Below are 89744 nucleotides of genomic sequence, written 5' to 3'. Positions count from 1 at the left end.
CGCCGGGTCTGCGAAGGTGCCGCTCGCCGGGGCTCACCGGGTCTGCTTCACTGGTGCGGTCGACTGCTTCCGGCAGTCGCAACGAGGGCCAGCCCAATTCGCCTGGGCTGGCCCTCATTGGTGGTGCCGGACGCTTCTCAGGCGCCGGATTCCTCGTGGGACATCAGCGAGCCCCACGCCCGGCGCACCCGCTGTTCCCCGCCGACGAAAGCGGCCTCGCGGAAGGCGGCCACGGCCTGGCGGTAGGACAGCGGCGGGTCGTCGGTGTAGCGCAGGTGCCGCAGGACGACCACGAGCTGCGCATCCGTCAGCGGCTCCCCCACAACCGGCGTGGGCACACCGGCCACGGCCGCGATCTCTTCGAGCGTCACGGGCGTGTCCGGCGGGGGCGTCACGGGTGTGACAGGCTCCTGCGGAAGGGCCTCGCTCTCGGCCGTGACCTGCGTGTCTTCCTCCGTCACGGGAGGCGTGACGCCCGTGACGGCGGGTGTGACGCTCTCCTCATCGGCGCCCTCGACAGCGGGCGGCGCCGGGGCGTCCGTGACGCCGTGGGCGGGGGGTGTGACGGGCAGGGCGAACATGCCCGCAAGCGCGGCGTCCGCGCCGGTCGTCATCCGCTCACGCTGGACATCGACCAGGTTCGCCCCGAGTAGGGCATCCCCCGCGCCGACCTTCTTCGCCAGCTTCCACGACTCCAGCTCCGAGCCGTTGCGCGCTTTCTCGTCGGGGTGGTTGGCGGCGCGGGCGCGGTGGTAGGCGAGCCGCTGCATGACGGCGGCGTTCCGGCGCTGCGCTTCGGCGTCCACGCCGGTGCGGTAGACCACGATCCGGCGGGCCAGCAGGCCCATGCCCTCGGCGGAGACGCACATGGCCATGGGCGTGACGGCGAACACCACCGCCTCCGTCACGGTCTTCGCCACGGCGGCGCCGGTCAGGGAGGCCACAGCGGGCAGCGTCCACAGGCCGATCCGGACGGCCGCGGGGGCGGACTGGCCCAGCATGGTCAGCCCGACCAGGGTCAGCGCCAGAACGAGCGTCGCGCCTTCACCGGCCGCGACCACGCCCAGCGCGGTGGCCGACCGGTGAAAGACGGACGTGATGTTGCTGTAGGTGCCCCAGGCGCCCATGCCGCCGAAGGCGACCATGGGCACCGCAGCGGCACCGAGTACGTATGCCTGGCCCCTGCTCAGGGACCTTTCCGGGGGGCTGTTCATCACTTCTCCTTCTCACGGGGCCGCATGACGGGTGCTGGTCAGGCGGCGGTCTGGCCCTCGGGGTAGGCGCAGGGAACGCAGACCCCGAGGGAGGTGGGGATGACGTATCCGGCGTCGGTGCGGCACTGCGGGCAGGTGCGGCGAGCGCGCATCGCGCACGCCAACGCCCGGCGCTTCGCGGGCGTCATCGGCCGGACCTGCTTGGCCTTGTCGAGCCGGTAGAGGTAGGCGACCAGCGGCCCGCGCCGGTAGCGCGGCCGGAGGATCTGAGCCGCGACCGGCTGACCACCGGGGCGCAGGCCACGGGCCCGTAACTGCCGCCTGGTCGCCAACCCCTCCGGCGCACAGCGCCACGGGTGGTGGGGATGCCGTGCCGGGCTCCGGACGGGTCGAAGCACTTGCCCCACGCGGCCATCAGACCGACGTCCCGACCGGCACCGGGGCGGGCACGTCGCCGTAACCGGTCAGCTCCACCACGGCACCCGCGTAGGCGACGGACGTCTTCAACACACGCGTACGGCCGTCGCCCTGCTCGCGGTACACCACGGCGTCCGGGACGATGCCCAGCGCGTCCCGCCACATCTCGAAGCCGGACAGGTCGTCGTGGAACCTCAGCCCCAGCCGATCCGGGTAGATCGTGGACACGTAGATCTCCGGAGCGGGCAGGTGACCGAAGTCCGCGGCCAGCAGCCGCAGCACGCGCAGCGGCACGGCCAGGTTGTCCAGCGTCAGCCCCCTGTTCATGCCGCGACCCCCTGACGCGCCGGACGGCGGCGAGCGGGGCGGGCCAGCGGGACCACGTTGAACAGATCCGCGTGGTCCTCGACGGCCCGCGCAGCCAGGCGCACCAGGTCGTCGGGCAGGGCGCGGTACTCGGGGTCGGCCAGGATGTCGCGCGCCGCGTCCAGGCGAGCCGCGCGCTCCTCGTCCGTCTCGCCCTCGACCCCCAGCCACAGCTCTATCGGGGTGCCCAAGGCCAGTTCCGCGAACTCCGCTGCGGTGGCGGCTTCACGGCCAGCAACGATGCACTTCATAGGACGTCTCTCCTCACAGTGAAAGCGGCCCGAACAGCGGCCCCCGGGAGCTCCCGGGGGCGGGCCGTTGTCGTCGGCGTCTCGTGCGGTACGAGCGCTCACGGCCACCCGGCACCCAACGCCGCGTACGGCGCCGGTGTCGGGGACCGTGAGCACTGGTGCTCAGCGCGGGCTCGTACGGCCCGTGGAAGGTTCTGCGGTGTCAGATCACGCAATGCCAGTCACCGCCCCGAAGGGCGGATCCGGGCAGGTCACCCGGCCCGACATGGGCGGTCGGGGTGGTGACCCGCACCCATCGACCACACGTGTGCATGTGGCTGGGTCGGCACGCTGTGGAGTTCTCAAGGACGTCCGGCTTCCTTTCGGCCGCCATCACGCGCTGCCGTCCGGGCCTGGTTGAGCAGGTCAAACACGAGCGGTTCCCCTTGCGGGGCCGCCGCTCTGCGCCCCAACTGGTGCGCACCAGAAGGTTGGCATCTGGTGCGCACCAGATGCAAGCCCCAGAGTGTCGAAGCTTCGGAACTCGCCATCTGTGCGCACCACTAGAGAACCGGCCCGGCCAACGTCCGTGTAGCCAACAGCGGTTCACGCGAGGGCTGTTAAGGCCGGGGTTAACCCCTGTGGACCTGCGGTGATATGAGGCATGCTGCTGTTGCAGGCACTGAGCTGATTCGGCGAGGGCGGGGAGTGTGAACCAGACTTTGAAGCTGGCTCGATTGGGCCGCGAGTGGTCGCAAGAACGACTTGTGCGCGAGATCGAGCGGTACGCGAAACAGCACCTGCTCGACGTGGCGTCCACGGCCAGCCTGCGCGTCTACGTGTCGGAGTGGGAGAACGGCAGGCGCACCATCTCGGCTCGGTACGCCACGATCCTTCGGGCGCTGCTCGGCGTCACTGATGGGGAGCTGCGTGGGGCGGACGAGTCCGCTGTGTCGCTGCCTATGGCGGGAGGCTATGACGAGCTGATCAGCCGCATTGACTCGGCGCGGACTGTCGGCCTCGACATGGTGCAGTCGTTCATGGAGCAGACCGAGCTATTGCGGACTTTCGATCGCCAGATGGGCGCTGCCAGCCTGGTTGACCAGATGACAGGGCACCTTGCGAGGCTGGAAGACGCGCTCACGTTCGCGGTCCTCCCGGAAACGCGTCGCCCCGTGGCGCGGGCCCTCGCGGGCGCGGCCACGCTCGCCGCTTGGCAGGCGCTGGACGTGGGTTCGGTCGAACGGGCTTGGCGTCACTACGAGCTGGGCAAGCGGGCCGCCCAGGAGGCGGAAGAGCCGATGTACCTCGTGCACGCCATGGCGGAGCAAGCGAACGTGTTGCTCGACGCGGGACGGCCCGAACTCGCGGTGAGCGTCGTGCAGAACGCGCAGCGCGAGGCCAAGGGGCGGGTGTCGCCGCGACTGCAAGCATGGCTGCATGCCGCCGAGGCGGAGGTGTACGCGCACACAGGGCAGCCTGTCGAGTGCCGCCGGGCACTCGACAGGGCCGCAGTCGCGCTACCCGGCGGGGCGGAGGATCGCGACCCTGACATGTTGAGCATCTTCCTGAACGCTGGGCATCTCGCCCGGTGGCGCGGAAACCTGCTCGCCCTGCTGGGTGACGACGAGGCGGTGGGCAGCCTCTACCAGGGGCTCGACGCCATGGACCCGACATTTGTACGCGCTGCCGCTGGTGTCCGGTGCGATCTAGCGCAAGCCCATCTCGCGCGGGGGGAAATCGACCAGGCGCAAGAGCATCTGCGCGAAGCGCGATTGTTGGCGGGCCGCACGGGTTCTGTGCGGCGCCGCCGTCGAATTGAACTGCTCACGCAGAAGCTGTAGAGGTGTTATCCCCTCGTGTCGCGAGGATATGGAGGAGGGCAACGAGGGTGCCCGATCCCATGAGATCACCGCGCGCCATGAGCGTCGGGATATCGGCTATGGGGACCCATTCGACATGTCCGGCTTCCTCAATGTCGGTGGGGTCCCCGATGCGTTGCGCACCTCGCCCGACAAAGATTTCGTGTGGCGAATCCACCATGCCGACCATGGGCTGATAGGTGACGACGTGCTCAAGTGAGTCCGGCCGCCATCCAGTCTCTTCTTCGACTTCTCGCAGGGCCGTACGCTGGGCGTCTTCCCCCGCGTCCACGATGCCGCCAGGGAGTTCCCACCCCCATGACTGCGGTACGAAGCGGTATCGCCAGAGCATCAGTACGCGGTCCTGGTCGTCCAGCACTGCCGCAATGGCGACGTGTTGAAGTCGCACGACGTGATGTTCGAAGCGTTGCACTCCCGGTGGCTCAACGTCCACCAGGTCGAGTTTCACCCAGCGATTGTCATAGATGGTGCGTTCGCCGTGGATTTGCCAGGGCTCAAGCCCTTCCGGGTTGCTGACACTCACCGCGTCGTTTGAATGGTGAGAGCGCACAAAGTAGGAACTGCGTCCCCGCACTCCCAAGACTTTCTCTGTGACGAGTCGAGCCAACACGGCGCGCAGCGCAGTGCGTCCTATTTCGAGGTCATCAACAAGGGTGCGTTCCGATGGAAGCTTGTCGCCCGGCGACAGCTTCCCGGACGCGATCCATTCACGGATCGTGCTGTACGCCCGCGCGGACTTAGGCCCCATCCCTTGAGCACACTCCCATTTCGTTGACTGGCGCATACCAACGTCCTGACCAGGCTACGGCAGCGGTGACAGCGGCGGTTGCCCTCCATGAGCCGGGCCGCCTGTGGGCCGTCCGGGGTCGCCCAGCGACGACCAATGACGACCAACGACGACCGGAACGGCAAGCGCACCCGCACGCTGTCATCGCTGCTAGATCCAGGTGTCGAGCCACATGCGGGCCCGCCAGGCGTCCATGGGCATCGTCTGGCCCGTGTACAGCGGGAAGAAATAGATGAAGTTCCAGATGATGAGCAGGACGAGCGCGCCCGCGCCGACCGCGCCCACCACCCGCCGGGTATCGGTGGCCCCCGGCGGACCCAGCAGGGCGCCGATCATCATGGCCACCGCCAGACACAGGAACGGCACGAACACGACGGCGTAGAAGGAGAAGATCGTGCGTTCCTGGTAGAGGAACCACGGCAGATACCCGGCCGCGATCCCGGCCAGGATCGCGCCCGCCCGCCAGTCGCGCCGCAGCGCCCACCGGAACAGCAGGTAGAGCACCGCGAAGCAGCCCGCCCACCACAGCAGCGGGGTGCCCAGCGCCAGCACCTCGCGGGCGCACTTCTCGGCGGCGTCCTTGGGGCAGCCCTCCTGACCGGCCCGCGGCGACTCGTAGAAGTACGAGACCGGCCGCGACTGGACCAGCCAGCTCCACGGGTTGGACTGGTAGACGTGCGGCGAGTCCAGGCCCACATGGAACTTGTAGACCTCGGTCTCGTAGTGCCACAGGCTGCGCAGCGGGTTGAGCAGCCAGTCGAAGGCGCCGCCGGTGCCGTAGCCGCCGCCGTCCGGCCGGTCCGATTCGGCCCAGTGGCGGAAGTAGCCGCTGTGCTGCCAGCCGCGGGTCCGGCTGAAGGTGCCGCTCGCGCCGAACCACCCCGACCAGGAGGCGATGTACGTGACGATCGCCACAGGCACCGTGGACAGGAACGCCCACGGCAGATCGCGCCGCAGCACCGTCCGGTAGGGGCGCGGGGCGCCCGCGGTGCGGCGCGCGCCGACGTCCCACAGGACGGTCATGAGGCCGAAGAGGGCCAGCACGTACAGCCCGTTCCACTTGGTGCCGACGGCCAGGCCCAGCAGCACCCCGGCCGCGATCCGCCACGGCCGCGCGCCCAGCTTCAGGCTCCCGGCGACCTCCGCGTCGGGCCGCACCGGGCCGTGCTCGATCTCCGGAAGGGCGCTCTCAGGAAGCGTCTCCGGAAGCGCCGCCGCGAGCCGGGCCCGGGCCTTGTCCCGGTCGATGAGCAGACAGCCGAAGGCGGCCAGCACGAAGAACATCAGCACCAGGTCGAGCAGCGCCGTGCGGCTCATCACGAAGTGCAGACCGTCCACCGCCATCAGCGCGCCCGCCAGGCAGCCGAGGAACGTCGAACGGAAGAGCCGCCGCCCGATCCGGCACAGCATCAGCACCGACAGGGTGCCGAGCACGGCGACCATGAACCGCCAGCCGAAGGGGTGCAGCCCGAAGAACTGCTCGCCCAGCCCGATGACCCACTTGCCGACCGGCGGATGGACCACATAGGAGGCGGCGTCGCTCAGCGGGATGTGCTGCGGCGTGTCGAGGATCCTGTCGTTGGCGGTCTTGGGCCAGGTGCCCTCGTACCCGAACTGCCAGACCGACCAGGCGTCCTTGGCGTAGTACGTCTCGTCGAATATGACCTTGTCCGGGCTGCCGAGGCGCCAGAAGCGGGTCAGCCCGGCGACGAGCGCGACCAGCAGCGGCCCGCCCCAGCCGCTCCAGCGGGCGATTCTGGCCGCCACCGCGGGGGTCGCCCCGAGCGTCTCCCACAGCCGGGTGCCCGGCTCCTGGTACGGCGGGACCAGCCGTTCGCGTACACCGGGCCGGGGATGGCCCGCGTATCCGAAACGGCGCAGCCGACGCTGCCAGGCCGGCGGGTGCTGGCCGGCGGCTCGGCCCGGCTGGGCGTGGGTCGCGGTGTCACTGCTCACCGGGCCATCGTAGGGAAGCGGCCTGTGAGTGTGGCGTGGATCAGGTGGTGTCTCGCGGAAGCGGCGGCCGACGCCGCGGAAACGGCGGCCGACGCGGCGGGTGCGGCGGGCTGCGAGGATGGCCCGGTGACTGGAACGCTCGTACTCGCAGGGACCCCCATCGGCGACACCGCGGACGCGCCGCCGCGGCTGGCCGCCGAGCTGGCGGCGGCCGATGTGATCGCCGCCGAGGACACCCGGCGGCTGCGCCGGCTCACCCAGGCGCTGGACGTCCAGCCGGGCGGCCGGGTGGTGTCCTACTTCGAGGGCAACGAGTCGGCGCGTACCCCCGAGCTGGTCGAGGCGCTGGCGGGAGGCTCCCGGGTGCTGCTGGTCACCGACGCGGGCATGCCCTCGGTCTCCGACCCCGGCTACCGGCTGGTCGCCGCCGCCGTCGAGCGCGGCATCGCGGTCACCGCGGTGCCCGGCCCGTCCGCCGTGCTCACCGCGCTGGCCGTCTCCGGGCTTCCGGTGGACCGCTTCTGCTTCGAGGGCTTCCCGCCGCGCAAGGCGGGGGAGCGGCTGGGGCGGCTGCGCGAGGCCGCCGAGGAGCGGCGCACCCTGGTCTACTTCGAGGCCCCGCACCGGCTGGCCGACACCCTGGCCGCCATGGCGGAGGTGTTCGGCGCGGACCGGCGGGCCGCGGTGTGCCGGGAGCTGACCAAGACGTACGAGGAGGTCCGGCGCGGCCCGCTGGAGGAGCTGGCGGCCTGGGCCGCCGAGGGCGTACGGGGCGAGATCACCATCGTCGTCGAGGGCGCCCCCGCACCGGGCCCCGACGAGGCCGGTCCCGCCGAGCTGGCCCGCCGGGTCGCGGTGCGCGAGGAGGCCGGGGAGCGCCGCAAGGAGGCCATCGCGGCGGTCGCGCAGGCCGCCGGGGTACCCAAAAGGGCCGTGTTCGATGCGGTCGTGGCGGCAAAGAACGCGGCGGCGGACGCGCCACGCGAAGGTAAAGCTCACCACTGAAAGGCAAAGGGCAGACCTGCCGATCGGGCGGTTTCGATAGTGCACAGCTAAATCTCCCCCAAAGAGAGGGAAGAGCTGCTGCGATCCCGCCGGGAAAGGCGTCCACTGGTGGAGAAGCGAGGGGACGTACCAATCCCCGGAAGACTTGTCCTGCGGACAAGAGGAGCTGCCATGAGCGATATAGCGGGAGCCTCGAACGGCGTTCACCCGATATCCCGGCCCACCGTCGGCCCCGAAGGCGACGAGGTGGCCCACGAGGCGTACGCCTTCGCCTGCATGAAGTGCGGGCACGGCTGGGAACGGTCGTACGACATCGAGCACCACGTGGACGGCGAGGGCCACCCCTTCGTCGTCTACTTCACCGACGGCACGCGCGTCCCGTCCCCGCTGACGAGCCCCGACTGCGTCAACTGCGGTGCGCATCTGGTGCGCATCATGCGCGCGGGCCAGGTCTCGTCGGTCCTGGAGAGCGCCCGGCGGACCCCGCCGCGCGGTGCGCCGAAGGCGGGGCAGGACGGTGCGGGGCCGGACGGCGAGGCGGACACCGGAGGCCCCACGCGACGCCGTGGACACCACTGGCACCTGTCGGATCTGCTGCACCCCTTTTCGCATCGCAAATGAGCTGGGTCAGGGTCAGCTGAGCGGCCGGGCGTGATGCGTAGGGTGTGATTCACCCGACATTCACCGGCATTCATAGAATCACGCTCATGGCGCAATCAGCATCGACCCACGGCGGCAGCGGCGGAACCGGAAGCGGGAAGAGCAACGGCGGACAAAACGTCAGGCAAAAGGAAAAGGACGCTCCGCCCCCGCTCCCGGACCCCCTGCGGGTACCGGTCGCCGACTCCCACACCCACCTGGACATGCAGACGGGGACCGTCGAGGACGCGCTCGCCAAGGCGGCCTCGGTCGGCGTGACGACCGTCGTCCAGGTGGGATGCGACCTCGCCGGGTCGCGGTGGGCGGCCGAGACCGCGGCCGCCCACGACGGCGTCTGGGCCACCGTCGCCCTCCACCCCAACGAGGCCCCCCGCATCGTCCTCGGTGACCCTGATGGATGGTCCCGGCAGGGCGCCCGGGAACCCGGCGGCGACCAGGCCCTCGACGCGGCCCTCGCCGAGATCGACACTCTCGCCGCCCTGCCCCAGGTGCGCGGCGTCGGCGAAACCGGCCTCGACTACTTCCGCACCGGCCCCGACGGCATGGCAGCCCAGGAACGTTCGTTCCGCCGCCACATCGACATCGCCAAGCGGCACGGCAAGGCCCTGGTCATCCACGACCGGGAGGCCCACGACGACGTCCTGCGGGTGCTCGCCGAGGAGGGCGCCCCCGACACCGTCGTCTTCCACTGCTACTCCGGCGACGCCGCCATGGCCAAGGTGTGCGCGGAGCACGGCTACTACATGTCCTTCGCGGGGAACGTCACCTTCAAGAACGCCCAGCTGCTGCGCGACGCCCTCGCCGTCGCCCCCCTCGACCTCCTCCTCGTGGAGACCGACGCCCCCTTCCTCACCCCCGCGCCCTACCGCGGACGGCCTAACGCTCCGTATCTGATTCCGTTCACCCTGCGGGCCATGGCCGACGTCAAGGGCGTCCCCGAAGACACCCTGGCGACCGCCGTGGCGGCCAACACCGCGCGTGTCTTCGGCTATTCGGCGCCCCGTGTCCCTCAAGACGGTTGACAACGCAGGGTAATTAATCGGCTTTGAAGAGTCACCGGACACTCCGCTACAGTCCGCGGCGTCCCGCCCCGACCCGTGGACCCGTGGAGTGTCGTCGTGAGCCGTACGCAGGGCAGCCACCGCGTCCCGGGCGGCCGTGCCGCCGCCCGCCGAGCCGCCCGGCGCGGACGCACCCCGGCCCGCACCGACCCGATGCGGCGGCTGCTGCCCCAGGCACTCGTGGTCGCCGCCCTGGCCGGGGGCACCTCCGCCTTCGTCGCCCAGGACAAGGCGGTACGGCTCAGCGTCGACGGCCACGCGCGCACCCTCCACACCTACGCCGACGACGTGGCCGAACTCCTCGCCGACGAGGACGTCGACGTCAGCCCGCACGACATCGTCGCCCCCGCCCCCGGCCAACCCCTCACCAGCGGCGCCGAGATCGCCGTCCGCTACGGCCGCCCCGTCACCCTCACGGTCGACGGCGAACGCCGCCGGGTGTGGACCACCGCCGACACCGTCGACGGCGCGCTGCGCCAACTCGGCGTACGCGCCGAGGGTGCCTACCTGTCCGCCTCCCGCTCCGCCGCCATCACCCGGCGCGGACTGGACCTCGACGTCCGCACCCGGCGCACCGTCACCTTCCTCGCCGACGGACGCGCCCACACCATCCGCACCAACGCCGCCACCATCGGCGAAGCCCTCACCAGCGCCGGGCTCACCCTGCGCGGCCACGACACCACCTCCGTGCCGCAGGACAGCTTCCCGCGCGACGGCCAGACCGTGACCGTCATGCGCATCACCGGCAGCAGGGAGATCCGTGAGACGCCGGTCCCCTTCCCGACCATCCAGCGCGCCGACCCCACCCTCTTCAAGGGCACCCAACTGGTCGCCCGCGAAGGCCGCCCCGGCACCCTGCGGACCATCTACAAGGTGCGCACCGTCAACGGCGTACGCCAGAAGCCCCGCAAGGTGCGCTCCGAGACCGTCCGCGCGCCCCTCGCCCGCATCGTCCGCGTCGGCACCATGACCCCGCCCACCGCCGTCGCCGGCGCCGACCGGCTCAACTGGCAGGCCATGGCCCGCTGCGAATCCGGCGGCCGCCCCGGCGCCGTCGACAGCTCCGGCCGCTACGGCGGGCTCTACCAGCTCGACCGCCAGACCTGGCAGGCCCTCGGCGGCCACGGCACCCCTCAGGACGCGCCCCCCGCCGAGCAGACCTACCGGGCCAAGAAGCTGTACGTCCAGCGCGGCTCCGCCCCCTGGCCGCACTGCGGCCAGAAGCTGCGCCAGTGAACGGTGCCGCGCCCGCCCCGTAAACTTCCCCGGTGAGCTCAACCGACCCCGACCCCGACCCCGGCCCCACCGCCCTGCTGGGCCCCGCCGACATCCGCGACCTCGCGGCCCGCCTCGGCGTACGCCCCACCAAGCAGCGCGGCCAGAACTTCGTCATCGACGCCAACACGGTGCGCCGCATCGTGCGCACCGCCGAGGTGCGGCCCGACGACGTCGTCGTCGAGGTCGGCCCCGGTCTCGGCTCCCTGACCCTGGCCCTGCTGGAGGCCGCCGACCGGGTCACCGCGGTCGAGATCGACGACATCCTGGCCGCCGCCCTCCCGGCCACCGTGGCCGCCCGGCTGCCCGAGCGCGCCGACCGCTTCGCGCTCGTCCACACCGACGCGCTGCACCTCACCGACCTCCCGGGGCCCGCCCCGACCGCCCTGGTCGCGAACCTCCCGTACAACGTGGCGGTCCCCGTCCTGCTCCACATGCTCGCCCGCTTCCCCACCATCGAGCGCACCCTGGTGATGGTGCAGTCGGAGGTTGCCGACCGCCTGGCCGCCCCGCCCGGCTCCAAGGTCTACGGCGTGCCCTCGATCAAGGCCGCCTGGTACGCGCACGTCAAGCGCGCGGGCGCCATCGGCCGCAACGTCTTCTGGCCCGCCCCGAACGTCGACTCCGGCCTCGTCTCCCTCATCCGCCGCGCCGAGCCCCTCGCGACGACCGCCACCCGCGACGAGGTCTTCGCCGTCGTCGACGCCGCGTTCGCCCAGCGCCGCAAGACCCTCCGCGCCGCCCTCTCCGGCTGGGCGGGCTCGGCCCCCGCCGCCGAAGCCGCCCTGACGGCGGCGGGCATCTCCCCCCAGGCCCGCGGCGAGTCCCTGACGGTAGAAGACTTCGCCGCCATCGCCGAACACGCCCCCTGATCCACCGGGCGCGGCCCGCGGGCGGCTGGCCCCCCGGGGGGGCCTGCGGCGGGCCGTCCCCCACCCCGCCCCTTCCCGCAGCATCCGAGGTGCGGCTCCGCCGCGTGGCGGGGCCCACGAGCGGCGGGGCCTACGGCGGGCCGTCCCCACCCCGCCCCTTCCCGAAACCGGGGGACACCCCCGCCCCCCAACTACGGGGCTCCGCCCCGCCCCCCCCGCCGGGGTTGCGTCCCGTGCCCCGCTGGGGCTGCGTTCCGTGCCCCCGTTGGGGCTGTGTCCTGTGCCCCGTGGGGCTGTGTCCCGTGCCCCGTGGGGCTGTGTCCCGTGCCCCCGTTGGGGCTGTGTCCCGTGCCCCGTTGGGGCTGCGTTCCGTGCCCCCGTTGGGGCTGTGTCCCGTGCCCCGTTGGGGCTGCGTTCCGTGCCCCCGCTGGGGCTGTGTCCCGTGCCCCCGCTGGGGCTGCGCCCCGCCCCCCGCCGCCGGGGTTGCGTCCCGTGCCCCGCTGGGGCTGCGTTCCGTGCCCCGCTGGGGCTGCGCCCCGTACCCCCGCTGGGACTGCGCCCCGCCCCGCCCCCGCCGGGGTTGCGTCCCGTGCCCCGCCGGGCCTGCGTTCCGCGCCCCGCCGGGGCTGTGTCCCCCGTACCCCCGCTGGGGCTGCGCCCCGTACCCCCGCTGGGGCTGCGCCCCGTACCCCCGCTGGGGCTGCGCCCCGTACCCCCGCTGGGGCTGCGCCCCGCCCCCCGCCGCCGGGGTTGCGTCCCGCCCCGCTGGGGCTGCGTTCCGTGCCCCGCTGGGGCTGTGTCCCGTGCCCCGCTGGGGCTGCGTCCCGCCCCCCCGCCGGGGCTGTGTCCTGTGCCCCGCTGGGGCTGCGTTCCGTGCCCCCGCCGGGGCTGCGCCCCGTACCCCGCTGGGGCTGTGTCCCGTGCCCCGTCGGGCCTGCGCCCCATGCCCCCGGCGCTGCGTCCCGCCCCCGTCGGGCCTGCGCTCCGTACCTCGCCGGGCCTGCGCCCAGGCTCCCACTCCGGGCTGCGCCCCAGGCCTCCGCTTCGGGGCTGCGCCCCACGCTTTGCCGGGTTCGGGTCCCAGGCTCCCGCTTCGGGGCTGCGCTCCACGTCCCGGTCCCCGCTGGCGCGCTGCCGGGGTTGCGGTCGAGCGCAGGAGGGGCCGGGGTTCCGGAGTGTGGGAAGCCGCGGTCGGTGGGGGTGCGGGGGCGGGGCCCCGAGACGGGGCCGGGGTGGAGCCCCGCGCGGGGGCCCGGGGGTGTCCCCCGCCACGCGGCGGAGCCGCACATCGGATGCTGCGGGAAGGGGCGGGGTGGGGAACAAGCCCGCCCGCAGGCGCCCGGGTCCGGGGGGCGGGGCCCCGGTGGGACCAGCCCGCGGCAGGCGCGACAATGGCCGCATCGGACACCCGACCACCCTCCCCAAGGAGCCCCGTGACCCGCCCCGTGACCGCCCGCGTTCCCGCGAAGGTCAATGTTCAGCTCGCGGTCGGCGGCCGACGCCCCGACGGCTTTCATGACCTGGCCAACGTCTTCCTCGCCGTAGGGCTCCACGACGAGGTCACGGCCACCCCCGCCGAAAGCCTCCGCGTCACCGTCGAGGGCACCGACGCCCCGCACGTCCCCACCGACCACACGAACCTCGCCGCCCGCGCGGCGATCGCGCTCGCCGCGCGCCACGGCCTCGCGCCGGACGTGCATCTGCACATCGCCAAGGACATCCCCGTCGCGGGCGGCATGGCGGGCGGCAGTGCGGACGCCGCCGGGGCGCTGCTGGCGTGCGACGCGCTGTGGGGAACGAAGACCAGCCGCACCGAACTGCTGGCGCTCTGCGCCGACCTGGGCAGCGACGTCCCGTTCAGCCTGGTCGGCGGCGCGGCCCTCGGCCGTGGCCGGGGGGAGCTGCTGACGCCGCTGGAGACGGGCGGGACGTTCCACTGGGTGTTCGCGGTCGCGGACGGCGGCCTGTCCACCCCGGCCGTCTACCGGGAGTGCGACCGCCTCCGGGAGGAGACGGGGGCGGGCGCGACCGTGGACGACATCCCCGACCCGGAGCCGTCCGAGGCGCTGCTCACGGCCCTGCGCACCGGCGACCCGGCCGCGCTGGCCGCCGCCGTGACCAACGATCTCCAGCCCGCCGCGCTGTCCCTGCGCCCGGCGCTCGCCGAGACGCTGCGCGCGGGCGCGGACGGGGGCGCACTCGCCTCCCTGGTGTCCGGCTCGGGCCCGACCTGCGCGTTCCTGGCGAAGGACGCGGAGGCCGCCCAGGACGTGGCCACGGCGGTCGCGGCGTCCGGCACCTGCCGCACCGTGCGGACGGCGTCCGGCCCGGCGCCCGGGGCGACGGTGACCACTCCCTGACCGCGACTACCCTGGAACGTCGAACGATCCGCGAAACAGGAGTGTGATGGCCACCAACTTGGTCAACGTCGAAGCCGTCGGCAAGGTGTACGGCACCCGCGCGCTGCTGGACGGCGTGTCCCTCGGGGTCAACGAGGGCGACCGGATCGGCGTCGTCGGCCGCAACGGGGACGGGAAGACCACGCTCATCCGGATCCTCGCCAAGCTCGAACCCGCCGACGACGGCCGCGTCACCCACGCCGGGGGACTGCGGGCGGGCGTGCTGACCCAGCACGATTCGCTCGACCCCGCCGCGACCGTCCGGCACGAGGTGATCGGCGACCTCGCCGACCACGAGTGGGCGGGCGACGCCAAGATCCGGGACATCCTCACCGGGCTCTTCGGCGGCCTCGACCTGCCCGCCTTCCCGCAGGGCCTGGACACCGTCATCGGCCCGCTGTCCGGCGGCGAGCGCCGCCGTATCGCGCTCGCCAAACTGCTGATCGCCGAGCAGGACCTGATCGTCCTGGACGAGCCGACGAACCACCTCGACGTCGAGGGCATCTCCTGGCTGGCCGGTCATCTGCGGGCGCGCCGCTCGGCGCTGGTGGTCGTCACCCACGACCGCTGGTTCCTGGACCAGGTCTGCACCCGCATGTGGGACGTGCAGCGCGGCGCGGTGCACGAGTACGAGGGCGGCTACAGCGACTACGTCTTCGCCCGCGCCGAGCGCGAGCGCATCGCCGCCAGCGAGGAGGCCAAGCGGCAGAACCTGATGCGCAAGGAGCTGGCCTGGCTGCGCCGCGGCGCCCCGGCCCGCACCAGCAAGCCGCGCTTCCGCATCGAGGCGGCGAACGCGCTGATCGCGGACGTCCCGCCGCCGCGCGACAGCGCCGAGCTGATGAAGTTCGCGAACTCCCGCCTCGGGAAGACGGTCTTCGACCTGGAGGACGTGACCGTCACCGCGGGGCCGAAGGTGCTGCTCAAGCATCTGACCTGGCAGTTGGGGCCGGGCGACCGGATCGGCCTGGTGGGCGTGAACGGCGCGGGCAAGACGTCGCTGCTGCGCGCCCTCGCCGAGGCCGCGCGCAGCGAGGGCGAACGGCAGCCCGAGGGCGGCCGGATCGTCGTCGGCAAGACCGTGAAGCTCGCGTACCTCTCGCAGGAGGTCGCCGAACTCGACCGGAACCTGCGCGTCCTGGAGGCCGTGGAGCAGGTGCGGCAGCGCGTCGACCTGGGCAAGGGCCGGGAGATGACCGCGTCGCAGCTGTGCGAGAAGTTCGGCTTCACCAAGGAGAAGCAGTGGACGCCGGTCGGCGATCTGTCCGGCGGTGAGCGGCGCAGGCTCCAGATCCTGCGGCTGCTGATGGACGAGCCCAATGTGCTGTTCCTGGACGAGCCGACGAACGACCTGGACATCGAGACCCTGACCCAGCTGGAGGACCTCCTCGACGGCTGGCCGGGCTCGCTCGTGGTCATCAGCCACGACCGGTACTTCCTGGAGCGCACCACCGACCGGGTGCTCGCCCTGCTGGGCGACGCTACGCTGCGCATGCTGCCGCGCGGGGTGGACGAGTACCTGGAGCGGCGGCAGCGGGCGCTGGCCGCGGCGACGGTCCCGTCCGCGTCCGGCTCCGGCAAGCAGGCGTCCGGCAAGCAGAAGACCGCGGAGGCGCCGTCCGGCGGGCAGCGCTCGGCGGCCGAGCAGCGTGCCGCGAAGAAGGAACTCCAGAAGATCGAGCGGCGGCTGGACCGCATCAGCGACCAGGAGTCCACGCTGCACGCCCAGATCGCCGAGGACGCCACGGACTTCACCCGGGTCGCCGAGCTGGACGCCAAGCTGCGGGAGCTGACGGGGGAGCGGGACGAACTGGAGACCCGCTGGCTGGAGCTGGCCGACGACGCCTGAGCGGACGGCGCGTGAGGCGCCGACGGCTCGTGGGGGCGGACGACGCGTGCGCAACAGTCGCGTCACGGGCCGGTCTCAGCTGCTCGATAGATGGCGACCGGCCCGTGGCTTGTCATGACCGGGTGATACAAAGAAACTCCCGCCTTGCCCTGCTGCTCACCGGCGGGTCGCATGTCCGATTCACTCCATCCCGGCGGATTCCGGCCGCCGGGATAGCGGGGGAGGCCGAGTCGGTCCATGGGCTCGCTTCAAAGGAATACCCATGTCACAGCCGCCTCCGCCGCCCAATCAGCCGCCGCAGGGCGGCTTCGGCGCGCCTCAGGAGCCGAGTTACGGCTATCCGCAGCAGCCGCCGGTCCCGCCTCCGCCGCCCCCGGGCCCGCCGTCGCAGCCGCCGCAGCCGCCGCAGACGCCCCCGCAGGGCGCGGGCGGTTACGGCTACCCGGGCCAGTCGGTGCACGCTGAGCCCACCCAGGCGGCCATGCCGGCCATGCCGTCCCCGTATCAGCAGCAGTACGGACAGCAGCAGTACGGGCAACAGCCCTACGGCCAGCAGCAGTACGGCCAGCAGGGGTACGGCTACCCGTCCCAGCCGCAGTACCCCGGCGGCCCGGGCCAGGGCGGCGGCCCCGGCGGCGGCCGGTCCAAGCAGCGGATGGCGGTCATCGTCAGCGCGGTGGTCGCGGTCGCGCTGGTCATCGGCGGCGGCATATGGTTCGCCACCAGCGGTGGCGACTCCGACGACCAGGCCAAGGGCAAGGACGAGCAGACCAGCCAGGGCAGCACGGGCGGCACCAAGAACAAGCCCGCGCCCAAGACGGTCAACGCCCAGCTGGTCAACAAGCTCCCGATGCCGAAGGTCGACGACCAGGTCACGGTCGAGGGCATGTGGACCGTCGGCGACACCTTCGTGAAGGCCGGGGTCAACAAGATCGACGGCTATCCACTGGACGGCGGCGCCGCGAAGTGGTCGATTCCCCTTGCCGGTGCGGTCTGCTGGTCCTCGGACCACGTCTCCAAGGGCGGTCTGACCGCGGTCCTCTACCAGGAGAGCAAGCCGACCAAGGAGGACGAGTACCCGAGCTGCAACCAGGTCGCGCTGCTGGACCTGAAGAACGGCAAGATGCGGTGGCACCGGGACGTCAGTGACGGGGACGAGAAGGTCCCCTTCGACGAAGTGACCTTCGGCGGCGGCACGGTCGCCGCGGGCGGCACCAGCGGCGGCGCCGCCTGGTCGTCGTCGGGCAAGCAGCTGTGGAAGCCGCAGCCCACCAGCGACTGCGAGGACCGCGGCTACGCGGGCAGCGAGACCAAGCTGGTCGCGGTGCGCCAGTGCGGTCAGTACGACAACCCGCAGATCCAGGTCCAGACGCTGAACCCGAAGACGGGCGCGGTGAAGTCCTCGTACAAGGTGTCGCAGGGCATCGACTACGTGCACGTCGCGTCGACCGACCCGCTGGTGATCGGGCTCGACGCGGGCGACTCGACCGGCTCCGGGGTCTCCGACTTCCTGGCCATCGACGACAGCGCCAAGGCCGGTACGGTGCGCGCGAAGATCAGCACCGAGAACGGCAAGTACCAGGCCAAGTGCCCCTCGACCAGCGTCGAGGGCTGCCGTCAGATCGCCGTCAGCAAGTCGGCCGACGCCCTGTTCCTGGGGTCGGAGGACCGCAACAGCTACGACAGCACCACCACGGCCAACGAGATCGTGGCGTTCAGCCTGTCGACCGGCAAGCCGGTCGGCAAGGCGGACGGCGTCAAGCGGGCCGCGATGACCCCGCTCGGCCTCGACGACGACGGCTTCGTGCTCGCCTACCAGGAGAGCACCTTCGACGAGGGCGGCGCGGTGTGGCGCATCGACCCCAAGTCGTACGAGAAGGCGAAGCTGTTGCAGAACCCGGCCGACAGCGGGGAGATGGAGTCGAAGTTCAGCCCCAGCTACTCGGAGATCATCTACTCCGACCAGCGGCTGTACATGAGCACCGTCTACGCCGACAAGCCCTCGGGCTCGTACGACAAGGACGACCCGCTGGCCATCATCTTCGGGGGCAGCTGACCCCCACCGGCGTCACGCCTCGGCGGCCCCGCCCGTACGCACCGTACGGGCGGGGCCGCCGCCGTTTTCCGCCCGGGTTCCCCATGATCGAATCCGTTCCGCCGGGCAGGCCGCATCGATCTGTTTCAGACGTGAATGAGGTGTCAAGTAGGCGCAGATGGGCGGGATTTCGGCATTCCGGGGGGCTTCTTCCGGGTAAGGGGCGCGCAACGTCGAACAAGCGTGTAGCTTCCCGGGGCAAAGGGGGGAAACTCATGGGCGTGCGACTCATGGTGGTCGATGACCACCGCCTGCTCGCGGAGGCCCTCGCCTCGGCGTTGAAGCTGCGCGGGCACCGGGTGCTCGCGGCGGCCGCGCCGAGCGCGGGAGCGGCGGAGCTGGTGGTGAGCCGGGCACCGGAGGTGTGTCTGCTGGGTACGGCGACACCCGCCGATCCGGGCGTGTTCGAACCGGTCGTGCGGATCAAGAAGGAGCGGCCGCAGGTCGCGGTGGTCGTCCTCGGCCCGGTGCCGAGCCCGCGCGGCATCGCCGCCGCGTTCGCCGCGGGCGCGTCGGGCTACGTTCGGCACGACGAGCGGATCGAGGGCGTCGAGCGCGCCATGATGAAGGCGCGTGCGGGCGAGGCGGCCGTGGCCCCGCAGCTGTTGCAGGGGGCGTTCGCGGAGCTGCTCAACCCCGCGGCCCAGCCGGACGACGAGGGCGCCCGGCTGCTGCGCATGCTGACCCCGCGCGAGGTGGAGGTGCTCATGCGGGTCGCGGAGGGCGAGGACACCCGGCTGATCGCCGCGGGCATGGGCATCGCGCCCAGCACGGCGCGCACCCATGTGCAGCGGGTGCTGATGAAGCTCGGGGTGGGGTCCCGGCTGGAGGCAGCGGCGCTGGCGGCGCGCACCGGTCTGCTGGACCGGGCGGCGACGCACCGCAGCGCCGTGACCTAGTGCCGCGTCAGCCAAGGTTCACCCCGCTCGCCGACCGAGTAGGCCCACTACGAGGCCGATCCGGCGCCTTGCATCTGACCGCACCAGGACGCCTCGCTACCGGGCAAACCTTGACTGACGCGGCACTAGTCTGCCTGGTCAGTCCGCGTCCCCGGGCCGGGCGGGGCCCTGCTCGGGGGCGGGGTGGGGTACGGGCAGCGGCCTGAGCTTCATCCAGAGCAGGAAGAGCAGGCCGAGGACGAGCATGCTGACGCCCGTCCACAGGTTGATGTTGATGTCCTCGGCCTTCTTCAGGTCCGCGTCGGAGGCGGTGATTCCGGCGATCGTGATGACGATGCCGTAGATCACGAACAGGCCGCCGATGATGCGCCGTACGTCGAAGAGCCGGGCCGCGGTCGCCGACTTCCCCTCCAGCTCCTCGACCTCGTGCTGATACTCGTAGTCGTCACTCATGGCGCGGGTTCCTTATCCGCAGGAGGGTCACGGGGTCACAGGGAGAACGGCACGTAGCACAGGGCGGCGAGGACGATCGCGCCCCAGCCGAGCAGGGCGGGCCTGCGGTACCAGGCCTCGTCGCCGGGCGCCGCGGGTTCGGCCAGACCGGGGGCGGTGGTCCCGTAGACCAGACCGGCCAGGGACTGCTCCGGTTTGGGCTTGGTGAACGGTGTGATGGCGACCATCACCACCCCGCCGACCACGAACGCCACGATGGCGGAGACGAAGTTGGCGCCCTGGTCGCTGGGGATGGCGATGACGCCGTCCTTGTAGAGCCAGAAGTAGTTGATCATCGCGGCGACGGTGCCCGAGAGCAGCCCCCAGAACCCGGCCGGGGCGGTGGCCCGCCGCCAGAACATCCCGATGATGAAGACGCAGAACAGCGGCACGTTGAAGAACGAGAACAGGGTCTGGAGGTAGTTCATGATGTTGCTGAACGAGGACGCGATGAACGCCGTCCCCATCCCGGCCAGCACGCCGATCGCGGTCACCACCCGCCCCGTCAGCAGGTAGTAGGCGTCCGGGCGGTCCTTGACGAGGTACGCCCGCCAGATGTCGTGGGTGAAGACCGTGTTGAAGGCCGAGACGTTGGCCGCCATGCCCGCCATGAAGGCGGCGAGCAGTCCGGTGACCGCCAGGCCCAGCACACCGTTGGGGAGCAGATCGCTCATCAGGAGCGGGATCGCGTCGTTGTACTGGAGACCGCTCTTGGTGGAGCCGATCTTCGGCTCGACGACCAGCGCGATCAGCCCCGGGACGACCACGATCAGCGGGATGAACATCTTGGGGAAGGCGGCGATCAGCGGGGTGCGCTGGGCGGCCGAGAGGTTCTTGGCGGACAGCGCGCGCTGCACCTCGGCGAAGTTGGTCGTCCAGTAGCCGAAGCTCAGGCAGAAGCCGAGGCCGAGCACGATGGTCAGCCAGTTGGCGCCCAGCGGGTTGTCCGAGCCGAGGCCGGTGCCGCCCCACGCGGAGGTGAAGTTGGGGCCGTGGGACGCTTCGAGGGAGTCCTTGAGCCCGCCGAAGCCGCCCACCCGCTTGAGGCCGACGACGGTGAGCGGGATGAGCGCGGCGAGGATGACGAAGAACTGGAGCACCTCGTTGTAGATCGCCGAGGAGAGTCCGCCCAGGGTGATGTACGCGAGCACGAACAGCCCGGCGACGACGATGGCCACCCACTGCGGCCAGCCGAGCAGCGCCTCGACGACGATGGCCATCGCGTACAGGTTGACGCCCGCGATCAGCACGGACGCCACGGAGAAGATGATCGAGCTGAGCAGGTGCGAGGACGGCCCGTAGCGGTGCAGCAGGAATTCGGGCACCGACCTGACCTTGGAGCCGTAGTAGAACGGCATCATCACCAGGCCGAGGAAGACCATGGCCGGAATGGCGCCGACCCAGTACCAGTGCACCGTGTAGACGCCGTACTGGGCGCCGTTGGCCGCCATTCCCAGGATCTCCAGGGCGCCCAGATTGGCGGCGACGAAGGCGAGACCGGTGACCCAGGCGGGCAGTGACCGGCCGGAGAGAAAGAAGTCCAGGCTCGTCTTCACGCTTCGTCTGGCGGCGAATCCGACGCCGAGTACGACGGCGAAGTAGAGGATCAGGATGGTGTAGTCGAGGGCGTTGGTCGGGAGCCGGAGATCTGCTGCCAGAGGGTGCATGCGAATTATCCTGCTTTATTAGGGCGCCTCCACCGCGCATTGACGCCGCTGTTGGCTTGTGGTTCATTATGTTTAGTTGTGTTGGGTGATGCTGACAGGAGCTGGCGGCGTGAAGAAGACGGCGACGCGGCTCGCGGACGGACGCGAGCTGATCTACTACGACGCGCGCGACGACGCGGTGCGCGACGCCGTCGACCAGCGGCCGCTCGACCCCATATCCACCCGCTCCGAGATCCGCCACGACCGCCTCCTCGGCGACGACGTGGCCGTCGCCTCCCACCGCCAGGGGCGCACGTACCACCCGCCGGCCGACGAATGCCCGCTGTGCCCCTCGCGCGACGGGCGGCTCAGCGAGATCCCCGCCTCCGACTACGACGTCGTCGTCTTCGAGAACCGCTTTCCCTCGCTGGCCGGTGACGCGGGGCGGTGTGAGGTCGTGTGCTTCACCTCCGACCACGACGCCTCCTTCGCCGACCTCACCGCCGAGCAGGCCGCGCTGGTGCTCGACGCCTGGACCGACCGGACCGCCGAGCTGGCCCAACTCCCCTCCGTCGAGCAGGTGTTCTGCTTCGAGAACCGGGGCAGGGAGATCGGCGTCACCCTCGGCCATCCGCACGGCCAGATCTACGGGTATCCCTTTCCGACGCCGCGTACCCGGCTGATGCTGCGCTCCCTCGCCGAGCACCGTGAGCGGACCGGTCGGAATCTGTTCGATGATGTGGTCGCGGAGGAGCGGTCCGACGGATCGCGCATCGTGCTCGACGGGGAGCACTGGACCGCCTTCGTCCCGTATGCCGCGCACTGGCCGTACGAGGTGCACCTCTACCCCAAGCGCCGGGTCCCGGACCTGACCGCGCTGGACGATGCCGCACGCACAGAGTTTCCACAGATGTATCTGGAACTCTTGAAGCGCTTCGACCGGATATTCGACGGGCGGGGTGGTGGGAAGGAAGGTGAAGGTGAGCCGCCGACGCCGTACATCGCCGCCTGGCACCAGGCGCCGTTCACGGCGGACGACCGCGAGGAATTCGCACTCCACCTCGAGCTTTTCACCATCCGCCGCACTTCCGGCAAGCTGAAGTTTCTCGCGGGTTCCGAATCCGGCATGAATGTGTTCATCAATGATGTGCCGCCGGAGGCCGCGGCCGAGCGACTGCGAGAGGTAGCGAGCAAGTGAGCAATGCGCAGCACAAGAAGTACCTGGTCACAGGCGGTGCCGGTTATGTCGGCAGCGTGGTCGCCGCGCATCTGCTGGAGGCCGGGCACCGGGTGACCGTCCTGGACGACCTGTCCACCGGGCACCGCGCGGGCGTTCCGGAGGGCGCGGAGTTCATCGAGGGCCGCGTCCAGGACGCGGCCAAGTGGCTCGACGCCTCGTACGACGGTGTGCTGCACTTCGCGGCGTCCTCGCAGGTCGGGGAGTCCGTCGTCGACCCGGAGAAGTACTGGGTCAACAACGTCGGCGGGACCACCGCGCTGCTCGCGGCGATGCGGGACGCCGGGGTGCGCACCCTGGTCTTCTCCTCCACCGCCGCCACCTACGGCGAACCGGACGACGTCCCGATCACCGAGGACTCCGCGACCGCGCCGACCAATCCGTACGGCGCCACCAAGCTCGCCGTCGACCACATGATCAGCGGGGAGTGCGCCGCCCACGGCCTGGCCGCGGTCTCCCTGCGGTACTTCAACGTCGCGGGCGCCTACGGGGCGTACGGCGAGCGCCATGAGCCCGAGTCGCACCTGATCCCGCTGGTGCTCCAGGTCGCGCAGGGCCGCCGCGAGGCGATCTCCGTCTTCGGCGACGACTACCCGACCCCCGACGGCACCTGCGTCCGCGACTACATCCACGTCGCCGACCTGGCCGACGCCCACCTCCTCGCGCTGGGCGCTGCCTCCGTGGGCGAGCACTTGGTCTGCAACCTCGGCAACGGCAACGGCTTCTCCGTCCGCGAGGTCGTCGAGACCGTCCGCCAGGTCACCGGCCACCCGATCCCCGAGGTCGTCGCCGACCGCCGGGGCGGCGACCCGGCCGTGCTGGTGGCCTCGGCCGAGCGCGCCAAGGAGCGCCTCGGCTGGCGCCCGAGCCGCGCCGACCTGAAGGGCATCGTCGCGGACGCGTGGGAGTTCGCGCAGCGCGCGCACTGAGCGGCTGAGCGGTTGAATGGCGACGTCCGCGGCCGCCCGGCCGCGGACGACGGGAACAATGGGACAGGGGACAGCGAGTGAGCGACGTATCGGCGGGGTTCCGGGAGGTCTACGGGACCGGCCCGGAGGGCGTGTGGGCGGCGCCGGGCAGGGTCAACCTGATCGGTGAGCACACCGACTACAACGACGGCTTCGTGATGCCGCTCGCCCTGCCCCACACCTGCCTGGCGGCCGCCTCCCCGCGCACCGACGGGGTGCTGCGCGTCCACTCCGGGGACGCCCCGGGCGGGGTCGTCGAGCTGCGCGTCCGGGAGCTGATCCCGGTCGCCGCGGGCGGCACCGGCGGCGACCGCGGCGGCTGGGCGGCCTACCCGGCGGGCGTGGTGTGGGCGCTGCGCGAGGAGGGGCTGCTCTCCGGCGCCGCGGCCGGCGGGGCGGACCTGCACTACGCGTCCACGGTGCCCACCGGCGCCGGGCTGTCCTCGTCCGCCGCGCTGGAGGTGGTGACGGCCACCGCGCTGAACGAGCTGTACGGGCTGGGGCTCACCCCGGAGCGCATCGCCCAGCTGTGCCAGCGCGCGGAGAACCAGTTCGTCGGCGTCCCCTGCGGGATCATGGACCAGATGGCGTCCGCCTGCTGCACCGAGGGCCATGCGCTCTTCCTCGACGCCCGCGACCTCACCCAGCGGCAGGTGCCGTTCGACCTCGCGGCGGAGGGGCTGCGGCTGCTGGTCGTGGACACCCGGGTGAAGCACGAGCTGGGCGACGGCGCGTACGCCAACCGGCGCGCCGCGTGCGAGTCGGCCGCGCGGGCGCTCGGCGTGTCCGCGCTGCGCGAGGTGGAGTTCGCGACCCTGGACGCGACGCTCACCACCCTCGCCGGGTTCGGCGTCGACGACACCGTGCGCCGCCGGGTGCGCCATGTGGTGAGCGAGAACCAGAGGGTACGGGAGGTCATCGAGCGGCTGGACGCGGGCGACACCCGGTCCATCGGCCCGGTCCTGACCGCCGGACACGCCTCGTGCCGCGATGACTTCGAGATCTCCTGTGCCGAGCTGGACCTCGTGGTGGAGTCGGGATGCGCGGCGGGCGCGCTCGGGGCGCGGATGACCGGCGGCGGCTTCGGCGGCTCGGCCATCGTGCTGGTCGAGGAGGCGGACGCGGACGCGGTGGCCAAGGCGGTCACCGAGGCCTTCGCCGCCGCCGGACACCGCTCCCCGCGGATCTTCCCGGCGGTCCCGAGCGCGGGCGCCCGGCGGCTGTAGCCGGAGGAGACTCTTCGGACGATCCGGGCCGCCTCGCTGCCTTCGGCCGTTGAGCGATCAATTTTCGCCGTTCTTGGCTTCCTCACTCCCCAAGACCGAACACAAAGACCACCGTAAACAGGCGAGGCTGGGCAGTTTCGTTCATCCGTTCCGGATGGCGTGCCCCGGCCTTACGCTGAGCACAGCGTCGGTGGGGGCCGACGTGCATCAGGGGGCGAGACAGTCAGGTACGACGCCCGGGGTGGGGTAGCGATCTCGGCACGGCGGCGGCCGTGCGGTTGCGGTGACCCCTTCCCGGGCGCCGTACCCGTACTGCTTCTCGGGGTATCCGGGAGTATCCGGCGACGTGGGGGGTTCCGTGGCACGTATTCGGGTTCTGGTGGTCGACGACCATCGCATTTTCGCCGAGTCACTGGCCGCCGCCCTCGCGGCGGAACAGGACGTGGACGTGGCGGCGGCCGGAAGCGGCCCGGCGGCGCTGCGCTGTCTGGAGCGCGGAGTGGCCGAGGGGCGCCGCTTCGACGTCCTTCTGATCGACGCCGATCTGGGCTCGCTGAACGGGGAGCCGGTCCCCGTGCCGCAGGCCGTACCGGCCGAGGCCGCCCACGGCGGCGGCCCGGGCGCGGGCCCGCCGGGGCGGGTCAACGGGCGCTCGCAGGACGGCATAGCGCTGGTCGGCGGCGTGCGCACCGCGCAACCCGGGGTGCGCACCGTGGTGCTGGCCGAGCGCGACGATCCGCGCCGGGCCGCGGCGGCGCTCCAGGCCGGGGCGTCCGGCTGGGTGGCCAAGGACTGTTCGCTGGTCCGGCTGCTCGCCGTGATCCGGGGCGTGCTGCGCGACGAGACGCATCTGCCGCCCGCGCTGCTCACCGGCGTGCTGCGGGAGCTGACGGCGGCTCGTAAGCACCGCACCGAGAGCGAGCGGCTGGTCGAATCGCTGACGCCGCGTGAGCGGGAAGTGCTGCGCTGCATGGTGGCCGGGCTCGGCCGCAAGGCGGTGGCCGAGCGGCTGTTCCTGTCCCCGCACACCGTCCGCACCCATATGCAGAACGTGCTGGGCAAGCTGGGCGTGCACTCCACGCTGGCCGCCGTGGCGCTGGCCCGGCGGGCGGGCGTCGGCCCGGTCGACCTAGCCGGGGAAATTGTCGAACGGGGCGGTCAGCTGGCGTAGCAGCGCCGCCAGTTCGGCGCGCTGCGCCTGGGACAGCTCGGCGAGGATGGCGCGCTCGTGGTCCAGCAGCCCGGCCAGCGCCTGGTCGGCGCGGTCGCGTCCCTCCGCGGTGAGCCGGACCAGCACCCCGCGCCGGTCACTGGGGTCGGGCAGCCGCTCGACCAGGCCCTTCTTCGCCAGCCGGTCGATGCGATTGGTCATGGTGCCCGAGGTGACGAGCGTCTGGGTCAGCAGTTGCCCGGGGGAGAGCTGGTACGGGGGCCCGGCCCGCCGCAGCGAGGTCAGCACGTCGAACTCCCAGGACTCCAGCTGGTGCTCGCTGAAGGCGATGCGCCGCGCCCGGTCGAGATGGCGCGCGAGCCGGCTGACGCGGCTGAGTACTTCGAGCGGTTCGACATCGAGGTCGGGGCGTTCCCGACGCCATGCCGCCACCAGTCGATCGACCTCGTCGTCCATGGCGATCAGTGTAATAGGTCTGTCGACATGAAGTCTCTTGACATCAAGAGACACTCTGGAGGACGGTAAGCCTGCTCGTACCGACCGTACCCGCTCAAGGGACTTCACCATGCGTGCGTCACCCCACTGGGACGCGGCCCAGTACCTCCGCCACTCCGGCCACCGGGCCCGCCCCTTCCGCGACCTCCTCGCCCGCATCCCCGCGCTCCCCGCGGAACCCGGCCGCCCGCCCCGCATCGCCGACCTCGGCTGCGGCCCCGGCAACGTCACCGTCCTGCTCTTCGAGCGCTGGCCGGACGCCCACATCACCGGCCTCGACAGCTCCGCCGAGATGCTCGACCGGGCCCAGCCCCTCGCCGGGCCCACGACCGGCGGCGGCCGCCTCGACTTCCGCACCGTCGACGCCCTGCGCTGGGAGCCGGACGAGACCTACGACCTCATCGTGTCCAACGCCGCGCTCCAGTGGATGCCCGGCCACGCCGACGCCTTCCCCGGCTGGCTCGCCGCCCTCCGCCCCGGCGGCACCCTCGCCTTCCAGCTCCCCGGCAACTTCGGCGCCCCCAGCCACACCCTGCTGCGCGACCTGTGCGACGCGCCGCAGTGGCGCGACCGCCTCACCGACGCCGTGCGCAGCCCCGCCTCCGCCCTGGAGCCCCTCGACTACCTCGACCGGCTCACCGCGCTGGGCTGCGAGGTCGACGCCTGGGAGACCACCTACCTCCAGATCCTCACCGGCCCTGACCCCGTCCTCGACTGGACCAAGGGCACCGCCCTGCGGCCCGTCCTCACCGCCCTCGCCGACGACCCGGCGGCCCGTGACCGCTTCCTCGGCGAGTACGCGGCCCTGCTCCGCGAGGCCTACCCGGCGGCCCCGTACGGCACGGCGTTCCCGTTCCGCCGCATCTTCGCCGTGGCCCACAAGCAGACCTGACGACGCCCCCTCACGCCTTGCGGTGGCCTATCAGCCGCGGCTTCTGCTCCAGGCCGTCCAGGCCGTGCCAGGCCAGGTTCACCAGATGCGCCGCCACCTCGGACTTCTTCGGCTTGCGGACGTCCAGCCACCACTGGCCGGTCAGCGCCACCATCCCCACCAGGGCCTGGGCGTACAGCGGGGCGAGCTTGGCGTCGAAGCCGCGGGCCTTGAACTCCAGGCCCAGGATGTCCTCCACCTGGGTGGCGATGTCGCTGATCAGCGAGGCGAAGGTGCCCGTCGACTGGGCGACGGGGGAGTCACGGACCAGGATGCGGAAGCCGTCCGTGTACTCCTCGATGTAGTCCAGCAGGGCGAACGTGGCCTGCTCGCACAGCTCCCGTGGATGGCCCGCGGTCAGCGACGTGGTCACCATGTCCAGCATCCGCCGCATCTCACGGTCCACCACGACCGCGTACAGCCCTTCCTTGCCCCCGAAGTGCTCGTACACCACCGGCTTGGAGACCCCGGCCTTCGCCGCGATCTCCTCCACCGAGGTGCCCTCGAAGCCCCGTTCGGCGAAGAGCGCCCGACCGATGTCCAGCAGCTGCTCCCGGCGCTCCTTGCCGGTCATCCGTACCCTGCGGGGCCGCCGGGGGCCGGATCCGGAGGACCGGACGGTCCCGGCCGCCCGGTCCTTGCTGCCGCTGGTATTACTGTCGGTCTCCACGCCCTCTATCATGCCGCTTCGACAGGGGCCTCTTTACGGCGGGAGTCGATCCGGTTCGCGCTCGGCCAGCGGACGTCATACGCCCAGCCCAGCTTCTCGAACCAGCGGATGATCCGGGCGCTGGAGTCCAGCTGGCCCTTCATCACCCCGTGCCGGGCGCACGTCGGATCGGCGTGGTGCAGGTTGTGCCAGGACTCGCCGCAGGAGAGCACCGCGAGCCACCACACGTTCCCCGACCGGTCGCGCGACTTGAACGGCCGCTTGCCCACCGCGTGGCAGATCGAATTGATCGACCAGGTCACGTGATGAAGCAGCGCCACCCGGACGAGCGACCCCCAGAAGAACGCGGTCGCGGCCCCCTGCCACGACCAGGTCACCAGGCCGCCGATGGCGGCGGGCAGCAGCAGCGACACGACCGTCCACACGACGAACTGGCGCGAGATGTTCCGGACCGCGCTGTCCTTGATCAGGTCCGGCGCGTACTTGTACTGCGGCGTCTGCTCCTCATCGAACATCCATGCGATATGCGCCCACCACAACCCCTTCATCAGGGCCGGAACGGTCTCCCCATACCGCCACGGCGAATGCGGGTCGCCCTCCGCGTCGGAGAACTTGTGGTGCTTGCGGTGATCGGCCACCCAGCGCACCAGCGGCCCCTCCACCGCCAGTGAGCCCGCGATCGCCAGCGCGATCCGCAGCGGGCGCTTCGCCTTGAAGGAGCCATGGGTGAAGTAGCGGTGGAAGCCGATCGTGATGCCGTGGCAGCCGATGTAGTACATGACCACCATCAGCGCCAGGTCCAGCCAGCTCACCCCCCAGCCCCAGGCCAGAGGGATCGCCGCGACCAGCGCGATGAACGGGACGGTGATGAACAGCAGCAGGGTGATCTGTTCGACGGAACGCTTGCTGTCCCCGCCGAGCGTGGCGGACGGAAGCGGGGTCTCCTGGGCCTTCGGCGCGTCGTGGGTCACGTCGGGGCTTGCAGTCATGGGATCCCTCGTGGGGCTCGGGGCTGGGCTACGGATCCGTAACCTACGGCGACGTAAGTATGGCAGGGCCGCGAACCGGGGCAAGAGGGCTCTGGTTTCCCCCGAGGGAACGCCGCCTATCCTGGGGACGTCGGACAGCGCGGTCCGCACATGGCCGAAAGCACCCGGTGCGGGCCCTGCGGCGCCAGCCGCGCGGGGCTGCACCCCGCTAGGAACCCCCGTTCACTGCAAGGAGCCCGCACCTGTGAGCAGTGCCGACCACACGAACGCCGCCCTGCGTGCCGATATCCGCCGTCTGGGCGACCTCCTCGGCGAGACCCTGGTCCGACAGGAGGGGCCCGACCTCCTCGACCTCGTCGAGCGCGTCCGCGCCCTCACCCGCAGTGACGGCGAGGCCGCCGCCGAGCTCCTCGGCACCACCGACCTGCCCACCGCGGCCAAGCTGGTGCGGGCCTTCTCGACCTACTTCCACCTGGCCAACGTCACCGAGCAGGTGCACCGGAGCCGCGAGCTGAGCGCCCGGCGCGCCGCCGAGGGCGGCATCCTCGCCCGCACCGTCGACCAGCTCAAGGACGCCGACGCCGACCACCTGCGGCAGACCGTGGAGCACCTGGGCGTCCGCCCGGTGTTCACCGCCCACCCCACCGAGGCCGCCCGCCGCACCGTCCTCAACAAGCTGCGCCGTATCGCCGAGCTGCTGGACACCCTCGCCGCCGGCGGCGAGAGCCGCCGCGCCGACCTGCGGCTGGCCGAGAACATCGACCTGCTGTGGCAGACCGACGAGCTGCGGGTCGCCCGCCCCGAGCCCGCCGACGAGGCCCGCAACGCCGTCTACTACCTCGACGAGCTGCACGCCCACGCCGTCGGCGACGTCCTGGAGGACCTCACCGCCGAGCTGGAGCGGGTCGGCATCGAGCTGCCCGCCACCACCCGCCCGCTCACCTTCGGCACCTGGATCGGCGGCGACCGCGACGGCAACCCCAACGTCACCCCGCAGGTGACCTGGGAGGTGCTGATCCTCCAGCACGAGCACGGCATCACCGACGCCCTGGAGATCATCGACGACCTGCGCGCCGCCCTCTCCAGCTCCATCCGCAACTCCGACGCCTCCGAGGAGCTGCTCGCCTCCCTCCAGCGCGACCTGGAGCTGCTGCCCGAGATCAGCCCGCGCTACAAGCGGCTGAACGCCGAGGAGCCCTACCGGCTCAAGGCCACCTGCATGCGGCAGAAGCTCGTCAACACCCGCGAGCGCCTCGCCAAGGACGCCCCGCACGTCCCCGGCCGCGACTACCTCGGCACCGCCGAGATGCTGGACGACCTCCGGCTCATCCAGGACTCGCTGCGCGCCCACCGCGGCGCCCTGATCGCCGACGGCCGCCTCGAGCGCGCCATCCGCACCTTGGCCGCCTTCGGCATCCAGCTCGCCACCATGGACGTGCGCGAGCACGCCGACGCCCACCACCACGCCCTCGGCCAGCTCTTCGACCGCCTCGGCGAGGAGTCCTGGCGGTACGCGGACATGCCCCGCGACTACCGGCGCAAGCTGCTCGCCAAGGAACTGCGCTCCCGCCGCCCGCTCGCGCCCTCCCCGGCGCCGCTGGACGCCGCCGGAGCCAAGACCCTCGGCGTCTTCCAGACCATCCGCGAGTCCTTCGAGCGCTTCGGGCCCGAGATCGTGGAGTCGTACATCATCTCCATGTGCGCCGGGTCGGACGACGTCTTCGCCGCCGCCGTCCTCGCCCGCGAGGCCGGGCTCATCGACCTGCACGGCGGCTGGGCCAAGATCGGCATCGTGCCGCTGCTGGAGACCACCGACGAGCTGAAGATCGCCGACCAGCTCCTCGACGACATGCTCTCCGACCCCTCCTACCGGCGCCTCGTCTCGCTGCGCGGCGATGTGCAGGAGGTCATGCTCGGCTACTCCGACTCCTCCAAGTTCGGCGGCATCACCACCTCCCAGTGGGAGATCCACCGCGCCCAGCGGCTGCTGCGCGACGTGGCCCACCGGCACGGCGTACGGCTGCGCCTCTTCCACGGCCGCGGCGGCACCGTCGGCCGGGGCGGCGGCCCCACCCACGACGCGATCCTCGCCCAGCCGTGGGGCACCCTCGAAGGCGAGATCAAGGTCACCGAGCAGGGCGAGGTCATCTCCGACAAGTACCTGGTCCCCTCGCTCGCCCGCGAGAACCTGGAGCTGACCGTGGCCGCCACCCTCCAGGCGTCGGCCCTGCACACCGCCCCGCGCCAGTCGGACGAGGCACTGGCCCGCTGGGACGCGGCGATGGACACGGTGTCCGACGCCGCCCACGGCGCCTACCGCGCCCTGGTGGACGACCCCGACCTGCCCGCGTACTTCTTCGCCTCCACCCCCGTCGACCAGCTCGCCGAACTCCACCTCGGCTCGCGCCCGTCCCGCCGCCCCGACTCCGGCGCGGGACTCGACGGGCTGCGGGCCATCCCGTGGGTCTTCGGCTGGACCCAGTCCCGGCAGATCGTCCCCGGCTGGTTCGGCGTCGGCTCCGGCCTCAAGGCCGCCCGCGAGGCCGGGCTCGACGGCGTGCTGGACGAGATGCACCAGCACTGGCACTTCTTCCGCAACTTCCTGTCCAACGTCGAGATGACCCTCGCCAAGACGGACCTGCGGATCGCCCGGCACTACGTCGACACCCTGGTGCCGGACGAGCTGAAGCACGTCTTCGACGTCATCCAGGCGGAGCACGAGCTGACGGTGCGGGAGGTGCTGCGGATCACGGGCGAGACCGAACTCCTGGACTCCAACCCCGTCCTGAAGCAGACCTTCCACGTCCGGGACGCCTACCTCGACCCGATCTCCTACCTCCAGGTGAGCCTGCTCGACCGGCAGCGCACCGCCCGCGAGCGCGGCGAAGAGCCCGACCCGGTGCTGGCCCGGGCCCTGCTCCTCACCGTCAACGGCGTGGCGGCGGGTCTGCGCAACACCGGCTGATCACCCCGGCACACACCGAGCGGCGGCCCGCTCCCCGGAGGAGCGGGCCGCCGCTCGGTGTGTTCAGAACGTCAACTGTTCAGAACGTCAACGTGGCGAAGGACGCCCCCAGCACCGCCGCGCCCGCCAGGCCCAGGCCCCAGGCCGTACGGCGCATGCGGAGCCCGCCCGCCACGACCAGCGACGCCAGCAGCAGCGAGCCGCCGAACGGAACCCAGGCGTGCAGGACGCCCGCCGTACCGGTGCGCACCACCTCGTTCCTGCCCGGCTTGACGGCCACCAGCAGTCGCTCGCCCCTCCCGTCCGTGACCGCCGCGTCGACCCGGACCTTGGGCCGCGCCTCGCTGCCCTTGGAGCCGGGGGTGAACCGGCCGGTGCACCAGTCGTCGTCGCAGCGGGACACCGTGAGCGTGCCGCGCTCCAGCCCCTTGGTGAGGATCGTGGGCTTGGCGTCGCTCCACGAGGACCACACTCCGGCCACCAGGATGAGCAGCGCGACGAGCGTCATGGCGACATTCTTCGCGAGCAACAGCAGTCCGTACATGCTCTCGCCCGCCCGCCGCGTACGGCTGCGCTTGGTGATGCCGGTGGATGCCATGGCGGTAGATCTTTGCCATCGGCGGGCCCCGGGTCAACCTCCAACCGAACGGCTGCGCGAGTGCCGTTCAGGAGTTGTAGGTGCCCTGCGCGCGCTCCAGCCCGTCCACGATGAGCGTCTCCACCGCGTCGGCCGCGCGGTCCACGAAGTAGTCCAACTCCCTGCGCTCAGCGGCGGAAAAGTCCTTCAGCACGAACGCCGCGACATCCATCCGGCCCGGCGGACGGCCGATGCCGAAGCGGATCCGGAAGTAGTCCGGGCCCCCCGATTTGGTGATCGACTTCAGCCCGTTGTGGCCATTGTCACCGCCACCGAGTTTCAGCCTCAGCGCGCCATAATCGATGTCCAATTCATCGTGAATCGCCACGACATGACCCACCGGCACCTTGTAGAAGTCGCGCAGCGCGGTCGTCGGTCCGCCCGACAGGTTCATGAACGACATCGGCTTCGCGACGATCACCCGTCGGCTGCCCGGACCGGGCGGCCCGATGCGCCCCTCCACCACCTGCGCCCGGGACTTGTGCGCCTTGAAGCGCCCGCCCATCCGCTCGGCCAGCAGCTCGGCCACCATGAAGCCGACGTTGTGGCGGTTGGCCGCGTACTCCGGGCCGGGGTTGCCCAGGCCCACCACGAGCCACGGGCTGCTCGCGTCTGCGTCGCTCATCGTCTCGTTCTCCTGAGTTTCGTGCCCAGTGGTCTCTTATACGCGACCGCGCTCATACGCGACCGCCGCCCCGCTGGCAGCAGCGGGACGGCGGTCGCCAAGCGATGCGGAACGAGGCGGATCAGGCCTCGGCGCCCTCGCCCTCGCCCTCGGCGGCCTCCGGCTCCGGGGCCTCGGCCTGCGCGGCGACGACGTGCAGCACCGGCGCGTCGTCCTCGACGGCCAGGGTGGTGCCCTTCGGCAGCGTGATGTCCTTGGCGTAGATGGTGTCGCCCGCGTCCAGACCGGCGATCGAGATGGTGACACCCTCGGGGATGTGGGTGGCCTCGGTCTCGACCGGCAGCGCGTTGAGCACGTGCTCCAGCAGGTTGGCGCCCGGGGCCAGGTCGCCCTCGGTGTGGATCGGCACCTCGACGGTGACCTTCTCGCCCTTGCTCACCAGGAGCAGGTCGACGTGCTCCAGGATGCCGATCTTGATCGGGTGGCGCTGCACGGCCTTCGGGATGACCAGCTCGCTCTTGCCGCCCTCGATCTCCAGGCGCAGCAGGACGTTCGGGGTCTTGAGCGCCATCAGCAGGTCGTACGCCGGAAGCGTGACGTGCAGCGGCTCGGCACCGTGGCCGTAGACGACACCGGGAACCCGGTCGGCCAGGCGGGCGCGACGGGCCGCACCCTTGCCGAACTCGGTGCGGGGCTTGGCGGGAATCTTGACCTCGGCCATGGGGGCACTCCTCGTAGATCGTTTACAGATGGCCGTCACCCGGCCCACGACAGACCTGCTACGAAGAGCGCGTCGATAACGGACGAGCTGTGTGAACCACAGCCTCCCTCGCCGAGCAACCCCACGAGTCTACCAACGGTCGCCCCAGGCTTGAGGCCACCCCGTCCGGGAGTGGCCTCAGCTGGGTCGGTCCGCGGTTAAGCCCATCAGGCGTGCTCCTCGAACAGGCTGGTCACGGAGCCGTCCTCGAAGACCTCCTGAACGGCGCGGGCGATGGTCGGCGCCATCGACAGCACGGTGACCTTGTCCAGCTCGACCTCGCCCGGCGTCGGCAGCGTGTTGGTGAACACGAACTCGCTGACCTTGGAGTTCTTCAGCCGGTCCGCGGCCGGGCCGGACAGCACCCCGTGGGTGGCCGTCACGATCACGTCCTCCGCGCCGTTCGCGAACAGCGCGTCCGCGGCGGCGCAGATCGTGCCACCGGTGTCGATCATGTCGTCGACCAGGACGCACACCCGGCCCCGCACGTCACCGACGACCTCGTGGACGGTGACCTGGTTCGCCACGTCCGGGTCCCGCCGCTTGTGCACGATCGCCAGCGGCGCGCCCAGCCGGTCGCACCAGCGGTCGGCCACCCGCACGCGGCCCGCGTCCGGCGAGACGACCGTCAGCTTCGACCGGTCGACCTTGGCGCCCACGTAGTCCGCGAGCACCGGCAGCGCGAAGAGGTGGTCCACCGGGCCGTCGAAGAAGCCCTGGATCTGGTCGGTGTGCAGGTCGACCGTGAGGATGCGGTCGGCACCCGCCGTCTTGAGCATGTCGGCGATGAGCCGCGCCGAAATGGGCTCCCGGCCACGGTGCTTCTTGTCCTGGCGGGCGTAGCCGTAGAACGGCACGATCACCGTGATGGAGCGTGCGGAGGCCCGCTTCAGCGCATCGATCATGATGAGCTGTTCCATGATCCACTTGTTGATCGGAGCCGTGTGGCTCTGGATCAGGAAGCAGTCGGCGCCGCGCGCGGACTCCTGGAAGCGGACGTAGATCTCGCCGTTGGCGAAGTCGAATGCCTTGGTCGGGACCAGGCTGACGCCCAGCTCGTGGGCGACCTCCTCGGCCAGCACGGGGTGGGCGCGGCCGGAGAAGAGCATCAATTTCTTCTCGCCGGTCGTCTTGATCCCGGTCACGTCACGTCTCCTTGGATGTCACTTTGGTGCGCGCTTTTACGGTACGCCCCCGGATGGGCGCACCGGTCCGCAGGTCACTGCCCGCCCTCGTCCTCCTGGCGCGCGGCAGCGGCGGCCTCGGCCGCCTGCGCCGCTGCGCTCCCGGGGCGCTTGCGAGCGACCCAGCCCTCGATGTTCCGCTGCTGGCCGCGTGCGACGGCGAGCGAACCCGGGGGCACATCCTTGGTGATGACCGAGCCGGCGGCGGTGTACGCCCCGTCTCCCACTGTGACAGGAGCCACAAACATGTTGTCCGAACCCGTCTTGCAGTGGCTGCCGATCGTCGAACGGTGCTTCTTCTCACCGTCGTAGTTCACGAAGACGCTGGCGGCGCCGATGTTGCTGAAGTCGCCGATCGTGGCGTCGCCCACATAGGACAGGTGCGGCACCTTGGTGCCCTCGCCGATCTCGGCGTTCTTCATCTCCACGTACGTACCGGCCTTGGACCCCGGGCCCAGCCGGGTACCGGGGCGCAGATACGCGTACGGACCCGCCGACGCCCCCGCGCCGATCACCGAGTCCTGCGCCACGGTGAAGCTCGCCACCGCGCCCTCGCCGACCGTGGTGTTCGTGAGCCGCGAGTTGGGGCCGACCTCGGCGCCCGTGGCCAGGTGCGTGGTGCCCAGCAGCTGGGTGCCGGGGTGGATCACGCTGTCCTGCTCGACGGTGACCGTCACATCGACCCAGGTGGTGGCCGGGTCGACCACGGTGACGCCGCTGAGCATGGCGCGCTCCAGCAGCCGGTCGTTGAGCAGCCGGCGGGCCTCGGACAGCTGCACCCGGTTGTTGATGCCGACGATCTCGCGGTGGTCGGCGGCGACCGACGCGCCGACCCGGTGCCCGGCCTCGCGCAGGATGCCGAGCACATCGGTGAGGTATTCCTCACCCTGGCTGTTGTCGGTCCGCACCTTGCCGAGCGCGTCGGTGAGCAGCTGGGCGTCGAAGGCGAAGACGCCGGAGTTGATCTCGCGGATCGCGCGCTGGGCGTCGGTGGCGTCCTTGTGCTCCACGATGGCGGTGACGGCGCCGGACGCCTGGTCCCGCACGATGCGGCCGTAGCCGGTGGCGTCGGGCACCTCGGCGGTGAGGACGGTCACCGCGTTTCCGTCGGCGGAGTGCGCCCCGGCGAGCTGCTTGAGGGTCTCGCCGGTCAGCAGCGGGGTGTCGCCGCAGACGACGATCACGGTGCCGTCGAGCGCCACACCGCTGTGGGACAGCTCCTCCAGGCCCATCCGGACCGCGTGCCCGGTCCCGTTCTGCTCGTGCTGGACGGCGGTGCGGGCGTCGGCGTCGATCTCGGCCAGATGCGCGGAGACCTGCTCCCGGGCATGGCCGACCACGACCACCAGGTGCTCGGGCGAGAGCTCGCGGGAGGCGGCGACGACATGCCCGACGAGGGACCGGCCGCAGATGGCGTGCAGAACCTTGGGGGTCGCCGACTTCATGCGAGTGCCCTCACCCGCTGCGAGGACGACGACGGCTGCCGGGCGGTTGGCGCTCACGGGTGTGCCCTTCGGCTTCGGGTAGGGGGTGGACACCCGCAGGATACCGAGAGGTTTCCCCCCGGAAACGACTCCGGGTCCCGACCGTGAAGGCCGGGACCCGTGAAGAGGGCTCCCCCGCCAGGACTCGAACCCGGACTAATGGCACCAAAAGCCACTGTGCTGCCAATTACACCACAGGGGATGGCAAACGGATCCAAGTCGGACACCCTGTGCGGGCGATCGACTTGGTCCCCACCACTATGCCGTACCGGCCGCCCTCGACGCGACGGTATGGGTCGGTGCGCCCGGTCGTGACGCGGACGTCCGATCGAAAACATGCTCGATTCAACCGTTCGAGTTAAAACCGTTGATATACGGACTGTTCGAGTGAGACACATGCGGCCGTGTCCCCCGGAAAAGGGCTGGCGCGCGGCCGTAGTCTGGTCGCTATGAGTGCGACGGGGGCATCTGAGGACACGAGTGCGCGCGGCGCACCCGGCGGCCCATGGTGGTGGTCGCGGCGGCGCAGCATGGTGCTGGACATCATGCTCGGCGTCGCGTCGGCGGTTGAATGCGCCGCGGAGGGCGTCGGATTCGCGCACGACGCCCGGATGCCGGTCGCCCTCGGTGTCCTGCTCGGGCTGATCGTCGGATCCACCCTGGTGCTGCGGCGGCGCTGGGCGATCGCCGTGGTGCTGATATCGATCGCCGTCACCCCCGCGGAGATGGGGCTGCTGCTCGGCGTCGTCGGGCTCTACACCCTCGCCGCGTCCGAGGTGCCGCGCCGGATCTCGGCGGTGCTGGCCGGGATGGCGGGTGCCGGAACGTTCCTCGTCACGATGATCCGCTTCCGGCAGGACAACGCACAGGCCGACTGGGGCTCGGCCTTGTGGGAGGCCCCGCTCTTCTCGCTGACGATCACCCTGGCGCTGACCGCGCCCCCCGTCCTGCTCGGGCTGTACGTCCGGGCCCGGCGGCGGCTGGTGGAGAGCCTGCGGGAGCGGGCGGACGGCCTGGAGCGCGAGCTGTCCCTGCTCGCGGAGCGGGCCGAGGAGCGGGCCGAGTGGGCGCGCAACGAGGAGCGCACCCGGATCGCGCGCGAGATGCACGACGTGGTGGCGCACCGGGTGAGCCTGATGGTGGTGCACGCGGCGGCGCTCCAGGCGGTGGCGCTCAAGGACCCGGAGAAGGCGTCGAAGAACGCCGCGCTGGTGGGCGACATGGGGCGGCAGGCGCTGACCGAGCTGCGGCAGATGCTGGGCGTCCTGCGGTCGGACGCCCCGGCCGAGCAGAAGCCGGTGCCGCTGGCCTCGGTGGCGGTCGCCGCCTCGGCGGCTGCCGAGGCGGCGACGGCGTCGGCCACGGAGCCCCCCGAGGACACGGATGTGGAGGCGGGCGGGCCGCGGCTGGCGGAGCTGGAGGCGCTGGTCGGGCAGTCGCGGGCGGCCGGGATGGCCGTGGACCTGTCGGTGGAGGGCGAGGAGCGGCGGTACGCGGCGCGGGTGGAGCAGACCGCGTACCGGGTGGTGCAGGAGGCGCTGACCAACGTGCACAAGCACGCCCCGGGCGCCAGCACCCGGATCCGTCTGGCGCACCGCGGCGCCGAGATCGCGGTGCTGGTGGAGAACGGTCCCTCGGAGCGCGGCGCGGCGGACGCCGGGCTGCCGAGCGGGGGCAACGGGCTGGTCGGGATGAAGGAGCGGGTGTCGACGCTGGGCGGCGGCTTCGTCTCGGGCCCGACGGAGGCCGGTGGCTTCCGCGTCTCGGCGGTCATCCCGGACCGCACCCGCGCGCCCGAGCCCGACCGCGCCAGGACCGCATAGCGCCCCCCGGGGCGCGGGGAACTGCGCGACCGGCCGCGACGGCGCCGCGGTCGGCTGACGGCGTGACGTGCAACGGCGGGTTGCCGTAGGGGCGGCCACGACGGCGCCGCGGTCGGCTGACGGCGTGACGTGCAACGGCGGGTTGCCGTAGGGGCGGCCACGACGGCGCCGCGGTCGGCTGACGGCGTGAGGAGGAACGGCGGGTTGCCGTAGGGGCGCGGGGAACTGCGCGACCGGCCACGACCGCGCCGCGGTCGGCCGACGGCGTGACGTGCAACGGCGCGTCACCGCAGGGGCGGCCACGACGGCGCCGCGGACGAACGACGGGCCCAGGGCTACGCCCTGGAGAGCCGCGGCGGAAGCGTGCCCGTGATCAGCGTGCCCAGCGCAGCGTCAAGCGTGGCGCCCAAATACCAGTCACCGGTGTGGTCGAGGCTGTAGACCCGCCCCTCCGCGTCGATGGTCAGCAGCCCCTGCCCGTCGGCCTCTTCGCCCAGCGGGCAGACCTCGGTCTCCAGCGCGCGTCCCAAGTCGCCCAACGTACGAGCCAGGTGGAGACCATGCAGCGGATCGATACGAAACGGAGTGGGGGCGATCTGGCGGCCGCTGCCCGGCGGCTGGACGTGCAGTCCGCCGAATTCGGCCCAGGCTTCGACGGCGGCCGGGAAGACGGTGTGCCGGTGCCCGGCGGGGGAGGTGTGGGTGGACAGGGTGTCCGCCCAGCGTTCGGCGCGCTCCATGTCCCAGCGGCCCGGCTGCCAGCCCGCCTCGCGGAGGGCGGCGTCGACGGGGACGGGGAAGCGGGTGGTGTCGGTGCGGTCGATGGGGCGGGTCACGCTTCCTCACCCACCACCCGTACGCCGAAGTGGCCCAGCATCGCCGTGCAGGAGAGGCAGGGCGGGGCGTACGAGCCGTGCTGCGGGTCGCCCGCCTCGCGGATCCGGCGGGCGGTCAGCTTCGACTGCTTGAGGGAGCGGCGCGCCTCACCGTGGGTGAGGGGTTTTCGGGCCGCGCGTTTGGAACGGCTCGCCTCGACGGCGGTCAGATGGCGGGAGAGCAGGACCGCTTCGGGGCAGCGTCCGGTGAAACGTTCGCGCTGCCCGCTGGTGAGGGCGTCGAGGAAGTCCTGTACCAGGGGGTGGAGGGTGGGTGCCTGGTCGGCCTTGCCTCCGGTGCAGGTCAGGGTCTCGCCGCGGACGGAGAGCGCGGCGGCGACGGCGGGCAGGAGCGTGTCGCGGCGGTGGTGCAGCGGAGGCGGACCGGCGTCGGGGTCGACGCTGCTCCATCTCAGCCGGGGGTCGCTGGCCGCGGTGGCGGCTCCGTCGCCGCCCCCGTTGCTCTGCGTGATGTGCATGTGGTGGGTCCCTCCCTGTGCAATCCACCGCAATCCCCCGGTTGCGAAAGATCAGCCTGCCAAATGCGACGGGAAATGCGGTAGTCCGGGTGCGTCGGCCCAGGTGGGCGGCCGGGGTGGTGGCCGACCGGTTCCGCTTGTGGCGCCACCGCATAGGCTGTGCCCCATACGCCAGCATCAGCAGGGGGCAACCGCCATGACGACAGGTCGGCTCGGGCAGCATGCCGCGCCACCGAACACGGCCTACGCCGGGCAGGTCGTGCACTTCCCGGATCCGGTTCGGGCCGCCCGCCACCCCATGGGCGTCCGGGTGGACGAAAACGGCTTTCCGGACTTCTCGCCGTACGCCCGCGCGGCCGCCGAAATCGCCGAGCCCCCGGAGGGGTTCGGGGTCGACGAACTGCGGCTGACCGACTACGTCTCGGCGAACGCCGCGCTGCACGCCTCCGGCCATGAGCTGTGGAACGACGCCTCGGCGGTGGCCACTCCGCACGGCTGGACGTGGCACCACGTCCCCGGCGGCCGCCGGATGGAGCTGATCCCGGTCGAGGTCAAGGCGCTGCTGCGGCACCACGGCGGGCTCGCGACGGCCCCGGTGGACCAGGACAAGCGCGGCACCCGCCCGTTGCAGGACACCCGGCCGGTCCACTTCGGGCTGCCGGTGCGGGGGCTCTCGGCCACCGAGGAGCAGGTGCTGGGCGTCGAGGAGGACCTCGGCTACCGGCTGCCGGAGTCGTACCGCGCGTTCCTGAAGGCGGCGGGCGGCTGCGCACCGGTGGGCGCGGCGCTCGACCCGGAGCTGGGACTCCTGGTCGACCAGCCGTTCTTCACGGTGCGCGACGAGGCGGCGGTCAACGACCTCGTCTATGTCAACAAGTGTCTGCGCGACCACTTCACCAAGGACTACCTGGGCGTGGGCTTCGCCCAGGGCGGGGTGATCGCGGTGAAGGTGAAGGGGGACGCGATCGGCTCGGTGTGGTTCTGCGCGTACGACGACGCGCGGGACCGCGACGGCTGGACGGTCCGGGAGCGGGTGGAGCGCCTGATGCTGCCGTGCGGCGAGGACTTCGACGCCTTCCTGCTGCGGCTCGCGGGCAATCCGCCGGAGCTGGAGACCGTGGCGAACCTGATGGTGGACGGCGGATTCGCGTACGCCGTACCCGTGGAGGGGTGAGCGCGATGGTGACCTTCGCACAGGCGCAGGAGCGCGCCGAACTCTGGATCAACGGTGAGGTGCCCGCCTACCAGCAGCGCGAGGTGCGGGTGCGGGAGTTCGACCTGGGCTTCGTGGCCTGGGCCGAGGACCGCCCGGACGGAGCGGTCTCGGGCGCGCCCGTGGACGGCGCCCGGCTGGTGATCGCGCGGGACAGCGGGGAGACCACGCTGTGGCCCGGGCTGCCGGTGGGCGAGGTGATCCGCCGGTACGAGGAGGAGTACGGCGCGAACGACGACCGCGCCCAGGAGACCGCCGGGCGGCAGCAGCGCATCGACCTCAACGTGACGTCCTTCCTGCTGACTCCGCCGGAGTGGCTCCAGGAGGCGGCGGACGCGATGAGCGGGGGCGAGGACGCGCCGGACGTGCCCGCACAGCGGTCGGCTCCGGCGACGGGCGCGCCGGAGCCGGAGCCGGTGGATGACTGGCCGTCGTCGGATGGCGCGGTGTCGCCGCGCCCGGACGCAGCCGCGCCCGAGCCGGTGGACGACTGGCCTTCCGGCGGCGTGCCGTCACCGCGCGGCGACGCCGGGTCCGCGCCCGCGTTCGCGCCACCGCCCGGTGATGGCCCGCGCGATGCCGCGCCCGCGTCGCGGCCGGTGGACGACTGGCCCTCGGACGGCGTGCCGTCGCCGCGCAGCGAGTCGCCCGTGTCCGGTTCCGCTTCGGCTTCCGGTTCGGCCGATGAGGGTTGGCGTAACGGTCCTCCCACGCCGCCGCCCGGTGGCGCCGAGCCGCGCGACGCCGTGCCCGCGCCGGGCCCGGTGGACGACTGGCCGTCGGACGGGGTGGCACGTCCGCGCACCGACGCGGCGGCCGCATCCGCGCCCGCCGCGCCCCCGTCCGCTCCGCCTCCGCCGCAGCCGGTGGACGACTGGCGTCCCGGCGGCGTGACGCCGCCGCGGCGGGACAGCGAAGCGGACGACTGGCCGTCGGACGGGGTGGCGCGGCCGCTCGCCGACGCGCCCCAGCCCCCGGCCGCCCCGGCACCCGGCGGCGGCAGCCCGTGGGCTCCGCCCCCGCCCGCCCCGTCGGCGCCCGCGTCGCCCGCTTCCGGTGAGACGCCGAAGGGCCCGGCCACGCCCGGCGCCGGTACGCCGTGGGCCGACACCAACTCCGCGAGTGACGACGGCGATCGCTCGGTCGCCCCGCCCGCCACGGTGTTCGCCCCGCCGCTCGCGGGCTCGGACGACGAGGACACCCCGGTCCCGGGGGTGGGGCCCGACGCCAAGACCGAACTGATGTCGGCGGGCAGCGCGCTGCCGCCCACCGCCGTCTCTCCGCCCTTCGACTTCCCGGGGACGGCGGGCGGTTCCGACGCGTCCTCGGGCGCGTCCCCCGGCGCGGGCGACATCGCGGATGCCGCCACCCACAAGGCGGGGCGGCCGAGCGGCCCGACGACCCCGCCGCCGCCCGGTGCGCCGGGCACGCCCGGCGCCCGGCCGGGTGCGGGGCCGCACACGCCTCCGCCGCCGAGCCCCTCCGGCCCCGGCGCCCCGGGCGCTCCGGCCGGGGGGTACGTACCGACGCAGCTGGTCTCGCAGCTGGACGACAGCGTGGGCAGCGGCATCCCGGGCGGTCCGGGCACTCCCGGGACCCCGGGTGCTCCCGGCGGGCAGAGCGGGCAGAGCGGGCAGAACGGTCCGCAGACCCCGCCTCCGCCTCCCGCCCCCGGCACTCCCGGTGGTGGGGTGCACGCGGCGGCCACGATGCTGGCCGGTGGTCCGGGCGCTCCCGGCACCCCCGGCACCCCCGGCGCGCCTGGTGCTCCCGGTGCTCCCGGTCAGGCGCCGCCCGGTGGGCAGACGCCGCCTCCGCCCTCCGTCCCCGGCGCCCCCGGTGGTGGGGTGCACGCGGCGGCGACGATGCTGGCGGGTGGCCCCGGCCAGCCGCCGTCCGGCCCCGGCGCTTCCGGCTTTCCGCCGCCTCCCGGTCCTCCCGGTCCTCCCGGTCCGCCTGGTCCGCCCGGCCCTCCCGGCCAGCCGGGTGCTCCGGGCTCCCCGGGGCAGGCTGGGCCATCCGGCCCGCAGCCGCCCGGCCCTCCCGGCGTCCCCGGTGCGGGTGGTCCGCCCACGCCGCCGCCCCCGCCGGGCCCCTTCCCGGGGGCGCCGGGCGCTCCGGGCGCGCCCGGAGCCCCCGGCGCCCCCGGCGGTGGGGTGCACGCGGCGGCGACGATGCTGGCCGGTGGCCAGGCCCCACCGCCGCCCGGCGCCCCCGGCGCCCCGGGCGCGCCCGGTGTCCCCAACATGCCGCCGCCCGCCGGTCCGCCGGTGCCCGGCATCACTCCGCCGCACGGTGTGGCGCAGCCCGGCACACCGCCGCCCGGCATGCCGCCCGGGCCCGGCGGCGGGTACGCGTATCCGCCGCCCCCCGCCGGGATGCCGACCGTCGGTCCCGGCTACATGGCCGTCCTCCGCTACCGCGCGCAGGACGGTTCCGAGCAGCAGCTGATCCGTCGTTCGGCGCCCGGCACCCCGCACCCGGAGTGGCAGATCCTGCATGAGCTGCGGGCGATGAACGTGCCGCCGCAGCAGGTGCTGGAGCTGCACACCGAGCTGGAGTCGTGTGATCTGCCGGGCGGCTACTGCGCGCGGATGATCCGCGAGTCGTGGCCGCAGGTGCGGATCAGCCACACGGCCCCGTACGGGCGGGACCACGCGACCCGGCAGCAGGGCGTACGGCATCTGATCGAGCACCAGGGCGAGCTGCACCAGGTGGCGGACGGCCCGGCCCGCCCGGCGCCCAACCGGGTGCCGCTGCCGCACCCCAGCCAGGTGCAGCCGATTCCGCCGGTGCCGCCGGAGGGGCTGGCGCAGGAGCTGGGCCAGGCGTTCGGGCCGCAGGGCATCGTCCGGTTCGACCAGCGCGCGGTGTCGCGGCAGGGCGTACCGGACGTGGTGGCGCAGACCCTGGTGTGGGCGGGGCTGCCCGCGGACTTCGGCCCGTTCTTCTGGGCCCAGGCGCAGCAGGGGCGCCCGGTGCCGACGCTGGCCGAGCTCGCGGCGGAGCGCGGCGTGCAGCCCGCGGCCGACGCGGGGTCGTACCTGGTGATGGGCAACGACTTCGGCCGTCAGCTGTGCGTGCAGTACGGCACGGCGCACATCGTGGCGGTGCCGCTGGAAGCGGCGCCGCAGCCGGTGCCGGCGCAGTTCGTCAACACCGGTCTGCCGGAGTTCGTGCGCTGCATGGGGCTGCTGGGCCGCATGTGGCGGCTGCGGTACGGGCTGACGCCGGAGCAGGCGGGCCGTTGGACCGTCGACTTCCAGGCGCAGCTCGCGGCGCTGGACCCGGCCGCCCTGTCCGCGCCGGACAACTGGTGGGCCGTGCTGCTGGAGCAGATGTGGGACGGTCTGCTCTGAGTCCCGCCGTAACCCCGATATAGCCGGAGCGCGCCGAGCGCGCGCCCCATCGAGGCGCCCGACCCCCGTGACGGGGGCGGGCGCCTTGTCGTTGTGGTACCCGGGCGGGCCCCGGCCGGGGAGATGGGCGGAGTGTCGCGTTATGGGCGATAAGACCCCATCCATCAAGATGTGCGCCGGAGCGCGTTGCCTACCGGACTAAGGGGTTCCAAGGATGGGCGCATCGGTGTCACGTCATGGCTTCACCATCGGCGGACGGGGCCGTGGCTACCGTCCCGCGCAGGTCGACCGCTATGTGGCGGAGCTGTCCGAGGCGCGTGACGCGGCGTGGGAACGCGCCGCGCGCCTCACCGTTCTCGCCAACGAGCTGGCCGCCGACGCCGACCGGCTGCGTGAGGTGATCGCCCAGCTGGCCCCCCAGACGTACGAATCGCTGGGCGACCGCGCGCAGCTGATCCTGATGGCGGCCGAGGAGGAGGTGGGCTGTCTGCGGGCCGCGGCCGAGGCGGCGGCGCAGGAGGAGTGGGAGGCCGCGCAGGCCGCCGCCCGGGTCGTCCGGGACGCCGCCCGCGACGAGGGCGAGCGGGTGCGGGAGGCCGCCGAGGCATCGGCGCGCAGCACCCTGGAGGCGGCGCAGGCGGAGGTGGAGGAGGTGCGCGCGGCCTCGCGCCGGGACGTCAAGGAGTGGCGCAGCGAGTCTCTGGCGGCGCTGAAGGAGATGCGCGGGCGTACCGCGGCGATCCTCGCCGAGCAGGAGCGGGAGCACGCGGACCGGTGGGAGGCGGCCGGTCATGAGCTGGTCGAGCGCGATGCGGCGATGACGGCGCGGCTGGTCCAGATGGAGGAGCACGCCCAGGCCAGGCTGGCGGACGCCAAGCGGGAGTACGCGATGGCGGACCAGGCCGCGCGGCTGCGCCAGGAGGACGCGCAGGCGCAGGCGGCGGAGATCATCGCGCAGGCCAGGGCCCGGGAGGAGCGGCTGGCCCGGGAGACGGAGCGGACGCTGCGCGAACACGTGGAGCGGCGCGAGGAGCTGAAGGCGCATCTGGAGCATGTGCGCGGCAGCCTGACGGCCCTGACGGGCAAGCCGGTCTCGGAGGACGCCGCCTCCGGCCCGCACCCGCAGCCGCGCCCGCACCCCGAGACCTGAGCCCAGCAGCCCAGCAGCCCAGCAGCCCAGCAGCCCAGGAGTCCGGGAGCCCGGATCAGGTCTCCCGGGCGGGATTCGCCGTCAGCGGGTCGGCGACGGACTCCGCTTCCGCTTCCGTTCCGCTTCCCGCCTCGGCGCGGACCGGGAAGCGGCGCGGGGCGAGGAACAGCAGGGCCAGCAGGGCGAGGACGGCCGCGGAGGCGGCGCCCAGGTAGACGTGGTCGACGGCGGTGTCCACGGCGCGCCGCAGATAGTCGGCGGCCCCGGCGCTGAGGGCACCGGGGCGGTCGAGGGCGTGGGAGACCGAGTCGAGGTCGCCGGGGAGCCCGTCGCGGATGCCGGACGGGGCGGCGGCGAGCCGGGAGGCGAGCGTCGCGTTGGCGACGGCGCCGAACAGGGCCGCGCCGATCGACTGGCCGACCTGGCGGCAGAAGAGGATCGAGGCGGTGGCGGTGCCGCGTTCGGCCCAGCCGACGGAGGACTGTACGCCGACGATCAGCGGGAGCTGGAAGAGCCCGAGCGCGGCGCCGAGCAGCAGCATGATCAGCGCGGGCTGCCAGGCGGCGCCGGGGTCGGCTCCGGGATAGGGGAGCAGGGGGAAGGCGGCCAGGATGAGCGCGGCGGCGCCGATGCCGATCATCGAGCAGTTCCGGAAGCCGACGCGGTTGTAGACGCGGCTGCTGAGGGCGGCCGAGATGGGCCAGCTCAGGGTCATCACGGACAGCACGAATCCGGCGGGGATCGGCCCGAGGCCCAGCACCGACTGGGCGTAGGTGGGCAGGAAGACGGTCGGGGCGATCATGAGGAGACCGAGCGCGCCGAGCGCGAGGTTGACCGCCGAGATGGTGCGCCGCCGCCACACCCAGCCCGGAATGATGGGTTCGGCGGCGCCGTTCGATCCACACGGTCAGGGCCGCGCATCCGGCGCTGGCCGTGAGCAGCGCGAGGGAGGGGGCGGAGAGCCAGCCCCAGGCCACTCCGCCCTGGACGAGCGCGGTCAGCAGCAGTCCGCCGCAGGCGAAGATGGTGAGGGCGCCCGCCCAGTCGATGCGGGGCCGGGTCGCCCGCCGCCGTTCCGGTTCGTGCAGATGGCGGACGATCAGGGTGAGGGCGAGTGCCCCGATCGGCAGGTTGATGAGGAAGATCCAGCGCCAGTCGGCGTACCCGGCGAGCACTCCGCCGAGCGCGGGGCCCGTGACCGCGGACAGGGCCCAGACGGAGGAGAGCCGGGCCTGGATCCTGGGGCGTTCCTTGAGCGGGTAGAGGTCGGCGGCGACCACCTGGATGGTGCCCTGGAGTGCCCCGCCGCCCAGCCCCTGGACGATGCGGAAGGCGATGAGGGAGGCCATGTTCCAGGCTCCGGCGCACAGCAGCGATCCGATGAGGAACACGATGGTGCCCGCCACCAGGACGGGCTTGCGGCCGAAGGTGTCGGAGAGCTTCCCGTAGACCGGGAGGGTGACGGTGACGGCGAGCAGATAGCCGGAGAACAGCCAGGAGAAGACGGAGAAGCCGCCGAGATCGCCGACGATCTGCGGAACGGCGGTCGAGATGATGGTGGAGTCGAGCGCGGTCAGCGCCATGGCGAGCATCAGCGCGGCGACGACGGGGCGGCGTCCGCGGGGCGTGGCGGGGGCTGCCCCACGGGGCGGGGAGTCCTTACGGGGCGGGGGGCTCTCGGGGAGCGGGGATATGGAGTCCCGCGTCGGGTCCCTCTGCGGTGCCGCCCACCGTGGCGCGCTCCCTCCGCCGGTCCGCGCCGGCTCTGGTGTCCAATTCTTGTACGACCCACCATTCCATGCCGCCTCAGGGCAGGGGAAGAACGCATCAGGGCTGTTGAGGCCGCGGACTTGAGCCTTCCGTTACGTGAGGGTGCAGAGTCGACCCCGAGTTGCGCTCCACCTCAGGGCCTACTCCCCTAGGGGATGGGCTGCCTTTCCTCCTACCCGGGGTTCGTCCCGGGGAAGGACGAGCCGGGGTGTACCGCTCTCTACTGTGGTTACGGCCAGCAGGACCGAGGGGGGGTAGGGCTGGCCCCACCCGAAGACGGCGCCGGGCCTCATCGTCCCGGCCGCCGCTTTCCGGGAGGCTCATCATCACGCTCGACCAGGCGATCGGGGACGTGTGACCGTCCCGGATCCGATATAGACGAAAAAGAGGAGTACACCGTGACAACGGCCGTATCGATTCCCAAGACCGGGGGCAGCGGAGGACATACGGCCGTTGCTGCCCGGGCACGCCAGGTGGTCAAGGCGTACGGCTCCGGCGAGACCCGGGTGGTCGCGCTGGACCACGTCGACGTGGACATCGCCCGCGGCCGCTTCACGGCGATCATGGGCCCGTCCGGTTCCGGCAAGTCGACGCTGATGCACTGCCTCGCGGGGCTCGACACCGTCTCGTCGGGCCAGATCTTCATCGACGAGACCGAGATCACCGGGCTCAAGGACAAGAAGCTCACCCAGCTGCGCCGGGACCGGGTCGGCTTCATCTTCCAGGCGTTCAACCTGCTGCCGACGCTCAACGCGATCGAGAACATCACGCTGCCGATGGACATCGCGGGCCGCAAGCCCGACCGCGCCTGGCTGGACCGGGTGGTGCAGACCGTCGGTCTGGCCGACCGGCTGAAGCACCGTCCGAACCAGCTGTCCGGCGGTCAGCAGCAGCGCGTCGCGGTGGCCCGCGCCCTGGCCGCCCGCCCCGAGATCATCTTCGGTGACGAGCCGACCGGAAACCTGGACTCCCGGGCCGGTGCCGAGGTGCTGGGCTTCCTCAAGCGGTCCGTGGACGAGCTGGGGCAGACGATCGTGATGGTCACCCACGATCCCGTAGCCGCCTCCTACGCCGACCGGGTGCTGTACCTGGCCGACGGCCGGATCGTCGACGAGATGCACAGCCCCACGGCCGACCTCGTCCTTGAGCGCATGAAGCACTTCGATGCCCGTGGACGGGTGTCATGACCGTCCTCAAGACCTCCCTGCGCAACTTCCTCGCCCACAAGGGGCGGATGGCGCTGTCCGCGATCGCCGTCCTGCTGTCCGTGGCGTTCGTCTGCGGCACGCTCGTCTTCACCGACACCACCAACGCCACGTTCGACAAGCTCTTCGCGAGCACGGCGTCCGACGTCACGGTCAGCCCGAAGGGGGCCAGCGACAAGGACACCCGGCAGGGCCGGGTCCGTACCCTGCCGGGCGCGGAGCTGGCGCAGCTGAAGCGGGTCGACGGCGTCAAGTCGGTGACCGGGGACGCCACCAGCCAGTCGGTCACCGTCGTCAACCGGAAGGGCGACAGCATCGGGCCCAGCTCCGGCGCCCCGACCATCGGCACCAACTGGGACACCACCGAGCACCGCTCGGTGAAGCTCACCTCCGGTCACTCGCCGCGCGGCCCCACCGAGGTGATGGTCGACGCCGACACCGCCGACACCAAGAAGCTGAAGCTCGGTGACGAGCTGCGGATCATCGCCGTGCCCGGTGAGTTCCGCGCGAAGATCGTCGGCATCGCCACGTTCCAGGTGACCAACCCCGGCGCCACCATCGTCTACATGGACACCGACACCGCGCAGCGCAAGCTGCTCGGGGCGCCCGGTGTGTACTCCAACTACGCGCTGACCGCCCAGCCCGGCGTCAGCAACGACCAGCTGAAGAAGAGCGTCGTCGCCGAGCTCGGCACCGGCGTCAAGGTGCAGACGAAGGCCGAGGCCAGCAAGGAGGCCGAGAGCGACATCGGCTCCTTCCTGGACGTCATGAAGTACGCGATGCTCGGCTTCGCCGGAATCGCCGTCCTGGTCGGCATCTTCCTGATCGTCAACACCTTCTCGATGCTGGTCGCCCAGCGCACCCGCGAGATCGGCCTGATGCGCGCCATCGGGTCGAGCCGCAAGCAGATCAACCGGTCGGTGCTGATCGAGGCGCTGCTCCTCGGTGTCGTCGGCTCGATCCTCGGCGTCCTCGGCGGCGTCGGGCTCGCGGTCGGCCTGATCAAGATCATGGGCAGCGCGGGTCTGCACCTGAGCACCGACCAGCTGACGGTGAAGCCCGCCACGCCCATCGTCGGCCTCACCATCGGCATCGTCGTCACCGTCATCGCCGCCTACATCCCCGCCCGCCGGGCCGGGAAGATCTCCCCGATGGCGGCCCTGCGCGACGCGGGCACCCCGGCGGACACCAAGGCCGGACGGATCCGCGGCGCGATCGGCACCCTGCTCACCGCGGCCGGTGCCGCGGCCCTGGTCGTCGCGGGCAACGCCGACAAGGCCGTCGACGGCTCGATGTTCCTGGGCCTCGGCGTGGTGCTGACCCTCATCGGCTTCATCGTCATCGGCCCGCTGCTGGCCGGTCTCGTGGTCCGGGCCCTCGCCACCGTCGTGCTGCGGATCTTCGGTCCGGTCGGGCGGCTGGCCGAGCGCAACGCGCTGCGCAACCCGCGGCGCACCGGCGCCACCGGCGCGGCCCTGATGATCGGCCTGGCGCTGGTCGCCTGCCTGTCGGTGGTCGGCTCGTCCATGGTCGCCTCGGCCACCGACGAGCTGGACAAGTCGGTCGGCGCGGACTTCATCATCCAGTCCGACACCGGCCAGCCGATCACCCGGCAGATCGAACAGGCGGCGCACCGGGCCACGGGCCTCACGCACGTCAGCGACCGCAAGGAGATCGAGGGCGCCAAGATCACCCTGCCGGACGGCAAGACGGCCACCAAGGACCTGGCCGCGGCCGACCCGACGTACGCGGACGACCTGCGGACCCCGGTCGTCTCGGGCGACCTGGCCGCCGCGTACGGCAAGGACGCCATGTCGGTGCCGGAGGGCTTCGCCAAGAAGCACAAGGTGAAGGAGGGCGACACCCTGACCGTCGCCTTCAAGGAGGGCCGCACCGCCAAGCTCAAGGTCGCGGCGATCACCTCGGACGACACGAGCCTGGACAAGGGCGCGCTCTACATCAACATCACCACCGTCGAGCGCTATGTCCCCGCCAAGCTGATCCCGGCGGACATCATGTTGCTGGCGCAGGCGAAGGACGGCCAGGAGGAGGCGGCGTACACGTCCCTCAAGGCCGAGCTGCACCAGTACCCGTCGGTCAAGGTCCGCGACCAGACCGACTACAAGAAGGAGATGAAGGACCAGATCGGCCAGCTGCTCAACCTGGTCTACGGACTGCTGGCGCTCGCGATCATCGTCGCCATCCTCGGCGTGGTGAACACCCTCGCCCTGTCGGTCGTCGAACGCACCCGGGAAATCGGCCTGATGCGCGCCATCGGCCTCTCCCGGCGCCAGATGCGCCGCATGATCCGGCTGGAGTCCGTCGTCATCGCCCTCTTCGGAGCGCTGCTCGGTCTGGGCCTGGGCATGGGCTGGGGCGCGACCGCGCAGAAGCTGCTGGCGCTGGAGGGGCTGAAGACCCTGGAGATCCCCTGGCCGACCATCATCACGGTCTTCATCGGCTCGGCCGTGGTGGGTCTGATCGCGGCCCTGATCCCGGCGTTCCGGGCGGCGCGGATGAACATCCTCAACGCCATCGCGACGGACTGACCTGGGAGGAGAGACGGCTGCCCCTTCTATGGGGGGAGGGGCAGCGAGGGACCGGCCCGGTGTGCGACGGGGGAGCGCACCGGGCCGGTCCTTTTGCTGTGTGCGTTCCGCGCGGGGCGGCCCTGCGGCTCCGCGGCTTACGGCCCGCGGACTCCGCCCGGCAGCGTGGCGGCGTGGCGGCGGCCGGTCCGCACGGCCGGTCCGGCGAGGCGGTTCCGGATGTACATCGCGGCGGTGACGGGCCGCTGACGGTCGGCACCGGCCGCGGGAACGACGATCGGGTCGTCGCCCCCCGGCCGGGGCGCCCGAAGTCGCTTCACGCCGCGAGCATGCCCCTGTCCCGCAGCAGCGGTACCACCCGGTTGCGGATGGCCGAGGCGAGCCGCACCTCGTCGCCACCGGATATCCACCGCGCATCGGCCAGTTCGGCCGCCGGGTGGGGCTCCCGGTCGATGCGCGCCTCGAACACCGTCAGCCGCATCGGCACCCGCTCCAGCACGGCCACCCCCTCGACCTCGGCCAGCAGCCGCGGCTCCAGCGGGGCCACGCCCAGCTCCTCGTCCAGCTCCCGCGCGAGGGTCTCCAGCGGGGCCTCGCCCGGGTCCGGCTTCCCGCCGGGCAGATAGAAGATTTCGGGGGCCGCCTTCTTGCTCACGACCAGCAGCCGTCCCCGCTGCACGATCGCGGCGGCCACCACCGACATGGACACCGACATGGACACTTCGTCCTCGTACGTCATGCGGGCGATTCTGGCAGCCGGAGCCACGCTCCTGGCCAGCGAATTTCCCAGTTGACTTGGAGTGCGCTCCAACTCCTAGCGTGATGGTCACGACCACGAAGGAGGCACCCGATGTCCGATCTGCCCACCCACCTGCCCACCCGCCGCCTGGGCGAACTCACCGTCGGCGCACAGGGCCTGGGGCTCATGGGGATGAGCCACGGCTACGGCGACTCGGACGACGCGCAGTCGATCGCCACCATCCACCGCGCCCTCGACCTCGGCGTCACCCTGCTGGACACCTCCGACTTCTACGGCTCCGGCCACAACGAGGAGCTGCTCGGCCGCGCCCTGACCGGGGGCCGCCGCGAGCAGGCGGTCGTGGCCACCAAGTTCGGCTTCGCGAACCGGCTGGGCGAGCCCACCGCGATCCGCGGTGACGCCGCGTACGTCCGCGAGGCGTGCGACGCATCGCTGCGCCGCCTCGGCGTCGACCACATCGACCTCTACTACCAGCACCGCGTCGACCCCGACGTCCCCATCGAGGAGACCGTCGGAGCGATGGCCGAGCTGGTCCGGGCGGGCAAGGTGCGCCACCTCGGGCTGTCCGAGGCGAGCCCGGAGACCATCCGCCGAGCCCACGCGGTGCATCCCATCGCGGCGCTCCAGAGCGAATGGTCGCTGTGGACCCGTGACCTGGAGGCGGAGACCGCCCCGGTCTGCCGCGAACTCGGCATCGGCCTCGTCCCGTTCTCCCCGCTCGGCCGCGGCTTCCTGACCGGCCGCTACACCTCGGTCGAAAACCTGCCGGAAACGGACATGCGCCGCACCCAGCCCCGCTTCGCGGACGGCAACCTCGAACAGAACCTGGCCATCGTCGACAAGCTGAACGAACTGGCCGCCGAGAAGGGCGTCACCGCCGGTCAGCTCGCCCTCGCCTGGGTGCAGCACCGCGGCGACGACGTGGTGCCGATCCCGGGCACCCGCCGCGAGAAGTACCTGGAGGAGAACCTCGCCGCGGTCTCCATCGAGCTGTCCGCGGAGGACCTGGCCGCGATCGACGCCGCCGCCCCGGCCGACCAGGTGGCCGGAACCCGCTACGACGAGAAGAGCCTCGCGTTCGTCAACCGCTGATCGCGAGCTCGCTGATCACCGCGCCCAACGCCTGTTGTTCGTCATCCGCCAGCCAGCGGGCGGCGTGCACCATGCGCAGCGCGGTGACCAGCCGTTCCCGGTCCTCCTCCGTGCCGAGGTCGCCCAGGTACGGCGGGAGGATCACGCCGAGCGCCCGCAACTCGCCGCAGGCACACAGCCGGTCCAGCAAAGCGGCGAGTGTTCCGCTCTTGGGGGGCGTACCCAGCCCGTCGGCGATGCCGAAGCGGGTCCAGTCCGCGTAGCTCCCCGGCGGGACGTCGCCGATGTGCGCGGCGGCGCGTACGTAGTGCTCGCGCGCCGTGACCATGTCGCCGAGCTCTGCGTACGCTCCGCCCATGTTCACGTGCAACGACGCGTAGAACCCGCGGACCCGGTCGTCACCGACCGCGTCCGCGCGGTCCAGGCACTCCTGGTTCCAGCGCAGCGTCTCGGCGGGGGTGGGCTGGTGCCGGGCCATATAGTGCGCGGCCACGCATTTCCCGTAGTCGTCGGTGGCGGCGTCCCACGCCTGCCGGAAATGGTCGCGGGCGTCGCCGTCCCGCCCCTCGGCCTCGGCGGCCATGCCCTGCACGCACAGCCGGACGACGGGGTTTTCGGGATCCATCGGGGTCTCCTTCACGGGGTCCGTACGGGCATGACGAGCGTCGTGAAACTGCCCTGATCGGCGGAGCGGACGACGACGGGCTCGCCGCCCGAGGCGACCTCCAGCAGCACGTCGGGCCCCACGCCCGCCTCCAGCGCGGGCAGCAGAACGGCGGGGTCGAAGGCGATGCGGAGTGATGGCCCGATGCAGAGGGCGGGGAGCGTGTTGCCGTCGTCGGCGGACGTATCGCCTACGTCGGGCAGCGAATTGCCGTCGGCGGCGTCGGCTGGCGGTGCGGCGGTGTCCCGTGTGGTGCTCTTCTGCGCGGCGGTGCCTTCTGCGTCGCCGTCTGTGGCGGTGCCCTCTGCGGTGGCGCCCCGTGCGGCGGCGCCTCCTGAGGCGGTACCCCCGGCGGCGGTGCCCCTTGCCGCGCCCGGTCGGGCGTCGTCCGGGACGGCGGGCCGCACGGGACCGCCCTCGACCGCCAGCACGCCATCTCCTGTCCGCAGCACCACCGGCCCGTCACCGCCCCGCTCCGCCACGGCCGCGCACAGCGCCGCCCGGTCGGTGATCACCCGGTGCCGGGCGTCCGCGAGCCCGTCCAGGACCATGCGGTACGCGGGGAACGCCTCGTCCGCGATGGACAGCGCCCGCTCCTCACCCTCGCCCCGTACGCGCACCTCGGCACCGTCGACCTCGATCGCGACCTCCGGCAGCCCCCGGGCCCAGACCGCGACCTCCCGCAGTTCCTCGATGCCCACCGTCAGCCCGCACGGCTCGCCGCTGATCGCGAGCGGCCGCAGGGACCGTACGGACAGCCGGTAGCGGTCGGTGGCCACCAGCCGCAGTTCCTGCTCGGCCAGTTCGATCAGCACCCGGCCCAGCACCGGGAACTCCTCCCGCACCGCGCCCACCGCCACCGCCGAGCCCACCTGCCGCACCGCGCCCGCCAGCTCGGCGCCGCCGACCCGGACCCGCCCGCACCGCACCCCGCCCGGCAACGCGCGCAGCACGTCCTCGATCGCCGCCCGGGCGGCCGCCGCCGACTCCGTGCTCCGCCGCAGATGGTCCCGCAGCACCTCCCGGGCCTCCTCGGGCGGCCCGTCCAGCACGGTCATCGCCTCGACCAGCGGCAACTCGGCCTCCCGCAGCCGTCGCAGCAGCGTGGCGCGGGGCGCCTGCTCCGGTGCGTAGGACCGGTACCCGGTCGCCGCGTCCACCCGCGCGGGCCGCAGCACCGCGCAGTCGTCGTAGAACCGCAGCGCGCTCGGCGTCAGCCCGACCCGGCGGGCGAAGGCGCCGATGCCCATGAGGGGCTCGTCGTCGTTCATGGCCGCCATGCTGGGCCTTCAAGCGGCTCGAAGGTCAACGGGCGCGGACCGATGAGTTCCGCGCGGCCCCCCGGTCATACCGGCATAACCCATTACCACCAGGGAGGTCACCATGACCGCTACCGACGCGAAGGGCATCCGGCTCACCGAGATAGGCCGGGTCGCCGTCACCGTCGCCGACCAGGACCGGGCGCTCGACTTCTACGTCAACACCCTCGGCTTCGAGAAGCGCGCCGACATCCCCTTCGGGGACGGTATGCGCTGGATCGAGGTGGGTCCGACGGGCGCCCCGACCGGCATCGCGCTCGTCCTCCCGCGCGAGGGCCAGCAGGCCTCGGCCTACGCGACCGGCCTGATCCTGACTTCCGAGGACATCGACGCCGACCACGCCACCCTGCGCGCACGCGGCGTCGACACCGACCCGGAGGTCCAGCGCTGGGGCGCCCCGGTCCCGCCGATGTTCGGCTTCCGCGACGCGGACGGCAACGCCCTGATGGTCGTGGAGAACGGCTGAGAACCGCGAGGAGCCGGTCCGCACACGGGGGCGGACCGGCTCTCAATCACAAACGGTGCCCGTACGCCAGACCGCGCGGCCGCTCAGCCCGTGCGGCCAATGTGGATCACCACGATGGTTACGGATGCGTCAGTGATCTCGTACATGAGGCGGTACATCCCCACGTGCATGCGGCGCAGGTCTGGTGATCCGTATGCGGCGGTACCCGCTGGGCGTGGGTTGTCGGCGAGGAGGTCAACTGCCTTGAAGACCTGCTCTAACCCCTCGGGGTCGTCCTTGAGGAACCGGGTCGCGTTGTCGAGCGCCTGCTCACTCCAGATGATCTGGTGGCTCAACTCTGCTCCAGTCCGAGCCGCCTACGGGCCTCTTCGTGAGAGACGCCGACAAACGTGCCGCTCGCCTGACTGGCCCGATATTCGGCCAAAGCGAGCGAGTCCTCAAGGTCCGCCAATTCCTGAGGGTTGATCAGCACCGCTGCGGGCTGGCCGTGATCGGTGATCGTGATGCGCTCACGGGCGTGCGAAGCGCGGCGCACCAGTGAGCCGAAGCAGGCTCGGGCTTCAGTGATCGGCAAGGTGTCACTCATGTACAGAAGTGTACACTCCTGTACTGCGTGACGTTCGGGAATTCCAGGGGTGTCGATGCCGATCCGGAGGTGCGGTGTCGGGGGAGCCCCGGCCCCGCTGATGTTCGGCTTCCGCGACGCGGACGGCAAAGCGCTGATGGTCGTGGAGAACGGCTGAGCCCCACCCGCCGGGAGCCGGTCCGCACGCAGGGGCGGACCGGCTCCCGGCGCCGTCGTGTGTCGAGAGATTCACTCCAGGCAGGCTGCGCAGTCGTGCGTGCAGAGTGACCAGAAGTCGAACTTGCACTTTCCGTTTTTGCACTCGTATTCAAGGCACCGAACGGTGTACTCTCGCGCCATTCCGCAGTGCTCGAATACCTGGAAAATCTCGCTCAGCGTCAGAACGGACATCAAGGGCCGGTAGCAAGCGCTGGCGAGCGTGCCCTTGGTGCTGAACTTCAGACTTCCGAGGAAGGTCGAAAATTCAGATTCCGGGAGTCTGGCGAGAATGTTTTCTCGATCGGCGCGCAGGCGGCGGAAGTCATCGGCCGACTGGACAAACCAGTCCTCTCCGCTCTCGCCCAGCGCGCTGAACTCCTCGGCGTTCGTTGCGAGCTTCGACTTCTTGATTTCGGCGGCGACTGTGGTCACGGTCATTGGTCCTCCCGGCTGTCGGCCCGGCTGCGACGGGTCAGTTCGCCTGTATGCCGGAGCGGAAGAGGGTGGATCCTGCCCTTGGCTTCAGACTGCACCATCACCCGGTTGTCCGCATCCGGCGCGGTCTGCCTCGTTGAACTCTCTCAGCCGCTCGCAGGGGCGGTGAGGTGGTCGAGGGCGCCTGCTTTGGCGGCGCGTATGAAGGTGTCGAAGGTGGAGGGCTTGGTGGTGAGGACGGTGTCGGGCACATCGCTCTCGCGGAGTTGGAGGCGGCCGCCGCGGTCGTTGCGTACGTAGACGCAGTTGCCTGCGTTTCCGCTGTATGAGGACTTCTGCCAGGTGTAAGTGGGCACAGCCGTACCTTAGTCAGAGGCTCTGCGCGATGGAGCGAATCATGTCGCGGGACTTCGCAGGCTCCAGCGCGAGGGATTCCATGCGGTCCAGTGTGCTGCGGTAGCGGGACAGTTGGGGTGGGGTGTCCAGGTACTCGGAGCCGTGGTCGGTATCGAGCTGCACGGTGTCCATCTGAGGTACCTCCCCACACAGGTAGATGATCCCCTGCCCGGAGTTGGGGAACGCACCTGCCCCGAAGGGGATCACCAGTAGGGTGACGTGCTCCTTCTCGCTCATGGTGAGCAGGTACTCCAGCTGTGCGCGGGCCACGCTCGCGCCGCCGAATTGCATGCGTAGGGCGGCCTCGTGGATGGTCGCGGTCAGCGGGGTCGGCTGCTCCCCGTAGAGAACGGCCTGCCGCTTGATCCGGTGCGATACCCGGTGCTCGACCTCATGCGGAGCGAGTGGCGGTTCCACCGCGCTGATGATCGCGTGGGCGTGGTCACGCGTCTGGAGGAGACCGGGCATGTGAATGACGGACGCCACCCGCATCGCCTGGGCGTGGTGCTCCAGTTCGGCCATGTCGAGCATGCTCGGCGGCAGGATGTCGCGGTATTCGTCCCACCAACCACGGGTCCGGCCGCCCGTCATGCCCGCGAGCGCTTCGATCAGCGCCGCGTCCGTGCAGCCGTACGCGCGGGCCATCGCCCGCACCCGGTCCGCGCTGACGGCGTAGGCGCCGGACTCGATGCTGCTGACGCGTGACTGCGACGAACCGAGGAGCCCGCCCGCCTGCGTGGCGTTGAGGTCGGCACGTTCGCGCAGTCGACGCAGTTCGGCGCCGAGTCGTCGTTGCCGGATGGTCGGCGGAAGCTTGATCCGGGCCATCGCGCGTTCCCCTCGCTCACATGGCTGCGCCGTCACCCACACGAGGGGTGTTATGACGTATCCCATCGATTTCGTTGGCCGCATCATAGCGGCGACCTATGGTGTAACTCATACGCCAGGTCAGGGCGTTGTTCGGTTCAACTCCTCCTCGTGACAGGAGACATCGATGGCCACGGTATCCCCGCAGAATCCCCACTCCGAGCCGTTCGATTTTGATGGAGAAGTGCGCTCGCTCGTCCTCGACACCGCACCCCGACTCTTCGCCGTCGTCCAGGAATTCGCCCTGGACGGCGGCTGGCGGGACGCCGAGGTCGCGGCGTGGGGGATCGCGTACGAGGACGGGCACGCGGATGTGACCAGCGTCGACGGGCGGCGGCGGTTCAGCTTGCCCTCGCCCGACCGTGCCATGCGGCACTTCGCGCGGTGGGAGGGAGTGACGGCGCGGTTGGTGTGGCTCACGCCGTCTCGCGCCGCCACCTTCGATCCGGCCGAGGCGGCCTGACGACCACAGGACTACATCCGGGAGCCGTCTCCGTGGAGTTGTCGCACTCCATCGGGGGCACCGGCGCTTGCCCGCACGCTGAGGCAGCGACCTGCACAGTCGTGGGACGGATGACGTTCTGACGGTTGGTTCGATCGGGGCCCACGGTTAGCCTGTGCGCCTCGCCGTACCAGCGGCCGCGCTGATTCCCCGCTCCAAGGAAGACCTCGTGACGAATCTCCAGGACCCGCAGGACATTCCGGACCCTCAGGACGCGCCCGGCGGTACGGGCTCGGTGGTGCCCCCTCCCGGCTGCCCCGCCCACGGCGGCGCCTCCCCGTTGTACGGGTCGCGGTTTCTGCGGGATCCGACCGAGAGCTACCAGCGGATGAGGCGCGACCACGGGCAGGTCGCCCCGGTCCTGCTCGAGGCCGACATCCCCGCGTGGCTCGTCCTCGGCTACCGCGAGACGCGCCAGATCCTCGGCGACACCCAGACCTTCGGCCGTGACCCCCGCCGCTGGAACCGCTGGGACGAGGTTCCGCCCGACTGGTCCCTCATGCCCTGGGTCGCCTACAGCCCCATGATCCACTACACGGAGGGGGACGAGCACCGGCGGCGCTCGGCGGCCGTCAGCGACGCTCTCTCCGTTGTCGATCCCTTCGAGCTGCGTGCGCACTGCGAGCGCTTCGCCGACGGTCTGATCGACAAGTTCGCCAGCAGCGGCGAGGCGGACCTGGTGTTCGACTACGTCTACTCGGTGCCCGCCCTCGCCATGGGCACGATGTTCGGCCTGCCCGAGGACCAGGTCGAGGACTTGGCGCAGGCCCTGACGGCAAGCCTTGACGCCAACCAGGACCCCATTGCGGCCCAGCAGCGGGCCGCCGAGATCGTGGCGCGGCTGGTGGCGGACAAGCGTGATGCGCCGGGCCTGGACATCACCTCCCGGTTCGTCCAGAACTCCCCAGGTCTCACCGACGAGCAGTTGGTCGGAGACATCATGGTGATGATGGTCGCGGGCCTGCCCGCCACGTCGTACTGGATCGGCACCACCATCCGGCTGATGCTCACCGACACCCGGTTCGCCGTGACCCTCGCGGGCGGCCGAAGGAGTATCGGCGAGGCCATGACCGAGGTGCTGTGGGCGGACTCCCCCGTCCCGAACGTCATCGGGCGCTTCGCCATCCGGGACACCATGCTCGGAGGTCAGCGCATCCGCGCCGGTGACCTCCTCGTCCTCAGCCTCGCCGCCGCGAACATGGACCCGCTGCTGTGGCCCGACACCACGGCGGGCTTCGCCGGGAACAACGCGTATCTGTCCTTCACCGGCGGCGACTACGGATGCCCGGCGGGCGCGCCCGAACTGGCCAAGAACATCGCGGAGATGGCGATCGAGGTGCTGCTCGACCGGGTTCCGGATCTGACCCTGGCGGTCGAGCCCGAGGAGCTCGAGTGGGTTGACTCCCTGTGGTGCCGAGCCCCGTCCAGCCTGCCCGTCACCTTCACCCCCACACGCGTCAACGCGGGCTAGGCAGTTTCGTTCGGATCACCGGGCGGACGAGAGGAAGCAACGAAACGGCCTAGTCGCGGGGGAGCAGGGTGCCCAGCGGGCCCAGGTCCAGGTTGAGGTCTTCCAGGGTCAGGCCGTGCTGGTCGCACAGCTCCGTCATCCGCCGGTCCAGGTGCATCAGCGTCGTCCCGATGTCGTCGATCTGGGCGTCGGTGAGGCCGCCCGCGTCGATGCGGCGCAGGGCCTGGCGTTCCATCAGCTGGCGGAGGAGTTCGACCACGGTGAGGACGAGGGCGACCAGGTCGCGGCCCATCGCGTCGGGGTCGAGGTCGACGCGGGTGTCGGTCACAGCGGGCCGCCGTCCGTCCAGGGGGCGGGGACGCGTTCGTTGACGGAGGAGAGCAGCGCGTGCAGGGAGAGCCGGATCAGGGGCACTTCGGCGATGGCGATGACGAGATCGCCGCTGACGACGACCCCGGCGGCGAGCACCCGGTCGAGGAGGTCGACGAGGGGGACGCCGATGGGGCCGTGGGCCTCGGCGGGGGCGGTGCCCCAAGCGGCGGTGGTCATGGGGCGGCCCCGGCGTCGGCGAAGGCGTCGGTGAAGGAGTACGGGGCCCAGGGGCCCGACAGCTCGATCTGGATCGCGGGCTCGTCGCGGCGCAGGGAGGTCAGGGCGGCGCGGAGTTCGCGGGTGCGGGTGGTGTCCAGGAGGTAGGCCGCGTTGAGGATGTGGGTGCGCTGAGGGCCGGTGACCTCGACGCCGTGCGGCCGCAGTCGGCGGGCGGCCACGGCGAGGCCGCGTACGACGGCGTCCACGCGCTCGGCGGCCTGGAGCGCGGCGTTCTGGCGCTGTTCGCGGCCCTGGTGGCGTTTGCGTACGCGGTCGAGGTAGGCGCGGCCACTGTCCACTGCGGCCGTTTCCCGGACGGCCGGGGGCGCGGTCGGGGCGTAGACCTTGACCCCCCATTCCGTACGGCCCGCGAGCCGGTCGAGGGCGGTGAGGAACGCGTTCTGGTTCGAGCACAGCGCCTCCCGGACCCGTTCGTCGCCGCGGTAGAGGGTGGCGAGGGGGAGGGGGACGGTGGGGGTGAGCGACGAGACGGCCGTGATCACCTCGTGGTGGGCGCGGGCGCACCGTTCGAGTTCGGCGCGGTCGGACAGGCGTCGGCGCAGGGCCTCTTCGGTGTGGTCGGCGGCCGGTACGTCCTGGACCACGGCGGTGAGCGGTCCCGCTGGCAGCATACGGACGGGGCTGCCCGGGGCGAGTCCGGCCAGCCCTGTCGGCGCGGGGCCGTCGTACGGGCGGCATACCGCGAACGCGTAGGTGAGGACGGGCGGGGGCGTGGTCATGCGGCGCTCCTGGCGGGGCGCTTGCTGGTGGCGCCGGAAGCTGTCGTACGGGTGCCCGCGGTGGCCGCGCCCGTACGCGCGGTGCCCGTACGCGCGGTGCCCGTACGCGCCGCGCCCATACGTGCCCGCTCCCCATGCCTCGCGTTCTCCTCCGCGATGTAGGTCCGGATGGCGGTCATGCGCCGTCGCCTCCCGTCGGGGCCGCGGCGGTCAGCTCACCGGACTCGAAGGCGTCCAAGCGCTCCCGTAGCCGCTCGTTCTCCTCGGCCAGCGCGTCCCGCCTCGCGCGCGAGGACAGAGCCGGGTCGGTCTCCCACCAGTCGATCCCGGCCTTGCGCGCGGTGTCCACGGACGCGACGAACAGCCGCAGCCGGATGGTGAGCAGTTCGATGTCCAGCAGGTCGATCTTGATGTCCCCGGCGATGACGATGCCCTTGTCGAGGACGCGTTCCAGGATCTCCGCGAGGTCGGACGTGGGCGGGCCGGTGGTCGGGGGAGGGGTGCACAGCAGGTCGCGGTCGGGGCGGTCAGTCACGGCGCGTCGTCCCTCGTTCCAGCAGGTCGAGCAGTCGGTCCTCTTCCCGGTCGAACTCCTCGGGGCCGATGGCGCCGGACTCCAGGGCCTCGTTCAGGGCGGCGAGCCGGGCCCGGACCACGGAGGGGTGGCACAGCTCCCGTTCCGCGGCGTCCCGCAGGCAGTCCGCGACCCACACCACGCCCCGTACGGGCGCCAGCGGCAGGAGCGCGATCTCGCTCAGCACGCCCATGCGGGCTCCACGAAGCTGTAGCAGGGCAGCGGCCCGGTGAGTCGGAGTTCGACGTGGCTGCCATGCTCGCTCGCGAGGCGTTCCACGACGGCGCGGAACCGTCGCAGCTCCTCCCGGGCGAGGAGGAAGGACGCGTTGAGCACGCAGCCCGGCACCTCCGGCCCGGCGACCCGCTCGTCCGCCACCTCCGACAGCTCGGCCAGTACGGCGGCGGCTGTGGCCGTGGCCCGGCGGGTCAGCCCCCGGGCCACGGCCTCGCCGAGCCGCAGGCTGGTCTCGTAGCCCGGGGTGCGGCGGGCCGCCGTACGCAGCCGGGCGACCTCGGGGTCCTCGCGCACCAGCGACCGCAGATCGCCCTGGGCGGGGACCGCCTTGAGGTTCATCTCGACGCGGCCGTCGACCCGGTGGAGGGCGGCGAGGCAGTCGCCGTGCGAGGACTCCAGCTGGCGCCGCACCATCTCCTCGTCGGGCGCGACCATCCCGAACCGCATGGGCAGCACCGGCCCGTCCGCCGCGAGCGCCAGCGCCAGTTCCTGGTGGGCGAGGAGGTCGCGCCGTTTGGCGCGCAGCCCGGCGGGGGCGTCGCTGACGACGGCGGCCAGCTCACCGGCGCGCAGCGTGCGCAGCGGGGCGGGGTGTTCGCCGACGCCGGTGCGGCCGGGCGGCAGGACGCGGCGGGCGTGGACGACGCCGTAGACGTAGACGCTGCGGGGCGCGGCGGTCGCGGCGGGCGCGGCGGGCGCGGCGGGCGCGGCGGGCGCGGCGCTCTCGGCCATGGGTCAGTCCTCCTCGGAGCGGCGGCGGGTGCGGGCGGGCGCGGTGCCGCCGGTGCGGCGCCGGGGGCGGGGCTCCGGCTCGGGCTCGTCGTCCTCGTCGTCGCCCCCGACGGCCCGCTTGACCTTCTCCTCCACGGCGCCGACCGCCTTCTTGGCCTTCCGCTTGCCGAGGCCCTGGGCCACCGCCCCCGCCCCGGTGCCGCCGCCCCCGCCGAACAGCTCGGGCACGGTGCGGCTGGTGCGGTCCTGTTCGAGGTCCACGCGGTTGCAGGCCTCGGCGAAGCGGAGATACGTGTCCACGCTCGCGACCACGACCCGGGCGTCGATCTTCAGGATCTCGATGCCGACCAGGGAGACCCTGACGAACACGTCGATCACCATGCCGCGGTCGAGGATCAGCTCCATGACGTCGTACAGGGTGCCCGCCCGCGGAACGCAGACGACCTCTTCGGTGTAGGTGGTGGGTGCCATGGCCGGGGCGGTCCTTTCAACGATGTCTCAGCAGTCGTCGGCCGCACCGCGCCGGTAGCGGCGGACCCTCCGGTACTCGCGCAGCTCGCCCCGCTCGTCGATGTCCACCTCGTACGTGGCCAGCAGGCTCGTCGTGTCGGGGATGCGGGCGACCTCCAGCACGTCCACGCTCACCCGCCAGCCGTCCTCGGTCCGGCGCACCGCGGAGACACCCTCGGTGGGGTGGGTGATCAGCGCGGCGAGCCGGTCGCAGGCGTGCCCGGCCGCCTGCTCGGGCCCGGGCTCGCGCTCCCGCTCCCGCGTCCCCCGGCTGGTTCCGGCGCCGGACGCGCGCCGCTCTCGCTCTGCCATGTGCATCAGTCTGTTCACAGGGCGTGCCGGACCGCGCGCGGAGATGGGCCGGACGTGGGCAACGTCGTTCTCATGCGTCCGGTCCCCGCGGCACTCTCGCTTGTCGTACGGTGAGCCGGGCACCCTTGGAGGCAGAGGACACATGACCACGCAGCCGGTCCACGATGGCGGAGCGCTGATCCCCAGACCCGAGAAGACCTTCCCGGCACTGCGCGCCGCTCTGGCGCAGGTAGCGCCCTCCCGCCTGGCGGAGATGACCTCCGAGCGGGACACGGTGTTCACCATGGCCACGCAGTCCAACAGCTTCGGGCCGATCGCCATGTTCCAGGTCAAGTGGGCCACGGTGATCGAGATCGAGCGGTTTCCCGAGGTGGCCCGGCGTCTGCATGCCGCCGAGCACGCCGCCCAGACGCTCGACAAGGAGGATCCGAAGTGGCAGGCCGCCATGGATGAGATCCGGGAGATCATGCAGGCTGCGCGTGCGCAGATCGGCCACGGGTGACTGGGGCTGGGAATACAACCCAGACGCTCACCATGTCATCGGCGAATCGCCGAACCTCGCCTTCATCGCGCAGGTTGAAGCGCGCGCGGACGAGCTGGTCCGTGCGGCGGCGGCGCTCTACTTGGACGGCTCCGCCTATCAGGGACAGTCACCCGGTGTGCAGGAGGAGGTTCTGTCCGGCGGGATGTTCCAGTACCTGACCGTTGTGCGACAGGAGCGCTTGTACATCGGCCAGGTGACCCCCTGGCCGTTGTGATCGCTCCATCGGTCCGCACCCGTCCCCGTATGACCGGACAAACCGCACCCGGCGGAGGATGTCCGCGCGGGGCCGTACTCTGGAAGACCCCCGGCCCGTGTGACGTGTCGGGTGATTCGCGTTGTCCGTCTCCGGGATGGAATAGCCCTTTATGAGCCTCACCGGTCTGCTCGACGCCGTCGTACGGGACCCCGCGCTCGCCGAGGCGGTGCGCGGCGCCGCCGACGGAAACCGCCCCCATGTGGATCTGGTCGGCCCGCCCGCCGCCCGGCCCTTCGCCGTCGCCGCGCTGGCGCGCTCCGCCGGGCGGCCCGTGCTCGCGGTGACCGCCACCGGCCGGGAGGCCGAGGATCTGGCGGCCGCGCTGCGGTCGCTGCTGCCGCCGGACGGGGTGGTGGAGTACCCGTCGTGGGAGACGCTGCCGCACGAGCGGCTCTCGCCGCGGTCGGACACGGTGGGCCGCCGGCTCGCCGTGCTGCGCCGGCTCGCGCATCCGAGCCCCGACGACCCGGCCGCGGGGCCGGTGTCGGTGGTGGTGGCGCCGGTGCGTTCGGTGTTGCAGCCGCAGGTCAAGGGGCTCGGCGAGCTGGAGCCGGTGAGTCTGCGGGCCGGGCGGAGCGCCGATCTGCCGGAGGTCGTGGACGGGCTCGCGGCCGCCGCGTACTCCCGGGTGGAGCTGGTCGAGAAGCGCGGCGAGTTCGCCGTGCGCGGCGGCATCCTGGATGTCTTCCCGCCGACGGAGGAGCATCCGCTGCGGGTCGAGTTCTGGGGCGACGACGTCGAGGAGATCCGTTACTTCAAGGTCGCGGACCAGCGGTCCCTGGAGGTCGCCGAGCACGGGCTGTGGGCCCCGCCCTGCCGTGAGCTGCTGCTGACCGACGACGTACGGGAGCGGGCCGCGGCGCTCGCCGAGGAGCACCCGGAGCTGGGCGAGCTGCTGGGCAAGATCGCCGAGGGGATCGCGGTCGAGGGCATGGAGTCCCTGGCCCCGGTGCTCGTCGACGACATGGAGCTGCTGCTGGACGTGCTGCCCGCGGGCAGCATGACGGTGGTGTGCGACCCGGAGCGGGTGCGGACCCGGGCGGCGGATCTCGTGGCCACGTCGCAGGAGTTCCTCCAGGCGTCGTGGGCGGCCACCGCGGGATCGTGGCGCGCGGGCGAAGCCCGCTCGGTTGAGGGTGGTGGCGGGCGACGGGCGGGCGGCGAGGCGCCGATCGACGTGGGCGCGGCCTCGCTGTGGGGGCTGGCGGACGTCCGGGACCGGGCGCGCGAGCTGGGCATGATGTGGTGGTCGGTGAGCCCCTTCGCGGCCGACGCCGAGCTGGACCAGGACACCCTCACGCTCGGCATGCACGCCCCCGAGTCGTACCGCGGCGACACCGCCCGCGCGCTGGCGGACACCAAGGGCTGGCTCGCCGACGGCTGGCGCGCGGTGTACGTGACCGAGGGCCACGGCCCGGCCTCCCGCACCGTCGAGGTGCTGAGCGGCGAGGGGATCGCGGCGCGGCTCGACGCGGACCTCGGCGAGATCAAGCCGTCCGTGGTGCACGTGGCGTGCGGTTCCATCGACTTCGGCTTCGTGGACCCCGGGCTGAAGCTGGCCGTCCTCACCGAGACGGATCTGTCCGGGCAGAAGGCGGCGGGCAAGGAGGGCGCGCGGATGCCCGCGCGCCGCCGCAAGACGATCGACCCGCTCACCCTGGAGGCGGGCGACTTCATCGTCCACGAGCAGCACGGCGTGGGCCGCTACATCGAGATGGTGCAGCGCACCGTGCAGGGCGCGACCCGCGAGTATCTGGTGGTCGAGTACGCCCCGGCCAAGCGCGGCCAGCCCGGCGACCGGCTCTACATCCCGACCGACCAGCTGGAGCAGATCACCAAGTACGTGGGCGGCGAGGCCCCCACGCTGCACCGGCTCGGCGGCGCCGACTGGACGAAGACCAAGGCGCGCGCCAAGAAGGCCGTCAAGGAGATCGCGGCCGACCTGATCAAGCTGTACTCGGCGCGGATGGCCGCCCCCGGCCACGCCTTCGGCGCCGATACGCCCTGGCAGCGCGAGCTGGAGGACGCGTTCCCGTACGCGGAGACCCCCGACCAGCTCACCACCATCGGCGAGGTCAAGGAGGACATGGAGAAGTCGGTCCCGATGGACCGGCTGATCTGCGGCGACGTCGGCTACGGCAAGACCGAGATCGCGGTGCGCGCCGCCTTCAAGGCGGTCCAGGACGGCAAGCAGGTCGCCGTCCTGGTGCCGACGACGCTCCTCGTCCAGCAGCACATGGGCACCTTCACCGAGCGGTACGGGCAGTTCCCGGTCGTGGTCAAGGCGCTGTCCCGGTTCCAGACGGACACCGAGGCGAAGGCCGTCCTGGAGGGCCTGGGGGACGGCTCGGTGGACGTCGTCATCGGCACCCACCGGCTGTTCTCATCCGAGACCACGTTCAAGAACCTGGGCCTGGTCATCGTGGACGAGGAGCAGCGCTTCGGCGTGGAGCACAAGGAGCAGCTGAAGAAGCTCCGGGCCAACGTGGACGTGCTGACCATGTCCGCCACCCCCATCCCGCGCACCCTGGAGATGGCGGTCACCGGCATCCGCGAGATGTCCACGATCACCACCCCGCCGGAGGAGCGCCACCCGGTGCTGACCTTCGTCGGGCCGTACGAGCAGAAGCAGATCGGCGCGGCCATCCGCCGTGAGCTGCTGCGCGAGGGCCAGGTCTTCTACATCCACAACCGGGTCGAGTCCATCGACCGGGCCGCGGCCCGGCTCCGCGAGATCGTCCCCGAGGCGCGCATCGCCACCGCCCACGGGCAGATGTCCGAGGGCGCCCTGGAGCAGGTCGTGGTCGACTTCTGGGAGAAGAAGTTCGACGTCCTGGTCTCCACGACGATCGTGGAGTCCGGCATCGACATCTCCAACGCCAACACCCTCATCGTGGAGCGCGGCGACAACTTCGGCCTCTCCCAGCTGCACCAGCTGCGCGGCCGGGTCGGGCGGGGCCGCGAGCGCGGATACGCGTACTTCCTCTACCCGCCGGAGAAGCCGCTCACCGAGACCGCCCACGAGCGGCTGGCCACCATCGCCCAGCACACCGAGATGGGCGCCGGCATGTACGTGGCGATGAAGGACCTGGAGATCCGCGGCGCGGGCAATCTGCTCGGCGGTGAGCAGTCCGGGCACATCGCGGGCGTCGGCTTCGACCTGTACGTACGGATGGTCGGCGAGGCCGTCGCCGACTACCGGGCGGCGATCGAGGGCGCCGAGGAGGAGGAAGCGCCGCTGGAGGTCAAGATCGAGCTTCCGGTCGACGCGCACGTCCCGCACGACTACGCGCCGGGCGAGCGGCTGCGCCTCCAGGCGTACCGCGCCATCGCCTCGGCCAACGGCGAGGACGACATCCGCGCCGTCCGCGAGGAGCTGACCGACCGCTACGGCCCGCTGCCCGAGCCGGTGGAGAACCTGCTCCTGGTCGCGGGGCTGCGGCTGCTGGCCCGTTCCTGCGGCGTCGGCGACATCACCCTCCAGGGCTCCAACATCCGCTTCGGGCCGGTAGAGCTGCGCGAGTCGCAGGAACTCCGCCTCAAGCGGCTCTACCAGCGCGCGATCATCAAGCCCGCCACCCAGCAGGTCCTGGTGCCCCGCCCGGCGACCGCCCGCATCGGCGGAAAGCCGCTGGTCGGGCGGGAACTGCTGGCGTGGACGGGCGAGTTCCTGACGACGATCCTGGGGTCTTGACGGCGAGCCCCGGGCCGTAACGGGCGCGTTTCCGGGGAACCGGCTTGCCGGTGGAGCCACCGTGCATGGAAAATGCATGCATGGTGGCTCTGCAGATTCGGGACGTACCGGACGAGGTGCGCGACATACTGGCCGACCGGGCACGCCAGCTCGGCCAGTCGCTCCAGGGATATCTCCTGGAACTGGTCAAGAACGAGGCGGAACGGGCGGGCAACGTCGCGCTGCTCCAGCGGTTCGAGGACCGCGACGACGGTGCCGCGAGCACCATGGCGGAGACCGTGCGCGAGCGGGATGCGGAGCGGGACGCGCGTGATGCCGGACTCGGTCTCCCGCCGGACGGGCCGGGGGCGACTGCGTGATCATCGTGGACGCGAGCGTGCTCACCGAGGCGCTCACGGGAGACGGGGCCGCCGGGAAGGCGGCCCGCGCACGTCTCGCCCAGGACCCGCACTGGGCCGCGCCCGGCCATCTCGTCGTGGAGACCTTCCACGCCGTACGCGGCAGGCTCCTCGGCGGGAAGATCAGCCAGGATCGTGCCGAGGACGCCGTGGCGGCCCTGACGGGAGCGTCGATCGAGGCGATCGGCATCCAGCCGCTGCTGATACGGATGTGGGAGCTGCGCGGCAATGTCTCGGGCTACGACGCCGCCTACATCGCCGCCGCCGAGGCGTACCGGGCGCCGCTGGTCACCGGCGACGCCCGGCTGAGCCGCTGCACCGTGGCGCGCTGCGTGATCGAGGTGATCGGCTGAGGGGCCGGACCACGAGGGAACAGGGCCGGACGCCACGCGACACCCCCGTGGTCGCGCGGCGTCCGTCCCCGGATCGGTGGACGGCCGAGGAGGCCGCAGCATGGGTGGCTCGGCCGGGCCGGGCCGGATCGCGGAGCCGTGCGGGCGGAAGGGCAAGTCCGTGGGCACGGCCCTGAGGGAGAGCGGCGGGGTGGGTGTTGGGGAGCGGAGCGGCCCGCCGGGCTCACTCAGGACAGTAGGCGCGGGCGGCCGGGGCGGCGAGGAACGAAGTGCACAGTGACCGTGCCGCGCGGTTGCCGTTCGAACGGTGATCTGCGGGCGGTCGGCTCAGAGGTCGCCCAACGCCCGCATCGCCAGCCACAGTTCGTACTTCGCGCTCGGCGCGCTCAGCAGCGAACGCCCCAGCGCGTCCTCGGCCTTGGTCAGCCGCTTACGGGCCCCGGGCAGCGAGATCCCGAGGGCGGAGGCGGCCGCGGGCAGCCGGGCGTCGGCGCGCAGCCAGGCCCGTACGGTCTCGGGACCGGCCGTCAGCTTCGCCTGCTCCAGCGGCCGCAGCTGGGCCCGCGCCCAGACCGCGGCGGTGGGCGCGGACAGCACCCCGTCGAGGGTGGCGGGGTGCCCGGCCGGGGCCGTGCCGCGGGGCGCCTGGTGCAGCCGCAGCGCGAGCCAGACAGCCGACTGGGCGGCCAGGCTGTGGCTGACGTCCACGCCGAGCAGACCGTCGATGTGGCGCACCCGCGCGGCCAGCGTATTGCGGTGGATCTTCAGGTGGCGGCGGGCCGCGCTGCCGAAGCTGAGCCAGGAGCCGAGGGTGCCGATCAGCTCCGCCGGGCCGGGGTCGGCGCGGCGGGTCGGCGCGTATTCCAGGCACGGCGCCAGCAGGTCGCTCGCCCAGGAGTGCCCCTCCGGGCTCGACAGCACCGTCACATCGCTGTGCCCGCCGAAACCGGCCGACCGCTCGGGTGCGTTACGGGCCACCGCCAGCGCGTGGAACGCCTGCTCGTAGCCGACCGGGGTGTCCCGCAGCGCGATCTCCGCGCTCACCCCGACCCGGCACTCCGTCTCCTGCCGGGTGATCAGCCGGTCCAGCGGCTCGCCGTCCGGCGCGACCGGCTCCCCCTGGGTCGGGACCAGCGAGATGAGGTGGTTGGGGCGCACCGGACACGGCACCACCCAGGCCCGGTCGCGCACCGATGCGTTGATCCGGGCCGCGATCTCGCGCCGCCGGTCGACCGGGCACTCGATCACATAGACCTGGAGGACGGCGGGCAGCGCCGGGCGCAGCGCGGCGGCGATCCGCTGCGCCGCGGGCAGGCTGCCGACCATGAGCAGGTGCAGCACCGCCTCCCGGCTGTGCGCCTCGGCCGACTCGACGCGGCGACGCCCCCGTTCGGCCTCCTCCGCCCGCCAGCTCAGGGCGAGGATGCGGGACGCGTCGGCGAGCAGCACCCCGCAGCGCGGCGCGGAGGGCGCGACGACCGCCAGATACGGCGCCGGGTCGCGGGTCTCCCCGGACCCGAGCGAGACCAGGTGGACGGGGCGCGCCTCGCCCCCGCCCAGCACCCCGGACGGGGCGCCGCGGCGGTGCAGCGCGACGGCCGCCTCGGCGGCGAGCCGCCGCAGCGACGCGGCGGGCGGCGGGTCGTCCGCGGTGGCCAGCACGGAGCCGTCGGTCCCGATGAGCATGGCAGGGCCCCCGGCGCGCCGGGTGAGCCAGTCGAGCATGGCCCGAACCGCCCCGCGCCGGGCGGCGAGCCGGGCGAGGGCGAGCACGTCGTCGGCGCGTTCCGCTCGGGCGCCGGAGGGCGAAGCTGCCATGGAACCGCACCATAGTTCCTCCGGTCCGGTGCTGGTGAGGCCCCTTTCGGCGGCCGTTATCGTCGGCGGGATGTCCGCCGTCATAGCCGCCATGATCACTGCCGTCGTCGGTGTCCTCGGCACGCTCTTCGCGCCCCTGCTGCACCAGCGGTTGACGGCGCGTCAGCGGGCGGAGGAGGTCCGCACCGAGGACCGCCGCCGCCGTTACGAGGAGCGCCGCGCCGCCTACACCGCCATGAACCGCGCCTCCCGGCAGTTCCACACCCTCCTCAAGGACGCGCTGCACCGCATCCGGGACGACGTCTACACCGACGACGACCGCGCCCGGCTGGAGGAGGCCCGGCGCGACTACCGGGACCAGTACGCCGAGGCCCAGATGATCGTCCCCGAACGCGTCCTCGCCGCCTCCCGCGACCTGAACACGGTCCTCGCCGGGATCGACGCGATGGCCAAGCGCATCGACCGCGGCCTCCCCCGGGAGGGCGAGACCTCCGCGGTCGCGCTGCTCGAACTGAAGGACGCCGAGCCACGGCTGTCGGAGATGCGGCGCATCATGCGCGAGGACCTGGGCCTCACGGACTGAGGGCCTGGCCCGGGCTGCGGGGCTCCATTATGTGCGGCCCAAGCCTGCCCCGGCCCCCGGGCGTACGACTCAGCGGCCCACCGCGTAGCCCTGGGCGCCTCGGGGGTTGGCCCCGGCCAGCAGGACGCCCGTCTCCGGGTCGCGCGCCACCGCGCACAGGCGGCCCTCCGACCAGGGCGCGCCCACCACCACGTCGTGGCCGCGGCGCCGCAGTTCCGCCACCGCGGGCTCGCCGATCCGCGACTCCACGACGACCCGGCCCGCCGTCATCGCGCGGGGGTGGAAGGAGCCGGGGAAGCTCTCCTGGTGCCAGTTGGGGGCGTCGATGGCGCCCTGGAGGTCGAGCCCGGAGCGTACGGCCGCGTCGCCGCGCAGGGCGACGTGGAGGAAGAAGTGCAGGCTCCACTGGTCCTGCTGGTCGCCGCCCGGTGTGCCGAACGCGAGGACCGGGGTGTCGCCGTGCAGCGCGAGCGACGGGGTGAGGGTGGTGCGCGGGCGGCGGCCGGGGGTCAGGGAGTTCGGCAGGCCGGGGTCCAGCCAGGCCATCTGGAGCCGGGTGCCGAGCGGGAAGCCGAGCGCGGGGACGACGGGGTTGGACTGGAGCCAGCCGCCGCTGGGGGTGGCGGCGACCATGTTGCCCCAGCGGTCGACGACGTCGAGGTGGCAGGTGTCGCCCCGGGTGGCGCCGTCCGCGCTGACAGCCGGTTCGCCGCCCACGGTCGGCGCGCCGCCGACGGTCGGCTCCCTGCCGACGGCCGGGCCCCCGCCGACGGTCGGCTCGCCGCTGCCGGGCGCGGCGGCCGGTCCGGCGATTCCGGCCGCCGACCGGGCGATGGCGGCCAGCGCCTGCTCGCCCAGCCGGGGGTCGCGGCCGCCGGGGTGCCCCGGGCGCAGGGCGTACGAGGCGTGCTCGCCCACCAGCGCGCGCCGTGCGTCGTTGTACGGGCGGGAGAGCAGGTCGGCGAGCGGTACGTCCGCGCCCGCGTCCCCGTACCACGCCTCCCGGTCGGCCATGGCCAGCTTGCTGCCCTCGATGAGGGTGTGCAGGTAGTCGGGCGTGCCCAGCTCCCCCGCGCCCAGCCCGTCCGGCAGCAGGGCGAGTTGCTGGAGGAAGACCGGCCCCTGGCTCCACGGCCCGGCCTTGCACACGGTCCAGCCGTTCCACGTGTACCGGACGGGGTCCTCGTACGTGGCCTCGAATCCGGCGAGGTCGTCGCCGGTGAGCGTGCCCGCGTGGCGTTCCCCGGAGGAGTCCATGGCGGGCCGGGCCGCCGCGGCGGCCAGCTCCTCGGCGACGAAGCCCTCGCGCCACACTCGGCGGGCCGCGTCGATCTGCGCCTCCCGCCCCGGCCCTGCCGCCTCCGCCTCGGCGATGAGCCGCCGCCAGGTGGCGGCCAGCGCGGGGTTGGTGAGCAGCCGCCCGGGGACGGGCGACCGCCCGCCCGGCAGATACAGCTCGGCGGACGTCGTCCACTCCGTCTCGAACAGCTCCCGCACGGTCTCGACCGTCTCGCCGACCCGCTCCACCGCGGGGTGGCCGTGCTCGGCGTACCCGATCGCGTACCGCAGCACCTCGGCGAGCCGCCGCGTTCCGTGGTCGCGCAGCAGCAGCATCCAGGCGTCGAAGGCGCCGGGGACGGCCGCGGCCAACGGGCCCGTGCCGGGCACCAGGTCGAGCCCGAGCCCGGTGTAGTGGTCGATGGTGGCCCCGGCGGGCGCCGGGCCCTGCCCGCACAGCACGGTGGGCGGGGACCCCGCCGGGGCGAGGATCACCGGCACCTCCCCGGCGGGCCCGTTGAGGTGCGGCTCGACGACGTGCAGGACGAACCCGGCGGCGACGGCCGCGTCGAACGCGTTGCCGCCGTCCTCCAGGACGGCCATGGCGGACTGCGAGGCCAGCCAGTGGGTGGACGACACCATGCCGTACGTGCCCTGGAGGGTGGGCCGGGTGGTGAACATGCAGCTCCCTGAGGGTGGCGGCCGAGGTGCGGCCCAGCATCGCGCACCACCCGCGGACCGGTCCACGGTGCGTTCATGCCCTGACCGTGTGCCCCAGGATCGCCTCCGCCAGCGGGCCGAGCACCTGGCGGGGCAGGGCGTGCCCCATGCCGGGGATCTCCACGAGCCGGGCCCCGCCGATGACCTGGGCCAGATGCTGCGGATGCGGCAGCGGGAACACCGGCTCCCCGGTGGGCGCGACGACGAGGGTGGGCACCTCGTTCGCGGCCAGGGCGTCGGTGCGTACCAGCCCGGACTGATCGGCGCGGGCGTGCGCGCCCGAGGTGTCGTAGCGCCCGGTGTGCTCGATGATCCGGCGCTCCAGCTCCCGGAACCAGTCCGCGTCGAAGGGGATGTGGTCGCCGTTCAGCAGCTTCCAGTGCCGGACCCGCCGGTCCAGCTCGGCCTCCAGCCCGTGATCCTCCACCGGCCGCGCCCACTCCTCCAGGATCCGCGGATCCACCCCGGGCAGCTCCTCGACGGGGACCCGGGTCCCGTCGGGCGCGACGTACGGGGCGGTGCTGCACGCGGCGGTGCCCAGCAGCGTGGCGCTCAGCACCCGCTCGGGATGGTCGGCGAGGACGAGCTGGGTGAGGATGCCGCCGAGCGACATCCCGACGAGATGCGCCCGCTCGACCCCCAGCCCGTCCAGCACCGCGACCACGTCCCCGGCCAGATCGGCGATCCGGTAGGGGTCCTGCTCGTAGGACCAGGTGGAACGGCCGGTGTCGCGGTGGTCGTAGCGGATGACCCGATGGTGCTCGGCCAACGCGTCCACCAACGGCTCCGGCCACCCCAGCCCGGCGGCCTGCGCCCCCATGACCAGCAGCAGCGCCGGAGCATCCGCGGCCCCCCGCTGCTCGGTCCAGAGCCGGACGCCGGGGGCGGCCTCGACATCGGCGGTGTCTCTGTGCGCGGTGTGCATGGGCGTGGTGTGCATGCGTGGTCCTCTCGACGCGGACGAACGGACGAGCAATGGAACGAGACGTATCGTCTCGTCACGCGACGCGCGCTGTCAAGGGCTATTTCGCCGCAGGCAGAGCGGTCTTGGCTGACGGGTGGGCGGGACGCTTCTACGCTGAGGGGATGAGCAGCCACGTGCCCAACTCAGCCCGTGTCATCCCCCTGCGCCCCGTCCCCGCGGCCAAGGAGCCACTCTGGCGGGACGTCGTCGGGGACGTGCTGCGGCGGGAGCGGCTGGCGCAGCAGCGCACGCTGAAGGACGTCGCCGACGCGGCGCGGATCTCGATGCCGTACCTCTCCGAGCTGGAGCGGGGCCGCAAGGAGGCGTCGTCGGAAGTCCTCGCGGCCGCCGCCCGCGCGCTCGGTCTGGGACTGGCCGATCTGCTCGCGCTGGCCCAGGTCGAGATCATCCGGCTGACGGGGGCGGGGGCGCGGCCGGGCAGGACCGGCGCCGCCGCCCCGCAGGCGCGGCTGAACTCACATCAGGGCGAGGCCCGGCTGCGGCTCGCGGCCTGAGGCCCGTACCGCTCGTCGCCCGAGGACCCCCAGGGTCAGGCGGCGCGGACCAGGCGCCTCGACAGCACCTCGTCGGCCAGCCCGTACGCCACCGCCTCCTCGGCCGTGAACACCTTGTCGCGGTCCATGTCCGCGCGCAGCTTCGCCACGTCGTGCGGGGTGTGGCGGGACAGCACCTCCTCGACCTGGGCGCGGATGCGCAGCATCTCCTTGGCCTGGAGGCTGAGGTCGGACACCGTGCCGCGCGCCCCGCCGGTGGCGGGCTGGCCCAGCAGGACCCGGGAGTGTTCGAGGACGAAGCGCCGCCCGGGGTCGCCCCCGGCCAGCAGTACGGCCGCGGTCGAGGCGGCCTGGCCGACGCAGAACGTCGAGATCGGGGCGGTCACGAAGGTCATCGTGTCGTAGATCGCCATGAGCGAGGTGTACGAGCCGCCCGGCGAGTTCAGGTAGATCGCGATCTCCTGCTCCGGCCCGGCCGACTCCAGGTGGAGCAGCTGCGCGATGACGACGTTGGCGACGCCGTCGTCGATCTCCGTGCCCAGGAAGATGATCCGCTCCGACAGCAGCCGGCTGTAGATGTCGTACGCGCGCTCGCCCTGCGTGGTGCGCTCGACCACGGTCGGGATCGTGTACTGGCCCATGTCCTCAGATCCCCATCCGTCGTCGCGAACCGCCCGGCCGCACATCGCCCAGCGACTCCACGATGCGGTCGACCATCCCGTACTCCTTCGCCTGTTCGGGCGTGAACCACCGGTCCCGGTCGCCGTCGCGGGAGATCGTCTCCTGGGTCTGGCCGGTGTGCTCGGCGGTGATGCGCTCGATGGCCTTCTTGGTGAACTCCAGGTTCTCGGCCTGGATCGCGATGTCGGCGGTCGTCCCGCCGATCCCGGCCGACGGCTGGTGCATCATGATCCGCGCGTTGGGCAGCGCGTACCGCTTGCCCGCCGCGCCGACCGTGAGCAGGAACTGCCCCATGCTGGCCGCGAACCCCATGGCGAGGGTCGCGACGTCGTTGGGGATCAGCCGCATCGTGTCGTAGATCGCCAGCCCGGCCGTCACCGCGCCGCCGGGGCTGTTGATGTAGAGGCTGATGTCGGTACGGGGATCCTCCGCCGACAGCAGGAGCAGCTGGGCGCAGACCCGGTTCGCGGAGACCTCGTCGACCTGGGTGCCGAGGAAGACGATCCGCTGGGTGAGGAGTTGCGCGGCGAGGTGGTCGTCGAAGCGTGAGGGCGGCGTATCGCCCTCGTCGGCGCGCGGGCTCAGGGCTGGGTCCCAGCCGGTGAGGGGTGCTCGCATCGGGCCTCCCAAGGTGGTGATCCGCGGCGGACTTCGCCGCGGTCACTTCACTGTCGGCCCGCACCGGCCGCCGGGACAGCTTTCTCTGCCCGCGGCAGATGTGCCGTCAGCAGAGGCCGGCAGAGGTCGGCAGCCGTCAGCAGACCTCGCGGACGTACCCGTCGTCGTCCGGGGTGGAGACGTCCAGGTCGCGGCGTACGACGGACAGCCGGTCGCCGAAGCCGTCGCACGCCTTCGCCATCCCCTTGTCCTCGTACTCGACCACGACCACCCGGTCCTTGAACGGCTTCGCGAACGCCCCGCACTCGTCGTATCGGCCGCACTCCTCGACCACCGCGAAGTCCAGCCCGGTCGTCGCGCGGCGCGGGGCGAGCGGCCCGGTGTTCTTCTGCGCGATCGCGAGCCCCAGGGCGTGGGCGCGCTTCGCCAGCAGGGACACATACGCGGTGGCCTGGTCCGCGGTCAGCAGGTCGGGCCAGCGGGTGAAGGTGTCGAGGTTGTCGGGCTCGACGGCGTCGAAGCCCTTGTCGGCGCAACTCTTGAACCACGCCCCGACCCTCTCCGCCGCCTCCTCGCGCTTCGCGGCCGTGGTGATGTCGAGCACCGACTCCCCGTCCCACTCGGGGTCTTCGACCACCTCGCCCTTCTCGTCGTGCAGCAGCAGCCGGGACGGCCACTTCTCGTCCGGCTGGGTCTGAAAGGCGTTGACGTAACAGATGTTGTACAGGCCCGGCGCCGGATCGTCCGCACGGTCACGGCTCACGATCTCGACGCCCTTGAGCGGTTCGTACGCGCCCCCGATCTGATAGTCCCAGGCGGCGCCCACCGGCGGCAGCTTCACCTTCGGCTCGTTCGTCGTGGTGGTGCCGCAGCCGGACAGCGCCAGGACGGCCAGGGCCAACGCGCCGATGATCGCGGGCCGCGTGCGCGCGGCGGGGGAGTGGACCATGCTCATGCCTCCCGCGCCACCTGCGCCTCCCGGGGCTTGCCCCGGAACACCTGCTCCTTATGCCACGCGACGTTCTCCGCCGCGACCGGGTCGCTGCCGTGCTGCGGCCCGAGGAGCGAACGGTCCACCAGGTCGAGCACCTGGGACCGGGCCGCACGGCCACGGCCCACGAACTCCTGGGAGACGATGATGCGCCGCCTGCCGTCCAGGCCCAGCACCCCCCGGTCGAACAGCTTGTGGTGCAGGGAGCACAGGCACAGCGCGTTGGCGAGGTCGTCCGCGCCGCGGAAGGCCCACCACCGCACGTGCGCGGCCTCCAGACCCACCGGTGCCCGGCCGATCGCCCCGTCGAATCCGCAGAACGCGCACCGGTATTCGTAGGCGACCAGCACCTGCCGCCGCAGCTCGGCCGCGCGCCGCCGGTCGCGTGCGGTCACCGTCGTCACCGCCGCACCGTCCGCCGACTCCAGGTCGAGCCCGACCGCGGCGGCGATGTCGGTGTGGAGGGAGGGCGGGAAGTGGGTGTCCAGGAGGACGTGCGCCAGCCGCCCCAGCAGCTCCGGCTCCGCGGACAGCGCGGACCGCAGCCCCGGCACCAGCCGCCCCTCCGCGCCACTGGCCCGCAACGCCCCCACCCCCGAACCGGGGCTGGAGCCGCCGTCGGCCGTGCGCACCTCCCACACCCCGTCGTTGGTCAGGTGGTGGAAGGGGTACGAGGGCGAGGTGTCGCGGGGCGGCCCGTACTCCCGCAGCAGCTCCTTCAGGTCACGCTCGACGTCGGAGTAGCGGAGCGCCCGGTCGGGCCCGTGCTGGAACCGGCCCAGGGCGTACAGCATCAGCAGTGGCTTGTGCGGTGCGCGCACCCCGTTGCTGGTCCACTGCCGCAGATTGCCGACGCGCTCGATCCAGTCCATGCCACGGACTGTATGACGGAGCGACGACAGCGGCGGCATGTGAGGATCATCCATCCAACAGCAGTCGCCCGAAACGGTCTTCCCATGATGCTCCGCCGAACGGCCCCCGCGGCCGCACTCGTTCTCGCCTCGCTCCTGACACCGTCGCTGGTCTCCTGCGGGGTGCAGACCGCCGCCGACCGCAAGGCCAGGTACAACAAGGTCATCGAGGACGGGACGCCGCGCGCCCAGGACGTCATCGACATCGCCGGAGCCCCGTACGAAGCACTGCGCAGCGATGACGGATCGATGCTGCTGCGCTACAACGCCACCTACGTGGAGGACGACGAGGGCCCCGCCGCCAACGCCTGGCGGCTGTACGGGCCGGACGGCGACGTCATCGCCGAGCACGCGGAACACATGGACCTGGTGGAGGGCGAGTTCGAGGACCCGGGCCCCTTCTACGCGGTGCCGGACGGCTTCGTCTTCCTCCCCTCCGTCAAGGACGGGTTCTTCCTCGACGTACGGGGCAAGCGGCACCCCGTACGGTCGTCGAAGAAGCCCCTCGCCTTCGGGCGCGGCGATGTGCTGCTCGGCGGCGGGAAGAAGCTGCTCCGCAGCTCGACCCACACCGTGGCGCCCGCGGCGGGTGTGCCTTCGACCCGGGGCCTCACCTTTACCGACCTCGACGAGCGGGGTGTCGCCTGGGGAGTCCGGCAGCCGGACTGGTCCGAGCCGTACCGGGTGACGCGCCGGGAGGACGGCCGCCCCGAGCGGTCCCGGGACCTCCCGGACCGGCTCTTGGGGAAGGACATCGCCGCCCGTGGCGGCACCGCCGCCGTGCCCCTGGAGAAGCCCATCGGCATGGACGACACCCTCTTCACCGGGCTCTTCGTGACGACGGACGACGGGAAGAGCTGGCGGACCCTGCGGAATTCGGAGCGGCTGCCGCTGGACGAATTCACGAAGGGCCTCAGCGAGATCGAGGTGCAGGTGCTCGACGACGGCCGTGTCCTCGTCCAGGGCGACGACGCGACCCCCTTGGTCGCCGACACCCCGGCCAACCGCTCTTTCCACAAGATCAAGGAGCCCGCCGACCTCACCTCGGTCTTCACACTCGGGAACACCCTCTACGGCATCGCCGACGCCGATGCCCCCAGCTATGACCACGTCGACGGCGAGGGGCTGTGGCGGTCACAGGACGGCGGCCGCACCTGGAACCGGTTCCCCGGCGAAGCCTCCGGCTGAGTTACTCGCCCCAGATCTGCCGGTACGCCTGCCGGTAGCCCTCGGAGTCCCACGACAGGGCGCCGCCGCTGTTGGCGGCGGTGGTGATGTGCACGGGGGCGACGTACCCGCTGGCGGGCCTGCCCGCGAAGGCGCGGTTGAACTCGTCGACGATCTGCCAGCCCTGCTCGGACAGCGGCTCGGGCACGGTGGCGGCCTGGTGCTGCTTGGTGTTGATGCGCTCGAAGGCCGACGGGTCGCCGTCACCGGCACCGATGGTGTACGGGGCGCCCGCGCCGTCCTTGCCCGCGGCGCGCAGGGCGGGGGCGGTGTGCTCGAAGTACAGGTCGTTGATGGCGGCGGAGTAGGTCCACTTGTCGCCGTAGCGGGAGAGCAGCGAGCGGACCGCCCCGATGGCGCGGCGGTTGACGTCGGGTATCGGGATGTTCTGGTAGCTCAGCAGCTTGACGTCGGAGCAGGTGGCAAGTTGCTTCTTGATCAGGTCCGACTTCCGCTTCGCGAACGGCACCGTGGCGTCGGTGAACAGGACGACTCCCGCGTGGCCGTCCGACCGGGCGATCATCCAGTCGGCGCTGATCTTCGCGACGTCCTCGACCTTGGAGGTGATGTTGGTGAAGAGTTCGGGCTTCTTGCTTGGGCCGGGGGCGGGGGCGGCGTGCCAGCCGATCAGCTGAATGCCCGCGGCCCTGGCCTTCTCGGCCTCGTCCGCGACGGTTGCGGGGTCGAAGCCGCCGATGACGATGCCGTCCGGCTTGAGGTCGATGGCCTCCTTGAACGCGGACCTGATGCCGCTCGCCGTGCCCTGGCCGTTGATGGTGCGTGCCTTCCAGCCGAGGAGCTTGGCGGCCTCCTGGACGCCCTGGGCGACTCCGGCGGGCCCGGGGTTGGTGATGGTGTGGGGGATGAAGACGATGCTCTTCCCATGAAGGGCCTTCGGTCCGGTCGTGGGGCCCTTCCACGGGGTGTCCACGTCCTCGGCCTTCGCGACCGCCCGCTTGGCCTTGGCGAGGGTGGCGGGGCAGCCGGGCTTGGCGGGGTGGGGTTGTGTCGCGGCGGTGCCGGATCCGGGCTCGCAGCCGGTGGTGGCCACGGCCAGGAGCGCGGCGGCTGTCAGGACCGACTTGCGGGTGGCGTGCACGGGTCTCCTCGCGGGGCACTGAGGTTCGGGCCGGTGGTGCGAGGAGACAGGTTACGGGTGGCGCTGCCCCGCGGGGCAGCCCCCGGGGGCAAGGGAGAAGCGACGAGCCGGTGGCCTAAACCTGACAAGCGTGGATCTTCGGTAACCGTTGCCGGTGGATGTCTTGCGTGCGTGCGCACACGCGGTAGTGTTCACGGCCGGTTGGACGTGTGGCGCAAACTAGTCGCTCGCATGGGGCGCGGACGTCGCTCGCGTCACGCTCCCCGGTCGTCGGCGGTCGGCAACAACGACACCTCGGTCACCGCTCAGGAGCACATCGAAGGAGGCCCGGGTGTCTGTGGACACAGAGGACCCGCCACGCGAACCGGACCCGTCCGGGCGCGCCCCGCGGGAGCCCCGGTTCCGCCGGAAGGCAGACGCCCGGAGAGCAGACGCCCGGAGCGCGGGCGTCCGGAGGGCGGACGCCCTGCCGCGAGCGGAAGCCGTCCTCGACCGGTGGCCGTTCCGGCGGAAGCTCAACGTCCTGGTGGTCGTGCCCGTCGTGGTCGTCGGCGTGCTGCTGGGCGTCGGCGCGTACGGCCAGGTGCAGCAGGCCCTGGACGCCGGCCGGACCGCGCAACTGGTGCGCGACAGCGAGCAGGTCACCCAGCTGATCAACGACATCCAGGCCGAGCACCAGCAGGCGCTGCTGCTGGCGGTGGAGCAGGAGTCGGCCCGGCCCGGGGCGGACCTGCCGTCGACCGTCGACTACCGCCGGATGCAGCGGGCCACCGACGAGCAGGCCACCGAGGTGCGTTCGTCCTTCGGCTCGGGGCTGGCGAAGGAGGAGGGCCGGGCCCTCGACTACGTCGGCGGCCTCGGCGTGCTGCGGGACAAGGTCGAGCGGGGCTCGGTGCCCGCCGCCGGTATCGACCCCGCGTACGCCAACGCGGTCGGCTACCTCATCGACGGCCTCGGGCTCGACCGCTTCTCCGGCTCCTCGTCGTCATCGGCGGTCGAACTGCTCGACACGGTGCTGCGCGCCGACGCCGCCCACGCGGCGTTCGAGAGCAGCGTGTTCTCGGCCCAGACCCGGGACGCCAACGCCCTCACCGAGTACACCCGCGCGGCCGGTGCCCACCGGATCTACGAGGAACAGACGGATCGTTTCAGCAGAATTGCCGGGCGGGACCAGGTCCTGCGCCTGGAGGGCATCGAGCGCAGCGCCGAGGAGTACGGCTTCGACGCCAAGTTCGCGGAGCTCCAGATCGACCCGGGCTCCCTCCAGGGCCAGTCGCCACAGTCGCTGCGCAAGGCGATCGACGCGGGCACCGGGCAGGCCGCCGCCCGCCTCGACATCACCCGCACGCTGACCCACCAGATCGCCGCCCGCGCCGACAGCCTCTCCGGGGACGCCCTGCGCAAGGCGGTGGCCCTGCTCGGCCTCGCCATCGTCGGCTTCGCCGCCTGGCTCGGCTTCTCCTTCCTGGTCCGGCGCTCGGTCGTACGCCCCCTGGCGGCCCTGACCGGCGCCGCCCACCAGGTCGTCGAGGTGGCGGGCGAGGAACTCGCCCGCGTCGAGGACGAGGACGACGAGTCCGCCGACAGCACCCCGCTGCGGCCGCGGCCCATCCCCGTCCCCGTGCGCGACGAGATCGGCGACCTGGCCGAGGCGTTCAACCAGGTGCAGGTCACCGCCGCGGCGCTGCTGGAACGGCAGGTGCTCAGCCGCCGCAACGTCGGTGAGATGTTCGGCAACGTCGGACGCCGGGTCAGCAACCTCACCACCCGCCAGCTCACCCTGATCGACGCCGTCGAACGCGAGGACCACGCTCCCGATGTGCTGGAGCGGCTCTACCGCATCGACCACATCGCCGTACGCCTCCAGCGCAACGCCGACAGCCTGATGCTGCTCGCCGGTATCCGCGAGGCCGAGCTGGACGCCCAGCCGACCGCCCTCGCCAACGTCATCCGGGCGAGCCTCGGCCGCATCGAGGGCTTCCAGCGGGTCTCCCTGCGCTCCGAAACCGAGGTCACGGTCGCGCCCGACATCATCGGCGACCTGACGCTGATGGTCGCCGAACTGCTGGAGAACGCCGTCGCGTTCTCCCCGTCCGAGACCCCCGTCGAGGTCGTCGTCCGGCCCGGCACCGACATCACCACGGACGGCGGCGCGCTGATCGAGGTCATCGACCACGGCCTCGGTATGGGCGCCGAACGCCTCGAAGAGGAGAACGCCCGGCTCATCCGCCGCGAACGGCTCGACCTCGTCCCCACCAAGGTGCTGGGCCTCTTCGTCGTCGGCAGCCTCGCCCGGCGCTGGGGCATCCGGGTCACCCTGAGCCGTACGCCCGGCGGTGGCGTCACCGCCACCGTGTGGATCCCCGACGCGCTGCTGATGGCGGTGAACGCCGGGGACGCGGCGGCCGCGCCGTCCCCGGTGGTCACGGAGCTGGCGCGGACGCCGTCCGGACGCGAGCCCGTCGATTCCGCGGGCTCCGCGGGTTCTGCTGGTGCTGAGGGTTCTGCTGCTTCGGCGGGTTCTGCTGGTTCCGCTGATTCCGCGCCCGCGTCCACCGGTGCCACGCCGCTGCCCGTACGGACGCCCGCCCGCGCGCCGGAGTCCCGCCAGGCGGCACCCGCGCAGCCCGGCGGCCTGCCCCGGCGCATCCCGAACCGCAAGGGCGCGGAGGCCACCCCGGACCCTGCCGAGCGGGAACCGTCCACCGAGCAGACGCCGTCCCCCACCGGGGAGAAGTCGTCCGGCGAGCCCACGTCCCGTCCGCTGCGGCGGCGGGTACGGGGCGCGACGCTCGACAAGACCACCCCCTCGGCCGACCGGGGCATCGCGGCCGTCCGCGCGCCCGCCGACGCCGATGCCGTCCGGTCGGAACTCGACGAGTTCGAGGCCGCCGTACGCAGGGCACAGCAGGACAGTGCCACCACCCCGACCGACCCCGAACCCACGCCATTGCCGCATCAGCAACCCCGGAAGGAGTCGGGCAGTGACCACGCCGACAGGTAAGAGCAGTCCCGCTGGGCAGGAACCCACCGATCTGCGAGCAGCCGCGGCCGACTTCACCTGGCTGCTCGACCGGTTCGCCACCCACACCGCCGGTGTCGTCGACGCCATCGCCGTGTCGTCCGACGGCCTGCTGATCGCCGCGTCCGAGCTGCGCGAACAGGCCGACTCCGAGCGGCTCGCCGCGATCGTCTCCGGCGTCACGAGCCTCGCCGCCGGTGCCTCCGGCAACTACGGCCTGGGCGGCCTCAACAAGGTCATCATCGACCTGGAGGGCGGCCATGTGCTGGTGTCGGCCATCGGCTGCGGCGCCGTCCTCGGCGTGGTGACGACGAAGGAGGCGAAGCTGGGCAACATCGCGTACGAGATGACCCTCTTCGCCAACCGGGCCGGAGCCGCGCTCACTCCCCAGCTCGTACTGGAGCTGAAGAAGAACGCCGCCACCCCCATCATCTGACGCGTGCGCACATGCAGAAGGGGGTCGGCGTGATGGACACCGATGGCCCGGAGCCGGACGAGACGGCGGACGGCGCGGCCGCTGAGCCGGGCCCGCCTGCCGCGTCGGAGCCGACCGGCCGCGCCTCCGCGATCCGGCCGTTCCTGCTGACCGCGGGCCGGGTGGCGGGTGGCGGCACCGGACCCCCGCTCCCGGTCGAGGCGCAGGTCGTGGCGACGTCGGACGGGCTCTCCGCCCTCCGCACGCTCGCCTTCGAACACCACGACATCGTCGCCGCCTGCCGACGCCCGCAGTCGGTGGCGGAACTGGCCGCCCAGCTTCGGCTGCACCTCAACGTGGTGCGGGTCCTGGCGGAGGACCTGTGCACCGCCGGACACCTGGCGGTCCACGTACCGGACGCCAGGACCGTCCAGGACATCTCCGTACTGCGAAGGGTTATCGATGGACTCCGCGCCGTCCCCGACTCACGGGGCACACTCCGCGACAGCAGCTGAACCCGCACCACCACCGCTGCCGGTCAAGCTGGTCATCGCGGGCGGCTTCGGAGTGGGCAAGACCACGGCCGTGGGCGCCATCTCCGAGATCCGCCCGCTGACCACGGAGGCCGCCATCACGGAGGTCGCGGCGGGGGTGGACGACCTCACCCACACCCCCGGCAAGACCACGACCACGGTCGCCATGGACTTCGGCGTCATCACCATCGACCCGACCCTCAAGCTCTACCTGTTCGGCACCCCGGGCCAGGACCGGTTCGGCTTCATGTGGGACGACGTGGTCGAAGGCGCCCTCGGCGGCCTCGTCATCGTCGACACCCGCCGCCTGGACGACTGCTACGCGGCCGTCGACTACTTCGAGCACAAGGACATCCCCTTCGCCGTCGCCATCAACGCCTTCGACGGCGAGGTCCAGCACGAACTGGACGAGGTGCGCTGGGCCCTCGACGTCTCCGAGCACATCCCCCTCACCGTCTTCGACGCCCGCGAGACGGGCTCGGTCCGCGACGCCCTGCTCGTCGTCCTCGACGTGGCCCTGGACAGGGCGAAGGCCGCCGAACCGGCTTGACCCGGGCCCCCTTTGAGCCGGTCGACCGGCCGTAAAACACCCGCTCACCGCCGATAAACGCCGCTAAGGTCCCGTGCCATGAGACTGACCGTTCTCGGCGGCTGCGGGGCCTGGCCCACCGCGGACCAGGCATGCAGCGGCTACCTCGTGGAGTACGCGGGATTCCGCCTGCTGATCGACCCCGGCTACGCCACGCTGCCGCGCCTGCTCCGGCACAGCACCGTCGACGCGGTCGACGCCGTGCTGATCAGCCACGGACACCCCGACCACTGCGCCGACCTCAACCCCCTGTTACGCGCCCGAGGGCTGAGCGACGACCCACCGCCGCCCCTGCCCGTCCACGCCCCGCACGGAGCGGTCGACGCCGTCCTCGCCCTCGACAAGCCGACCATGCTCGCCGCTGCGTACCGCCTCCACGAGTTCACGCCCGGCGACCGGTTCGAGATCGGCCCCTACACCACCGACACCTGGCTCCTGCCGCACTTCGTCCCCAACGCGGGCCTCCGGCTCACCACCCCCGGCGCCGTACTCGCCTACACCGGCGACACCGGCCCCAGCCCCGACATCCCCCGCCTCGCCCGGGGCGCCGACCTGTTCCTGTCGGAGGCCACGTACGTCCACCAGGTCCCGACCGGCGACGCCCCGTACCTGCTGACCGCCCGCCTCGCCGGTCAATACGCGCACCAGGCAGGCGCCGCCCGCCTCATGCTCACCCACCTCTGGCCGGGCACGGCCCCGGAACCCGCGCAGACCGCGGCGGCGGAGACCTTCGATGCCCCCATCGCCATCGCCACCCCCGGTCTCGTCACCCGCCTGTGACAGCACCGCCCCGGTCCAGGCCGAGCGCGCCGACGGGCGCGAAGGACGGGGGTGCAGCACATGAACCGGCAGTTCAAGGCGGCCATCCTCGCCCCGGCGCAGCCCCCGCCCCGGCACGGGCCGGACCAGCCAGCCCCCCTGCCGCCCCGCTCACCCGAAGGCCCCGCTCTCGTCCTCATCGAGCCCGGGGAGCCGCCTGCCGCGGCTGTCTGCGACGCGGAGCGCGTCCCGCAGCGCCTCGACCAGACGATTCGCTAGGAAGCGAAGCTCTCCGGCTTCCGCCTTGGGGTTGCCGAGCAGCGCGTCGGCGTGGCCGAGGAGTTCGGTGCCCATGCGGAGCTGTACGGCTTCCATCTCGTCGGCAAGCCGCGACAGGTAGCCCTTGCCGTCTTCACCGGGCACCAGGTAACACGGCTTCCCGGCGGGCCCGTTCCTTGGCAGCAGACGCGGTTGTGTGCAGCGAACGAGTCACCCGCGGATGCGGCGCGGCGCGAGCTGAGCGAAGAGCTGGGCCTTGCCGTCGAGCTGCGTGGGCTGCTGTGCGTCGACTGGGTCGCGCCGCACGGTCCCTGGGACGACCAGCTCGCGTTCGTCTTCGACGGAGGCACGCTCTCGGCCGACCAGATCCGATGCCTGTACCCGCGCGACCACGAACTCTCGGCCTGCGAGTTCGTTGCCCCGGACGACGCCCTGGCCATGCTCCCGCCCCGCACCCGACGACGGGCCGCCCAGGCGCTCGGAGCCCTGGCCGGGCGGCGGCCGGCGTATCTGGAGAACGGCGAAGGTCTCGTGCCCTGACGGCGCCCGGCGCCGCGGCGTCGAGCTGGCCGTACGCCCGCCCTCCCCGCTCCGGGGCGGTGCGCGGCGTGGCGGTAGGGTGCGAGCCAGGTGTCGAGGGAATAAGTGGGTTCGATGCGGTTCAGGTCATGGAGTAAAAAGGCCCGCCTGATCTCCGGGGTGTGCGTCGTGGCGGGGATTGCGGCCGCTGCTGCCTCGTATTTCCTGTTCTTTTCGAAGGTTTCCGTGGAACCCGGCCCCTTTGCCGACAATCCGAAGTGCTCGGATGTCATTTCCCGCGCGCCCGAAACCGTTCTCCATAAGCAGCGTGACGACGTCACCGGGGACGGCGTCGCCGCCTGGGGAGACGGTTCGGTCGTGCTGCGCTGCGGTGTCACACCGCTGCGTCCGACGACCAACCTGTGCGTAGACGTCAACGGCGTCGACTGGGTGCTCGATGAGAAGCGCGCGCAGAAGGACGGGGTGCAGGTCCTGACGACGTACGGCCGCACCCCCGCGGTCGAAATGACCGTCGAGGGCGATGGTCCCAAGGCCGGAGACGCGTTGGTCGACGTGAACCGTGCGGTCCGCGGCATTCCGCAGAAGTCGAAATGCCTCTCGTTGAGCGACACGCTCTGAGCGGAATCAGCGACTGACGAGAAGGCCGTCCACCAAGGCGCGGAGCCCGTCCAGGTAGGTGTCTTCGGCGGTCAGCGGCGCCCAGTTGTCCGCGACGTGGGCCAGGCGGGGCAGCTCGTCCGGGTCGAGGTCGGCGAAGACCCGCTCCCGGTAGGTCGCGCGGTCGTCGTCGGTGGCGGCGCGCCGCCGGGCCGCCGTCGCGCGGACCACGATCTCTCCGGCGGTGTAGTACCAGATCGCGCGGTAGCCGTGCACGGCCCGCTCGGGGGTCAGACCGCATTCGACCAGGCCGTCGACGATCTGCTCGACGAACCACAGTGCGGACGCGGACATCAGGTCGTCGGCGGTCAGCACCTCCACGATCCAGGGGCAGGCGGCGAGCGCCTCGTGGATCGCGGCGGCGGCGACGATGATCCGCTCGCGCGGGTGGGCGGGGGGTTCGGGGCGGCGCAGCGTCCGTTCGGCGTGGTCGTCCAGCAGCAGGAGGAGCAGTTCTTCCTTGTTGCGGACGTGGTGGTAGAGCGCCATCGGCGTGCTGCCGATCTCCGTGGCGAGCCGCCGCATGGTCAGCCGGTCCACGCCGTCCTCGTCCACGATCCTGCGGGCCGTTGCGACGACGTCCTCGCGTGAGATACGGGGAGGTCGGCCACGGGTTTTGCGCGGTGCGGACGGTTGGGACATGGCCCCATCATCCCCCAGGTATCGACAACGGTGATCCTCTCCCTGCTATTTTTCTTACGCGTACAAAAACAGCACACCGACCGGAAGGACACCGTCATGACGACGACCCCCATCGACCTGTTCGCCTCCGCGCTGCGGTTCCACCCCGACGGCGGGGTCCGGGCCGCCGAGCGGCAGATGAAGGGCAGCGAGCCCGACGGCGCCTGGCAGGTCGCCACCTTCCACGTCGAGACCGACGCCGACGTCCACGCCGACCACTGGGAGATGCACCCGGAGGCCGACGAGGCGGTGTGCTGCCTGACGGGCGGGGCCCGCCTCGCCTTCCGCCCCACGTCGCCCGGCGGCACCGAGGACGTGGTGCGGTTGGCGGCGGGCACCGCCGTGGTCGTGCCCCGCGGGCGCTGGCACCGCCTGGAACTGGACGCCCCGAGCGACCTGATGTCGATCACCCTGCGCCACGGCACCCGCCTGGAAAAGCGCACCGATACGCGCTGACGTCACATCGCGGAATCCAGGCGTTCGCGCTGCTCGGCGGTCAGCTGAAGCGACACCCCCGCGACTGCCTCGTCCAGCTGCTCGACCGTGCTGACGCCGACGATCGGCGTGACGGCCGGGGTTCCGCCGGTCAGCCACGCCAGCACCACCCGGTTGCGGTTCGTGCCGGTCTCGGCGGCGATCTCGTCCAGCGCGGCGAGGCGGCGGGCGGTGCCGGGGTGGTCGTACTCCGCCGGAAGCGGCCGGTCCGGGCGGGTGTACCGGCCGTTCAGCAGCGGTGTGTACGCCCACAGCGCGATGTCCGGGTGGTGCTCCAGGTAGTGCAGCACCTCGTCGCTGACCACGCCGAACCGGTGCCGTACGAGGGGCTCGGCCACGCGGCGCGGGTGCAGATACGTGTGCTGCTGCTGCACCGCCGTGAAACCCGCCCCGCCGTGCGCCTGGGCGAGCTGCCGGGCCCGTTCCAGCTGCCAGACGGGGTAGTTGGAGCAGCCGAGGCGGCCGACCGTACCCGCGGAGACCAGTTCGCCGAAGGCGGCGACCGTCTCGTCCAGCGGGGTGACCGGATCGGGCTTGTGCGCCCAGTACAGCTCGACGTGGTCCGTACCGAGGCGCCGGAGACTGCCCTCGATCCCGCGCTTGATCACCCCGGCCGAGAGGCCCTCGGCCGTCTCCCAGCGCCAGTCGGCGCTCACCGCGGTGGGAGGCGGAGCGCGGCGTGTGCGTTGTCCAAGATCTTGCCGATGGCGGACGCGGCACGTCGGGCTTGTGCCGCGTCACCGGTCTCCGCGGCGTCCTCCCAGTGACGGAACTCTTTCGCGACCTTCGGCTGACGCTGAATGTGTACGTAGACGGCCCACTGGGCGATGAACCGCTCGAGAGGGGCCAGGTCGGAAGCCTGACGGGACTGGTCGGCGGCCTGATCCAGCTCCCGGGTAAAGGCGGGCAGAGCGGCCAGATGTTGCCCCACGGGGGCTGAAGACGGGCACTTGACGCCTTTGCCGTTCCGAACAGCGGGTGGTGTCCGCGCAGCTCTCCGAGTTACGCCCGGCACTACTGACCTGGGTCGCTATGCGGCCGCCATGTGCAGTTCCGAGTGTCGGCGAGGCCGACGAGGAGCTCAAACGGCGTGCGGTACGCGTGCGGTACGAAGGAGACACGAGTCTCTTCGGTATCGATCGACACATCCAGCGCGGCATCCAGTGCCTTGGCCAAGGCGCGCAGGAGTGGGAGGGCGGGGGCGGTGCCGCCGCCTTCGAGGCGGTCGATCTCTTCCATGGTCAGGCCGGTTCGCTCGGCGAGCAGGGCCTGGCTGATGCCCAGGGCGGTTCGGCGGTCGTAGACGGCCTGCCCGAGGGCGATGGCGGCACCTGCTTCGACGTACGCCGGATCCGCTCGATGCTCCTCAGGGATCGTCCGTGAGGTGTGGTAACCCCTGCTCACGGTGACTCCTCGAACGTCCGGTGATGAGTCGTCTGCGCGGCGGTGTGCGATCCTTCGCATTCCTTCTGGGCCCGGAGAGCTCGCTGAACCTGTCGCTCTTCGCGCATCCGGGTCTTTCGGAAGACGGTCAAAGACACGATACGGCGTTCCGGCGCGAGCCAGCAGGTGAGACGTATGGCTCCGTCACCGAGATGGATGCGAAGCTCGCGGACCGGTCCGTACAAGTGGCGGGAGTATGGTTCGCCGATCATCGTCGGATCTTGTGCCAGACGGTCGACGTGGCGCTCCACCGCTCGGTAATGCTCGCGCGACAGAGTGTCCAGCCATGCTCTTACCTCGGGTTCGATTTCGATGTCGTACGGTCGCTCCACCGTAGGCAGCCGACGGGCGATCGCCG

Annotated in this window: 91 protein-coding genes, 1 tRNA gene and 2 pseudogenes; 42 read left to right on the top strand and 52 right to left on the bottom strand. The window is 72.0% G+C overall.

The genetic code is table 11. The features are described 5' to 3' along the window. Positions 1-137: 137 nt before the first annotated feature. The 4 genes and pseudogenes from LCH29_RS18745 to LCH29_RS18730 form a co-directional block, all read right to left on the bottom strand. Positions 138-1214: a hypothetical protein gene (locus LCH29_RS18745; RefSeq protein WP_446462879.1), complete on the bottom strand. Its 1077-nt coding sequence runs from the start codon at positions 1212-1214 to the stop codon at positions 138-140. Between the two features lie 38 nt (positions 1215-1252). Beyond that, a pseudogene (locus LCH29_RS18740) lies at positions 1253-1629 on the bottom strand (RRQRL motif-containing zinc-binding protein). Next, the gene (locus LCH29_RS18735; RefSeq protein WP_446462878.1) at positions 1629-1958 is read right to left on the bottom strand and encodes a hypothetical protein; all 330 of its coding nucleotides are present in this window, start codon (positions 1956-1958) and stop codon (positions 1629-1631) included. Before LCH29_RS18735 ends, LCH29_RS18740 begins: the two are co-directional and overlap by 1 nt. Continuing rightward, positions 1955-2248 (bottom strand): hypothetical protein, encoded by a 294-nt coding sequence (locus LCH29_RS18730; protein ID WP_446462877.1) that lies wholly within the window; start codon positions 2246-2248, stop codon positions 1955-1957. The genes LCH29_RS18735 and LCH29_RS18730 overlap by 4 nt, the downstream gene beginning before the upstream one ends. Positions 2249-2994: 746 nt before the next feature. Between LCH29_RS18730 and LCH29_RS18725 the strand changes: the two genes are divergently transcribed. Continuing rightward, a complete protein-coding gene (locus tag LCH29_RS18725) occupies positions 2995-4071 on the top strand; it encodes an XRE family transcriptional regulator (RefSeq protein ID WP_446462876.1) in 1077 nt (358 codons plus the stop codon). Here the strand turns inward: LCH29_RS18725 and LCH29_RS18720 are convergent. Both LCH29_RS18720 and LCH29_RS18715 read right to left on the bottom strand, forming a co-directional pair. Further along, entirely contained in the window at positions 4055-4858 is an 804-nt protein-coding gene (locus LCH29_RS18720; RefSeq protein WP_446462882.1) for an NUDIX domain-containing protein, read from the bottom strand. The two genes, LCH29_RS18725 and LCH29_RS18720, sit on opposite strands and share 17 nt — an antisense overlap. A gap of 189 nt (positions 4859-5047) precedes the next feature. Beyond that, entirely contained in the window at positions 5048-6853 is a 1806-nt protein-coding gene (locus LCH29_RS18715) for a dolichyl-phosphate-mannose--protein mannosyltransferase (protein WP_446462875.1), read from the bottom strand. Positions 6854-6979: 126 nt separating this feature from the next. Here LCH29_RS18715 and rsmI point away from each other — a divergent pair, with 126 nt between their 5' ends. From rsmI to LCH29_RS18670, 9 genes are all read left to right on the top strand, one after another. Then, positions 6980-7858, top strand: a complete 879-nt coding sequence (gene rsmI, locus LCH29_RS18710; RefSeq protein ID WP_446462874.1) for a 16S rRNA (cytidine(1402)-2'-O)-methyltransferase — start codon at positions 6980-6982, stop codon at positions 7856-7858. Between the two features lie 171 nt (positions 7859-8029). Beyond that, positions 8030-8479, top strand: coding sequence for a hypothetical protein (locus tag LCH29_RS18705; protein WP_446462873.1), 450 nt, complete (start codon positions 8030-8032; stop codon positions 8477-8479). A gap of 86 nt (positions 8480-8565) precedes the next feature. Next, positions 8566-9540, top strand: coding sequence for a TatD family hydrolase (locus LCH29_RS18700; protein WP_446462872.1), 975 nt, complete (start codon positions 8566-8568; stop codon positions 9538-9540). A gap of 96 nt (positions 9541-9636) precedes the next feature. Beyond that, positions 9637-10815, top strand: a complete 1179-nt coding sequence (locus LCH29_RS18695) for a ubiquitin-like domain-containing protein (protein WP_446462871.1) — start codon at positions 9637-9639, stop codon at positions 10813-10815. 32 nt (positions 10816-10847) lie between these two features. Continuing rightward, entirely contained in the window at positions 10848-11726 is an 879-nt protein-coding gene (rsmA, locus tag LCH29_RS18690; protein ID WP_446462870.1) for a 16S rRNA (adenine(1518)-N(6)/adenine(1519)-N(6))-dimethyltransferase RsmA, read from the top strand. Between the two features lie 1433 nt (positions 11727-13159). Then, positions 13160-14086 (top strand): 4-(cytidine 5'-diphospho)-2-C-methyl-D-erythritol kinase, encoded by a 927-nt coding sequence (locus tag LCH29_RS18685; RefSeq protein ID WP_446462869.1) that lies wholly within the window; start codon positions 13160-13162, stop codon positions 14084-14086. A 46-nt stretch (positions 14087-14132) separates the two neighbouring features. After that, the gene (locus LCH29_RS18680) at positions 14133-15974 is read left to right on the top strand and encodes an ABC-F family ATP-binding cassette domain-containing protein (protein ID WP_446462868.1); all 1842 of its coding nucleotides are present in this window, start codon (positions 14133-14135) and stop codon (positions 15972-15974) included. 262 nt (positions 15975-16236) lie between these two features. Then, positions 16237-18030, top strand: a complete 1794-nt coding sequence (locus LCH29_RS18675) for a hypothetical protein (protein WP_446462867.1) — start codon at positions 16237-16239, stop codon at positions 18028-18030. Between the two features lie 254 nt (positions 18031-18284). Beyond that, complete coding sequence (locus LCH29_RS18670; protein WP_446462866.1) at positions 18285-18968, top strand: response regulator transcription factor; 684 nt, start codon at positions 18285-18287, stop codon at positions 18966-18968. Positions 18969-19106: 138 nt separating this feature from the next. Here the strand turns inward: LCH29_RS18670 and LCH29_RS18665 are convergent, their stop codons facing one another. After that, positions 19107-19421, bottom strand: a complete 315-nt coding sequence (locus tag LCH29_RS18665; protein WP_446462865.1) for a hypothetical protein — start codon at positions 19419-19421, stop codon at positions 19107-19109. 35 nt (positions 19422-19456) lie between these two features. Beyond that, positions 19457-21127, bottom strand: a complete 1671-nt coding sequence (locus tag LCH29_RS18660; protein WP_446462864.1) for a sodium:solute symporter family protein — start codon at positions 21125-21127, stop codon at positions 19457-19459. A gap of 109 nt (positions 21128-21236) precedes the next feature. Between LCH29_RS18660 and galT the strand changes: the two genes are divergently transcribed. The 4 genes from galT (at position 21237) to LCH29_RS18640 (ending at position 25708) form a co-directional block, all read left to right on the top strand. Further along, positions 21237-22304, top strand: coding sequence for a galactose-1-phosphate uridylyltransferase (gene galT, locus LCH29_RS18655; RefSeq protein ID WP_446462863.1), 1068 nt, complete (start codon positions 21237-21239; stop codon positions 22302-22304). Beyond that, the gene (gene galE / locus LCH29_RS18650; RefSeq protein ID WP_446462862.1) at positions 22301-23272 is read left to right on the top strand and encodes a UDP-glucose 4-epimerase GalE; all 972 of its coding nucleotides are present in this window, start codon (positions 22301-22303) and stop codon (positions 23270-23272) included. Before galT ends, galE begins: the two co-directional genes overlap by 4 nt. 77 nt (positions 23273-23349) lie before the next feature. Next, the gene (gene galK / locus LCH29_RS18645) at positions 23350-24537 is read left to right on the top strand and encodes a galactokinase (RefSeq protein ID WP_446462861.1); all 1188 of its coding nucleotides are present in this window, start codon (positions 23350-23352) and stop codon (positions 24535-24537) included. 358 nt (positions 24538-24895) lie between these two features. Next, positions 24896-25708 carry a helix-turn-helix transcriptional regulator gene (locus LCH29_RS18640; protein ID WP_123107276.1) on the top strand — a complete coding sequence of 271 codons (813 nt, stop codon included), beginning with the start codon at positions 24896-24898 and terminating at the stop codon, positions 25706-25708. Here LCH29_RS18640 and LCH29_RS18635 read toward each other — a convergent pair. Next, positions 25667-26164 carry a MarR family winged helix-turn-helix transcriptional regulator gene (locus tag LCH29_RS18635; protein ID WP_446462860.1) on the bottom strand — a complete coding sequence of 166 codons (498 nt, stop codon included), beginning with the start codon at positions 26162-26164 and terminating at the stop codon, positions 25667-25669. The two genes, LCH29_RS18640 and LCH29_RS18635, sit on opposite strands and share 42 nt — an antisense overlap. A gap of 109 nt (positions 26165-26273) precedes the next feature. On the opposite strand from LCH29_RS18635, the gene LCH29_RS18630 reads away from it, so the two are divergent. Further along, complete coding sequence (locus LCH29_RS18630; RefSeq protein WP_446462859.1) at positions 26274-27095, top strand: trans-aconitate 2-methyltransferase; 822 nt, start codon at positions 26274-26276, stop codon at positions 27093-27095. A 10-nt stretch (positions 27096-27105) separates the two neighbouring features. On the opposite strand, the gene LCH29_RS18625 is transcribed toward LCH29_RS18630, so the two are convergent. After that, entirely contained in the window at positions 27106-27816 is a 711-nt protein-coding gene (locus tag LCH29_RS18625; RefSeq protein ID WP_446462858.1) for a TetR family transcriptional regulator, read from the bottom strand. Beyond that, positions 27813-28793 (bottom strand): acyl-CoA desaturase, encoded by a 981-nt coding sequence (locus LCH29_RS18620; RefSeq protein WP_446462857.1) that lies wholly within the window; start codon positions 28791-28793, stop codon positions 27813-27815. Before LCH29_RS18620 ends, LCH29_RS18625 begins: the two co-directional genes overlap by 4 nt. 244 nt (positions 28794-29037) lie before the next feature. Between LCH29_RS18620 and ppc the strand changes: the two genes are divergently transcribed. Next, complete coding sequence (gene ppc, locus LCH29_RS18615) at positions 29038-31758, top strand: phosphoenolpyruvate carboxylase (RefSeq protein ID WP_123107275.1); 2721 nt, start codon at positions 29038-29040, stop codon at positions 31756-31758. Between the two features lie 79 nt (positions 31759-31837). On the opposite strand, the gene LCH29_RS18610 is transcribed toward ppc, so the two are convergent. From LCH29_RS18610 to LCH29_RS18585, 6 genes are all read right to left on the bottom strand, one after another. Then, positions 31838-32356: a hypothetical protein gene (locus tag LCH29_RS18610; protein ID WP_446462856.1), complete on the bottom strand. Its 519-nt coding sequence runs from the start codon at positions 32354-32356 to the stop codon at positions 31838-31840. A 67-nt stretch (positions 32357-32423) separates the two neighbouring features. After that, entirely contained in the window at positions 32424-33020 is a 597-nt protein-coding gene (pth, locus tag LCH29_RS18605) for an aminoacyl-tRNA hydrolase (RefSeq protein ID WP_446462855.1), read from the bottom strand. A 121-nt stretch (positions 33021-33141) separates the two neighbouring features. Continuing rightward, the gene (locus LCH29_RS18600; protein WP_446462854.1) at positions 33142-33741 is read right to left on the bottom strand and encodes a 50S ribosomal protein L25/general stress protein Ctc; all 600 of its coding nucleotides are present in this window, start codon (positions 33739-33741) and stop codon (positions 33142-33144) included. A gap of 206 nt (positions 33742-33947) precedes the next feature. Beyond that, positions 33948-34925 carry a ribose-phosphate diphosphokinase gene (locus tag LCH29_RS18595; RefSeq protein ID WP_446462853.1) on the bottom strand — a complete coding sequence of 326 codons (978 nt, stop codon included), beginning with the start codon at positions 34923-34925 and terminating at the stop codon, positions 33948-33950. 74 nt (positions 34926-34999) lie between these two features. Next, positions 35000-36466: a bifunctional UDP-N-acetylglucosamine diphosphorylase/glucosamine-1-phosphate N-acetyltransferase GlmU gene (gene glmU, locus LCH29_RS18590; protein WP_446462852.1), complete on the bottom strand. Its 1467-nt coding sequence runs from the start codon at positions 36464-36466 to the stop codon at positions 35000-35002. Positions 36467-36578: 112 nt separating this feature from the next. Beyond that, a tRNA-Gln gene (locus LCH29_RS18585) sits at positions 36579-36650 on the bottom strand. Positions 36651-36897: 247 nt separating this feature from the next. Between LCH29_RS18585 and LCH29_RS18580 the strand changes: the two genes are divergently transcribed. Beyond that, positions 36898-38271, top strand: a complete 1374-nt coding sequence (locus LCH29_RS18580) for a histidine kinase (protein WP_446462851.1) — start codon at positions 36898-36900, stop codon at positions 38269-38271. A gap of 335 nt (positions 38272-38606) precedes the next feature. Here the strand turns inward: LCH29_RS18580 and LCH29_RS18575 are convergent, their stop codons facing one another. Both LCH29_RS18575 and LCH29_RS18570 read right to left on the bottom strand, forming a co-directional pair. Continuing rightward, entirely contained in the window at positions 38607-39107 is a 501-nt protein-coding gene (locus LCH29_RS18575; protein WP_446462850.1) for an SUKH-3 domain-containing protein, read from the bottom strand. Continuing rightward, positions 39104-39625: a YwqJ-related putative deaminase gene (locus LCH29_RS18570; RefSeq protein ID WP_446462849.1), complete on the bottom strand. Its 522-nt coding sequence runs from the start codon at positions 39623-39625 to the stop codon at positions 39104-39106. The genes LCH29_RS18575 and LCH29_RS18570 overlap by 4 nt, the downstream gene beginning before the upstream one ends. 196 nt (positions 39626-39821) lie before the next feature. On the opposite strand from LCH29_RS18570, the gene LCH29_RS18565 reads away from it, so the two are divergent. The 3 genes from LCH29_RS18565 (at position 39822) to LCH29_RS18555 (ending at position 45347) form a co-directional block, all read left to right on the top strand. Continuing rightward, positions 39822-40799 (top strand): SMI1/KNR4 family protein, encoded by a 978-nt coding sequence (locus tag LCH29_RS18565; protein ID WP_446462848.1) that lies wholly within the window; start codon positions 39822-39824, stop codon positions 40797-40799. After that, positions 40796-44197 carry an SUKH-4 family immunity protein gene (locus LCH29_RS18560; protein ID WP_446462847.1) on the top strand — a complete coding sequence of 1134 codons (3402 nt, stop codon included), beginning with the start codon at positions 40796-40798 and terminating at the stop codon, positions 44195-44197. Before LCH29_RS18565 ends, LCH29_RS18560 begins: the two co-directional genes overlap by 4 nt. Before the next feature lie 214 nt (positions 44198-44411). Beyond that, the gene (locus LCH29_RS18555; protein ID WP_446462846.1) at positions 44412-45347 is read left to right on the top strand and encodes a cellulose-binding protein; all 936 of its coding nucleotides are present in this window, start codon (positions 44412-44414) and stop codon (positions 45345-45347) included. Between the two features lie 55 nt (positions 45348-45402). On the opposite strand, the pseudogene LCH29_RS18550 reads toward LCH29_RS18555, so the two are convergent. Beyond that, positions 45403-46939: pseudogene (locus tag LCH29_RS18550) on the bottom strand (MFS transporter). 576 nt (positions 46940-47515) lie between these two features. On the opposite strand from LCH29_RS18550, the gene LCH29_RS18545 reads away from it, so the two are divergent. Next, complete coding sequence (locus LCH29_RS18545) at positions 47516-48304, top strand: ABC transporter ATP-binding protein (RefSeq protein ID WP_123106563.1); 789 nt, start codon at positions 47516-47518, stop codon at positions 48302-48304. Further along, positions 48301-50871: an ABC transporter permease gene (locus LCH29_RS18540; protein ID WP_446462845.1), complete on the top strand. Its 2571-nt coding sequence runs from the start codon at positions 48301-48303 to the stop codon at positions 50869-50871. The genes LCH29_RS18545 and LCH29_RS18540 overlap by 4 nt, the downstream gene beginning before the upstream one ends. A 137-nt stretch (positions 50872-51008) precedes the next feature. Here the strand turns inward: LCH29_RS18540 and LCH29_RS18535 are convergent, their stop codons facing one another. Further along, complete coding sequence (locus LCH29_RS18535; RefSeq protein ID WP_446462844.1) at positions 51009-51191, bottom strand: hypothetical protein; 183 nt, start codon at positions 51189-51191, stop codon at positions 51009-51011. Next, positions 51188-51610: an NUDIX hydrolase gene (locus tag LCH29_RS18530; protein WP_446462843.1), complete on the bottom strand. Its 423-nt coding sequence runs from the start codon at positions 51608-51610 to the stop codon at positions 51188-51190. Before LCH29_RS18530 ends, LCH29_RS18535 begins: the two co-directional genes overlap by 4 nt. Before the next feature lie 111 nt (positions 51611-51721). Between LCH29_RS18530 and LCH29_RS18525 the strand changes: the two genes are divergently transcribed. Next, positions 51722-52723, top strand: a complete 1002-nt coding sequence (locus LCH29_RS18525; protein ID WP_446462842.1) for an aldo/keto reductase — start codon at positions 51722-51724, stop codon at positions 52721-52723. Here the strand turns inward: LCH29_RS18525 and LCH29_RS18520 are convergent. Together LCH29_RS18520 and LCH29_RS18515 are read right to left on the bottom strand one after the other, a co-directional pair. After that, on the bottom strand, positions 52713-53348 hold the full coding sequence (locus LCH29_RS18520; protein ID WP_446462841.1) for a hypothetical protein: 636 nt from the start codon (positions 53346-53348) through the stop codon (positions 52713-52715). The two genes, LCH29_RS18525 and LCH29_RS18520, sit on opposite strands and share 11 nt — an antisense overlap. A gap of 11 nt (positions 53349-53359) precedes the next feature. Beyond that, positions 53360-54658 carry a MerR family transcriptional regulator gene (locus tag LCH29_RS18515; protein WP_446462840.1) on the bottom strand — a complete coding sequence of 433 codons (1299 nt, stop codon included), beginning with the start codon at positions 54656-54658 and terminating at the stop codon, positions 53360-53362. Between the two features lie 112 nt (positions 54659-54770). Here LCH29_RS18515 and LCH29_RS18510 point away from each other — a divergent pair, with 112 nt between their 5' ends. Further along, positions 54771-55172 carry a VOC family protein gene (locus LCH29_RS18510; protein WP_446462839.1) on the top strand — a complete coding sequence of 134 codons (402 nt, stop codon included), beginning with the start codon at positions 54771-54773 and terminating at the stop codon, positions 55170-55172. An 83-nt stretch (positions 55173-55255) separates the two neighbouring features. Here LCH29_RS18510 and LCH29_RS18505 read toward each other — a convergent pair whose 3' ends face one another. The 5 genes from LCH29_RS18505 to LCH29_RS18485 form a co-directional block, all read right to left on the bottom strand. Then, the gene (locus LCH29_RS18505; protein ID WP_446462838.1) at positions 55256-55507 is read right to left on the bottom strand and encodes a type II toxin-antitoxin system RelE family toxin; all 252 of its coding nucleotides are present in this window, start codon (positions 55505-55507) and stop codon (positions 55256-55258) included. Continuing rightward, entirely contained in the window at positions 55504-55758 is a 255-nt protein-coding gene (locus tag LCH29_RS18500; protein WP_446462837.1) for a type II toxin-antitoxin system Phd/YefM family antitoxin, read from the bottom strand. The genes LCH29_RS18505 and LCH29_RS18500 overlap by 4 nt, the downstream gene beginning before the upstream one ends. A 228-nt stretch (positions 55759-55986) precedes the next feature. Then, positions 55987-56394 (bottom strand): hypothetical protein, encoded by a 408-nt coding sequence (locus tag LCH29_RS18495; RefSeq protein ID WP_446462836.1) that lies wholly within the window; start codon positions 56392-56394, stop codon positions 55987-55989. 143 nt (positions 56395-56537) lie between these two features. After that, positions 56538-56747 (bottom strand): DUF397 domain-containing protein, encoded by a 210-nt coding sequence (locus LCH29_RS18490; RefSeq protein WP_446462835.1) that lies wholly within the window; start codon positions 56745-56747, stop codon positions 56538-56540. A gap of 13 nt (positions 56748-56760) precedes the next feature. Next, on the bottom strand, positions 56761-57615 hold the full coding sequence (locus LCH29_RS18485) for a helix-turn-helix domain-containing protein (RefSeq protein ID WP_446462834.1): 855 nt from the start codon (positions 57613-57615) through the stop codon (positions 56761-56763). 166 nt (positions 57616-57781) lie between these two features. On the opposite strand from LCH29_RS18485, the gene LCH29_RS18480 reads away from it, so the two are divergent. Together LCH29_RS18480 and LCH29_RS18475 are read left to right on the top strand one after the other, a co-directional pair. Then, positions 57782-58117, top strand: coding sequence for a hypothetical protein (locus LCH29_RS18480; RefSeq protein WP_446462833.1), 336 nt, complete (start codon positions 57782-57784; stop codon positions 58115-58117). 208 nt (positions 58118-58325) lie between these two features. Continuing rightward, on the top strand, positions 58326-59627 hold the full coding sequence (locus LCH29_RS18475; RefSeq protein WP_446462832.1) for a cytochrome P450: 1302 nt from the start codon (positions 58326-58328) through the stop codon (positions 59625-59627). 49 nt (positions 59628-59676) lie between these two features. On the opposite strand, the gene LCH29_RS18470 is transcribed toward LCH29_RS18475, so the two are convergent. From LCH29_RS18470 to gvpO, 9 genes are read right to left on the bottom strand one after another with little or no spacing between them, the layout of a single operon-like run. Continuing rightward, positions 59677-59955 (bottom strand): gas vesicle protein K, encoded by a 279-nt coding sequence (locus tag LCH29_RS18470; protein WP_446462831.1) that lies wholly within the window; start codon positions 59953-59955, stop codon positions 59677-59679. Then, positions 59952-60176, bottom strand: a complete 225-nt coding sequence (locus LCH29_RS18465; protein WP_446462830.1) for a gas vesicle protein — start codon at positions 60174-60176, stop codon at positions 59952-59954. Before LCH29_RS18465 ends, LCH29_RS18470 begins: the two co-directional genes overlap by 4 nt. After that, the gene (locus LCH29_RS18460; protein WP_446462829.1) at positions 60173-60958 is read right to left on the bottom strand and encodes a GvpL/GvpF family gas vesicle protein; all 786 of its coding nucleotides are present in this window, start codon (positions 60956-60958) and stop codon (positions 60173-60175) included. The genes LCH29_RS18465 and LCH29_RS18460 overlap by 4 nt, the downstream gene beginning before the upstream one ends. After that, a complete protein-coding gene (locus tag LCH29_RS18455) occupies positions 60955-61137 on the bottom strand; it encodes a hypothetical protein (protein ID WP_446462828.1) in 183 nt (60 codons plus the stop codon). Before LCH29_RS18455 ends, LCH29_RS18460 begins: the two co-directional genes overlap by 4 nt. Beyond that, the gene (locus LCH29_RS18450; RefSeq protein ID WP_446462827.1) at positions 61134-61493 is read right to left on the bottom strand and encodes a gas vesicle protein; all 360 of its coding nucleotides are present in this window, start codon (positions 61491-61493) and stop codon (positions 61134-61136) included. Before LCH29_RS18450 ends, LCH29_RS18455 begins: the two co-directional genes overlap by 4 nt. Further along, entirely contained in the window at positions 61486-61725 is a 240-nt protein-coding gene (locus LCH29_RS18445) for a gas vesicle protein GvpG (RefSeq protein ID WP_009715478.1), read from the bottom strand. The genes LCH29_RS18450 and LCH29_RS18445 overlap by 8 nt, the downstream gene beginning before the upstream one ends. Next, complete coding sequence (locus tag LCH29_RS18440; protein WP_446462826.1) at positions 61713-62501, bottom strand: GvpL/GvpF family gas vesicle protein; 789 nt, start codon at positions 62499-62501, stop codon at positions 61713-61715. Before LCH29_RS18440 ends, LCH29_RS18445 begins: the two co-directional genes overlap by 13 nt. A gap of 3 nt (positions 62502-62504) precedes the next feature. After that, on the bottom strand, positions 62505-62972 hold the full coding sequence (gene gvpJ / locus LCH29_RS18435) for a gas vesicle protein GvpJ (RefSeq protein WP_446462825.1): 468 nt from the start codon (positions 62970-62972) through the stop codon (positions 62505-62507). 27 nt (positions 62973-62999) lie between these two features. After that, entirely contained in the window at positions 63000-63323 is a 324-nt protein-coding gene (gene gvpO, locus LCH29_RS18430) for a gas vesicle protein GvpO (protein WP_446462824.1), read from the bottom strand. A 142-nt stretch (positions 63324-63465) separates the two neighbouring features. Between gvpO and LCH29_RS18425 the strand changes: the two genes are divergently transcribed. The 5 genes from LCH29_RS18425 (at position 63466) to LCH29_RS18405 (ending at position 68568) form a co-directional block, all read left to right on the top strand. Beyond that, positions 63466-63825, top strand: coding sequence for a hypothetical protein (locus LCH29_RS18425; protein ID WP_123107740.1), 360 nt, complete (start codon positions 63466-63468; stop codon positions 63823-63825). After that, complete coding sequence (locus LCH29_RS18420; protein ID WP_446462823.1) at positions 63803-64081, top strand: hypothetical protein; 279 nt, start codon at positions 63803-63805, stop codon at positions 64079-64081. Before LCH29_RS18425 ends, LCH29_RS18420 begins: the two co-directional genes overlap by 23 nt. A 151-nt stretch (positions 64082-64232) precedes the next feature. Next, positions 64233-67817 (top strand): transcription-repair coupling factor, encoded by a 3585-nt coding sequence (gene mfd, locus LCH29_RS18415; protein WP_446462822.1) that lies wholly within the window; start codon positions 64233-64235, stop codon positions 67815-67817. A gap of 80 nt (positions 67818-67897) precedes the next feature. Continuing rightward, positions 67898-68176 carry a hypothetical protein gene (locus tag LCH29_RS18410; protein ID WP_446462821.1) on the top strand — a complete coding sequence of 93 codons (279 nt, stop codon included), beginning with the start codon at positions 67898-67900 and terminating at the stop codon, positions 68174-68176. Continuing rightward, positions 68173-68568 carry a type II toxin-antitoxin system VapC family toxin gene (locus LCH29_RS18405; RefSeq protein WP_446462820.1) on the top strand — a complete coding sequence of 132 codons (396 nt, stop codon included), beginning with the start codon at positions 68173-68175 and terminating at the stop codon, positions 68566-68568. The genes LCH29_RS18410 and LCH29_RS18405 overlap by 4 nt, the downstream gene beginning before the upstream one ends. Positions 68569-68895: 327 nt before the next feature. Here the strand turns inward: LCH29_RS18405 and LCH29_RS18400 are convergent, their stop codons facing one another. After that, positions 68896-70386: a helix-turn-helix domain-containing protein gene (locus LCH29_RS18400; protein WP_446462819.1), complete on the bottom strand. Its 1491-nt coding sequence runs from the start codon at positions 70384-70386 to the stop codon at positions 68896-68898. 70 nt (positions 70387-70456) lie between these two features. Between LCH29_RS18400 and LCH29_RS18395 the strand changes: the two genes are divergently transcribed. Beyond that, positions 70457-70969: a hypothetical protein gene (locus LCH29_RS18395; protein ID WP_446462818.1), complete on the top strand. Its 513-nt coding sequence runs from the start codon at positions 70457-70459 to the stop codon at positions 70967-70969. Between the two features lie 69 nt (positions 70970-71038). Here the strand turns inward: LCH29_RS18395 and LCH29_RS18390 are convergent, their stop codons facing one another. Together LCH29_RS18390 and LCH29_RS18385 are read right to left on the bottom strand one after the other, a co-directional pair. Next, positions 71039-72928 (bottom strand): gamma-glutamyltransferase family protein, encoded by a 1890-nt coding sequence (locus LCH29_RS18390; RefSeq protein ID WP_446462817.1) that lies wholly within the window; start codon positions 72926-72928, stop codon positions 71039-71041. A gap of 73 nt (positions 72929-73001) precedes the next feature. Further along, on the bottom strand, positions 73002-73907 hold the full coding sequence (locus LCH29_RS18385) for an alpha/beta fold hydrolase (protein ID WP_446462816.1): 906 nt from the start codon (positions 73905-73907) through the stop codon (positions 73002-73004). 146 nt (positions 73908-74053) lie between these two features. On the opposite strand from LCH29_RS18385, the gene LCH29_RS18380 reads away from it, so the two are divergent. Further along, positions 74054-74446, top strand: coding sequence for a helix-turn-helix domain-containing protein (locus LCH29_RS18380; RefSeq protein ID WP_446462815.1), 393 nt, complete (start codon positions 74054-74056; stop codon positions 74444-74446). 35 nt (positions 74447-74481) lie between these two features. On the opposite strand, the gene LCH29_RS18375 is transcribed toward LCH29_RS18380, so the two are convergent. From LCH29_RS18375 to LCH29_RS18360, 4 genes are all read right to left on the bottom strand, one after another. Then, positions 74482-75087, bottom strand: a complete 606-nt coding sequence (locus LCH29_RS18375) for a ClpP family protease (RefSeq protein ID WP_446462814.1) — start codon at positions 75085-75087, stop codon at positions 74482-74484. Positions 75088-75091: 4 nt separating this feature from the next. Then, positions 75092-75745 carry an ATP-dependent Clp protease proteolytic subunit gene (locus LCH29_RS18370; RefSeq protein ID WP_446462813.1) on the bottom strand — a complete coding sequence of 218 codons (654 nt, stop codon included), beginning with the start codon at positions 75743-75745 and terminating at the stop codon, positions 75092-75094. 136 nt (positions 75746-75881) lie between these two features. Next, positions 75882-76700: an endo alpha-1,4 polygalactosaminidase gene (locus tag LCH29_RS18365; protein ID WP_446462812.1), complete on the bottom strand. Its 819-nt coding sequence runs from the start codon at positions 76698-76700 to the stop codon at positions 75882-75884. Further along, positions 76697-77608: a phosphorothioated DNA-binding restriction endonuclease gene (locus tag LCH29_RS18360; protein WP_446462811.1), complete on the bottom strand. Its 912-nt coding sequence runs from the start codon at positions 77606-77608 to the stop codon at positions 76697-76699. The genes LCH29_RS18365 and LCH29_RS18360 overlap by 4 nt, the downstream gene beginning before the upstream one ends. A gap of 84 nt (positions 77609-77692) precedes the next feature. Here LCH29_RS18360 and LCH29_RS18355 point away from each other — a divergent pair, with 84 nt between their 5' ends. Then, positions 77693-78835 carry a hypothetical protein gene (locus LCH29_RS18355; RefSeq protein WP_446462810.1) on the top strand — a complete coding sequence of 381 codons (1143 nt, stop codon included), beginning with the start codon at positions 77693-77695 and terminating at the stop codon, positions 78833-78835. Position 78836: 1 nt separating this feature from the next. On the opposite strand, the gene LCH29_RS18350 is transcribed toward LCH29_RS18355, so the two are convergent. Further along, positions 78837-79973, bottom strand: a complete 1137-nt coding sequence (locus LCH29_RS18350) for a substrate-binding domain-containing protein (RefSeq protein ID WP_446462809.1) — start codon at positions 79971-79973, stop codon at positions 78837-78839. A 331-nt stretch (positions 79974-80304) separates the two neighbouring features. On the opposite strand from LCH29_RS18350, the gene LCH29_RS18345 reads away from it, so the two are divergent. The 5 genes from LCH29_RS18345 to LCH29_RS18325 all read left to right on the top strand — a co-directional run bounded on the left by LCH29_RS18345 (position 80305) and on the right by LCH29_RS18325 (position 85312). Continuing rightward, positions 80305-82977, top strand: a complete 2673-nt coding sequence (locus tag LCH29_RS18345) for an ATP-binding protein (protein WP_446462808.1) — start codon at positions 80305-80307, stop codon at positions 82975-82977. After that, entirely contained in the window at positions 82958-83431 is a 474-nt protein-coding gene (locus tag LCH29_RS18340) for a roadblock/LC7 domain-containing protein (protein ID WP_123106975.1), read from the top strand. The genes LCH29_RS18345 and LCH29_RS18340 overlap by 20 nt, the downstream gene beginning before the upstream one ends. 32 nt (positions 83432-83463) lie before the next feature. Then, the gene (locus tag LCH29_RS18335; protein ID WP_446462881.1) at positions 83464-83925 is read left to right on the top strand and encodes a DUF742 domain-containing protein; all 462 of its coding nucleotides are present in this window, start codon (positions 83464-83466) and stop codon (positions 83923-83925) included. Continuing rightward, positions 83873-84493, top strand: coding sequence for a GTP-binding protein (locus LCH29_RS18330; RefSeq protein ID WP_446462807.1), 621 nt, complete (start codon positions 83873-83875; stop codon positions 84491-84493). The genes LCH29_RS18335 and LCH29_RS18330 overlap by 53 nt, the downstream gene beginning before the upstream one ends. A gap of 78 nt (positions 84494-84571) precedes the next feature. Then, positions 84572-85312 carry an MBL fold metallo-hydrolase gene (locus LCH29_RS18325; RefSeq protein WP_446462806.1) on the top strand — a complete coding sequence of 247 codons (741 nt, stop codon included), beginning with the start codon at positions 84572-84574 and terminating at the stop codon, positions 85310-85312. 150 nt (positions 85313-85462) lie between these two features. Here LCH29_RS18325 and LCH29_RS18320 read toward each other — a convergent pair whose 3' ends face one another. Further along, complete coding sequence (locus LCH29_RS18320; RefSeq protein WP_446462805.1) at positions 85463-85714, bottom strand: hypothetical protein; 252 nt, start codon at positions 85712-85714, stop codon at positions 85463-85465. 48 nt (positions 85715-85762) lie between these two features. Here LCH29_RS18320 and LCH29_RS18315 point away from each other — a divergent pair, with 48 nt between their 5' ends. Further along, the gene (locus tag LCH29_RS18315; RefSeq protein ID WP_446462804.1) at positions 85763-86110 is read left to right on the top strand and encodes an NUDIX domain-containing protein; all 348 of its coding nucleotides are present in this window, start codon (positions 85763-85765) and stop codon (positions 86108-86110) included. Positions 86111-86278: 168 nt separating this feature from the next. Continuing rightward, positions 86279-86728, top strand: coding sequence for a DUF3515 domain-containing protein (locus tag LCH29_RS18310; protein WP_446462803.1), 450 nt, complete (start codon positions 86279-86281; stop codon positions 86726-86728). A 6-nt stretch (positions 86729-86734) separates the two neighbouring features. On the opposite strand, the gene LCH29_RS18305 is transcribed toward LCH29_RS18310, so the two are convergent. After that, positions 86735-87409, bottom strand: coding sequence for a TetR/AcrR family transcriptional regulator (locus tag LCH29_RS18305; protein WP_446462802.1), 675 nt, complete (start codon positions 87407-87409; stop codon positions 86735-86737). 96 nt (positions 87410-87505) lie between these two features. On the opposite strand from LCH29_RS18305, the gene LCH29_RS18300 reads away from it, so the two are divergent. After that, positions 87506-87904: a cupin gene (locus tag LCH29_RS18300; protein ID WP_446462801.1), complete on the top strand. Its 399-nt coding sequence runs from the start codon at positions 87506-87508 to the stop codon at positions 87902-87904. Between the two features lie 2 nt (positions 87905-87906). Here LCH29_RS18300 and LCH29_RS18295 read toward each other — a convergent pair whose 3' ends face one another. The 4 genes from LCH29_RS18295 to LCH29_RS18280 form a co-directional block, all read right to left on the bottom strand. Then, positions 87907-88599: an aldo/keto reductase gene (locus LCH29_RS18295; protein WP_446462800.1), complete on the bottom strand. Its 693-nt coding sequence runs from the start codon at positions 88597-88599 to the stop codon at positions 87907-87909. Next, entirely contained in the window at positions 88596-88874 is a 279-nt protein-coding gene (locus LCH29_RS18290) for a hypothetical protein (protein ID WP_446462799.1), read from the bottom strand. Before LCH29_RS18290 ends, LCH29_RS18295 begins: the two co-directional genes overlap by 4 nt. 83 nt (positions 88875-88957) lie before the next feature. After that, positions 88958-89347, bottom strand: coding sequence for a helix-turn-helix domain-containing protein (locus tag LCH29_RS18285; protein WP_446462798.1), 390 nt, complete (start codon positions 89345-89347; stop codon positions 88958-88960). Further along, the gene (locus LCH29_RS18280; protein ID WP_446462797.1) at positions 89344-89718 is read right to left on the bottom strand and encodes a type II toxin-antitoxin system RelE/ParE family toxin; all 375 of its coding nucleotides are present in this window, start codon (positions 89716-89718) and stop codon (positions 89344-89346) included. Before LCH29_RS18280 ends, LCH29_RS18285 begins: the two co-directional genes overlap by 4 nt. Positions 89719-89744 lie beyond the last annotated feature (26 nt).

Source organism: Streptomyces sp. BRA346 (genome assembly GCF_052851135.1).
Note: the sequence above shows the minus strand (reverse complement) of the source record. Positions and strands in the feature narration are given on the sequence as shown.

Coding starts and splice junctions, on each gene's coding strand:
- LCH29_RS18745 (WP_446462879.1), bottom strand. CDS start 1,214: ATGAACAGCCCCCCGGAAAGGTCCCTGAGCAGGGGCCAGGCATACGTA.
- LCH29_RS18735 (WP_446462878.1), bottom strand. CDS start 1,958: ATGAACAGGGGGCTGACGCTGGACAACCTGGCCGTGCCGCTGCGCGTG.
- LCH29_RS18730 (WP_446462877.1), bottom strand. CDS start 2,248: ATGAAGTGCATCGTTGCTGGCCGTGAAGCCGCCACCGCAGCGGAGTTC.
- LCH29_RS18720 (WP_446462882.1), bottom strand. CDS start 4,858: ATGGGGCCTAAGTCCGCGCGGGCGTACAGCACGATCCGTGAATGGATC.
- LCH29_RS18705 (WP_446462873.1), top strand. CDS start 8,030: ATGAGCGATATAGCGGGAGCCTCGAACGGCGTTCACCCGATATCCCGG.
- LCH29_RS18700 (WP_446462872.1), top strand. CDS start 8,566: ATGGCGCAATCAGCATCGACCCACGGCGGCAGCGGCGGAACCGGAAGC.
- LCH29_RS18680 (WP_446462868.1), top strand. CDS start 14,133: ATGGCCACCAACTTGGTCAACGTCGAAGCCGTCGGCAAGGTGTACGGC.
- LCH29_RS18675 (WP_446462867.1), top strand. CDS start 16,237: ATGTCACAGCCGCCTCCGCCGCCCAATCAGCCGCCGCAGGGCGGCTTC.
- LCH29_RS18670 (WP_446462866.1), top strand. CDS start 18,285: ATGGGCGTGCGACTCATGGTGGTCGATGACCACCGCCTGCTCGCGGAG.
- LCH29_RS18665 (WP_446462865.1), bottom strand. CDS start 19,421: ATGAGTGACGACTACGAGTATCAGCACGAGGTCGAGGAGCTGGAGGGG.
- LCH29_RS18660 (WP_446462864.1), bottom strand. CDS start 21,127: ATGCACCCTCTGGCAGCAGATCTCCGGCTCCCGACCAACGCCCTCGAC.
- LCH29_RS18635 (WP_446462860.1), bottom strand. CDS start 26,164: ATGGACGACGAGGTCGATCGACTGGTGGCGGCATGGCGTCGGGAACGC.
- LCH29_RS18630 (WP_446462859.1), top strand. CDS start 26,274: ATGCGTGCGTCACCCCACTGGGACGCGGCCCAGTACCTCCGCCACTCC.
- LCH29_RS18625 (WP_446462858.1), bottom strand. CDS start 27,816: ATGATAGAGGGCGTGGAGACCGACAGTAATACCAGCGGCAGCAAGGAC.
- LCH29_RS18620 (WP_446462857.1), bottom strand. CDS start 28,793: ATGACTGCAAGCCCCGACGTGACCCACGACGCGCCGAAGGCCCAGGAG.
- LCH29_RS18610 (WP_446462856.1), bottom strand. CDS start 32,356: ATGGCATCCACCGGCATCACCAAGCGCAGCCGTACGCGGCGGGCGGGC.
- pth (WP_446462855.1), bottom strand. CDS start 33,020: ATGAGCGACGCAGACGCGAGCAGCCCGTGGCTCGTGGTGGGCCTGGGC.
- LCH29_RS18600 (WP_446462854.1), bottom strand. CDS start 33,741: ATGGCCGAGGTCAAGATTCCCGCCAAGCCCCGCACCGAGTTCGGCAAG.
- LCH29_RS18580 (WP_446462851.1), top strand. CDS start 36,898: ATGAGTGCGACGGGGGCATCTGAGGACACGAGTGCGCGCGGCGCACCC.
- LCH29_RS18570 (WP_446462849.1), bottom strand. CDS start 39,625: ATGCACATCACGCAGAGCAACGGGGGCGGCGACGGAGCCGCCACCGCG.
- LCH29_RS18565 (WP_446462848.1), top strand. CDS start 39,822: ATGACGACAGGTCGGCTCGGGCAGCATGCCGCGCCACCGAACACGGCC.
- LCH29_RS18555 (WP_446462846.1), top strand. CDS start 44,412: ATGGGCGCATCGGTGTCACGTCATGGCTTCACCATCGGCGGACGGGGC.
- LCH29_RS18540 (WP_446462845.1), top strand. CDS start 48,301: ATGACCGTCCTCAAGACCTCCCTGCGCAACTTCCTCGCCCACAAGGGG.
- LCH29_RS18530 (WP_446462843.1), bottom strand. CDS start 51,610: ATGACGTACGAGGACGAAGTGTCCATGTCGGTGTCCATGTCGGTGGTG.
- LCH29_RS18525 (WP_446462842.1), top strand. CDS start 51,722: ATGTCCGATCTGCCCACCCACCTGCCCACCCGCCGCCTGGGCGAACTC.
- LCH29_RS18520 (WP_446462841.1), bottom strand. CDS start 53,348: ATGGATCCCGAAAACCCCGTCGTCCGGCTGTGCGTGCAGGGCATGGCC.
- LCH29_RS18515 (WP_446462840.1), bottom strand. CDS start 54,658: ATGAACGACGACGAGCCCCTCATGGGCATCGGCGCCTTCGCCCGCCGG.
- LCH29_RS18510 (WP_446462839.1), top strand. CDS start 54,771: ATGACCGCTACCGACGCGAAGGGCATCCGGCTCACCGAGATAGGCCGG.
- LCH29_RS18500 (WP_446462837.1), bottom strand. CDS start 55,758: ATGAGTGACACCTTGCCGATCACTGAAGCCCGAGCCTGCTTCGGCTCA.
- LCH29_RS18495 (WP_446462836.1), bottom strand. CDS start 56,394: ATGACCGTGACCACAGTCGCCGCCGAAATCAAGAAGTCGAAGCTCGCA.
- LCH29_RS18485 (WP_446462834.1), bottom strand. CDS start 57,615: ATGGCCCGGATCAAGCTTCCGCCGACCATCCGGCAACGACGACTCGGC.
- LCH29_RS18480 (WP_446462833.1), top strand. CDS start 57,782: ATGGCCACGGTATCCCCGCAGAATCCCCACTCCGAGCCGTTCGATTTT.
- LCH29_RS18465 (WP_446462830.1), bottom strand. CDS start 60,176: ATGACCACCGCCGCTTGGGGCACCGCCCCCGCCGAGGCCCACGGCCCC.
- LCH29_RS18460 (WP_446462829.1), bottom strand. CDS start 60,958: ATGACCACGCCCCCGCCCGTCCTCACCTACGCGTTCGCGGTATGCCGC.
- LCH29_RS18455 (WP_446462828.1), bottom strand. CDS start 61,137: ATGACCGCCATCCGGACCTACATCGCGGAGGAGAACGCGAGGCATGGG.
- LCH29_RS18445 (WP_009715478.1), bottom strand. CDS start 61,725: ATGGGCGTGCTGAGCGAGATCGCGCTCCTGCCGCTGGCGCCCGTACGG.
- LCH29_RS18440 (WP_446462826.1), bottom strand. CDS start 62,501: ATGGCCGAGAGCGCCGCGCCCGCCGCGCCCGCCGCGCCCGCCGCGCCC.
- gvpJ (WP_446462825.1), bottom strand. CDS start 62,972: ATGGCACCCACCACCTACACCGAAGAGGTCGTCTGCGTTCCGCGGGCG.
- gvpO (WP_446462824.1), bottom strand. CDS start 63,323: ATGGCAGAGCGAGAGCGGCGCGCGTCCGGCGCCGGAACCAGCCGGGGG.
- LCH29_RS18425 (WP_123107740.1), top strand. CDS start 63,466: ATGACCACGCAGCCGGTCCACGATGGCGGAGCGCTGATCCCCAGACCC.
- mfd (WP_446462822.1), top strand. CDS start 64,233: ATGAGCCTCACCGGTCTGCTCGACGCCGTCGTACGGGACCCCGCGCTC.
- LCH29_RS18410 (WP_446462821.1), top strand. CDS start 67,898: ATGGTGGCTCTGCAGATTCGGGACGTACCGGACGAGGTGCGCGACATA.
- LCH29_RS18400 (WP_446462819.1), bottom strand. CDS start 70,386: ATGGCAGCTTCGCCCTCCGGCGCCCGAGCGGAACGCGCCGACGACGTG.
- LCH29_RS18395 (WP_446462818.1), top strand. CDS start 70,457: ATGTCCGCCGTCATAGCCGCCATGATCACTGCCGTCGTCGGTGTCCTC.
- LCH29_RS18390 (WP_446462817.1), bottom strand. CDS start 72,928: ATGTTCACCACCCGGCCCACCCTCCAGGGCACGTACGGCATGGTGTCG.
- LCH29_RS18385 (WP_446462816.1), bottom strand. CDS start 73,907: ATGCACACCACGCCCATGCACACCGCGCACAGAGACACCGCCGATGTC.
- LCH29_RS18380 (WP_446462815.1), top strand. CDS start 74,054: ATGAGCAGCCACGTGCCCAACTCAGCCCGTGTCATCCCCCTGCGCCCC.
- LCH29_RS18375 (WP_446462814.1), bottom strand. CDS start 75,087: ATGGGCCAGTACACGATCCCGACCGTGGTCGAGCGCACCACGCAGGGC.
- LCH29_RS18370 (WP_446462813.1), bottom strand. CDS start 75,745: ATGCGAGCACCCCTCACCGGCTGGGACCCAGCCCTGAGCCCGCGCGCC.
- LCH29_RS18365 (WP_446462812.1), bottom strand. CDS start 76,700: ATGAGCATGGTCCACTCCCCCGCCGCGCGCACGCGGCCCGCGATCATC.
- LCH29_RS18360 (WP_446462811.1), bottom strand. CDS start 77,608: ATGGACTGGATCGAGCGCGTCGGCAATCTGCGGCAGTGGACCAGCAAC.
- LCH29_RS18355 (WP_446462810.1), top strand. CDS start 77,693: ATGATGCTCCGCCGAACGGCCCCCGCGGCCGCACTCGTTCTCGCCTCG.
- LCH29_RS18335 (WP_446462881.1), top strand. CDS start 83,464: ATGGACACCGATGGCCCGGAGCCGGACGAGACGGCGGACGGCGCGGCC.
- LCH29_RS18330 (WP_446462807.1), top strand. CDS start 83,873: ATGGACTCCGCGCCGTCCCCGACTCACGGGGCACACTCCGCGACAGCA.
- LCH29_RS18325 (WP_446462806.1), top strand. CDS start 84,572: ATGAGACTGACCGTTCTCGGCGGCTGCGGGGCCTGGCCCACCGCGGAC.
- LCH29_RS18305 (WP_446462802.1), bottom strand. CDS start 87,409: ATGTCCCAACCGTCCGCACCGCGCAAAACCCGTGGCCGACCTCCCCGT.
- LCH29_RS18300 (WP_446462801.1), top strand. CDS start 87,506: ATGACGACGACCCCCATCGACCTGTTCGCCTCCGCGCTGCGGTTCCAC.